Below are 114,659 nucleotides of genomic sequence, written 5' to 3'. Positions count from 1 at the left end.
GCCATGGTGGTAACGACTACATCCAAGGCTGGGATGGAACAGATTACATCTACGGTGGTGATGGCGATGACACGGTTATCGGAGGCGATGGAACAGACGAAGTACACGGTGATGCGGGTAACGACTGGGTACGTGGTGGCCTTTTAAATGACAACCTGTTTGGAGATTCTGGCGATGACCGTGTTGAAGGTTTCGATGGTGACGACAACCTTTACGGCGGTACCGGGAATGACGACCTCTATGGTGGCAAAGGCAAGGACAATGTTTACGGTGGCGATGGCAATGACCGCGCAAGAGGTAATGAAGGTGATGACTTCGTTAGCGGCGGAAAAGGCGACGACATCTTATTCGGTAACACGGGCAATGACGTGCTCGAAGGCGACGAAGGTCATGACGTACTTTGGGGCAACGAAGGTACCGACAAACTAGACGGCGGATTGGGCAACGACAAACTCTTCGGTGGCGAAGGCGATGATCTGCTTTATGGTAAAGACGGCGACGATCTTCTGGAAGGTGGTGATGGCCATGACGAAATCTACGGTGGTTTGAACAACGACTATCTCGATGGTGGCAATGGCAATGACATGCTTAACGGTGGCTACGGTAACGACGAACTCCATGGCGGCCTGGGCAATGACGAACTGTATGGACGTGGCGATGACGATCAAGTCTTTGGTGGCGCAGGCGATGACTATGTCAGTGGTGGCCAGGGTAACGACTTCGTCAATGGCGGTTCCGGTAACGACACCATTTTGGGTGAAGAAGGCGATGACCACCTGATCGGGCTCGAAGGTAGTGACACCATCTATGGCGGTCTCGGCAATGACTTCATCGACGGCCACACTGAGAACGATATCCTCTACGGCTGGTCAGGCAATGACACCCTGCGAGGTGGCTTAGGCGACGACAAACTGTTCGGTGAAGCAGATAACGACAAGCTTTACGGTCACGACGGACTGGATCGCCTGAATGGCGGTGGCGGTGACGACTATCTGGATGGCGGCATGGGTCGTGACATCCTGACTGGTGGCGCTGGCCGCGACACCTTCTTCTTTAATAACAGCAGTGAAAACGACATCATTCTCGACTTCAATGGCAACCTGGACACCATTGCAATTCAGAAGACGCTGGCAACACGTATGTCAGACATCAACATCCGTCAATCTGGTGAAGACGTGATCATGACATTTGATAAAGCACCAACCAAGATCGTGCTGGATAAGTTCAGCGCAAACGATCTGGATGCATCTATGTTTGATTTCGTATAAACCTTAAAACCTAAAAGCGGAGGTCTCCCCTCCGCTTTTCTCTTTTACAGCCAGATGCTTTCTCAGTCGATAACATCTGGTTTCTTGTCTGGCTTCGCGTAGCTCAGTCGCCCTAACCTGTTGGTGACGTGGTAGCTATCTAGTCCGGAAACAGCCACGGTTTCCAGCGCTTCAATATCGATATACCCATCATGCGCAATCACATCGTCTTCCACCAGCACATGGTTGATTTCACCAATCACTAATACTGTACCGTTGATCTCCAGTGTTTGTGATTCTCTCAACACCAGCGAGTATTTCAGTCGGCTTTCTGCGACGAAAGGTGCTTTGGCTTCATCAACCCATTCGGGTGTCAAACCAACCTCATCAAACTCTGAGACTTGCTGCTCATAACGTGCTGAAGTTTGGTGGGCTTCCCTCCAAATCTCTACGTTGACCTGATTGATAGTGTATTCGCCAAGTTCGAGAATATTTTCCAACGTGTCTCGGGTGACAGTGTGAGGACGCATGATCATACCCACCAAAGGCGGGTTGGCTCCAATGTGGAAAACGGAGCTTACGATCGCGAGATTATGATTGCCCTTTCCATCCGTTGTACCAATAAGATTTGCGCTTTTGAAACCGGAAAGACTGTTAATGAGCTTGGCGCGATACCTGTCTTCAAGCTGTCTGAGCGCTTCGATGTTGAAATGCATGATGGCCTCTCGTTGTCATATTTGCCTTTCAATACCAGATTAACGCCCATTTCGATCAATTATTCCGTCTCCAGAATTGCACTTTCCCTTGTTAACTCTATGTTAACCTCGCCCCTGCAAATGCTAGATTTATGGGCATAACCTCTCACTATCATCGTCCACTCAATGAAAGTTCTCAATAACAACCAATTATTCTGAATTTTACTGATTATTATTGATTTTCCGGTTTTGTTTCATCGCAAATAAACTGATGGCATTGGTCTATCTCTGACTACATTCTTTGTCATTGCTTCCTTAGGATCTACTCGCCTGTTCCAACTCGCACAACTCAATAACCCACGCATTTTAGCGCTCACAAGCTACGCAGGGGTTGAGTGAAGAAAATACCCAACGGAAAGCGTGGGCTTAACAAATAAAAGGAAGCAATAATGAGCAAAACAACAATCAAAATCGCGCTGCTGTCATTGGCTGTTTCAGCCAGCGCTACATCTTATGCTGAGGACAAAGCAACCAATCAAGAAGGCGTGATAGACGGCATCAACTTCGGCCCATTGGCACAGTTAGTCGGCACCTGGAAAAGCACTGAACAAGGTGGCGTAGATGTCGCCCCTGCTCAGTCGGGAACAGAAAATGGCAAAGGTGCGCCTGCTGCTACACCACTGTACGAAGTGATGACATTTGAAGTTGCCGCTGATGCCACCAATGCCAGCGAACAGTATCTGGCTGCGATTTACTACAAACAGGAAGTGTTCCGTAAAGCCGACGACACCAAATTCCATGACCAGCGCGGCTATCTGATTTACGACCACAAAAATCAGACCGTTTACAACTCTTTCTGTGTGCCTCGCGCGACTTGCGTTGTAGCAGAAGGTAAAGCAGGTAACGACATGACTCTGGTTGCTTCTGGGGATGGCATCGCTCAGTCTGACTTTATGGCCAACAATGCCAGCACCAAAGACTTCACCATGAACATCAAAATCGATGGCGACAAGCTGACTTACACTGAGACAGTTAAGCTCGATATCTACGGAAAGCCTTTCTCACATTCAGACAGTGACACACTGATTCGCGTCAGCAACTAACAAAAACGCCCTCCGGTATGGAGGGCGTTTTCTTAAAACTCTCAGCAACGTCATTCACCGTACTTTCGTTGGTATCTCGGCAGCATGCTCTCATTGCCGATAATGCCCCCTTGATGAACATAGAGCAGCGTCTTGTTCTTATTTTCCAGTAAGCATTCGCTCAGACATCGCCACATCAAAGGGTCGTACAACAAATCAAACTCAATCCCCGTCTGTTCCAGTAAGGCTTTCCATATTTGATAATCTTGACGATATAGTTTTCCGAAATGATGCTTAGTCGGTGGCTTTAATACCGCGGGGAAACAAGTTTCACCGAGCTCCTTGAACTGCTCAACCAAATAGTCTTTTCCCCCCACACACGGACATGTCAGAACTTCAATACCATGTGCTTTCAAATGCTTGTGTAAAAACAACGCGGTGGTTCCGGTTCCTGACGGCAGCGCTACACAGACATTTTCCATGTGATTGGATTGCACCCACTCCAAAATCTCTTTTGCCAACGTCGCCACGCCCCGCTCTGCAATGGGAGAACGCCCACCTTCTGGCACATATAAACATCCCTCGCCAAGCCGGTTTGCATGAATGTAATCATGGGGATGAATAGGCTCATCCGTCAGCGCCGACACTGCAATCACTTCCGCGCCCAGCTCCAACGCGATGCGATAGTTACCAATTGGGTTTTCCTTCAACCAACCGGGAATACGGTCGACATAAAACTCCAGCTGCCAGTCTTTCATCTTTGCCAATGCTGCCAGCGAAAGTAGTGAATTTGCCTGCGGAGAACCATAGCCAATCAGATGGGTAACACCCTTGTCTTCCAGTTCCAATAACGCCATCAATTTGCGCGCTTTGTTGCCAGAAAAATGTGGGTGGAGCTGATCGTCTCGTTTAAGGAAGAAGGAATAGCCTTCAAAGCGATGTTGCGTGATGGGAGTATGGGAGAGTTTCATTTAGAAAAATCTTACCTTGTGGGGCTCGGATTATAGCCATATACGCGATTCCTGCCTACTTACTGTTCTATGGGTTCTGCCCACACCTCGCAATCAATATAAAACAAGTGACATATATTACAAAAATACGAACAAGAATAGCGCTTCAAAAACAAAAGGTTATCATGATTACTCATCGTAACTATGTCTCTAGGTTATTCAACATGAAACTCAATCAGGTGCTAAACCATACAAATCAAGTAGATCGTTCCAAGTTTGTAAACTGCATCGATCGTCTTTGCCAAGAGTATAAAGATGACGCTGAGTTGGCTAGCCAATTAGATAAGATAGATGGCCAGTTAAAATCAGCTTCTGGCAACGAGATAACCCAACTTTTTAACCTAGTTCAAAGGCAATTTAAGCAGCATGTCAGGGAACACATCGCGATTGGCGGCCCTCAAGTCTCTCTTCTCATAAACATTCTAGCTAGAGATGGAAACTGCGTTGCTTCGATACCTTGGATTGAATCGCTATACAAAAATGAATATCAAGCTGTAAATCAATTAAGCAAACAAATAGTTGAGGACATACAAGAATCCGACACTAGCCAGTTCGACAGAACTAGCCGGCTTTGCATTTATCGAGACTGCGTTCTTACAGCCTTTAGAAACGATCTGAAAAGCAATCGTACAGCTAAAATATCAGATGATGAGAGAAGTATTTTAAATACCCTATCAGAGAGGCTAGGGTTATCCCGAGAAGAAGTTCATGCCATCGAGCACTCTATTGATCAGATTCCAGAACACGGCATTGAATCGGCACTTGAATACTTAAGAGAAAACGGAATCATTCTAATTAATCGTAGGCAGTCGGAAGTGATGATTGCTGACGAGGTGGTAGAGATTATTCACGAGATTCTAGGGAAAGAACTTCATGATAAGTATGTTCTTCGCATATTAAGGTCTTTCTCTGATGGTGAACTCGCAAATATATTGAAAAGTCATGGTCAACGAGTTCGTGGTGTTTCTAGACAGGATAGGATATCCGTAATTGCGCATTCCGGTCTTTCTATTAGAAGCATACTCATGAATGACCTTCACACTGAAGATGCAACCCAAAATCAACGAAAAGAAAGAATTAAGGCACTAATTGAAGAGTTAACTCCCAATGTTCCTCGTATTGGTACCACACTACATGATCGAACAAACGTCTTGATTGATTGTATGAGGACTATAGATGAAGATGAATTTGGCGTACTTAGCGTAAGCGGTTACCGAGATTTGCTTGATGCTCTTCAAAAAGTAGATGAAGCAATTGAGAAAAGAATAAGAACTGATTTTGAAATAGAAAACAGAGAGAGCATCGACCCAGAAAAGTTAAAGGCTCTCAACATTACTCCGATTGATATTCTGTATCTGTACAGCAATGAAGAAATCAAAACTATCCGAAATGATTTAGGCTTACCAAAGAAAGGGAACCCAAGAAGTCAGATCGTAGAGTGCTTTGCAAGTGCAAACGATAGACTAATTGAAAACTATCACTTGCTTGCCTGTAGAGATCTGCAAGGGCTTCAGTCGGTCGGTGTCGACATTAAAGAGGCAGATATTGGCTCAAAGTTTGAAGAAGTTACTAGGACTATCCTCGAACAGCTTGGCATGAACGTAGATGAAGATTTAAGAAAAGAGATAAATACTGCAAAAGACAAAGCGGATATTATCATTTCTCTCGAAAATGAAGATGTGATAGTTGGAGAGGCGAAATCGTTCAAAAATGGGCACTACGCTAAATATTCTTCAACTTCCCGACAAGTGAAGTCTTATGTGAAGCGCTGCGAAAACAACGGACATCGAGTCGCACAGGTTCTCATTGTCGCCCCTTCTTTCTCTGAAGATTTCATCAATTCAGCCGACATGGATACGGAAATTAACATATCTCTGTTGGAAGCAAGCGGTCTCCAAAAAATACTGGCAGCGTTTAAGAGCAGAAGGAACCCTAACTTCTCACCAAAACTTCTCACAAAAGGTGGTTTGCTTAAAGCTGAGCTAATCTCAAAATCAATCTAATAGCATATGCAGTTTTTTAAAGGGTCTGTTTTAGGCCCTTCTCTTTCTTAACTTATCAGGTGGTCAACCCAATTGCCGTCTCAAACTTCACCTGACGCATCGCGACTGATGTGTGGAACTTCCGGATATTCAGGTCAGTGTGCAGCACTCGCTCGACAAACGCTTCATAGGCTTTGATATCCGGTACATTGACGATCAAAACAAAATCATAGCTTCCGGAAGTCTGGTAACACTGGGTCACTTCTGGCGCTTTTAGAATCGAAGCGCGGAAAAGCTGGTAGATTTCCCTGCGGTCGCGCTCCATTTCCACAGAAACAATCATGGTCATTTTCACGCCCGCTAAGTCCGGGTTAAGAATCGACACATCTTTCGCGATAACACCTTCATCACGAAGTCGCTTTACCCGTTTCAAACAAGCAGGGGGAGACAGCCCCACCCGCTCAGCCAGTTCAACGTTTGCAATACGGTTATCAGTTTGAAGTGCCATCAAAATACGCTTGTCGATACGGTCGATTTCCATATTTCTTCACTATCCATTTTCTGAGCCCTAAATTTCTTATACACCCAAACAAAAGAAATAAACAGCCAATTATCCCCACCAAATGGAAATTTAGTCACACCGAAACGGTTTAGTATTAAGTTTCTCAGCAGCACAAGGAGGTGGGATATGAAACCAGTTGTGAATTTTTTCCAGAGAACGTTAGCTGACAGCATCAATGTTGCAATCACACTTTATAAGGTCATGATTCCTACCATCATCGTGGTAAAGATCTTCGAGGAGTTCGGCGGCGTGGTCTGGTTTTCCAATTTCATCGCGCCTCTAATGAATTCAGTTGGCCTTCCCAGTGAAATGGGCTTGGTCTGGGCGACCGCTATCTTTGTGAATATATACTCTGCCCTTGTCGTTCTTATAAACACTGATGTCACCATGTCAGTAGCCCAAGCTTCCATTCTAAGCTGCATGATCTTGCTTGCGCACTCAATGCCAATTGAAGTCGGGCTCGCCAAGAAATCCGGTGTTTCTGTCTGGTGGAGCATTCTTACCCGTGTTGGCGGTGCATTGCTTCTTGGCTGGCTCTTACATTTGACATATAGCGCAACGGGATCGCTGCAAGAACAGGCACAAATCATCTGGCAACCCTCTATGGAAACAGACACGTCGCTTGTAGCCTGGGGGATTAGTCAGCTCCAGAATTTGATTTTGGTCTTCGTGATTATCGTCGCCTTGATATTCGTACTAAATATTCTCAAGGTAATAGGTATTGAAAAACTTATCGCCAAGGCACTAAGCCCTTTCCTTCGTTTGCTTGGCATCAGCAAAGAGGCCACGAATCTGACGCTGATTGGTATAACTTTGGGTCTTTCATATGGAGGTGGCCTGCTCATCAATGAGGCCAAGAAGGGACATATACCGCCTCGGGATATATTTACAGCCATTACTTTGCTCGGGCTACTGCACAGCCTGATCGAAGATACCCTCTTGATGCTGGTGATTGGTGCTGACTTTACTGCCATCTTCTGGGGAAGATTGGTCTTTGCATTGGTTTTAGTGGGTGTTGTATCCAGACTAATGCGACTGATCGATGGCAAACGCTATGAGCGCCTTTTCTACCGCTCCGTTGCGACTGCTTAGTCTACTCAAATAGGGGGAGTTTCTCCCCCTTACATCTTACCTTCCCCAATTAATGCCTACCCTTTTTGTCTTTTTTATAAATAAAGACCATATAATCTTGACAATATTCACCTTCACTCATAACACTCCGAAAAATTAATTTGATCAGTTTCAAAGTAGCCAATTAAATATCAATACAATCAATCTGTAAGACTACTATCAAAATGAAACCAAACAGGATGTTCAATAAAAAGGTGACAATATGTTCAGGTTCGTTTTTGCAATATTGCTAGGTTTTATTTCGTTCCAGAGTTCAGCAGATGACCGAAAGTTAGAATTCATTCTTAAAGATGGACCGCAGCTACTCTTTGAGAAAACAGTAGGCATTGATCAGATGGAAGCATCTGCGGCTCAACGCTTACTGTCGTTTCAGTCTCCCGTTTACAACAAGCCAATGGCTTACGAAGGTCTGTCCTTCAAAGATGTTGCAAGCCAGGTCGGCGTTGACTTCAGCAAAGTAGAAGAAATCAAGTTTGTCGCGTTGGATGGCTTTGTCGCCACTTGGTCTAAAGGCACAACGAAAAGCCCATTGGTCGTGGTGACTGGCGAGCAAGGTACTGAAGGGAAATTCACCGACATTGGTGAAGGCAAAGAGACGCTCAATCCTGGGCCATTTTATGTCATGACGACAGATCCTAAAGAATATAACAATTGGATATGGCCGTTTCAGGTTTATAAGATAGAGCTTAATTATCAAGCGCCAAAACCGGATTATTACCCTTCGGGAGCGGAAGATAAACCCGTTATTATGGCCGGATACAATGCATTCAAATCCACATGTATTTCTTGCCATTCTATTAATCTGGAAGGTGGCGACATTGGCCCGGAATTAAATATTCCCAAAAATATTACTGAATATAGAGATATCGAGTACTTAAAGGCTTTCATTAAGAATCCGAACTCATATCGAGCCAAATCTCGGATGTTGACGTTTGAACATCTTTCCGATCAGCAGTTGAATGAGCTTATCGAATATATGGCTTATATGGGCTCATTGAAAATGCTTGATAAGATTAACGAGTGAAACCAAAAGAGCCGGCCACGTGTCGGCTCTTAACTTCAGGTAGTTTGACTTACACCTTGCAACCATGCTCGTCACACCCATTATGATCATCGACAGTCTTGCCGTCCTGACTATGAGTGCTTACAGTCTGGCTTTCTGCCTCAGCGTTTGCTCCCTCTTCCAGCAGCGAACCAATAAGCGCTCCCACCTGCATATCACTCAGCATACCGAAATGGTTAAGCCTGAGTTTGCCATGCTGATCCAGAATAAGAAGCGTCGGCGTTCCACCAAACTGATAGCGATCCATGGTCTTTGGGATTGGGTTGTGTTCACTGGGTTGATCAATCGCTACAGGAAACTGAATGCGATATTCATGAATAAACGCCCTCAATGCATCCGGAATCATCACATCGTGATGCTCAAAAACAGAATGCAGACCAATGACCTGAACGCCTGAGTCCGAGAATGTACTCTGAATGTTCTTTGCCAGTGGCAGTCCATGGGAAATACAACCAGGGCACAGCATTTGAAATACATAGATGACAACGACTTTCCCCAGATATTCATTAAGTTCGATAGGTCGCTCCGTATTCAACCATTCACTAGCGGTCAGCTTGAAAGTCTGACCGGATAATACACTCGACATATTTTCCTCCCATCAATATTGGTTTCGATACGAAACCAATATATCTTTCTGCAGATACTCACGTCAAGTTTCCTTTGGTTGTCCGATATCTCAGGAGTATCATTCTCGCGCAGCAACTTCAGTGAAAAAGACCATGAACTATTTCGAATCGCCTTTTGTTGGTAAGCCCATCGCTGAGCAGCTTACCAATCCAAATATCATCGTCGGAAGACACAGTTACTACTCAGGTTATTACCATGGGCATAGTTTTGACGATTGCGCTCGTTATTTGATGCCCAACCGCCATGATGTCGACAAGCTCATCATTGGCAGTTTCTGTTCCATTGGCTCCGGCGCAGTATTTATGATGGCGGGCAACCAAGGCCACAGATCGGATTGGGTCAGTACCTTCCCGTTTTTCTATCAGGACAATGAGAACTTTACTGGTGCCGAAGACGGCTTCAAACGCGCCGGTGATACAGTGATCGGTAACGATGTTTGGATTGGTTCAGAAGCCATGATTATGGCAGGCGTAAAGATTGGTGACGGTGCCATCATTGCCAGTCGCGCGCTGGTGACGAAAGATGTCTCACCTTACGAAGTGGTGGGTTCCAACCCTGCCAAGCACATCAAGTTCCGGTTCAGTGAACCGGAAATACAAATGCTGATGGAAATGCAATGGTGGAACTGGAGCGATGAGCAATTGAAGGGCAGTATGGATTTGATGTGCTCTTCAGACATTGAGGGGCTATACAAATATTGGCAGACCCAAATTACCAATTAGCGCTTTAGTTCAAAAGGGCGAGAAATCGCCCTTATATCTCCATCCCTTCCCTGCCAATTTCCATCCAGTCAGGTATCCCGTTATCCATTAACCAGCAATCCAGTTCATGACCAATGTGGGTGATAATCAGTTCTTTCGGCTGGAGCTTTTCATAAACCTGCCAGGCCGCTTCAACGTTTCCATGGTTTGAGCCCTCGTGCTCGGGCGGAAATGAGCAATCGAGAATCAACGCGTCCAGTTGCGTTAACGAGGCGAGGAAATCAAGCGTTTGGGCTGGCAGTCCGTCTGTATCGGTGAGGTAAGCAATACTTTTTGGCCCATATTCCAGCAGGTAACCAACAGTCGGCCGCGAGTGTCTGAGTTGAAGTGGGGTAACACGCAGTCCATTAATGTTGACCACATCACCATGGTTCATTTCCGGCAGAAATCTCAGGCACCCAGGGTGCTTGAGAAGATCAGCACAGCCTTGCTCATCATCTGGACACCACACAGGGATGGACGATGGGTTGCCCCACCTTAAATGAAAAAGACCTTGAACATGGTCCACATGAAAATGCGTAAGCAAAAAGCCATGGTAGGTGCCTGCGGGAAAGCGCTCGTGCAAGTCCATCAGGCCTGCATCAATTAATAGTCTTTCTCGGGTGCTCCCTCTACCCCATTCCACCATTGCGGAGCAGGGTTTTCGCTCAAATGCAGTGTGCTCTCTGGCCCGCCGACACGCCCCACATTCACATCCATACAGGGGAACGCCCCCTGCCGCCCCTGTCCCTAACAAGGTCACTCTCAACATTAATCCTTCCATGCACAAAAAAGTTGGGTATGTACCCAACTTTATACCCTTTAAATTTTGACAGTCAGTGGCGCTTCTCTACTGCTTCAAGAAAGGCTTCGGCACTTTGCTGAAAGTATGGAAAATACTGCCTGATTTTCTCTTCCGGCCAATCCCACCAGCACAGGCTTTCCAACTTTCTCGCGGTGTCTGGATTTTCAAACCTTGACCGCAACATCTTCGCTGGATTACCAACCACAATGGTATAGCTTTGCACATTTTTGGTGACTACGCTGCCTGCGCCGATAATCGCACCATCTCCGACGCTGACGCCGGGGAGAATGATGACACCATGCCCAATCCAGACATCATTCCCAATCGTCACCCGGTTTTCCGCCCGCCAGTCGAATACCTCTGCATCCTTGTCTGAGCCGGCCTGATGGAGATCTTCCATTCCATATTTTCCGGGACGATAGGTAAAGTGATGTAACGTCGGCCGCCACCAAGGGTGGTTGCCAGGATTAATCCGAACCTTTGAAGCAATCGAGGTGAACTTACCAATGTCAGTGTTCGCCACTTCACTGTCGGGACCAACATAGCTGAAGTCTTGCAGTGCAACATGTTCCAATAATGTACGTTCCCCGACTTCAGTCCATCGCCCGAGCACCGAGTCAGTTACCACAGCATCGCGACAAGTTGTTGCCTCTTCATGCAAAGTGAGATTTGTGTCAATGTGATGCTTATCCATGGTGATTGCCTCCGTTTTCGTTGCAGAGTGCGATATCTAATTCACAAGCAAACTGAGCAACGGTGTCTTCAAGTTTCCCGCTGTTGTTGAGATGAATCGCATTGGCCGGGCGCATCGCATCATAGTGAATGGCGCGTTCCAATCGCTGGGCAATTTCTTCTACGCTTTCTCTGCCCCGGGCTTCGAGACGTTCTCTAAGTGCATCAGGGTTGACTGAGATCCACACGACTTCCAGTTGTTCTCCAAATACCCCTCTGGCAAAGGGTAGATACGCACGAGAACCATTCACCATCACATCCATGCCCGACGCCAACCAAGTTTCCACTTCACGCCCCACCCCATAGCGCAGTCCGTTCGCTCGCCAGTGCATGGAAAACAGTTCTTGCTTGATACGAAGATCAAATTCGTCGTCTAACAAAGCGACATGATTTTCACTGCCAGCAGAAGCTGGCCGTGTAATGTAACGATGCGCCACCATTAGCCTGTCGCAGAAGCGCTCTCTGGCGGCATTGATCAGCGAATCCTTCCCCGCCCCAGAAGCACCAAGCACATAAAACAGCTTTGCCATTTTCTTGTCCTGCCCTTGGGTTAAAACACGCGGTGCCCTTGACGCCAGACCTGCTCCACATAAGGCTGATCGTAATGACGCTCTACGAGCAACAAATCTGCCCGCATGCCCTCTTTAATGATGCCGCGATCTGAAAGGCTAAGCGCGGACGCAGGGTTACGTGTCGCCAGGCATGTCGCAGAGGGCAGATCCAGCGCATTGCGCTCATCATCTGCAAGACGGAAAACCGCATCCAACAAACTGCCAGGGAAATAATCAGACGACAGTGCATCTAACACGCCCAACGACGCCAGCTCATGCGCTGCGACATTGCCTGAGTGCGAGCCACCACGAACCACGTTGGGCGCTCCCATCATGACTTTCAGACCAAGTTCGTGGGAGCGTTGCGCCGCTTCAATAGTGGTAGGGAATTCCGCCAAAACCAGTCCCAAAGCACGGGATTCTTCAACATGGGCACGGGTCGCATCGTCATGGCTTGCAAGAGGGATATTTCGCTCATGGCATAGGCTTGCAATGGCTCGTCGGTTTAGGTCTGACCATATCGCAGACTTTTCACGCTGGTCCTGTTCGAATGCGGCCATTTCCTCGTCATTGAGATTGTATTTACCCTGATAGTATTCGTAATACTTGGTGAGATTCACGAACTGGCGCTGACCCGGAGAGTGGTCCATCAGGGACACCATATGGGTCTGATCCAAGTCGAGATAAAGCTTAGCTAAATCAACCGTCGTCTCGTGGGGCAACTCACAACGGATATGAACGAAATGCTCAGCGCGATTCAAACCTCTTTCGCCACTTTGGACAATGGTATTGATCATCTTGTCGAGGTTATCCTGACGATGACCACCATCGCGCACATCACCGACTGCAATTGCATCCAGAACCGTTGTGATACCAGCTCCGATAAGTTGCGCATCATGCGCTGCCATGGCCGAGAATGCAGGCCAGCTGACCTTTGGTCGCGGCGTGAAGTACTTTTCCAGATTGTCGGTATGCAGCTCAATTAGCCCCGGCATCAACCATCCCTGATTGCCATCTACTGCTCCTGGCTGATAGCTGGGCGAATCAGACATGGCGCGAATGATGCCGTTCTCAACTTCTAACGAGCCATTAACGACTTCGTCTTCCAACACCAGTTGAACATTGGTAATGATCATTATCGCTTCCTTCCCTTAAGCCAGTTTCAATGTGGCGGTTGAAATGTCGTAGAACTTATCTGCTACTTGCTGGCGGACGTATTCGTCGTGAAATATGCCAACAATTGCGGCGCCCCGTTGCTTGGCTTCCAGAATGAGTTCAATCACGACATCACGGTTCTTTTCATCCAGTGATGCCGTCGGTTCGTCCAGCAACAAAATGGGTGATTCAACGATAAATCCGCGTGCAATGTTCACCCGTTGCTGTTCACCACCAGAAAATGTCGCGGGTGCCAAATGCCATAGGTGTTCAGGCACGTTGAGTCGTTTCAACAACGCCCCAGCCTTTTGCCGTGACGTTTCTTTGCACTCCCCTTGCTCCACCAGAGGTTGCGCAACTACATCCAGTGCACTGATGCGGGGAATAACACGCAGAAACTGGCTCACCCAACCCAAGGTGTTTTTGCGAACATCCAGAATGTCGCGGGGCAGCGCACTGGCAATATCCACCCAATGCTCGCCTTGCGTTGTATTTTGGTGTCGTACCTTAATTTCGCCGTTATCGACGAGGTAGTTCGCATATAGCGCGCGGAGCAAGGTACTCTTTCCTGCACCGGAACGGCCCAGCAGTACAACGCATTCCCCTTTGTTGACAGAGAAACTGGAGTCCGCAAGCACGGAGAGCTTTGCACTGCCTTGATTGTGAAGAACGAAAGTCTTACTGACATTCGACACGCTTAACATGGTTGTGTTTGTCATGGTCTTCCCTATCCCTGCAAGACGGATGATACGAGCAACTGTGTGTAAGGATGTTGCGGATCGTCGAGCACCTGATCGGTCAGCCCGGTTTCAACAATTCGACTCTCTTTCATCACCACCAATCGGTGAGCCAGTAATCTCGCTACAGCCAAATCATGGGTCACAATGACCACAGACAGCCCTAAGTCCGTAACGAGATTTCGAATCAAATCCAGCAGCCTTGCCTGCACAGACACGTCAAGCCCGCCTGTCGGTTCATCCATAAAGATGAGTCTTGGATGCGTCACCAGATTCCGTGCAATTTGAAGCCTCTGCTGCATACCGCCAGAAAAAGTGATTGGCATGTCGTCGATTCGGTCTTTAGGAATCTCCACCTGAGAAAGCCAGTCCAACGCTTGCTCCCGAATATCGCCGTAATGTCGGTTTCCTACTGCCATCAGTCGTTCGCCGATGTTGCCACCAGCAGAAACCCGCGGGCGTAATCCATCCATTGGGTGCTGATGAACCACTCCCCAATCGGTGCGCAGTAATCGACGGCGTTCACTTTCAGAAAGCGCATAGAGGCTCGCTTGATAGCCATCTTCAAACTGGTAATTCACTGCGCCACAATCTGGCGTTTCACGACCTGAAAGCACACGTAACAAGGTGCTTTTTCCAGAGCCTGACTCACCCACAATACCCAGCACTTCGCCTGGCCATAAAGCAAAAGAGATGTCCTGACACCCCTTGCCTGGCTGATAAAGCTTGGTGAGGCTTTCTACTTCTAATAGTGGCTGCAAGTTCGTTGCTCGCATCGTCGCGTGCTCGCGACCTAACTCTGTTACTGACACGCGCGCTTCTCCTCTTGCTCCTTTTTTAGAGCATTTTTTGACTGCTGGTCATTGCAATAATCGGTATCAGAACACACGAAAATTCGGTTGCCTTTATCATCCGTTACTACCTCATCCAGAAAGCTGGTTGTTGAACCACAGATGCTGCAAGGCTCACCCCATTGCTGGATTTCGAAGGGATGATCGTCGAAATCCAGACTCTTCACATCCGTATAAGGAGGAATGGCGTAAATACGCTTCTCACGCCCAGCACCAAAGAGTTGCAGCGCGGGCATTTGATCCATCTTGGGGTTATCGAATTTCGGTATGGGCGAAGGGTCCATGATGTAGCGACCATTGACCCGCACTGGGTAGGCGTATGCGGTCGAAATATGGCCATAGCGCGCGATATCCTCGTAGAGCTTCACGTGCATCACGCCATATTCTTCCAGACCATGCATTTTGCGTGTTTCCGTCTCACGCGGTTCAATAAAGCGCAGCGGCTCAGGGATCGGCACCTGGTACACCAGAATCTGACCTTCGTTCAGCGGTTTTTCTGGAATGCGGTGGCGTGTTTGAATCAACGTAGCCTGCTCTGTGCGCTCAGTAGTTTCAACGCCGGCAACCTTTTCAAAGAAGTGGCGGATGGAAACCGCGTTTGTGGTGTCGTCAGCCCCTTGGTCAATCACTTTAAGCACATCAGGCTCGCCGATAATGGCAGCGGTGATTTGAATACCGCCTGTGCCCCAGCCATAAGGCATGGGCATTTCGCGGCCACCAAACGGCACCTGATAACCGGGAATCGCAATGGCTTTCAGCAGGGCACGTCGAATCATGCGTTTGGTTTGTTCATCGAGATAACCGAAGTTATAACCACTTTGAACGGCTTGCGTAGTCATAGCGCTTCTCCTTCGCCCGAAGCGTCGCGGGCATCAAATTCTTTTTGAAGCTTGCGGATAAGTTCGAGCTCAGCCTGAAAGTCCACGTAATGCGGAAGCTTCAGGTGGCTGACAAAACCCGCAGCTTCAACGTTGTCGCCATGCGCTAACACAAACTCTTCATCCTGAGCAGGGCCTTGTGGCACTTCGTCATATTCGCCACATTGCAATGCTCTATCTACCAACGCCATCGACATCGCTTTACGCTCAGAAAACCCAAACGTGACGCCGTAGCCTCTAGTAAACTTCGCTTTGTGCTTTTTACTGCCAGTGAAACCATTGATCATCTGGCATTCGGTCATTTCGATATCGCCAATTTCAATGGCAAAGCCTAACTCTTCAGGAACGACTTCAAGCGTGACGTTGCCAGAACGAATTTCACTGGCAAACGGGTGATTACGCCCGTAACCACGTTGGGTGGAATAACCCAATGCCAACAAGAACCCCTCATCACTGCGCGCAAGTTGCTGCAGCCTTGCACTTCGGTTTGCAGGGAATGTGGGTGGCTCCATGGTGATATCATCCGGCGCTGCGCCGTTATCTTCCTCAGTGACCGTTAGATCGAGGTTTTCCAGAATACTCATCACCCTTGGGCAATGCGCCATCTCATCGATATCACTCAGTCTGGCGGGTTCGCTACGATCTCCACCTTCTGCCAACAAAGCAAAATCAAGCAATCGATGGGTGTAGTCATAAGTTGGCCCGAGTACCTGTCCACCCGGCAAATCTTTATAAGTTGCAGAGATACGACGCTCGATTTTCATCGTTTCGGTATTCGCAGGTTCCGTCACCGCCAGCCGAGGCAACGTAGTGCGATAGGCGCGAAGCAGGAAGATAGCTTCCACCAAGTCACCGCCAGCTTGTTTGATAGCCAACGCCGCAAGTTCTTTGTCATAGATGCCGCCCTCGGTCATCACACGATCTGTCGCGCCAGCCAGTTGTTCGGCTATTTGTTTGACATTCAGAGCGGCTTGCGAAAAAGAGCCCCTGCGTTTTTTGTCCTGCAATTCATGAGCAGCAGCGATGGCTTTCTCACCGCCTTTTACAGCTACATACATGTGACCTCCTCAATTTCCAGCGTCACCTCTGTCGAGCGAGGCAATGCAATAATGTCGGTGCCGGATGTAAACAGAATGTCCACACCATGGGGAAAGTGGCTGCGTTTTGTTACCAAAGCCAGAAGCAGCAGCGGGTTCAAACCCTTCACTCTCATTTTTGTTGTCGACTGAATACCGGGGCCGGCCAGCACCAGCACATCACCTTCCTTCAGGCTGTCCACCTCAATAATCAACGTGGTGCTTCTGTCCGGATAGTGTTCGCTACCAACATTGAAACCTTCAAAGTCTTCCAGTTCACTGCCTCTGGCAAGCGCAAAAGCGGACTCGCACTTCTGACCAGAGAGCGGTGCGCCACAGTGAAAACGGATGTTTTCAACCAAAGTTTCATCTGCATTGAAGCGTTCTGATAGCCACAGGCTGGTTGCGTTGTCGGCCAACGTCAGTAATACCTGAGTCGCTGCGCGGCTAGTTGTTCCAAACTGAGCGGTGTAGTCCAATGAAACCTGTTTCCCGGGGTGGGACATTGCCTCCATTAACTCTCGGAAGACCTGCTGTGCATCATGCACGGGTGAGTGAAAACCCTCTGTTATCTTGCTCATTCGTCCTCTCCTCTCACCATGGTGAAAAAGTCAACTTTACTGGTCGCCACTTCTCTTGCACGCAACTGTTCTTGTTCTGCTTTTTCTGCCGCGAGCGGCGATATCAGAGCTTGCTGCAGCGCATCATGTGCAGAGGTTTGCATCAATGCATCCACCACTGCAGCAAGTTCTGCATGCTGCTTGTTTCTTCCAGTGACATAGCTGTAGCCCAGCTCGCCACTATCCAGTCGAACTACCGCACGGGTGATGGTGACATCACCCATATTGAAAGCGTTCCCTGTACCGCCCATTCGAGCGCGTACCTGAGCCAACCCCAGTTCCGGTGCGCGAACCAACTGGTATTGCGGGTTAAGTGAGAGTTTTACCCAGTGCGTTATCAACGCATTGGCATCCGTTCTGGCGAGGACTGACATCCAGCGCTGGCGCGATGTTTGCTTTTCCTGTTCCATTCAATGCTCCAAAACAATCTCGACCAGATCAGAACGTGTGTGGGACGATGAAAACTCCACAATCTGGTCGGTTCCTGTGATCACGTTGGTGGTTTTAAACACCATGATGGGTGTCTTGCCGGATAACTGAAGCAATCGGCAATCGGTCTTTTTCGGCATCATGGCTCTGAGCCGAGTACTTTTACGGGTAAGGTGAACGTCCAACTTGTCTTTGAGAAAAGCGTGTAGCGAACCCACTTCGAAATGCTTCACTACCGGCCACCATTCAAGGTCAGCAAGGTAGTGGTCAATCACGCTCGCTGGCATGCCGTTTATCTTTCTAAGCGTGCGAAGTTTGATCACTTGCGATTCCAGCTCAACACCAAACATGCCTGCTATTTTCTCGTTCGCAGCCACCAGCCCCCTGCTGATCACCTGACTGGTTGGCAAACTGCCCTGTTCCATCAAGTTGTCCGTAAAGTGCGCTCCGGCGTGAAGTGGATAGTCAAACGGTTGGCTGACCACCATGTTGCCGCGCCCTTGTTGACGCTCGATGAGGCCGGTAAAAACCAGTTCGTCAATTGCACGTCTCACTGTGTGGCGGTTAACGTCATACTTCTTCGCCAGCTTGGATTCAGGCGGCAGGTAATCCCCCGCCTGAAAATAGCTGCGAACTTCCTGTTCAAGATGTCTGGCGATATCTAAATAAACTCGCATCTTTTATCCCTCCGCATTCCTCTGCGCTTATGGGTTATCTAGACAAGTTGGGTGAAATAAAAATCTGGCTGTTAAATAAACATCTTGCGGATGTACTGGGACGCGAAGTCGATAAGACTGACGGTCACAATGACTATCAACATGATGGCGGCGGTCTGTTGGAACTGAAATCCGCGAATCGCTTCCCAGAGCAACACACCAATGCCACCCGCACCAACCATGCCGACCACGGTGGCTGAGCGGACGTTCGATTCGAAACGGTACAAAGTGAACGAAATCCAAAGCGGCAATACTTGAGGTAACACCCCGTACATCACTTCTTCAATCTTGTTGGCTCCGGTCGCCCGAACCCCTTCGACAGGCCCGATATCGATTGCTTCGACCGCTTCAGAAAACAGCTTGGCGAGTACGCCCGTAGTGTGAACAAACAGTGCTAATACACCTGCGAAAGGTCCCAGACCGACAGCGACAACAAACAACATCGCAAAAACCATTTCGTTGATGGCACGCGCGGCATCCATCAAACGGCGCATTGGCTGATAAACCCACCAAGGCACAATGTTTTCTGCGCAAAGTAGTCCGAAAGGAATCGAAAGAAGGACAGAAAGCACGGTGCCCCAAATAGCGATTTGGATGGTGATCAGGGTTTCATCGACATAGAGCTTCCAATGCGTGAAATCCGGTGGGAAGAAATCAGACCCCAGCTCTGCCATGTTTCCAGCATCTTTAATGAGTTGCGCTGGATTCATCTCAGAACCTTGCCATGACCAGGCAAGCACGAGAGCCACAATCAACATGCCGACAAAGCGTTTCCAGTGAGAGGTTTGTGGCGCGGTTAAAACGGCGGTATTACTGCTCATTCTAAAATTCCATCAAGCTACAAATAACCGAGTTAAAAAGAAAAGCCGGAGAGAACTCCGGCTCATCAGGTACTTACTCCATCGCTTCCAAAGCACTCATTTGGCGGTTCAGGGCAGCCAGAGAACTTTTGATGCTTGCCAGCTCTGCGACTTGCTCATCAGAAAGCTTGTCTTGGTTGCTCAGGCCATTAAGCTGCTTGTAAAGCGCCAGTTGACGAATAGGCAACAGTTGCAGGTCGCTAGATGGTTTGAACGGTGCCCAGTCCAGGCCTTTCAGAATTGCCACTTCCTGCGCATCGCCGGTTGTGCCGTAGTTCATGAAGAAGCTGTAGATGTCTTCCTTCACGTTATCTGGCAGGTTTTTACGCCATACGATTGGGTCAGAAGGGATGAGTGGCGATTGCCAAATCACTTTAATGTCTTTGAATTTTTTAGGATTGGTGCGCTCGAAGCGACGCATGTTTTCGGTGTTGTTGGTCGCTACATCCACTTGCTTATTAGCAACCGCGAACAGGTTCACTTCGTGGCTTGAATTCAGTGTGCGTTTAAAGTCACTAGGCTGAATGTTGTTCTTCGCGAACACATAGTAAGAAGGTACCAAGAAGCCAGAAGTAGAATTAGGGTCACCGTTACCAAACGCCAGCTTGCTGCGGCTTGCAATCATGTCTTCAACGCTGTTGATTGGGCTGTCTTTATGAACCACCAAAAGGCTCCAGTAGCCTGGGTTACCCTCTGAATCGACAGTTTGGGCGAAGATTTCGCCGCCAGAACGGTCGACCGCTTCCATCGCGGATTTGTTACCAAACCATGCAACGTCAACTTTGTCGAAACGCATGCCCTGAATGATGCCCGCGTAGTCAGGAGCAAAGTAGGCTTTCACTTCCATACCCAGTTTCTTGCTCATGTCGTCTAGGAACGGGTCCCACACTGATTTAAGGTTTTGCTGGGATTCCGTAGAAATAATACCGAAGTTCAGGGTGTCCATTTTTTCCTCTGCAGACGCAGGTGCAGCGACGGCTGCAGCCAACATGCCAAGTCCACAGGTGAATGTGCGTAGTGCTCGTAACATCGTCATCGTCCTTTGTGTGTTAACGGTTTAACTGATGAGAGAAAGTGGTGCTTTTTCCACAGAAGCCGGTTGTTCTTCCATACCGACGTCCAATGTCATTTCTGATTTACTGCCATAAAGTTCAGCAAGGGCGTGTTTGTCGATTGCCGCGCTTTCTCCTTGATAGAAGATTTTTCCGTCTCGCAGTGCGACAACGTGCTGGCAGTATTTGAGGGCGTGATCGACCTGATGAAGCGTCACGATCACAGGGATACCCTCACGCTGGTTGATGTCGCTAAGCAGCTCCATCACGATGCGGGAAGATTCAGGGTCCAAAGAGGCAATAGGCTCGTCGGCGAAAATGATCCGGGCTTTTTGCATGAGTGCGCGGGCAATAGCCACACGTTGTTGCTGTCCACCCGACAGCGTAGAAACACGCTGATGAGCGAAATCTTGCATACCAACGCGTTCCAATGCTGCCATCGCTTCTGCTTTCTGCTGCTTGGTGAAGTTACCGGTAAGCGTGCGCCAGAACGGCGTGTAGTTGAGCGCCCCAATCAGCACGTTGGTCATCACTGACAGGCGGTTCACTAAATTGAACTGCTGGAAGATATAACCAGCTTGCGCGCGACAGTTGCGAACCTGACCTGAAGCTCGGCCCTGACTCTGAACGGTTTTACCAAGCACCTGAATCTGTCCGTCTTGCGTTTTATCAGAGAAGACCAAGCCGCTCAGATGGCGAAGTAGCGTTGACTTTCCTGAACCAGAAGGTCCAAGAAGTGCGGTCATTTCTTTGTGTTGGATCTTGAGGTTGATCTGGTCAAGGGCTTTGTTTTTTCCAAACGTTTTCGTCAGACCATTCACTTCGATAATGCTATCCATGTTTCAGGGAACCTCGTTATGTGGTGTCCCTATCGTGTGGTCTGTTTGTGTCGTTTTTATAACGAAATGGTGTCAGGGAAGTTGACGATTGAAGAGGTGAGACAGAGGTATAAATTGCGTGGAAGCGTTTGTATGCAGGGGCTGGAGGGGTTATCTAGATAGGTTGCTCGACTTGTCTAGATAACCTCGTCACTAAAGATTCATACTCATCCGGTGACATTACCACCAGATTAATGAGTGACTTTAATTTGGACTTTGTACGGCGTTTCCAACTGCATCGTGTCACCAAATTTCACGATGGTTTCCAGCGCTAAAACCTCACCGGTAAACTTGGTTTTCTTGTTCTCAATCAGGTCGCGCCAAATATCGTCTAACGACAAAATGCGGGAATTATTAAACCCTTCAAATGACAATCTCATACACTGCTGCCAATCTTTACCGCTGCCTGTTCTTTCATACTCAGCGCCGACATCACCTACTGTTCTCTTGGAAGATACTTCAACATAAAATTCGGCAACTTCTTGTTCTCTCCATGTATTCATCTAGCATGCCTCATCATATAAGCCTGTCGAAATTATAGACAGTAACGACAACATTGATCGCATTTATGAGACAAGCGTGACCTATGTCGTTATAGGCCCTAACGTCGCCACCAGATTATGAGATGCAACAAAGCAAACAGGCCGTGCCCCCAGATATAGGCTTCAATCGCGCCAACGGCGGTTTTATGAATGGCTAAAAAATCTGGGCTGAGTGGATTTTCCATTAACATCGCGATGGCCCAAAGAGTGCCTGTAACGGTCGCCAACATCAGTGCCAGCAAGCCTAGTCCCTCAACCATCGCAGCCAACCCAGCAGGTTTTGGTTCTGGCAAGCGCCCAGTTCTTAGAATAAGCAAGTCAGCTTTAATGACTGTAAAGTTACCAAACAGCCAGGGATACATGTCTGTGATTGGACGCCGGTTAACCACGGTTACGAAAAAAACCATAGAGAAAAGTAACAGCCCTATCCCTCCATACATATGAATATGGTCAATCAGGGTGAGGTGATAAACGGTCGCATCTTTGCTGACATGCATTCCGGCTGAGGTGAGCAGTTGAAATATCACCCAGCTTATGGTCGTAAAGTGAAGCCACTTTTCCGCTGAGGGTAGTCGCGAGAACAGGAAAGAAAGTCCGCGAAGCGTTTTGTTTGGTGTTTGAACGTGCATATCTAGGTACTACTTTAAGAAGATTATGCAAGTCTATGAATTAAGATGGATAGTTGTTGTTTCAAAATTGATGAATGGGGAAAAAAGCGGGACATTACGTCCCGCTTCGCGTATTAAGGTTATTGCCCTGCATTCATGGCACTTAACTTGTCACCGACGGGGCCAGAGAAATTGAAGCCATCATGTTTGTCCCAGTTGATTGACCAGGTCATCACGCCACCAAAGTTCGGGTAGTTGAAAGCAGGTTTCACTGTTCCACACGCAGTACCTTTGGTCACACAGTCAAGAGCATCCAAGATGTTCTGAGTAGGTGCCTGGCCAGAGTTCGCCGAGCTTGGACCTGATGGTAAGCCGATAGCGACTTGGTCATCGCGAAGTGGCGCAAACGTGGTCCCGTTTGCCAATTCAAAACCTTCAATCAGCATTTTGGATTGAGCAACCATCATGTCTACTGAACCTTCCGGTGCAGCGCCTGAAAGATACGGATTCGGCAGACCACCATTGTTGTATAGCTGAACATGCAGCAGGTCCAAGGTATCGCGCAGTTCATCAATCAATGGAATGTAAGCGCCCCAAATACCGCTGTACGCCACCATACCGCCATGAACATATGGATGTTCAGGTGCCATCGTCAGGTACATGTCACCACCCATGTTGGTTTCAATCTGCTTCAATGCACGTGGTAAACGCGCCTGAATTTGCGAACCATGAACAAGGTTAGAGCCACTTTCCAGATCGATATCCAGACCATCAAAGCCCCACTCTTTCACAATCGCTGTCAGGCTCGAAACGAAGTTAGCTTCATCCGCATCAGTATTCAGCGTGATTGTCCCTTCCGCACCACCGAGTGACAGAACGAAAATTTTTCCTTTCGCCTGCAACGCAGCCATGTCTTGCTTGAACTTCATAGGATCAAGCGGAGGACAAGTGCTGCGAATGTCACCGTTATATAGATTAAAGTGGACAGTCCCGTCACTGTTGCGATCGTTCTCTGCGAAGGCGATATCAATGATATCCCACGCATCCGACATTTCGCTCAGATTCAGTGGACAGCCAGCACCGTTCACAAAGTTGTGCCAGTAACCAATCAGCTGATGTTTTTTCGCCGATTGCTCGAACACTTTCAGCGTAACAGCTGCGGTTGACGCAGTCAGGCCATTGCTATCAGTTGCTAGCGCAGAAACCGCGTAACTACCTACTGCACCTGGTGTCCAGCTTGCACTGTAAGGCGCCGTTGAATCAGATGCGACGATGGCACCATCAACCACGAAATCAACTTTCGCCACAGTACCGTTGAGGGCACTCGCTTCTGCTTCGAGCAACACAGCTTTACCCAAGCCGACAGAACTGCCTGCTGCTGGGGAAGTCAGGCTCGCTACCAATGGCTGGTCACTCACATTAACCAGAATGCCGGCATTGCCTGTATTACCCTCGTTATCAGTGGCAACGGCGCTGATGCTCACTTCGCCTAAACCTGTTACCGCCCAATCAACGGCATAAGGCGCAGCATTATCAACGGCAACGCTTTGGCCAGCTACGAAGAACTCAACGCCGGTTACGCTGCCATCAGAATCAACGGCATCAACAGCAAGGGAAACCATCTCACCTGCAAGCAGAGTTGCATTATCCGACGGAGAAGTGAAAGTCACGGTAGGAACAATGGCGCAGATACCCAGTTCAGTCCAAGCGTCTTGCCAGTGAGCGCCGGTATTTGGCTCATATGCCCACGCCGCATCCGATGAACACCATCCCGCTACGTCACATTGGTATTTGTAGTTCGCGTTTTGAACGATATCGCCAACTGCATAGCTGGTACCAGCGCTGTAAGTCGGTACGCCAGAACAACCACCACCAACGGTATTGCCGGCAACTTTAACAGAGACTTCACCTGCCCAAGCCTGCAAGCCATCGTTGTCAGTCGCTTTAGCATTGAAACTGTGGTTGCCTTCCGTAGCAAGCCAAGAGGTTTCAAACGGTGCAACGTCATCTGAACCGACAAGTTTGTTGTCGACATAGAATTCTACAAGCGTGACTGCACCATCGGAGTCTTCTGCAGTTGCTGTCAGAGCAACTGTTTCACCAGCTTTTAATTGCGAACTCGCAGTCGGATTAGTCAGCTGTGCGGTAGGCGGGATACCAAAGACAGGGTCCTCAACCGAGATACTCACGCTTTGCTCGGACTTTGCGCCCTCATTGTCTGTGACCACAGCACGAACAATCGCCTGTCCCTGTTCTGCAACCCACTCCAAAGAGAAAGGAGGCGCTGTCACAATACCGACACTGTTTGCGCCGATGAAGAATTCAACATCCGACACCGAGCCATCACTGTCGGAGGCCATCGCTGAAAGAGTAATCACATCGCCAGTAACAAAGTTGGAGTCATTTAAAGGAGAAGTCAGGTCGATGACGGGAGGCTGGTTTCCACCAGTAGAACATTGCCCCAGCGCTTCCCACTCTTGCCATGGACCAGAGTTTTCAGCCGGGTTCTTGCCTGTCGTCCACCATTTGGCTTTGTAAGCCTCGCCAGTATGTGCCACCTGATCGCCACCATTGTATATGGCAGTGTTTTCCCAAGTTGGTAATGAAGTACAGTCAACAGCCCAAGCTGGCAGAGCTGTTGCTACGCTCAGCGCAATGGCCGAGAGCATCATTGGTTTGTGCATGATGAATTTCCTTATTCGATAATAAGTCACCACCATTTTTTATGTCCCGCGTACGGGACTACCTCAAAAAAGACTTCGTGGCATTTTTTAGGACTCTCGACTTTATTTACGCCAAGAATTATCCCAATTCCATCATGATTGATTGAGTTTGCTATCTCCATGACAAAGCAGCAGTTTTCTCTCGTATTGGTGACCATTGCACAAAGACACTCCGCAACTTTTTTATTTCATTGAGGAAGTTCCCAAGGCATCACTTTTTCTCCCAGAATCTCAAGGACTAAACTGATGAAACACATGCATTTGCATTAACAATTAATTAGGTCCATATACCCAAACGACCTGAAGATGCTCGCATTCAGAGGTCATCAATGCGTTCAATTCGAGGCAAATTTTACGAGGAATAGTGGTTCTATTTCCGTGGAATTTAACGAAGAAGTGGGCGCATTGAGGCCCTCCCTTCGGGCGAGTTGACTGACCCCGTGCTCTTTGTTGTTCCTTTTTGATGGAGGTGGCTACACCTACAAAGGAACGCCGCGATCACAACGCCAGTCAAACTCGCAGAATCCGGCATCCTCAGGTTGTTTGGGTATATAATTCATGACATGGAAGTAAAGAGGTGGAAATGCGCTATCTGCTGAGACTGTTTATGGTGACACTCACCTTTTCACTTTCATTATCCGTTCAGGCGTCGAGTGAGGAAGAACGGGTGGTGTGGCGTTTTGGGCTGGAAGAAATTGAAGGGTCAGTACAAGACATTTACGCCAAAGAATTTAAACGCATCATCGAAGAGAAGTCCGGTGGTGAGGTGGTCGTCGATATTTACTCTTATGGCACCTTGGGCGAATCGGAAGATCTCACCGCGTTGACCACACTCGGCACACTTCAGCTTACCCATGCCTCCGTGGGTATCATCGGCAGCCTGGTGCCTGAAATGCAGGTTTTCAATATTCCCTACATTTATTCGCATGACGACGAGCTGAATCAATCCGTTATCGCCAGCAATCCCACTCTTTATGAAGTGCTTGGGAATGCACTTATCGATCAAGATCTGCGCTTGATGACCCTCTATCTTGAAGGCGACATGGTGTGGTCAACCAATCAAGAAGTGGTCAAACCCAGCGATTTCAAGCAATTCCGAATGCGAGTGATGAATTCCCCGTTGGTGATTGAATCCTTCCAACTTTATGGCGCAGATGCCGTGCCACTCCCTTATTCTCAGGTTTATGGCGCGCTACAAGCCAATATCGTGGATGGGCAGACCAATCCGGTTTTCTCGATAGAAGAAATGAAGTTTTACGAAGTGACGGAATATATGATTTGGCCGGGCAAGCAAAAGTTCACCACCTCAGTGATTGCCAATCAAGCATGGTATTTATCACTCTCGCCTGAGCATAAAGCGCTGCTTAGGGAAACATTTCAAGGCTTGAGTGACTATATACTCGAAAAGCAGCAAGCCCTGAACAAAAAGCAACTGGCCACCATTAAAGCATTTAAGCCCAGTATGACCTTTATCACTCTCAACCGAAGTCAGCAAAACGCATTTAAGAAACTCGCCGAGCCTGTTAGAAGTCGTTATGTGGAATTAGTAGGGAAGCCCGGAGAGCGTGTGTTGGAAGCCTTGGATGAGGCACTTGCTCACAAAAAATAAGAGAGCGACCAGCGCTCTCTTATTTCTCATTGGATTGGTTAAGCAATTTCTCGATTGGTGCGTGCCACCGACACTTTACTGATCGCCTGGCGTTGCAGGGCGTAGTTCCGCACCTCTGAAGCAGAAACTGCCTTGCTGTAATACCAGCCCTGAATCACCACATCTGCTTCGCGCGAAACAATATCAAGCTGCTCTTGGGTTTCCACCCCTTCCACAATAATGTTCATGCCTAGCTGTTTGGCGATTCCAGTCAGGCTATAGAACACCTGTTTGCCCCGTTCGCTGCTAAGCGCCAACACAAAACTGCGGTCGATTTTCATCGCATCAATATCGAAGCGGTTGAGATAACTCAATGAACTATAACCCGTCCCGAAGTCATCGATATGTACAGCAGAACCCGCCATATGAAGACGCGAAATGGCCTGTTCTACCATCGCTGGTTTATCAATCAGCGAATCTTCAGTGATCTCAAAATGAACCAGTCCCGGCACCTGCGCGATGAGCGAGAGAATCTGTTCCATTGCGTCTTTATTTGTCAGGGTATGACTGGTGATGTTCACGCTGATTGGCATATAGAAAGTCTGATCCATCCAGAGCTTGCTCTGTTCCACAGACTGTCGCACAACCCAGAGATCGATATCTGTCATCAGGTTCGCTTTCTCAAACACCGAAAGGAATTGACCCGGCGCTTCAACATTCCCCATGCTATCGCGTAAACGGATCAGCGCTTCTACTGCCGTCACCTGACCCGTGTGGCTCGAAATCTGTGGTTGATATTCCAGATAGAACTCGCGGGTAGCGAACGCTTCCAACTGCATTTGCACGCCTTGAATTTCACGCACTTTATGGAGCGATTCCGTCACCGGGTCTACCGCTAACACATACGCTTCTTCTTCACGGCGGGTGAAAGTGGTATCCAGCGAAGGAATGTACAAATCACGGGTTTTGGCGTGCGCATCCAACATACGAACAAAGGGTAAATAGATCAGTGTACTGACCATCACCAGCCCCACTTGCAATATCACTGCGTTGTAATCGCCACCTGTTGAGATAAACGCATTCAGAATCAACGGGCTTGTGATTGGTGCCATCACTACAGGAATAGCCACCAGCCCCATCGACATCACAGTTAATGCAATACCCATATTGACCAATGGTGCGATCAAAAACGGAATGAAAAGACGCAGGTTGAAAATGATTGGCAAACCAAACATCAGAATTTCATTGATATTAAAGAAACCCAAAGGAATGCTTGAAATCGCAATCACACGCATCACTTTGTCTTTGGAAAACGCCAATATCGCCAGCGCAAGCCCCAATGTCGCCCCAGAGCCACCAATGAAAACAAACGATGACAGGGTCGAAATATTCATCACGTTTGAAGGCATGGCCCCAGCACTGTAAAGCACGCGGTTGATATCCAGCACATCAATCAAAGGTTGAACCAATGGCGTTAGCGCGTAGTAGCCATGAATACCCAAAAACCACAACAAGGAGTTCAAGGTAGAGAAGAGCGCACCGACGCTATATGGGTCATTGACTGGGTCAAACGCCTTAAGGAAAGCCGCTGAATCAAAATACAAGCTGGTCAGAGTGAGTAGCTTCGTCAGCAAGACAACCACACCAGTGGTGATAACACCCGGAATGATGAGGTTCATGGAGTCTTTGACTAACTTACCAGCGACTTCATTTTCGACAATTCGCGCCCATCTTTGCTTTTTCAGTTTGGAGAGCAAAGGAACAGCGTAGATTGGTAGAGTTAAGCCAACAAAGGTCAACAGAATAGAACTGGCTTGATACTCATAGCCCAGCACTTTTTCCGCCACTGCAACGTAAGAGATGCAGAGCACCGCAATCGGCGGTCGGGGTAAACGCCACTGAATCGCAAGCATCATGCTAATAGATGCAGCAAAAAGGTATGGATAAAGGGAGGTCAGTGACAGTCTCAGTAGGTTCAGTTCGTGTATAAAAACGGGGGCATCCACATGAAGGAATTCGAGCATGCTCGCCACAAATCCCAGGATGCTTGACACTATCAAACAAGGGACAAGCCATAACATCCCGTCTCGCATTGCTCTGAGCGATCGCGTCACCGCCTCAAACCGATACGGATTGAGCCAATATAAGAAAGATTGGTTGTTTAATTTTTGCTTCATTTAATTCACTGAAAGAGGGCCAAAGACATTGTTGCCCATAGTCGCGATGAAAATTCAGAGCGAGTAAATATGCTAAAACAGCGATAATTTGCCGGGTATTGTAGTGTCTAGAAAACCTAAATCAACATCTCCCATAAATAAAATCGACTTTTACCAGCCATTAACATTCACCCTATGAATGCAATATCAAATTTCATCCATTGGATCACTCATTACCAATCGTTTGCGCTGGGAACTTATTCACGTTTTCGGCAGCTTACAGCCGGAAATTAAGTGCTTGAAAGAAAAAATGAGATCTTGAGTCCAATATAAAAATATCAATTAACAACAATATTAATAATGTTATTTGCCTCGATGATTGAAAAATCATTTATTAATTATCTTTGGTAAAGCGACGTTTACGATTAATTCTAAAAGGAATAATTAATTAACATCCACCAAAGCTTTTGATTTATGGCGTATAATTAAGTGGTTATTACCTTTATACCTGCGAGAGAAGATGGCCAATAAATCAACAGCTCACCCGCGTTTCGGGATTTCAGTCGTATTACTGACATTTCTGTTGATCCTGTCAGGCCAGACTGTCCAAGCTATGGGCAAGAAAAAGCCACATTTTGTCGATACATTGAAACTTCATGGATACATTGATAACTATGGTAACGTTCGATTAAACAATTCGCCTTTAACGGAATTACCCGAGCCTTTTAATGTGGAAGGATTTCTGGACATCGAAGGTAGTCAGATCGAACGTTTGCCCGACGGCTTAACCGTGAAAGGTTATGTCAACGCTTCCAATACAAGGCTGACCCGATTCCCTAAAATTGATGTAGGCGGATACATCAACCTCACCAACTCAAAAGTCGCTGTTTTGCCACAAGGATTTAAAGTGAACGGCGATCTCAGCTTGAGCGGTACACCAATCGCTGCCTTGCCAAGACGGTTAAACGTGAAAGGAAATCTTTACCTAAGCAACACGCGCGTGAAGTTGCTGCCACCTGATTTAAGCGTTGGCGGGGATCTATATTTAAGGGGCTCTCCGGTTAGTACCATTCCGGAAACCGTTCGGGTGGGAGGAAGGATTTACCGCTGAGCACTTGTGACATTTCTCCGTCAACGTTTGTGCTCAAGCGGCGCGTTTGATTTGAGAGAGTTGGACTGCATGAAGTTTGCGGCGTAGGGCGAGTCCGTAGCGATAACGTACACGACCACCAATCTTTACCTCCCCTTTGTGTCTGATTTCGACACGGAGTTTCGGCATAGAGTTGATTTTCAGTTCGCCAATGCCCTCTTCCAGCTTCCACTCTGAAGTAAAACCCATGCCCCTTTCAGAGATATCCGTAATTTGAATACTCACCTTCGGGAAAATTTTATGTGCCCAATACAGGGTTCCTTTCACCCTGGATTGGCACTTGTATCTTTGCCAACGGCGTACTTCACTCATCGCCCTACTTCTCTCTCATACAAATACTCAATGAGATTCACTCAACCTGAGTGAATCAATAGGGTATGTTGACCTTTGGTGATGGTTTTTGATGCAGTTTGTGGCACCTAAAACGCTTAGGGCTAAAACAAAATTCAACCACCAAAGATCAACAGACACTGAGATATAGTACGGACGAGGACGATAAAATTTCGTCTTATTTTAGAAACAACTTAAGTTTAACTTACGGAAGCTCTCGTTAGTGAGGCACTTCATAGAGTTCCAATGGCAAACCATCAGGATCCTGAAAGAAGGTAAAACGGGCTTGAGTGTAAGGGTCGACACGCACAGGCTCGCATTGAACACCCTGCGATTCCAGATAGGCGGTAGCTTCATCGATGTTTTGGGTGGAAAAAGCAAGGTGGCGCAGCCCTTGAGCTTCAGGGAAAGAAGGACGTGAAGGACTTTCCGGAAAAGAAAACAGCTCCAGCTGTCTGCCATCGGGGAGTTGCAAATCAACTTTCCAGGAATTCCGCGCTTCACGGTAATTCTCCGCCAGAATTTCAAACCCCAGCACCTCATGATAAAAACGCTTTGACACGACAATATCGCTGGCAATCAAAGCGACGTGATGAATTCCTTGAATCACAGGCGAAAACTCCTATTTGTTAGCAATTTTTACCAACCATTATTAGGTTGACTGACCGACACGTCTCTAACTCTTTGAAAATAAGGCTATCATAATTGGCATCAGATTTGCTGAACGATACTTTAAAGCAATAACAAGGATAGAAATGATGACGCTAACAGCAAAACGTAGGAACCAGTATAAAGCAGGTTTTTCAGTGTTTATGTTCGGCTTTTCCTTTGGAGTCGCGCTTCTCGCGTCCGTTTGTTAATCACAGTTATATCCGAGAAATGCCGTATCACTGCCTGTCGGCATTTCTCCTTTTTCTTCCCTATCAAGCTTATCGACAATCCTGCCTTACAGCGCTAAGGTTATGAAAATACGTTGCTTCCGGTAGGGTACCCATGTCTCACATCGATTTCAGGAAGAAAATCAGCCTCGCCCGTCCCAGACCTTATGGCACCCATCTTCAACGGGCCCTTGAAAGTGACCGTGGGCGCATTATCAATTCCGCCCCCATTCGCCGTTTACAGCAAAAAACGCAAGTCTTCCCACTGGAACGAAACTCTGCGGTACGAAGCCGACTCACTCACTCCATGGAGGTACAGCAAGTTGGCCGATTTATCGTCCACTCTATTTTTGATCGCCTCTCAGACAATGAAATCAAAGCCTATGGCTTGGTGGAGCTTGAGCGTCCGATTGAATCTTTGGTGGAAATAGCCTGCCTGATGCATGACATGGGAAATCCGCCATTCGGGCATTGCGGTGAAGATGCAATCAACCGTTGGTTTAGCAAACACCTCAACGATCTCGCGCCCATGCGTCGGCTTCTTCAGGAACTTCCAACGTCAACAACAGACCCCATTCTCCATGAGCTTTGTCATTTCGATGGCAACGCGCAGGCAATCCGTCTGGTGCAATCACTGCATCGCTTCAATCTTACCTATAGTCAGGCAGCGGCGGTGTTGAAATATACCCGTCCAGCGACTGAACGCGCCGAGGAAGTGCCACAAGATAAAAACTACCTTACCAAGAAAGTCGGTTACTACATCACTGAAAACCGCTATGTGAATGCCTTAATGGACGAGTTGGAAATCAGCAAATACTGCCGCCATCCTCTCAGCTACATCATGGAAGCGGCAGACGACATTTCTTACTGTCTGGCTGACTTGGAAGACGCGGTTGAGAAACGTATTCTTTCGCTGGAAACCCTGACTGAACATCTTAAACGCACATTTGCCGAACTTGAGCCGGATAACCGCCCGATAAAAGGCAGACACTGTTTCGACGCCCTGCTCGATAACGTTTATCGTGATGCGCAAAACGACGAGATCAGCCCTACCCACAAATTCTTCATCAAACTTCGTGTGGAAATGGTTCATCCACTGGTCAATCACGCGTCAGAGCAGTTCACGCAGAACCTTGAAGCGGTATTCAATGGCGATCTGAACCGTGCGTTAATCGAAGACAACAGCCAATTCCACGCATTGGCGAAGACTTTCAAACAGGTCGCAATTAATCACGTCTTCAACGATCCAGAAGTCGAAAATCTGGAACTTCAAGGTTACAAAATCATTGGCGGGTTATTGGAGGAATATCGACCCCTTCTGGATTTAGACCAAGATACCTTCCAGAAAATCGTTCGCGGTGAAGGACGAAAATTGCCCGTGGAAAGAAGGTTATTCAACAAGCTTTCCAGAAAACATGTAGCGGCATATGAAATTGCCCTGAAGGAAGAAGCACCAGTGAATCATCCGACGCTTTGGGAGTTCTACTTGAGATGCCGATTATTGCAGGATTACATCAGCGGCATGACCGATCAGTTCGCGTTTGATGAATACAAAACCTTGCTGGTTAGCGATTAAAGCCTCTCAGTTGGATAGCCGTATCCTCGCAAAAACAGATCAACGCAGGAATGCACGTAAGTGCGTCGTGTTTCTGCGTCTTCTTCTGAGTCAAACCCCAGTAACGCCCAATACACCGCACGACCATGCAACATCAGCAATAGCTGCATAGCCGCAGATTCAGTGTTGTCACAAAGGGGCAACTCCCCCCTTTTTACCAATAGGGAAAGGTAATCGCTGATTCGGTTGATGTTGCGGATAGGACCCTGTTCTAAAAAGATGCGGGCGATTTCAGGATGGGTACCAGACTGACGAATCGTATTCTGAAACGTATTACGCGCCTCTTCCCCCAGCAGCATGTTTTGGAACAACCAACCAAACTCACGGAGCACGACGTGTGCAGCACGTGATTCGTGTTCCAGATCCAACTCCAACCCCGCCGAGATGCATTTTTCAATGATGCAGGTTTCGAACAACTGATCTTTACTACTGAAGTGCGCGTAAACCGTTTGTTTACTGACATTTGCATGCACTGCAATTGCATCCATAGAGATGCCATAGCCTTGCTTGGAAAAGAGCTCAACAGCTGCCGAAAGGATTTGTTGGCGCTTTTGCTCTTTTCGTTGCGAGATATGCGTTGTCATAGTCTTCCCTGGTTGAGTTGCTGTGCATTTATTAGCCTAATCAAACTGGACAGTCTAGTTTGATTGCTTTATTTTTAATCTAATTGGACTGGACAGTCTAGTCCACTAAATAATCGTAACGGACGACGAGAAATTTTCCATGCAAAAGTGCATTCCATCTGTCGCTATCGCGGCCACTATCACTCTCCTCACTGCCTGCAATTCGCAGACAGAAGAAGCCGCGGCACAGCCTGAGCATAACTTACCGACCGTTAATGTACTGACCGTAGAACTTGCGCCGGGTTACTCCGTTAACCGCGAATATGTCGGTACTGTTCAGGCGGGTCAAAGTGCCAATCTAGGTTTTGAACTCGGTGGCAAGGTGAACAGCTTATTAGTCGACGAGGGCGATACCGTTGTTAAAGGCCAGCCCCTGATCAGACTGGATACCCAGTTACTCAAAACCGAAGCCCAGCAGTTGGGCGCGCAATTGGAACAACTCGATGCCCAACTGGACCTCACCCGTACCAACCTACAACGCCAACGCCAGTTGAAAAAGAAAGGCTTCAGTGCGGATGCAGAAATCGATTCACTCATCAGCCAACGTGACGCCCTGTTGGCAAATGTTCGACAACTCAATGCGTCACTTTCCTCGAATAAACTTCGTCAGGAAAAATCCACCATCTACGCCCCTTACAACGGCAAGATAAGCCAGCGCTATGTCTCCCAAGGGGACGTTGTGAATGTCGGTGCACCGACCCTCACCCTATTGGCAGATGATCTAAAAGAAGCGCGTATTGGTGTGCCTATCAAATACCTCGAAGCACTGACAGCCAATTCATCCGCCAAGGTTCGTGTTGGCTCAGATGTTTATCCGGCGACATTACTGAATCCCGGCGCTGCACTGGATATGCGCTCGCGCACCGTGACGCTTCGTTACCTGCTCCCTGAAGGCTCAAAAGCCCTCGACGGCCAACTCGCGTATTTGCAGTTTTCCTTTGAAACACCGCAAGAAGGCTTCTGGATGCCGTTGACAGGACTGACTGATGGACTGCGTGGTACTTGGAATGTCTATGCCGTGGTACCGGGCGATTCGGGCAGTCAGTTTGTCTCGCGCCGTTCAGTGCAAGTTCTCCATGCTGATGAGAAGAAGGCCTATGTCTCCGGTGCGATTGGCGACGGTGACAAAGTATTAGTGGATGGCGTTCACCGCGTGGTTTCCGGTCAATCCGTCAACGTAGCGGCGGAGTGACTTCCATGGAAAAGTTACTCAAAAACACCCGATTATTGGTGCTGTTTACTGTCCTGTTGTTGGTTTCAGGGCTTTCAGCGCTCTCTACCCTTCCCCGCGCAGAAGACCCTGCCCTCATCAATCGCTGGGCAACCATAACGACGGCTTATCCTGGCGCCAGTGCAGAGCGTGTAGAAGCCTTGGTCACAGAGGAGCTGGAAAACGAGCTGCGTGCACTCGATGAAATTAAGTTGATTGAATCCCAGTCGCGCCCTGGTATTTCTGTCATCACCATAGAACTTCATGACGAGCTCACCGAAACTGAACCGGTTTGGTCAAAGGTACGTGACAAAATTGGAGATGCGTCGCCTAACCTGCCTTCCGGCGCTTTAGAACCCGCCTTCGACAATGATCATTCGAATGCTTTCACCTACATCACTGCCCTGCAGTGGGATGACGACAGCGATGTTGACCCACTGATCCTCGGCCGTTATGCCAAAGAGCTTGCCAAACGTTGGCGAAATCTCGCTGGCACCGAATTTGTGGAAACCCACGGCGCGCCGGACGAAGAGATTCTCGTCACGCTCGATGTGGCGTCTGCCAGTGTGCTTGGGCAATCTGCCCTTTCTATCTCGAACGCCATTTCAGCAGCCGATGCTAAAAACGCAGCAGGTGAACTTCACAATGAACGTAACCGCTTCCAACTGGAAGTCGCAGGCGAACTCGACTCAGTTGATCGGGTAAAGCGTGTTCCTGTCGCGATTGATGAGAATGGCTTTCTTGTCCGGTTGGAAGATGTCGCTTCCGTTGTGCGGGCGCAGGCTTTGCCACTCCAACAAATTGCACTGATTGATGGCAAACCCGCGGTATTGGTTTCTGCACGGATGCAAGGAACGATTCGGGTTGATAACTGGACGGCATCTGCCGATGCGCTTATCGACGGATTCCGAGCAGATCTCCCCTCCAACATCAGCATCAAGCCCATTTTCAAGCAGGCCAAATACACCGAAACCCGACTGTCAGAGTTGGTCGATAGCTTACTGCTCGGTTTCGGGCTGGTATTGATTGTGCTGTTTATCACTTTGGGCTTTCGATCTGCGATTTTGGTCGCCCTGTCTCTACCTATCGCCTCAGCCTTTACTCTGGCATTAATGAGCTTTACAGGCTTGCCTATTAACCAGATGTCCGTCACGGGTCTTATCGTGTCACTCGGCATCATGGTCGATAACGCCATTGTCATGGTCGATACTATCCAGCATTACCGCCAACAAGGCGTGAAGCGACTGGAAGCGGCAGTGAACGCTATCAAACACCTATGGTTACCGTTGCTGGGTTCGACATTGACGACGATCCTCGCCTTTGCGCCCATCTTCCTCATGCCAGGGCCTGCTGGTGAATTCGTCGGGGCGATTGCCATTACGGTCAGCTTCTCGCTGATTGGCTCCTACATCGTTTCGCATTTTCTGGTGTCGGGCTTTGCGGCGCGCTGGTTGCCTTCTGGCGAAAGCCACAACCATTGGTATCAATCAGGCTTGACCATTCCTTGGTTAAGTGAGGCTTTCCGCACGTCAGTCCGAGCCGCGGTTAGGTTCCCGTGGCTTGCGATCCCAATCGTGTTTATGGTGCCATTTTCCGGCTTTTGGGCTGCTGGCCAACTCACCGAACAATTCTTCCCACCATCAGACAGAGATATGTTTGAGATTCAGGTGTTCCTGTCTCCTCAAGCGAGTATTAATGCGACATTGGAAACCACGCGACAGATTGAAGCGCTGCTAGAAGAAACCGAGGGCGTTGAGCAAGTGGGCTGGGTGGTCGGTGAGAACTTCCCATCGTTTTACTACAACATGATGGGACGCCAACGTGGCGCGCCTAATTTCGCGCAAGCCATGGTGAAAGCCGAAGACTTCCGTGCCGCGAATAACATGATCCCATTACTTCAGGGGCAACTTTCCGAGCAATTTCCCCACGCGCAAATTCTGGTGAGAAAGCTGGAACAAGGTCCTCCTTTCAATGCGCCACTGGAAGTGCGAGTGTATGGCCCGAACCTTGACCGTCTTCGGGATATCAGTGAGAACATTCGCCTGCTGATGGCGTCCACACCTGATGTCATTAACACCCGCGAAACCCTGCAACCTGGTACCCCTAAGATTGCCGTTAAGGTGAATGAAGAAGCCAGTCAACTCACAGGCATGTCACTCAGTGATATTGCTATGCTGCTCAATGCCTCCATGTCAGGCATTGTTCAGGGAAGCGTCGTCGAAGAAACTGAGTCCATTCCTGTCCGGGTGCGCGTCGCTGATGACTCACGTACCAGCATCAACGAATTGAACAAACTGAGATTGCCTTTGGCTGGCAGTGAAGGTCAGGCTGACTTGCCTATCACCGCCATTGCAGATTTGGCGATCGAGCCTAGCCGTGGTGCCATACCCCACCGCAATGGTGAACGTGTCAATGTGATTGAAGGTTACATCACTGCCGGCGTGCTGCCACAAACTGCATTGAACGCTTTTACTGAGAAACTGGAAAACGCTGACCTGCGTTTACCGCCGGGTTATCGCCTCGAATTTGGTGGCGAATCTGCTGAGCGTAACGATTCCGTCAATCAGCTTTTGGCCAACCTCACCATCGTTATCACCCTCTTAATTGCGGTTGTCGTGGTCTCGTTCAATTCATTCCGTCTGAGCGGGATTATTTTCTTGGTCGGCGTTCAGGCTGCAGGTTTGGGTCTATTGTCGGTTTGGGTGTTTGGCTACCCATTTGGCTTTACGGTGATCATTGGATTACTTGGCTTGGTTGGTCTGGCGATCAACGCCTCGATAGTGATTCTGGCAGAGCTAAAATCCTGCCCAGAGGCCAAATCGGGGAACCGAGAAGCCATTGTTGAAGCGGTAAGCAGTTGTGGGCGACACATCACCTCCACGACCATCACAACAATTGGCGGTTTCCTGCCGTTAATCCTGGCTGGCGGTGGCTTCTGGCCACCTTTCGCTATCGCCATTGCAGGCGGCACATTGCTGACAACCCTGTTGTCATTCTACTTCGTGCCAGCAGCATTCAGGATTGCAGTTGCGTTTCGCCCTTTAGACAAACCCAACTCTCTGGAACCCACTGAGGCATAAGGTGAACACTAGGCATAAAAAAACAGCCACCTTCCGGTGGCTGTTTTTTTCTTCAATGGTTGAATCGTATCCGCAAAAGCTAAAACGCAGAAAGAACAGGGCTAGCCATTAAGCCCATCAGCAGCAAAATTGGAAACATGATCTTAATGATGAACGGAATCCGCATTATCACATTCCTTTTCTAATAGTACGGCTTTAGCAACCCGCGACTCTCCCACACGGTTTGCACTCCGCCAAGCCAACAGCAGCAAAGCTTGTTAATTATAGACGCAAACTTTTAACAAGACATACAGCATTGCATACCTTTTTGGGCAAAAACTTAGACAACCAGCAGTTCTATATGAAATATAAGGAATATTTTCTCCAAATTTTTTTGCGACTCATCACGCTTTTATAGCAGATATCATACGAAATCGGATGCTCATTACCTTCGATGCGCTTCTATTAGTCTGGCCAGTACCAGTTAGGTGTGTCTAACAATCCCTGACCTTGCACTTCGGTTTGACCCAAGACTTTTTCCAGCTCTATGGCATGACAATCTGGATGCTGGTTCAGGGCGTTTATCAAGCGGTTCGCATGGGAAATCACCCAAACCTGCGAATGCTGTGAGGCGTGGGTGATCAGTCTAGCAAGCGCAGGCAAAAGATCAGGATGCAGACTGGTTTCCGGTTCGTTGAGCACCATCAGCGCTGGTGGCCTTGGCGTTAGCAATGCAGCGACCCAAAGCACGAATCGCAATGTTCCGTCAGAAAGCTCGGCACCACTCAAGGGACGCAACAAGCCTTTCTGGTAGAATTCGATGGAAAAACGACCATCATCCTTAGTCACCACACGCAGCTTACAACCTGGAAATGCATCTTCGATGGCACGGTCTAGCGCTTCCTTGTCACCGATTTCGATAATGGTTTGAAGTGCGGCAGCAACATCCCTTCCATCGTGATGAAGCACCGGCGTTCGGGTGCCCAACTGAGGTTTCCTTGCAGGTGCATCGGCGTCTGTGCGGAAATGATCGTAAAACCGCCAGCTCCGAATCATTTCGCGGGTATGAAAAACTTCGGCAGCAGCGGCTGGGTCGGCATGAGCATCAAACATGCTGTCATAACTCGGTATATGCTGGGAGGCCACTTCCCAGCTACGTCCATTGCGAATTCTAACCATGTTACCTTTTCGCTCTACCAGAGAGCTGGCTGGACGATAGTACGGGCCATTGAAAATGCATTCACGCTTGATTTCGGGATCGAAACAAAATGCACTTTGCTGGGGTTCAGGTAATCCAAGCGAAATCGTATACCCAAAGGTTTCACTCGAGAACCCAAGTTTTAGCCTTATCACATCTTTGCGTACCACTGGCTCTACATCCACATCGCCGCGGCGCATCGCCTCAGAGATTTCTTCGGGGCCCGCCCAGAAGGTCGATTGCAATCCGCCTTCTTCCGCAAGCGAGTTGACCACTCCGCCGGATGCGGTTTTCGCCAGCAACCGAAGCGCCTTGTACAAGTTCGATTTGCCACTGCCGTTCGGCCCGGTGATCAGATTTAACGGCCCGAGGGGGATAGTGAGAGACTGTATGGATCGATAGTTGGCAATGGAAAGCGTGGTAAGCATGATGGGTCCTGAAAGTGTCCAGACGATGTAACATATCAATGTTATCAATCGCCTGTCACCCTTCATTTTTCCAGTTCATTAAACTCAAGCACAGTGCCATCAGGGTCGCGGATAAAACAAGCCACACGTCTTTCCCCGATGCGTATCGGCCCTTCCGTCACCTTGATACCCCTTCGCTTACAAAAAGAGAGAAACGCAGACATTGAGTCGATCACGTAAGCAATATGGGTAATGCCTGGAAACTTCGTGTCAGCATCCTGAAGAACATTGTGCCCGTGCAGCAAAGGGGCATCGCCACTGAATATCAGATTAATACGCTGGCCTTCGCTGTTTTCCATCTCACAGGCGTTGTGCTCAGGCAACATCAACACTTGGGTAAACCCAAGCATTTTGTAAAAAGACATCGATTTTTGAGCATTACAGACCCGAATACCTACATGTTCAAAAGCCCTGATTTTCACCTCAGCTGTCATCATTCAATGCCTGGCATGCTGATGAAGCGATCGAGCCCTTTGATAGCATTCATCCAACGGTTTAGGTGCTCAAATTGCTCTCCACTCACGCCCCCTTGATGCATCAAGGCTATGTAAGGAAAGCATGCGATGTCTGCAATAGTCGGAGAGTCACCCACCAGCCAATCGTTATCTGAAAGGTGGTCGTCTAATAGCTCAGCACACTGAAGCGTCTTAATTCTCGCACTGTCCACATCCAACTCAACGCCAAAAAGATCATGCAATCTGGCATCATTTGGACCCCTTGCGATTTCATTAGCAGCATAAGACAGCCACTGCATCACCTCTCCCTGACTTTTGGCATTCTGAGGCCACCAGGATAAAAGCTGATATTTTTGCGCGAGATAAATAAGAATTGCCTGAGAATCACGGACGATAAAACCATCGTCGTTCAGCACCGGTATTTGCCCTAGAGGGTTTATCTTCAAAAACGCATCCGTTTTGTGTTCACCTGCCATGTAATCAACGGCGTAGATAGATAATGGAATATCATTTAAAGCGCAAAACAAACGTACTTTGTAGCAGTTGCCGGAAAGTTCAAGATCATAGAGTTTCATATCCAAAGCTCCTTCCAATGGATGATTGAGGTTTCATCACTGTAAGTCGAAAATATGCCTTCGAACATGGAGGTTAGTGCAATGCAGGATTGCAAGAATGCAGACCCATTATGGAATGACCTGAAAATCTATAACGCTGTCGTGTGCGAAGGATCGTTATCGGGGGCATCAAGACGATTGAACATCAGTCATTCCACAGTGTGCCGCAGAATTTCGCGTCTCGAAGATATTGTCGGCGTCCCGTTAATCCGAAGACGGTCTAATGGCATCGCATTTACCAAAGATGGAGAGCAGTTGGGTGGCTTTGTCAGGGAAATGGATGAGCGCGCCAACGACATCATGTTCTGGATTAAACAGAAGAAAGATGACCTCGCTGGCGTCCTGTCGCTCAGTTGCTGCGATATCGCATTGCAGAGCCTGTCACGTATCGTAGGAGACCTTTCCGTCTCCAATCCCGGCATTCAATTCGATATTAAAGTCAGTGCGATGAATGTCGATTTACGGCTTGCCAACACAGATCTTGCCATTCGAGCCACCACCTCTCCCGACGAGTCTCTGGTTGGCGTAAAGCTCAGTCACTTTCAGTTCCAACTGGCGAAATGCGCGGGTGTGAACTCTCCTTCCCATGCAAACTGGATTTGCCTTAACGACGCGTTTTCCCACCTTCCTGCTGAACGTTGGCTAGGGGAACTAAAATCAGAAAGCCAAAGCCAAATCAAAGTCGACAGCTATATGAGCGCTGCGGAATTGATTCGCACCGGGACAGGCATTGGATTGTTACCAGATTTCGTGGTGGAAAATGATCCGTACCTTGAAGCCATTGACGTTGAAGAAACACTCCCCACTTGGGATTTGTGGTTGGTTTATCACCGCTCTCAAATCAACAATGGTTTGGTGAAGGCGTTTACTAATCACCTGAAAAGTCATTGGTGCGAAAACCAATCCATCCCTCTACCTCCGGAAGTAAGCAGCACCGATCTTTCTTGGCAAAAATGAATTGCGCTCTCATTCTTCGTTCAAACTGGACGGCAGCCCTCACACTAGGCTCAATGGATAGGAAGCAGAGACAAGTACTCACCTATTGTTAAATAGCGTGGATTGTTTTCAGGGAAGGAAACATGAAAAGGGAAGTCATCACAGCACTAGAAGGCATTGTCGGAAGCAAATTTGTCATTACCGACGAAGAAACCATGCGTCCCTATGAATGTGATGGCCTCTCTGTCTATACCGAAATGCCAGTGTGTGTCGTGCTTCCCGCTTCGACAGAAGAAGTCATGGCGATCATGTCGCTCTGCTACAAATACAAGATCAACGTCGTCGCCCGAGGTGCAGGAACCGGTCTTTCTGCTGGCGCCTTACCGTTAAGTGATGGCCTCCTGCTTTCCCTCGCCAGACTCAATCAAATACTGGATATCGATAAAACCACCTCACTGGCCGTGGTTCAACCCGGCGTTCGTAACCTGGCTATATCAGAACAAGCCAGCCGTGAAGGTTTGTATTATGCGCCTGACCCCTCATCCCAAATTGCCTGTTCGATTGGCGGTAATGTCGCCGAAAACGCAGGCGGTGTGCATTGCCTAAAATATGGCTTAACCGTCCACAATGTGGTTTCTGCTGTGGTCGTCACCGCCGAAGGCGAGAAACTGGTTTTGGGCGGAGCTGCGTTTGACCTACCCGGTTTCGACTTACTGGCTTTAATGACGGGCTCGGAAGGCATGTTAGGCATCGTCACTGAAATCACCGTGCGCTTGCTTCCTCTGCCCGACGTGGCCCGCGTTATCCTTGCTGGTTTTGATTCGGTGGAGAACGCTGCAAATGCAGTGAACGATATCATCGCCAACGGCATCATTCCCGCAGGTTTAGAAATGATGGATGCTTACGCCATTTCCGCCGCGGAAGACTTTGCCAAAGCGGGTTATCCCAAAGAGGCCGATGCCCTGTTGCTTTGTGAGCTGGATGGCAGCGAAGAAGATGTGAATCACCAGCTTTTACAAACTCAGCAAATATTGCAGCAGGCTGGCGCGACCACGCTGAAGATCTCCGAAAGCGAAGATGAACGGGCGAGAATGTGGAAAGGCCGCAAGTCTGCATTCCCCGCGGTAGGACGAATTTCACCGGATTATTACTGTATGGATGGCACTATTCCGCGCAGTGAACTTGCCAGCGTGCTCAATCAAATCCACCAGCTTTCACGATTCTATGGCCTACGCGTCGCCAATGTCTTTCATGCTGGGGACGGTAACCTCCACCCTTTGATTCTGTTTGATGCCAATGTGCAGGGGGAACTTGAAAAGACCGAAGAATTCGGCGCGGAGATACTCAGAATTTGTGTGGAGGCCGGAGGCTGTATCACTGGGGAACATGGTGTTGGCGTAGAGAAAATCAACCAGATGCACCACCAGTTTAATGACGCTGAATTAGCGCAGTTTCATCGCGTAAAAGCAGCCTGGGACGCGGAAGGATCGCTCAACCCCGGCAAAGGCATTCCCGAGCCAAAGCATTGTCAGGAACACAAAACGCTTATCCACTCTCACAACACGGAGGGGAGCTCAAATGGCTAATATCACCTCCAACCTGATTGAACAGGTCAACGATGCGATTGCGGATAAAACAGCATTAAATTTAATTGGCGGAAATACAAAACACTTCATCGGCCGTCAGCCTGTCGGTCAGGCCGTTTCCCTGAAAAACCATACTGGCGTGATTTCCTATCGCCCGAGCGAGCTTGTGGTTACCGCCCGTGCGGGCACGACCATTGCCGAGATTCAGGCACAGCTGGCTAATAACAACCAGACCTTGGTGGGTGAACCACCGGCCTTTAACGGCAAAGCTACGCTCGGAGGTTCTGTTGCTGCAGGCATCAGCGGTGCTTCACGCCCTTTCTGGGGCTCACTGCGCGATGCAATACTGGGGGTGAAACTCATCAATGGCTACGGGGAACATCTTCGCTTTGGTGGACAAGTGATGAAAAACGTCGCTGGTTACGATGTTTCCAGACTGCAAGCTGGGGCGTTTGGTGCGTTCGGCATTATCACTGAAGTCAGTCTACGTGTGCGTCCAAAATCAGAAAGCACCACCACCTTAGTGTTTGAATGCGGTGCAGCCTCTGCTATCAGGCGAATGCGCGATCTTTCAGTGTCCGCGCATCCTTTGTCTGCAAGCGCTTGGTGTTCAGGCCAACTCTTCATCCGGCTTTCCGGCAGTCAACTCGCTATCAATCACTGCATAGAAACGCTTGGTGGAGAACGTCTGGAAAATCAGGATTTGTTCTGGCGTTCCATCAGAAATTTCCGTCATCCATTTTTTGCTCATCGGGCGCAGCCGTTATATCGGCTGTCCCTCTCTCCCGCCGCCCCTCACTATGAGCAATTGGGCGATACACTGATCGACTGGGCAGGTGGCGTCAGATGGGTCTACTCGGAACGATCGCTCTCCACCCTCGCCAATCTTGCTGCTCTGCAAGGTGGACATGCCACTTGTTATCGTCCCATTGATCGTCATGCCGAGTGTTTTCATCCGCAGTCGGACACAGCCAAACGCATTCACCAGAACCTGAAAATGGCTTTTGACCCACACAGTCTGTTTAATCCCGGCCGCATGTATTCATGGTTAGGGCGAGATGAAGCTCAGGGAGGCAATAGCCAATGAAGACATCACTGAAAGATGAGTTTCTAAGCACGCTGGATGGCAAAAAGGCCGAAGAAATCCTGCGACGATGCGTTCATTGCGGCTTCTGCAATGCTACCTGCCCAACCTACCAAGAACTCAGCGATGAGCGGGACGGACCGCGCGGGCGAATTTACCTCATCAAACAAATGCTGGAAAACGGCGAAGCCACAGAGAAAACACGAACGCATCTGGATAGGTGCCTGACTTGCCGAAGTTGTGAAACCACCTGTCCCTCAGGCGTCGAATACAGCCAGCTGTTGGATATCGGCAAGCAGCACATTGAAAAGCATGTGCCTCGTTCGTTTAGCGATAGAATACTACGTTACGGCGTCACACGAATCCTGCCCAATGCTTCATGGAACAAGGTAATGTTCAGGCTCGCACGCCAGTTTACGTTTCTGATGCCAGACACCTTCCGTGAGCAAATTCCAACGGAACAACCGCTAAAGTCCTATCCTTCCGCAACGAAAACCAACCGGACCATGATTGCCTTCAGAGGCTGCGTGCAGCAAACCGCTACGCCCAATACTGTCAAAGCTGCCAAAGCGGTGTTAAGTCATTTGGGGATTGAGCTGATTGAAGTGGCTCAGGAAGGCTGTTGTGGCGCAGTCAATCTTCACCTTTCTGAGCATGAGCGGGCCGTTCAGCAAGCCAAACGAAACATCGATGCCTGGTGGCGCTATCTCGAACATGGTGCTGAAGCCATTGTCATGTCTGCATCAGGCTGTGGTGTCACTATCAAGGAGTACCCGCAGCTTCTGGTCGAATCCCCTTACTATCGAGAGAGGGCTTTGGTTATTGCTGGAAAAGCCAAGGATTTGAGTGACATCTTACTCGCCGAAGATCTCACCCAATTGCCGCTGAAAACGAACAAGGAGAGAGTTGCCGTTCACTGCCCCTGCACGCTCCAACACGGCATGAAGAATAAGGAAACCTATTACGAGGTATTGAGGCGATTAGGTGTCGAGCAAACCCGCACGACGGAAGATCATCTTTGTTGTGGATCAGCAGGCACCTATTCACTGTTCCAACCAGAGCTCAGTCAGCAATTACTGAAACGTAAAATGAAGGCGCTCAGTGAAGGTGATCCTGAAGGGATTGTCACAGCAAACATTGGCTGCCAATTGCACTTAGGCTCGAAAGCCCAAGTGCCGGTGAAACACTGGATTGAATTGATTGCGGAACGTTTGGAAAACTGAGCGGTTAAATCCAGCGTCTTACCTTGGTCATGTATTCAGGAAAAGCATCCGGGAATTGACCCGTCAGGTATGCTTCTTCCGGCTCAATCTGAAAGCGGTTCATGTAAAACACAAACGCTAAACAACCCAACGCAGTGAACAGATTCGCCCAATAAAAAACGCCACCCACCAACGCCAGCAACATACCAAGGTACATCGGGTTTCGGGTGATTTTGTATATGCCACCGGAAACAAGTGCCGTGGCTTCCGTCGTCAGCATTGGGTTTACTGTGGTTTTATGGCGACGAAACTCGACCACACCGCTCACAGCAACAAACGCACCAATAGCCACAAATAACAAAGGCAACCCAGAAGGAAGGGAAACCAGCCACTCGCTGGCAGGGGTAAACAGGGAAATGACCTTCATCAATGCAAGTGCCAGTGCGACAACAATAACAGGGGGGATTTTCAGTTTCAGGCTATCCATCACATTTGTTCCTTGGGCTTATTTCGTTTGCCAATATACTAACGCGTTATGGCTAACAGCGCGCCCCGACCAGATACTAACCTTTTGAATTTAAGATACTTACGCGAGGTAACTCAAGGGTTTGGATTCACGTAATAAAAAAGAGTGAAGAAAAGCGCCAGTATGAAGTTCACCTGCCAAAGCCCATTCCCCCAAAACGTCAGAGGTTCATCAGACCAAATACGCAGTGATAATACGAACATCTCCCCTTTCACGGTGACAACAAACAACGCAGCAAGATAGGTTTTGATAAAGCTAGATACACCCAGCCGGGCGCAACACAAAAACTTCTCCATCCCCGTCACAGTATTGGCAGGTAAATATCAGTGATCATCTCGCGTTCCGGCACTTCAGGGAACAAATTGATCCGCTCGAAAAACACCGGAAAATCACGAAGCTTCTCACCCGATTGCTCCTGCCATGGAGAATATAGGTATCGAACAGCGACACCAATGGCATCCGTGCTACCCACAAAGCGGATCTTGGCACATCGGCCACCTTCAATGGTTTTCACTTTGATGCGTGGGTCGGATAGATCCGCTTTCTCAGGGAGCTCACAGCCAATGTCAAAGCGGAAAGAAGAGTCGGTTACCGCATCAGGGTCATCAAAAACCAGATTGAAGGTACGATACTTCGACGGAGGACAATGATTGGCACGTCGCCATTCAATAAACTCTCCTACCGTTCCACCGAGTCGATTGGGTGAATCTCGGTGCTCCATGGCAGCAATCGTGATGCTTGGGACATCCACAATCTCTACCTCAAAGTCAGTCCGATTCACATACACTTCATTCCTAACCCGCACAATGGCATCAAAATGGGTTTCCCACGACGCCCAGTCTGGAGCCTGCCGGAAAGCAGAGGGGGAAACACCAAAGACTTTCCTGAACGCGCGGGAGAAAGATTCACTGTTTTCGTAACTACAATCGAGTGCAATGTCAGTCACGGAGATCTCAGGGCGATAAACCAGTTGGTAGGAGGCTTTTTTCAGGCGAAGCAGCCTGACATACGTGGCAACGTTAACGCCATAGCGGATGGAAAACTGACGGTGGAAGTGGAACTTGGATAAGCATGCAACGCCTGAGAGCGCATCCAAATCAATGTCGCTATCAAGGTTAAGCTCAATGAATTCGCGTGCTCTTTCCAGTTTTTCCGCTAAATGATGCATCTTGGTTCTATTTGCCGTTTCGTCCATGTTAGGTGTCATTCTGAGCCTGCCATATACACGGCAAACCAGTCAGACCAAAGTATCCTGAAACCGAAAATAAAACATGACCAAAATTGCTGAGCTTCGACCTGAGTTCGGGTTTAAGGTGGATTTAGCGCAAGGGGTTACAACGACGATTCAGGGAGAGCTGAGTATCTCTTCAGAATTAGGAAAAGGCAGTATTTTCACCCTCCGTTTCCCACAAAAAAGAGCAGCCTAAGCTGCTCTTTTCTTTCGGTTAACTCTTCGTCCTCGGTTAACTCTTCGTGAGTCAAGCAAGGATACCCTCACCTTTTTCGCTCATCGATTCTTGATGGATAGCCATCAATTTCTTCGAAGACTCGCTGATCATTTTCATCGGCACTGTCGCGAAGTAAACCGAAGCCAGAATCACCATCATTGGGTCAGCGTATACCGCATATTCTTCCAGACCACTCATCATCAGACCTGCTGCGACCAGGAAGCCAACCAATACAGCGGCACTGATCACCGTGTCCATCAGCCATTGGCTTGATTCTGCTTTCAAAATCGCTGAAGGGCGTTTACCGGATTGCTTACGAACCGCCATGTAGGTTGCCAGACAGCCCACCACGTTGATCACGCCAAACACCAGCGCGAAACCTGCGTTCACTTCACGGCCACCGTCGAACATAGCCTGCATGGCTGAAGCGAAAGACACCAGACAAACAATACCCACCACGAGACCTTTGGTCAAAACCACCAGCGATTCAATCACTGCAGCCTTACGTGCAGAAACTCGCTGTTCTGTTTTGCCTGATTTCTTCACAGGCTTACGAATGTACATGGTTGCGGCCAGCGCCATCAGAGAAAGAGCCAGACTGACAAGAGAGTATGCGCCGTCGAACACAATCACCATGGATCCCGCCCAGATGCCCAGGCCGATACCCATTGCCGCGAAACCTAAACAGGCAAGGGTAGAAAACTTCAATAAGTTACGTTCTTTCGTATATTCACAAGACATAAATCCCCACAAAGTGACAAAAATTTTGACAGTAGCGAGAATAACCAAACCACCTCTTACCATTTAGCGCAGTTCTTATTGGCCTAGAAAGGCCGTTTATACGAGGTAATTTGGGTATTCCTTAACGCTCTTGAAACACAATAACCCCTTTCGACAAAATCAAAGAGTTGCTGAGCGACAACTTTTTCGTCACCAGGTTTTTTCACTGAAATATTTAGGCGTAGAATCAATTTCCACAGGATTGATGAAACGGTATGCAGATATGCGTAGTAGCCAAATAGAAATGTTTCTGACCGCGGTAGAAGAAGGCTCGATTGCCGGCGCTGCCCGAGAGCTCGACAAAAGCCGCACCACGGTGAGTGCGGCGATCAGTGCCTTGGAAGACAGTTTAGGTGTTGAGTTACTCGCCCGTTCCGGTAACAGCGTAAAACTGACGGATGTTGGCCGAATGGTGCATGACGATTGCGAGCGCCTATTGCAAGCCGCCGTGGATATCGAAGCGAAATGCCGACAATTCGAAAGTGGCATTGAATCCGCCCTTCGCATTGGCCGTGATGATGCACTGCCGGAATCATTCTGGCGCGCCACCATGCGGGAAATTCAGCAACAGTTCCCCGATTCCAGCGTTTCGATTTACGTGGCTCCCCCACCAGAGCTATACGAAATGGTGGATGAAAACATGGTGGATGTGGCTTTCGGTCTGTTGCCAGAAACCCGCGCCTTTGGCCGCATTAACTCAAAAAAACTGGGTCAGGTACGCATGATGTCTGTGGTACGCAAAGATCATCCATTAGCGTCGATGAAACGTATACAACGTGCAGACTTGGAACGCTATACCGAAATCACCCTCGCTTACGTGGATGACGAAGGCCTTAAAGCGCTCGATCCAATCTCACCCCACTACATCGCATTGCCTTTTTACGAGCATCTTCGAGATGCGGTGTTGGATGGTTCAGGTTGGTCAAATGTGCCATCTATGCTGTTGAGGAAGTATCTTCGTAGTGGCACGTTGCAGGTCATGCGCCATTCCAACGCGATGCAATGGCAACCTTATGGTGAAATTACCGCCATGGATGCACGTGGAGGCGCACTGACAGCCTGGCTTTCCGACAGGTTGGAAAGTTTTCTCGTGGCAGATGCTGAGTAAATAAAACGCCTGTCACTAGATAAAAAGTTTGCCTCATAAGGGGAAGGTGCGAATAATCACACCGTCAAAGTAACATGAGAACAGTAACAAGCATGTCTAACGCATACCCGATCGGTACACCAGGTCAACCTTGGGGCAAAAAAGAAAGAGTTCAGTGGTTGCACACTGTGAGCATCAAACGCAGCTATCAAGAAGAAGTGCTTGGAAAAATCAATGCACTGAAAGATCGTTTCGATGTCGAGCAATACGGTGCGCTCTCATATAACAAAGCTCGCTATCCACAGTTCGGTATTCGCAGCCGCAATTTCGATGCTTCCAAACCTACCATTTTGATCACGGGTGGCGTGCATGGCTATGAAACCAGTGGTGTTCATGGCGCACTGAAGTTTCTTGATACAGAAGCACTAAACTACACCGAGCATTTCAACTTGGTGGTTGCGCCATGTGTGAGCCCTTGGGGTTATGAAACCATCAACCGATGGAACCCACAAACAATCGACCCTAACCGCTCATTCTATGAAAACAGCCCTTCAGAAGAAGCGGCGAATGTGATGGCTTGGGTAAAAGGTCTGGGGGTGGAAATCTTCACCCATATCGATCTGCACGAAACCACCGACACCGACGAGTCTGAATTCCGCCCTGCGCTGGCTGCGCGTGACGGCAAGGAATATGAGCCTGATACGGTGCCAGATGGTTTCTACACCGTTGGCGACACTGACATGCCGAACACGGAATTCCAAACCGCCATCATCAATGAAGTGCGCAAAGTCACTCACATTGCACCAGCAGATGAAAACGGCAATATCATTGGCACTCCGGTAGAGCAGGAAGGCGTGATTAACTACCCAACAAAGAAATTGGGTTTGTGTAGTGGCTTCACCAATTGCCAATACGGTACGACCACAGAAGTGTACCCAGACAGCCCGAAAGTGACCGACGAAGAATGTAATGAAGCGCAGGTTGCTGCTGTTCGTGGTGCGTTGAACTACCTGCTTTCTGTTCGATAACAGCCACTTCAAACGCTCTTCATAATCGCACTCCTTCAATATTGAAGGGGTGTGCTCTTGCCAATGAGACGGCACAACTGTAACGCTTCTCGCTACACTGCCATTTTACCCAAGGATGGTGGTGAAAATGCCCAAGAACAAAAATACGTCTAAAGTCATACACTTTATGGAGAACTGCGTGCTGGTACTGATTGTGATCGCCACAATCTATGCCATTGGCGAGGAAATCCATTTAGTCATCGTTAACCGCACCGTGTCAGTCGGCGATCTTCTGCTGATGTTCATCTACCTCGAAGTCCTTGCCATGGTGCACAGCTTCTTCGAATCAGGAAAAGTACCCGTCCGCATGCCACTTTACATCGGAATAGTTGCACTGGCGCGTTACCTTATCCTGGATATGAAAAACATGGATGACTGGCGGATCCTCTCCATCACCATTGCTGGTCTTATCCTCGCGATCACCGTGTTTGTCATCCGAATCGGCCATATCAAATTCCCCTACCCCAAAGTACCGGGTGGCGAGGAATAGTTAGAATCATCTAACCCATTGAAATAGCGGGTAGGTAATGGGATAGTCTTTGCATATTCACTTCTTTGATCTAAAGGACGCTGCATGGATATATCCCTCCGCAAAGCCACTGAATCTGACATGGACTTTCTTTTCGAACTCAGAGACTTGACGATGCGAAAGTACCTCGAACAAGTCGGTATGCCAACGTCCAGAGAGAATTACGAAGCACGGATTCGCTACCAATTCGACTGCGCAGAAATCATCGAGTATTCAGGCGAGCCGATTGGATTGATAAAAGCCGCATATTGTTCAGAGACCAATATGTGGAAGCTGATTCAGATCCAGGTTCACCCTGACTATCAAGGAAAACAAATTGGCAGACGGGTTATTCAAAACCTGTTGGATCTCGCGAAAGATTCCAAAGCGAGTGTTCAATTAAGTGTTATTAAGACCAATCCAGCGCAAAAGCTTTATTCAAAGCTCGGCTTTATTCGTATCAACGAACTTGAACAAGAATTCATAATGATATGTAAGCCATAATTCGTGTTCATCTCTCTTATTAGTGCTTTTTATTGACCTAGCCACACAACACTAACCAACTCGAATTTGAAGCAATTTCTAAATTCAAGCTTACAATTCTTTTATATACTTGACTTTCACCTCAAAAAAACCACCAAATCATTCACCCAATAAAAGCGACACCCCCTCTTTTACTGCATGGAATAATAGGCACAAAAATCAACTGAACTAGCGAAAGAAAAAGCCATTTCCTACAATACCTTATTTCTAGATAGACTCTATGGCGACCAGAACCCCAACCTCAATGAGCCATGAAACATTTTAATTTACCCACTTATATAGACAAGCAACTATAAACTCCCCCATTGATTAAAATAAATTACCATCGTCGATTAGAATAAGTTATCACCTTTGAAAGTTTTAAACTAATAATTTACAACTCAATGCTTTATTAATGAAACACAAATGAATTTAAAACCTCGGTCTTAAAATAAAAACAAGACTTTCCCACCTCGATTGTTAATTTAAACCTTCTACATCAGGACAATAATAATCAGGAAGAAAATATGTCTTCAACTATGTTGGATTCTACAGATAATTCATCGAAAACCAGTGATGAGACTTCAGCGCAACCACAATTTCTCTATTCAGCAGATACCATACTCTCTCAGTCCGGTACTGAAGGGGCCGATGCCATCGAAGGCACCGATGGTAACGATTTCTTATATGGGCTCGGTGGCTCCGATTTACTATCTGGTAACGCTGGAGATGACTTTATTGATGGTGGAGCAGGCCACGATAGCATTCGCGGTGGGTCAGGAAATGACCAAGCTTATGGCGGCGAAGGAAATGACCAAATCACAAACAGCGAAAAGGCTGTCGGCGGTGCGGGCAACGACATGTTAATCGGCAATGTCGACACTAGCTACACTTTGATAGGCGGCGCTGGCAGAGATTGGATTGAAGGTTATGGAAACGACACGCTCCGCGGTGGCTCAGATAACGACGTTCTGATCAGCCTAGGGAACCAGGACAAGGCATTAGGTGGCACGGGAGACGACGCCTTACTTGTTGTCGGTAGCCTCGGTCAGGGCACTCGCCTTTGGGGCGGAGATGGTAATGACTTACTGTCTGGTAACCACAACGACCAACTGCTGTTTGGAGGTTCTGGAAGCGATACTTTCTTCTTTGGAGCTAACGTCTTAAATAGAGATTTGTACTTTACCTTAGAAAAAGGTACCGATATTTCGATAAGCTCAGGCCACGATCGAATTGTTGATTTCGAACTCGAAAAAGACGTGATCAGTATCGATAATCAAATTGCCTCGGATTTTAGCGAACTGACGATCGACCAGGTAGGTATGACTACTGTCATCACGCTTTCTGGAGATTCAACAATCACATTAAATAACACTGATGCGACTTCTCTGACTTCTGCACACTTTTCGTTTAATGACGCCATCGATCACAGTGGTATGGTGAGCTATTCACAAAATGCCATTGATAGGTTCTTAGCGTTTCGCTCAACCGACAATCAATTCGTCGAAACTCAGTCAGGGATTAGTGGACCCAGAGAATTCCGTTACACAGATGCAGGTGACGGCAATGATGCGCGTTTTGCAAGCGACGTCTCTACTGGCGGATTAGGGGAAGACACTTTCGTGTTTAATGTTGAGGGTGGTGACAATTCGCCGCAGTATATCACCGACTTTCAACCCGGTATCGATCATCTTCGATTTGATGCTGACCCCGATCTAGAAGGTTTGAATGTTGACGCCTCATCATATGCCATTGATGTTACTCAGGATGGTGAAAATACGATTGTGTCGTTAAATGGAAAAGAGACTGTTCTGATGGGTGTAGATGCGTCAGATTTCTCCATCGAACGTGACATTTCCTTCAACATATCAGCTCCACAGTACAGCGGCCTTCCTCAGCAAAATAATGTTTTTGTCGGAGGGAGTGGTGATGACGCACTCAATGGCTATGACGGTAATGACAGGCTGAGTGGCGGTAAGGGTGATGACATACTCATCGGTGGTGAACATGGCGACGTCCTAAAAGGAGAGGATGGAAACGATATTCTTGTCGCGGGTCCAGATAACTCCAGTGGTTACAACAACGATATATTGAATGGCGGGAACGGTGATGACCAGCTTTATGCTGGCTTGGGTAGTGATACCTTAACAGGTGGTCAAGGTGCAGATACTTTCTACATCGGAGCTTGGAATGCCTCCACCACGGGGGTTGGTAATACAGAGTTTGTTGTCACCACATGGCGTTACGGCGACTATGACCATACAATCCGAGATTTCAACGCCACTGAAGACGCTTTGGTGATTTCTTATCGCGTGTTCGGAACCCAAGATATTGATCTGTCCTCATTGCAATTCGCTCAATCTGGATCTGATACTTTCATCGATATCGCCGAAGGTCACTCTGTGACACTACTGAATACAGATATCTCGGAATTAACCTCTGCGAATACTGAATTCTTCCTGAACGGCAATAACGTTGTTGGCACTGACTTCAATGACCATATTGAAGGGAGTGGTGTGTTAGATGGAGGAAAAGGCAGTGATACGCTACAAGGAATCTGGAGCAATGACTTGCTGACAGGTGGTGAAGATAGTGACACCTTCATGTTCCATCATACGACACAGTTCGAGAACGACTTCGGACACGACACCATTACAGATTTTGACGTGAATGAAGACTTCATTGCATTCAAGCTTCATGAAGCAACACTGGATTACAGTCTGCTGCAAATCTCCCAGCAAGGCACCGACACTGTCATCGAAGCAACGGTAGATAACGCTTCGAATGACGGATCATTTACCATCACACTCAGTAATACAGACGCTGTGTACCTAACAGAAGATCACTTTATATTCGGTTAATCCGTGAAACTAACTTTGATGTCATTTAGGAAAATCCCACGGAATCGCGTGGGATTTTTTATGGAGCGCAGTTTCAATCGCCCTTAAACACCAACGAATCCAGCGCGCCCATTCCACTGTGAACGCCGCCTTCTGTCACCCTAGACGACTTGCTGCGGATGAGGTATCCCGCATAGCCGCCATTATCAACAACAGGCTCTCCATTCAGGTGCACGGTGAACAAGCCGATTTCACTGATCAAATCATCCACCACATAGATTTCACCTTTGCGCACCAAATGCGCCGGCTGAACTCTTGGCTTTGGGTGGAGACGACGCATCAATGCCCAGGCTTGGTATTCCTGTGGGTCGAGCGTTTTCAGCTTGGCGATAATGTCATCACCGAATACACAATGCCCACCACCTTCTCCCTGATTTTTCAGCACCCAGTCATCCACATCACTTTCCGCCACAAGCTGGGCGCTGTTTTCGTCAACCGCGACCATCTCACCGAGGAAATGCTTCACGGTCTGCGCTTCTTCTTCCGTCAGCCCGAACTGCATCAAGGATTCTGCAGATGCTGAGGAAAGTAGCATTTGAACGCGTTTGCTGGTCGCCAATTGCTGGCTAACCGTCGCGTTTACCGCCACATGGTGCTTTTCAATCATCACGCGGGTTTGGGACAACGCTTCACAGCAGGCGACATCAATGATGTCATGCGCCACATAGTCACTGAACTGATAGCCCGCCCGCAGGTAAACACAATCAATCGGACCAATCCCGTCTAACAATAAGCGATGCCCTTTACCGGTAAACAGCCCATCATAGAGTTCACGGAAGGTACGACGCACAGTTCTTATGCCGCGGGCTTGTAGTGCATGTTCCAGTAAGTGTTGGTCATACACATTATCTTCATGATCTTGCACCACCATCAAAAAGGTTGGCCTTCCCTCGTCGCCGAAGTGCGATTTGATTGATTTGGTTGCTGTCGCGACGCCGTCTGCCAGCCCTTCCAAGGCGCGGTTTTCCACCAACTCCCCGTGCTTCTCAGCCGCCCATTCTTCGTAAGGCGCGGGCCATTGAACCGTCAGATAATCATGCAATTCATGGATTCGCTGACCAAACGGCCCCATACCCGCTGCAATACCATTGAACTCCACCAGCTTCGGACCCAGTTCTGCGTCATCCATAAAATCACTGCGCATCATGAGCAGCGGTACCCTTCGGGCAGGCTCATCACCTTGGTGAATTTGCTGATGCATTTTCAGCAGTGCACGGAAAAAGATATTGCCCGTCGTAATAGGCGAAATCGCGTGATGAAGAAAATGCGAATCTTCCGACACCGCATGCACCAGTTTGCCCAGTAAGTGAACGGAAGAGGTCAGATGCTCATAGCGGGATTGGTCAATAGCCGTCGGCGTAAGGGTGAATGCAGGATGCCTTGCAGAATCTGCGGTTTGTTTGAGTGCCATACCATGGGTTAAGGCCCATTCAACCGCTTCATTCTTCGCTTTTTCAGTATTTCTGTATGCCATGATTTCGTCTCGGCTTATCAATGCGCCGCGCAGAACTGGCGGCTATTACCCCGTTATTTGTGCCACGAGCGCATAATTCAAGGCCTCAGATTTCGCTCCCTGTTCAAGTGCATGAAATCTAGGCAAGTGTTTCATACTCGCAAGTCGCTTTATCTTTTCCTTTGCGTTTTTCCATAGTCGATCTGTCACCACTTTATCCCTTATGTGGCACGTTATAGTCGTGTATATGCCTTCTTGGGCGCTCAACACAAACTTCGTATACACCCCCAATTAGCCAGAGGCATCACCACTTAATAAGAACAATATCAACCACTGGAGATAAGCAATGACGTCAATCAACAAGCTTTCGGTCGGCCCCATTGTCGGTCACGTAGACGAAAACACGGCCCGTATATTTGGCCGTGCAGACCACCAGAAACTTGATAACGGACAGCCAAGGCGAGCCTTTGGTGTAGCGCGAATACGCAAAGCAGGCAGCAGCTTCCGCTCCCCTTCCATCTTCAAAATGAACCCAAACTTCGATATGACGGGGATAGCCGTCTTTCAGGACTTAGAGCCCGACACCAAATACATCTATCAAGTTGGCTGGATCTTCTCTGATAAAGAACTCGATGAATTCAAAGCATCCACAAAGTGGGATTGGAAAGATGCAGACCAAGGCGAGTTCCAAACCGCCAGCAACGATATCCATGCGCCAAAACAATTTGTCTTCGGCTCATGCCGTTACCTATTACGCCTCTTTGGTGGAAGTTGGTTTGATAATCGTGGTGACAAAACATTCCGATCGATTTTAAAGCAGATGGAAGATGGGGAATCGGTCGACAGATTTTTGATGGTCGGCGACCAAATCTACGCGGATGATCTCAACTTTATCAGCCCCGATGAATGTGTCGACCAGTACCTGGCACGCTATCGAGACGCCTTCAGTCAAGAACACATTCGAAAACTGATGAGCTCAGTCCCGACATACATGACGCTGGATGATCATGAAATTGAAGACAACTGGCCGAGCAAAGCCACTTCAAAAGATATGACGACCAAATACCCTGCTGCCATCCACTCCTATCAGATTTATCAAATGAGCCACAGTCCGCTGCTCTCCATTAACAACGATGGAAAGCTGTCTGGCTCAACAGAGCGTTATTACTATGCCTTCCAAGATGGCTGCTGTGATTTCTTCGTGACAGACACTCGCACTGAGCGGGACCCAGAAGATGAAGAGATGATAAGTGAAGCACAAATGGACGCACTGTTGGCTTGGTTGGCGGATGGCTCTGGTCGCGTAAAATTCGTCGCGACCTCTGTCCCCTTCTTCCCGGACTTAAAGAAAGAAAACGACGACAAATGGAGCGCCTACAGACAGCAACGCGACCAAATCATCAATTGCATCCGCGACAACAATGTGCAGAAAGTCGTTTTTCTCGCGGGTGATGTCCACTGCTCCATGTCTGCTGAGCTCAATATCGCCCCGCCCGGTGAACCACAATTAAACATCTATTCCATTATTTCTTCGGCCTTCTACTGGCCATATCCGCACATGAAACGGAGCAAATTCAAACTCAAAGGCTCCGTTGCTTCTGCCACTGATGACAACGCCTATCCGTTGGGTACCGTTTCTAACGTATTTTCTGGCGATAACTTCACCAGAGTAAGCGTGACTCAGGAGCGCATCCAAATTCGGGTTTACGAGCGTAAAGGCGATTTGAAAAGCACGATGGAATTTGTTTTCTAATTACCACTAAAACGCCTGGCTCGAATCACTCTGATTAACCACAAGGGATAATATTGTCCCTTGTGGTTATTAAGCCAACGTCCGAAGCCAATCAGCAGGTCTGTGCTTTCCGCCACCACTGGAACGGGCGAATATTTCGGTTCATTGCAAAGCCCGCGAAGAGAATGGCTACCATGCCGAGCGTCATCAGTGGCGTAATGGCATTGCCATAAACCAGATAATCCACCATCACTGTTGCTACTGGGTAAACATAGGCCAGCACTGCAATCATTGGGGTTTCCAGCTTCTGGAATGCGCCATAAAGCAAAATGTACATCACTGCCGTCTGCAAGAATCCCAGCGCCAGTAACCAATACCAATGATCACCTGCTGCTGGCACTTCCTGAACGGGCGCGAAAGTCGCCATCATCAATGTGCCGAGCGCCAAGTGCACGGTCGCAATCAAGTGCGGTTTGATGTGGCTCAACCGACGGGTGATCAGGGTGGTTATCGCATACAACACGGCAGCTACCATGGCACTGCCAATCCCCCAGAGCAGATTTTCGCTCCAACCGCTGGAGAACGGATTCACAATCATCAGCACGCCAGAAAACGCCACCAGTACCCAGAGCCAGTTGTGCGCCTCAAACCGTTCGCGCAAAAACAACGCCGCAATCAACAACACAAAAATGGGTTGGGTGTGATAAGCCACCGTCGTTACCCCAATCGGCGCGAAGCTGAAAGAGGTAAACAGAAAACACCAGTTCAGCACCAGCGTTACGCCACCTGCCAACATCAACAACCATTCTCTCCCCGTGACCTTGGAAGCAATCAGATAGCCGCGCATCCAAGCGTAAAAGCCGAGAAACATGAATCCAAACAGGCAGCGATAAAACACCGCATTGAGCGCTAACTGCCCCGATTCATATACAAACACGCCGATGGTGCTCGAAAGCATCATCGCCAGAATCATTTCTACTTTACCGATAGTATTTGGCTGCATCATTTCGTCTCCTTGTGCTCGCTTCACCTGTGTGCGAGCATCATGAAGACGTTAACGGCAAAGCGCCTTTCGCGATATTTATCATAGTTAACGGGCATTAAGCGCAGCTAAACACCTGCCATCGCAAAGGAACACGAGGAAGAAAAATGGACGAGAGCAAGTTTCAGGATATTCCACCGATGAACGCTATGGTGTCGTTTGATGCAGTGATAAAAAGCGGCACCATCGCCGGTGCGGCGCAGATGCTTAACCTCACTTCTTCGGCTGTCAGCCAGCGCATCAAACAGCTCGAATCCTGGTTTCGTGCGCCCTTGTTTCATCGAAGCGGTGGCAAACTGGAACTGACAGACATCGGCCGTCAACTTGCCGCCTCCAGCACCACTGCCTTCGATCAACTGCTCGCCACCACTCACCAAATTCGTTCTGCCGCCGCCAGCAGTGAAATCACCGTGAGTGCTATTTCATCCTTCGCCTATTTACGATTGATGGAAGCCCTACCCGACTTCTACGCCGCCTGCCCAGACCTCAGCCTGACGCTGGATGCCAACAACAGCAAAGTCGACTTCCGCGCCCAATCTCTCGACCTCGCGATTCGCTATACGTATCAGCCTTATGATGAAGGCTTAGTGTTCGAAAAAATCGCCGATGAAGAGATCTTCCCCTGCGTCAGTCCTGAATTGTTGGAGCGCGTGCAAAGCGACGATTTAAAAACCCTGCTAGACCATTCCGCCATGATTATCGATTCGAGCCCACAGTTGGTGAACGTTCAACCTGGCTGGCAGCAATGGCTCAGTAAATTCGAAGACTTCGATGTGGAAGGCTACAAAAGCCTGAGATTCAATGAATACCAATACGCTCAAAAGACAGCCGTTGAAGGACACGGCGTGTTGTTCGCCCGCAGCGTGTTAGCAGAGTCCGCCATTGCCAGCGGAGAGTTGATAAGAATCGACGAACATTCCATGCCTTCTGCTTCCAGCTATTATTTAGTATCGAGAAAAGACGTGCCGCTAAAACCACCTGCTCGCGAGTTCGCCAAATGGTTCAGGGAGTGGTTTGAGATGAAGGAAGCCTGAAGCTTCGCAAATATGTCCACTCAACCAGCCGCAAGATGATGCGGCTCGTAGTTTAACTCGTTAGTAAGTGATTCTTTTTTCAGCAAAACCCATATTGGTGAGACCACACACAATATAGGTTTTTTATTATGAATCTCATCAACAACAAACGCTTTTTAAACGGCGCTATCCTTCTCACGACGTTACTCTTTGCGGTATTGGTGGCACCACTCGCTCAAGCAGCAGATGGCATTAAGGGCAAGAACCTGCTTGATGTTGCGAATTGGAAAGCGGCGACAGACAGTTTTGGCTCCAGTTTCCGAGCGGCGGATCCTCTGATTCAAGATGGTGAGATTCAAGTAGAGTTCACCTTGTCGGCCAAACAGGAAGGGAAAAACTGGCCATTCGTGGAATTGATTTGCGCGACAGATACTGCGCTTTCTGGCGTGTCGGTGGTAGAAATTACTTACCGCTCTGAGTCTGATGTTTCAGTGAAGTTCTCTCAGTCAGACTTTGGTTCAAGTGGTGATGGTTCTTACGCTCACTATCAAACCGTTATCCCAGCTTCTGACCAATGGACGACGGTTCAACTGAACGCCGATGACTTCCAACAACCAAGCTGGGCGCCAGAAAGCACCAAGAAGATTGCGCTGAACCTGGATAACGTTCAAGACATCTATCTCTCACCGAGACTGAACTTTGAAACCGGTGAAACCAGCAACATCTGGATTAAGAGTCTTCGCGTTTTGTAATCACGAACACAATCCAACAAGAGTTAACAACTCTGAACCTAAAACGCTGCTCATCAGTTTCTATAACGGGCAGCGTTTTTGTTTTCATCAGAACAGTGGGATCCAGGAACTCATATCCTTACTCGTATGCCCTTGATAATCATCTGGTCTATTAATTGCGCGATAGTTAGAGTGGAAACTGAGAGACGCAGGAATAATGGCGAGGCTGACCAGCCACAACACCAGATAATCCGAGGACAGTAAAAGACAGAAACCCAGAGACAACGACGCCATTAAGAACATTCCTACGTCACACCACATCAAGAATTTCTTCATTTTCATGAATTGCGTCCAGTCATCGATAAGCCAATCATTTGAGAATTGATGGCATGCAGAACAAACCCCTGTGTGGGGTAATGTGTCTGTATCGGTTTTACACTCAGGGCAACGGGCTTTCACTGAAGTTCCTTTCCTCAATCATCTCGGCGCAGATAAATATTCAGCACAATCAACAGCAGCAAAAACAACGGGAAGCCGATAAAGCCAAACATCTTGCTGGTGTCGGCCTGTTCTTCAAATTCTGATTGAGTACGATATTGATAAATCACAGAATCCGCTAACGCAATTTGCGCGACCATGTTCGACAGGTGCGGATAACCGAAATACGGACATTGTGTAATGGAAACGGTCTGCCCTTTTCTGGCTTTGAGCTGATTTCTATCATCGACCCAATAACCCAAGCTACCGTCAATGGTCATAGAAAAGGTTTGCTGGCTTTTCGCCAAATCCAAAACAACTCTGTTTTTTGGGGTGCGGTAATCTCGCAGTTCATAGTCTGTGGTTTCGCACTGCTCAATCGGCAAGTAGTCAGAAACCAGGATATGTGGCGTCGCCAGTGGGTAAGAACAGATGGCGATACCCATCACCAACACAATCGAGGCCCCAAACCATAAAGGACTTCGTTTATCTTTCGGTACACTGAAAATCAGGTAGCTGACGATAACCCCAACTACCAGAGAAACAATAATCAGCCCCAACCTTTAATCCCCGCAATGAACATGCCCAGCAAGCCTACCAAGCTGATAACAAAGGCTACGCTGCGGCCGAGTTTTAAGTTTAGGTAGTAGCAGAGCATGTGGAGTACACGTCCGCCGAAATAGATAAATGCACTGGTATTTACCCAATCTGGGTCGGCAGAAGAAAGGATGGCAAACAGCGAGAAAAGGATCAGAATCGCCGCGCTTTCGTTACTGTTTTCAATAGCGCGGGTCGCCCGGAACAAAATGCTCGAATGGCTTGGCTCTATCGGGTAGCCCGGAACACACTTCGCCTTCAGCCTTATCACATCGGCAACCATCAATTGAATGAAAAAAATAAAACCGGTAAGCCCCAATACCAAAACGGTATCGCTGTAAGGTTGAACAAAATCCACCATCTCTATCCCTGCATCTGACTGTTTAATATTCAGATTATTAGTCTAAGTATCCCTACAGTGTTTGATAGGTAGGCTTGTCGATATTAGTGCTCACATCACTAAAATTGATGGAAATCTCCCCAAGGTTTCCACACCTTCGTGCTTCTCACACCATGCAACTCCCCTCCATTTTCTTGATGTCACACGCACACAATGTTGTGATTTTTTGAAGGCATTCTCACCTGAAAAGACCTTACTTTTTCAAAACTATCAATGCGTTGGATAATCACCGCTAAATCGGTTAAAGGATTGACCCAAGATGCTGAAAGACGATGACTTTGAGATCGACCACGAATTCTTCCACTTCCGCAAAGACCAATATGCGCTCTGGAAAATCAAAGATGCCAGAGTCAAACAGCTCTCCCTACTGGATAACCTGCTCTATATCTTCTTCTGGATTTGGATTTTCTCCGGCGGTGTCTGGCTCGCCTACTCCCAGTTTCAAAACCAAGCTGTTCTATTGCTGGCCCTGGTTCTTACCGGCTTAGGCGCATTTTCCATCTTCAAACGCGCCAAATATTCCCTGCAATTAGAAATAAACCATGCCGACACTACTGGTGTGCAGTGGGTGAATGTGAAAAAGACCAATAGTGAGGCTGAGAGATTGGTGTTGGAGAAGCAGGTGATGGTAATTAAAGGGTTAAAGGGTTAAAGGCCAGCTAATTTAAGCTCCATATTAATCTCAAAATAAAGGTCCATCGAATATTTGCGTGGACTGGAAATGAAAACAGATGTGATGTTATTGTTTAGTCGCAAAAAAATTAACTTGAAAACGAGCATTACATTGAACAAACGGTTCTGAAAAACAGAACTCTCCGGCCGGAAGTTTTATGTTCATCATGACGTAACCAAAAATCAATCTAGCCTGTTCAACCCCCTGAAAGGTTGTCCAGGCTCATTGTGGTAATTTATAGCTATCGTTGCCTAATTGAATGGAGTCAAATAAAGGCCTCTCCATTTAGAAAACCATATTCAGCATCTGTCCAAACGGTAATTGTATCGCCACTAAAACGTTGTTCGAATACATATCCATTCAGTTCCGAACCTTGCTCTTCAGACAAACCAGCCAGTGCGAGCATTTCCGGTGAGATATGAACTGTTGCATTTGTGCCTTCTGAATATATCCAGCCGATCCCTACTAAGTTAAATGTGTCTTCACCATGACCAAGATGTGCAATAAACGAGTCCCAATCATCACCAGTATCAGAATCTGAGTGCGCTTGAATAGCATAAGCATTAATGGTTAAAACATCATCGACAGTCCCAGCGGTGGCGGTAGCAACAACTGCTTCAATTCCGCTTATCACATTGCCGGATTCTGTAGAGTTTTCCTCTCTGTAGGTTGCACCTGTAAAATCAATTTCACCACGTGCATCTGTGAGAGTGTCGAAACCTTGGCCTGCGGCATAGATGATGCCATGTTCACCACGGGGGATAAAGTTAACGTACTGATTACCTACGAAGTCTTCAATATCAAAGACAAAAGTATCACTACCCCAACCTCCTACTAAAGTATCTTGCCCTTGGCCACCATTAAGATAACTACCTTTACCTGCAAATATGTCAGAAAAGCCGCCATTGATATAATCATGACCATTTGAGCCGAATAACTTGTTACTCCCCATTCCGCCATAAATTCTATCACCGGCAATACTTTGAAAGTAAGTAAGTGCATCATCGTCTTTAGGCTCGGAATAGTACCCACCAAAGATTGTGTCATCACCTCTGCCACCGTGTAGATAGTTACCATACTTACTTCCAATTAAGTAGTCATCGCCATTGTTACCCATCAAGCGGCCACCAAAATCATCGAACAGCTCTGCCCAGTCGTTTCCATCACCACCTAAAAAACAGCCATACCCTTGAAACGAATCATCTCCTCCGAAACCATAGGTGTAATCCGCCAAAAAAGGAAAACCATCATCTCCATTTGTGCCTATAGCATACCGTTGATTATATGGGCCTATGGTTTCCCCAACGCCATCCTCAATGCTTCTTGGTTCGTAAATTGGGTACGCGCATGATGTCATAAACTTTCTCTCCATTGTGGTTTGAATATCCGCACAAGTAGAGCACGGGGCACTAGTTGAAATATACTCAAAAATAAGAAGTGTGATTTTTTGCCAAAAATTTGGTTTTGGACAGCAAATAAGCCTATTTAAGAGTCTTCGCTGTCATCATTTCATTCGGGAAAAGTCTTCATGGCAGCTCGACGAAACCTAATTCAAGGTAAAAGGGAATTATGTTTATCGGAGCTTGTTGTAAAAAATGGTTTAGGATAAATATTGTCGGGTTGTGTTAAGGTAATCAGTCTAAAATGCCAATGACATTAATTAATTCGTTTATATAAATAGATCGCTCTCGCACAGGCGTTTTAAGTTCATGGTTGTGTAACCAGAAATCAAACCAACCTTTATTCAATATGTGCAGTGAATCAAATCCCTCTTTTTTCAATGGGGCAATGGCATAGCCATAAGAAGCATGCTGGTCGTCATGGAAGGTCTTTGGTTGCATGTCTTGTTTGTAATTTTTAAAAAAAAGACTCGCAGGACAGGCACTTTTAGAAAAAGTTCGAATTATCAGTTTCATGCATGCTTGCACATCGCCTCATACCTGTTCATTTATCCAGCAGGAGTAGGCCAACTCAGTTAGTGTAAGTGAATTCAATGATGACCATAAGTATTCGAATTCGCCATGACAACCGCTCGCTCCTCGCTCATTAATACTGAAGCCACAACTTACTATCACTGCATATCTCGCTGCGTTCGCCGTTCATTTCTTTGCGGCTTTGACAATGCACAGGGTAAGTGCTTTGAGCACCGTCGAGGATGGATAGAGAAACGTCTACTCTCATTATCGAAGGCGTTCTGTATCGATGTGTGCGCCTACGCCATTATGAGCAATCATTATCACGTCGTTTTGCATATCAACATAGAGAGAGCCATGGTGTTATCACCATTAGAGGTGGCCGAGCGGTGGTTAGCATTTCATCAAGGCCCTGTGCTGATACAACGCTTTATGCGGGGTGAAGAAATGTCAGAGGCTGAAAATGAACGATGTCTGGAATTCATTGAAACGTGGCGAGCACGCTTAACCTCTATCAGCTGGTTTATGCGCCTGCTAAATCAATACATTGCTGCAGAAGCAAACCGTGAAGACCAGTGCACTGGTCACTTCTGGGAAGGGCGTTTTAAGAGCCAAGCATTGTTGGATGAAAAGGCGCTGGCTGCCGCGATGGCCTATGTTGACCTCAACCCGATACGCGCTGATATCGCCGATTCGCCTGAGTCCTCTGAGTACACGTCGGTCAAAGCCCGAATTGAAGCACTGAGAAATGACCAGGTGAATGCTGAAGGCTTACATGTTTTCGCGGGATATCCGCGTAAAGACCAGCCAGACGGTATCCCCTTTCGGTTATTGGACTATCTGGAGTTGGTTGAATGGACGGGCAGGCAAGTTCGTGATGATAAGCGCGGCCAGATAGATGCTAAATTACCACCATTACTGGAACGCCTTGGTATTGAACCGTCCCTTTGGCTAAGAACAACCTCAAACATCGAAGCTGGTAATATGGTGGGGACGGGTAACGCCATTAAAGCAGCATTACCGCTTCTTCAGCGCCAGAGAGTCTCAGGAATACGTTTACCTGACAGCTAATCGTCCTCTCTCTATTCTGTCCTTAAACAATCAGGTCTTTGGCTGATATTTTTATTGCCTGCAATTTAGATAAATTAAGCCGGAAGTCGATTAGGCGGCAACGCCAATGTTGAACTCCTCCAAATAGTCACCCAAATATGCGGTTTACTCAATAAGGGAAATACTATCTGCCCTATTTCTCTTGTTTTGTCTGTCCTGCTAAAACCGTCGTCGTGCTTCTCACACCATGCAATGACCCCTCCATTTTCTTGATGTCACACGCACACAATATTGTGATTCTTTGAAGGCATTCTCACCTGAAAAGACCTTCCTTTTTCAAAACTATTAACGCGTTGGATAATCGCTACCAATTTGGTTAAAGGATTGACCCAACATGCTGAAAGATGACGACTTTAAAATCGACCACGAATTCTTCCACTTCCGCAAAGACCAATATGCGCTCTGGAAAATCAAAGATGCCAGAGTCAAACAGCTCTCCCTACTGGATAACCTGCTCTATATCTTCTTCTGGATTTGGATCTTCTCCGGCGGTGTCTGGCTCGCCTACTCCCAGTTTCAGAACAAAGGTGTGCTTGGGCTGGCACTTGTTCTGACTGGCTTAGGCGCATTTTCTACCTTCAAACGCGCCAAGTATTCCCTGCAATTAGAAATCAACCATGCCGACACCACAGGTGTGCAATGGGTGAATGTGAAAAAGACCAATAATGAAGCGGATAAATTGGTGTTGGAAAAGCAGGTGTTGGTGATTAAAGGGTTAAAGACGGGTTAATTGAAACCCCATATTAATCTCAAAATAAAACCTTACATTTTTATTGATGAACAACTCACCAAACGAGATGAAGTGCGAGCGAAATCATGTAAGCATATCAGTGCTTGGTGGTATATTCACGCCGGAAATTACAGACACTATATGGCGTGTTACGTGCCGAAAAGTAAAGAGCGGTAGCATGGAGTAAAGATGCTATAAGAGAGTTAGGCGCATCTTCAATTCGATAAGAGATATGCCATTACCTCAGCTTTCTCCAATCAATGCTGAATTTCATAACTGTATACTAAGGCAGCAGTTACCAGAGACACATCTTTGTGATCAAAAATGACATATTGTCGTGTTTAATTCCGACACTTTGTCACTTAATACAAGGCTTCAGAAGACAAACGATGGAAAGACAAGAAATAGTAGAATTGTATGAATGTGAATTAAGTAAATTTTATGAGAATATGTTTGAATTTTGGAATCAGATGCCAAGTGAGTTTATTTCCGGCTTTGTAGAATTCTTTCCGAAAACTATCTATTTGGTTCATTCGCGCGGAGGAGATCTGCCTAAGCTTAAAGAAGATTTAAACTCATTCATTTCAAATAAAGTAAATAAATTGGTGGCTAGTGTTGAGAAGATGCGAGCAGACGATTGGAAAAAAATACATACTATACACATTGACCCACCCCTAACATTCACACAGAAAAGTATCAATAACTGCCTATATCCTGCAGAGTTAAGTGGCTATATAGATAAACTCATAGATGAAGTTCTTACCGAGATTTATACTACCACTAAATATTCTAATTGGATGCAATCCGACTTCCCCAAAATCAATCATTTTGAGCTTTCAAAATTTCTCAAGCTTCCTAATTTTTTTATTGAAAGAATGAAGCGACTTAGAGAGTTAGAGTTACAAGCGCTTCGAATTCACCAAGAAGATAGGACTCATGAAGTATCTAAGCAAAGAGAGATTGCACGAGATGTATGGACAAAAGCCTAACAAAGCATTTAAGAGTGGTTAGCAACACTTGCCGTTTTCGCATACCTCGAAGCTTAGGCAAGCACTGCTCATACCTTAATGCTGCGCTAGGTTTTAATCGGAACACCCATTCATATAAAATCAGTCTCTTTTTGTTAGTCAGGTAGTTAAGTCATGGGAAGTTGGGGCATTAATCGAGAAAATTGGAGTCGTTGGGGAGTTCTCGAAAGATGTACTTATATTGGTGGGATTCTAGCGATACCAAGCTTTCTTATAGGTCTAATTGGTTTAGCAATCGGTATTTGGTCATTTGAAATGTCTACTTCGACAAATATGACAGTAACGAGCCTAGATACTAAAATTAATGACAGTCGTAGTAGTTTGATTCATGTGGTACCTGATGACGTCATCTTTGATATTGATAAGCACTCAGATGACCGAACAAGCAAGTGGGTTGCAACCATTCAAATTCAAGCAAGAAAGACCCCTATATTGCTGGTTAAAAAAGCTGAACTAGTAAGTTTTCAGTTAGACGGGCAATACTTTAGTACTCCTGAAGTTCAATTTGAAAAGAGGGTTGAATTAACCAACGTTGAACTAGACACAATTAGCCTAGAGAATATTGGTGACATTGCTGAAATGAAGTTGAAATTTGAACCCGCTTCAATTTACGTAAGTCCTCATCAACTTGTTTGGCGTAGAGAAAATCTCAGAGATAAAAAAGCAGGTGTCATCGTAGCAAAGGTTTATTACGTTTTTGACGGTCAAGAAATCAGTGAAACGGTCAATATGACAATTAGATTTGAGTAACAAAGATTAAAATAAACGTTTAAGAATAATTCCCAATGCGTGGCATTTTTCATTCCATCGTTGGTTTTTTAAAGTGGTATGGTTAGTTTTAGTGGTGGCGTTGTTCACCACTTATCTTGGCGTTAAAAATACATATCGGTTTCAGAGGTATCGATAAAAGTGACAATAAAAGATAATTTAGTCAATGTCTTTCAAACAAGGAACGCAGGTCCGTTCCTATTTGTTGGTTCTGGCTTTTCAAGAAGATATCTTGGACTAGAAGATTGGAAAGGATTACTTCAACGCTACTGTGTTTCGGGAAAGCCGTTTGAATATTACCTTGCTTCAGGGGATGGAACATATCCTACTGCTGCTCGATTAATTGCCGAGGATTTTAATCAAGTTTGGTGGGTTTCTGACGATTATGCTGATAGCCGAGCGAAATATAGTGAGCGAGTTACAGACTCAACCTCTGCATTGCGCATTGAGGTTTCACAATATTTATCCAATATCGATGAAGAAAAGGTACAAGGTAACCCCTACGAAGATGAAATTAAACTGTTATCCAATTTAAACGTCGATGGTATTATAACAACTAACTGGGATTGTTTCCTTGAACAAATTTTCCCTGATTATCGTGTTTATACTGGCCAAAATGAGCTTTTATTTTCAAACCCTCAATCGATTGGTGAAATCTATAAAATACATGGTAGTAGTCATAGACCAAGAAGTTTGGTTTTAACAGATCAGGACTACCATGACTTTAATGCGAAGAACGCTTATTTAGCGGCAAAGCTAATTACCATTTTCGTAGAGCATCCTGTAGTTTTCATTGGCTACTCATTATCTGATGAAAACATTAGCGATCTATTGAGTGCGATATCGCTATGCATTGGAAAAGAAAACATAAATCAACTGAGGCAAAATCTAATCTTTGTGCAAAGATTAGGCGAGGGAGATATTGAGGGGATATCAGACACATACCTTACTATTAATTCCGTCCAAATCCCAATCGTGTTAGTTAAAACCAACGATTTTTCATCAATATATGAGGCTATTGATGCAACTAAACGAAAAATACCCGCTCGTATATTGCGTTACTGTAAAGAACAGCTTTACAACTTAGTTCAGTCTAATGCTCCGGAAAAGAAAATTTGTGTTGTAGGGATTGATGAGGTTGAGAAGCACGAAGACGTCGAATTTGTAGTCGGTATTGGAGTTGCGGCGGCTCAAGAAGAACAAATAAGTAAGATTGGCTATAAGGTATTGTCTATTATCGACTTATTTCATGACTTGATGTTTAACGACAGAGAGCTTGATGCTACGGCTGTGGTTAGTGAAGTAATTCCTACTGTTGGCAGGTATTCTGCAAATGTGCCCGTTTTTAAATACCTTCGTAGCATGGGGATTACTTCCCTAGAGGAATACAAAGCATCAGGATTGGCTCTTGACAAGTGGGTTCTAAGAGACATGGCTAGTTTGCAAGTTAAAGCTCACGCTAGACCTTTCGTGAAACATCATAAAAACAAGAATAGTGAAGAAATTATCGCTACTTGTACTCCTGAAAACGCTGCTATTTATATCCCATTTTTAAAGCGAGATGCTATCAATTTAGAGGCTGTGAAAGAGTTTCTTAAAGAGAATGAGACAAAATTTGAGCAATGTAACTCCACTTACTCAAGCTATTATCGAAAGTTAGCATCTATATATGATCGCTATAAGTACGGGTGGTAATGTACTTTTAACAAACTCTTCAAGAGTGATTCTGGACCTTTAGTGGACATGCACTTCAGTTCAAACGGGGTTCTATGCCAGCTTACTTAGTTGTTTGGATAGGCATCTACAAGCACTCCAGAACAACCAAGCAGCCATACACATGGCTGCTACTCCCCTTCACTCAAGGGAAAAACCTTCTCACCATTAATCGTGATCTCAAAAGATACCACCTCCCAGCCATCTTCAACGTCCAGATCAATCAGGATTCCATTGCCAACGCCGACATAGGAGAAGAGAGAAAAATCGAACTCTCTTCCGTTTTCCAAAGAGCCTTCCATCCTCATTATTCTTTTGCACGCTGGAAAGATGTGGCCATTGATATCCAGCTCTTCAATACCTAAGAAGGTCACCGTCGTTTCTACTTCTACTTCTGGTTGCTCCACACCATCAATAAAATACTTGATGATATTTTCTGATTTGTATTTTTCCCCCTTGAACAAATCATCTTTGCCCTGAATTCCTGAAGGGAAGTAATACCAATCTTCATTTCCTTCAATCGACCCGTAAAACACATTGTAAGTGGAGAAAGAGATTTCTTCTGGTTTATCTGGGTCTAGGGTATAGAAGTGCCCATCTTTGTGTTTTTTGCGTTTATAAACGAAAAATTGGGTCGCTTTCTCGCCGGGCATTCTGGGGACTGATACTTCACCTCCTGTTACCACTTTCTCACCCGCGCCATAGGAATAGTTGTGTGAGTCTTTCAATCGGTAGATGTAGTCCACCGTGTATTCTGCTCCCTCTTTGTCTAGCGCTTCGTTAAAGCAAAGAGAGGAACTCACACTGCGGTCTATCTCTTCACACCCCGTCAGGAACAGGACAAGAAAGGTAAAAAGGCCGTACTTGGCAAACGTCATACAACAATCCTGTTTTTATCCATCACCAAAGGTCAACAGCCCCTAGAAACTTTAGATTCTTGCTCTGGCTGCTTCTCGCTCGCTTTTTGGTTGTCACGCGGCTCATTTTTCAAGAAAGCAAAGGTCAATGCGATCATGCCCATCGCCAGTGCATTGATGGAAAAACCGACCCTATCCGCTGCGGGAGAGTCGATCACGCCATCCCATATGGAGACGTAAATCGAAATGCCTGTTTTAAAGTAGAAGTCTGGGTAGTCAGGGAGAAGTGTCACCGACTGCATCAAATAAAAGATGATGAGCATCCATTTACCGACTTTGTTGTTCAGTAAAACAAAAAGGCAGGTAACGTAACCAAATAGCAGGTAGGCAAGGTAATCGGCTCGATAAGCGAAATACTCGTCGTAGATGGCATATTCATTGAATGACGCCATCAGGAGCAATATCAGGGTAATCGCGACAAGGAGTATCTTTGATTTGTTCATAGGAGGTACTGCATTAACGAACAACTCATTCGATATTATCACCACCGATCGTGCCCTCCCCCGCTCAAAAATGGGAAAGCCAATAATGGCGACTTTATATGTCGTTTAAGGCAGGCGTCGAATCGCGCACCACTAACTCTACGCCAATGAGTACCTTGTGATTGCTTTGAAACGCTTCTCCGTCTGATTCCAGAATGATTCCTAACAGGCGGCATGCCTCATGCGCCAATGATTCGGCACTCACTCTTACTGTTGTTAGCGAGGGAGCAAGCAAGCGACTGTCATCCAAATCATCAAAACCCACCACCGCAATGTCTTGACCAGGCAGCAGGTTTCTCTCGCGAAGCGCGCCATAGACGCCATAAGCGACCACGTCGGTGAAACACACCATCGCTGTGATTGAGTCGTCTTTATCGAGTAATTGGTGGGTGAATTCTTTACCACCCAAGCGTTTGGTAGACCCTGGCAAAATGTCACCGTCTTGGATGGGGACGTTTTCTTCTGCCATGGCATCAATAAAACCCTGTCGGCGTTCTCGGTAGTCAGAGATGCTTTCAACACCGCCCACAAAGGCGATGCGTCGGTGACCCAGAGCAAGAAGGTGTTTTGTCGCCATATAGCAGCCCTGTCTGTTATCAGGCATGACAGTGGGTGCGCCTCCCCCGTCGATTTGCCGCATCATGGTGACGATCGCACTGCCATTCGATGCAAGTGATTGCATCCATTCCGCAGAGGTGTCAGGAGCCGGGACAATCAAATAGCCACAGACATTGTATTCTTTGAGCGAGGCGACGATAGATTGCTGACGCGATAAGCTCTCATTGATGTTCACAATGATGGGTGTCAGGCCTAACTCATCAAGGCGTGCCTCAAGCGCAATGATCACTTGTGCCAGGTAAGGGTTGGCTAAGTCATTGGCAATGATGGCGACCAGTGTGGATGTTTTACTCCTTAAACCCGCAGCTTCCCGGTTATATACATAACCGATCTCATCCATCGCCTCTCTGACACGAACGCGGGTTGCCTCAGCCACGCCTTTCGCATTTCGAATGACCAGTGACACTGACGATTTGGAGACACCAGCCCGCTTTGCAACATCGATCACTGTCGGCTTTTTGCTTCTTGCGTTCTCTTTTTTAACCAACACTTTCTCCTGACTGGTATACCCAAACAACCTAAAGATAATTGTACTCAGAGGTCATATCCATTTGATGACATTAAGGATATCTGAACGATGAATAGTTGCAGACTCTCAATTTCAATACTCTCTCTTCACTTAAATATACATAAATAACTGGAACGTTCCAGTTGACTGTGTATATTAATAACAAATCGCTCAATAAATGTTCAACAAGAGATGACGCGCTGACCATTCCGATCAAAACTGTCCTCGGTGAGTACCGAAGAAAGGACGCGATGCCAAATGAAGGAGAGCAACCATGGCCTTATCCAAAGACAACTTGCCACTGCAAATCAAGAAGTTAAAAGCAACGCTGCGCCAACAAATCCCTGATTACAAGGAAAGGTTCAAAGAGATTCAGCAAGCAGTGCGTGAGGATGTTAAGCGCATCAAGTCACTTGAAACGACAGGTAGTGCCATTCCGGTTTATGAGTTTTCCCAAGTACAGGCGCAGGGCCAATTTAGTGCACAACAGCGCAATGCCATTCATCAGGCGGGCTGCTGTATCATTCGAAATACGCTGCCTACTGAAGACGTTCAGCAAAAGAATGATGAGCTGTCGGACTACATTGTTGGCAACGGTTATTACGAGCAAACCACGGATGTTGAAGACAATTATTTTAGTCAGCTGAAATCTGACAAACCGCAAATCTTCGGTATCTATTGGTCAAAGCCTCAGATCTGGGCGCGACAACATCCGAATATGGCTGCTGTTCGACAATACCTTAATGCGCTTTGGGTATGGCAGGAGAACGGTGAAACCTACTTTGACCCCACAAAAGACGTCACGTATGCAGACCGCGTTCGCCGCCGTGAACCCGGCGATACCACGCTGGGTCTCTCTCCGCATGTGGACGCTGGGTCTGTCGAACGTTGGCTTGACCCAAGCTACCGAAAGGTATTTGAGAAAATATTCGGCGGCGACTGGCGTTCACATAATGCCTTTCATGGTGCACACCGCATCAACGTAGAAGAGTTTCCCTCCCCTGCAGTTTGCAGTGTGTTTCGTTCCTTCCAAGGGTGGCTGGCACTGACGTCACAAGGCCAGGGTGATGGCACCTTAAAAGTCGTGCCTTCTATACTCACCATGCCTTATATCCTGCTGAGAGCGCTTCAAGATGATGTGCCTGAAGATAGCTTATGTGGTGCAGAGCCATGTCGGGCGCTCACCGTTTCAGAGCAATGGCATAGCGATCTGTTAGAAGGCTTAGTGTCAATTCCAAAAGTGAATCCTGGCGACACGGTATGGTGGCATCCGGACACCATTCATGCGGTCGAAGATCAGCACACGGGCGATGGGTACAGCAATGTTCTTTTCATTGGTGCCGCGCCTTCATGTCAGAAGAACATCGACTACTCGCTAAAACAAAAGGCCGCTTTTCTGAAGGGAGAAAGTAGCCCTGATTTCGCCGCTGAAAACTATGAGGTGAATTACAAGGACCGAGCCACAGAGACTGACCTCTCTGCGTTGGGTAGACAGCAAATGGGCTTTGACGTCTAACGCCATTCCGCGCGGCGTTTGAATAATCACAGAATACAAAATGGAAGACCGGCAAAAGGGAGTCACACAACAATGATCAGACATATCTTGCTCATCAAATTTATAGAGAGCGCTACCGAAGACCAAATCAACCATATCAAAGCACTCTTTCTGGATGTCCCTAAAAAAATCGACGGGGTTGTTTCCGTCGAGTGGGGAGAAAACGACAGTGACGAGAACCTCAACAAAGGGTGTACCCATGCGGTACTGATGACGTTTGCAAACCAAGCAGGCCGAGAGCAGTACCTTCCACACCCGGAGCATGACAAACTCAAACTTGATTTCGTGCCACTCATTGAGGACATCACTGTCTTTGATTACAGCCTGTGATTGTCGATATCAGGAACACAATTCTAGATAAGGAGTATCGCAATGAATGTGTGCTTTCAAGGCGTTAATCAACGGGTTTTCGGGACCTATCCTCTCAATGGTGACACTCTGACAACAGCAGTTCATCATGCCTTTGAGGCAGGTTACCGCGCGTTCGACACGGCACAAATGTACGGGAACGAGGCGAGCTTAGGCGAAGCATTGTCTCAATTGCCCGTAGAAAGGGAGGCACTGTGCATTACCACCAAAGTGCACCCTGACAACTTCCATGACCGCCACTTTATACTGTCGGTGAAAGACAGTCTCAAGGCACTGAAATTACAATATGTTGATGTTCTCATGTTGCACTGGCCGCCTGCAGATGGCGATGTTGGCCCATCACTGTGGATGCTGGAACAAGCGCATAGATTGGGGTTAGCGAAGCATATTGCGGTGTCTAATTATAACGCTCGCATGATGAGAGAAGTGCGAAAGACCATTGAAACGCCGGTCGTGACCAATCAAGTCGAGTTCCATCCTCTATTGAACCAAGAACAGCTACTACTGACGGCCACTGAGACCTCGATTCCCCTTTCTTCCTATTGCTCAGTCGCAAGGGGGGAAATTTTCAAACATTCCCTCTTTGCTGATATCGCACAATGCTACCAAAAGACCAGCGCACAAATCGCATTGCGCTGGGCGCTTCAGAAAGGGGTAGCGATTACCACCATGTCTACAAAACAGGAAAACATTCGCGCTAACTTCGATGTTATGGACTTCACCTTATCAAGCATTGAAATGGCGAAAATTGATGCATTAACCGATACCAATATGCGCATAGTGACGAAAGAGCTCTCGCCCTGGGCTCCCGATTGGCAAGAGACTTAACGGCTCTCGCGATAAAGCCAGTTCCTCTGAACTGGCTTTGACGATCACCGGGCGATTCTAACCTTGGTTAAACAGGTTAACGCTATCTGTTATGCGAAGGCTTTTTGAATGTTTAGCATCTCGATGCCACGAACCTGCATAGCGTCGACCGCTAATACATGAGCAGTAGGGTCAATAGTGCAACAACACTCTTCAGTGACTTTCGGGTTGTATTTTTTGGCCGCTGTCGGGCTTACCATCATCCAATACTTGCAGAAATTACGCCTTCACCATGCCTGCCAATTAATTGAGCTAACAGGGAAAGGGATTACCGAGATTTCTTATGAAGTGGGATATCAAGATATCAGTGCTTTTCGGAAGATGTTCTTGCGTGAATTTGGCCTGACACCGACCGAGTTTAGAAGACGTTTTAGTACTAACAGAGTCGCTGCAGAAAATGAGTCCGCATTCTAATTCTGTTGTCCGTTGGCTTCACTCTCTGTTGGCAAAACGCGAAGTACCGATTCACCAAGGTGAGAGACGAAGCCAAGCGTAAGGATGTTTTCAGCAATGGAGAATCTTCAGCCACGCCTGTTAAGCCAATGCCGATTCGGAGACTCTTGCCAGACAATATTCCGAGATCGCTAAGTCTAATTTGGCGACACCGGTTAAATCGCAGATTGTCAGTCCCTTTACCGCACCACGGCCAACCTTTTCCAGTGAAATAGGCTTGATGACCTCATCTATCTCCTGTTCTGATATGCCTTTTAGCTCACCCAAAGTCAAAGACTGACTGATGTCATCGCATATCCAACGATCACTTTCCAACACTAAGGCCTCTTCAAGTTCTCGTTTTTCCTTACTGTCAGACCCCATGGCGATAATCAGTCGATCGCGCTGTTTACCTTCCCCGAGAACAACCTTTCTGTGGAGGACCGGCGTGCGACTGGTCGTTGCAGTGATCACCAAATCTGCTTCTGCTAATGCTGCGCTTTCATCGCCGTAACACTGGATGTCTATGTGGTGAGTTTCGTTTGCCCAGTCAGCAAAACCTTTGAGACCTGCTGCACTTCTGCCAAAACATCGAATTTCACTCGGGCGTCTCACCAGTAGCAAGGCAGAAAGCTGCATTCTTGCCTGCCTTCCAGTACCCACAATCACTGCGACATCGATGTTTTCCGGTGCCAGTAGATCAACGGCATACCCGCCCGCAGCCGCAGTGCGAATTTGAGTAAGATACCCATTATCAGCAAGCACAGCATGTAACTGGCCTGACGTCGAATGATATAGCGCATTCATGCCATGAGTTTGGGAGACACCGCCTCCGTCTAGCCGATAATTTCCTGCCATTTTGACAACGAAATGGGTTTGATCCGCCGAGTAAAACGATTTGACACATAGCAGCCCATTTAATGGCTCCAGCATCATCTGTTGGACCGGAGGCTGACAGGAAAAACTGGCCTCCCCCGACTGAAAAGCCGCCCCCATTTCATAGACGACTGCGCTCGTCAGAACAACGGCATCACGGATTTCTGGTTCATTCAATACAATCATATTTCTGTCGCCTTCAGAGGTTCACGGAAAAATCGCGGTTTCGGCCACTCACAGCGCAGATGACACTTTTGCCTTCTAGCCTTTGATCATCAACCAAGGCCGCAGCAAGTGTGATCGCGCCACAAGGCTCGGTAGCAAGCCCCAGATAAGATTGGAGTATTTTCATTGAGGTGAGCACCTCTTCGTCGGACACGGCTACAAATCGGCTCACACTGCCCTTAACAATCGGCCATGTCAGCTCACCAGGCATTGGGTGTGGCGGCAAAATAGCATCACATATTGAAGGGCGCTGCTGTGCCGCATGTGTCCGCTCCCCATTGAGCATGGAGTGGTACCAGGGTCGCGAAACCTCAGACTCAACGCCAACAATTTCACACTGCGGAAATGACTTGGAGATAGCAATCGAAACACCCGCAATGTAGCCGCCGCCAGAAGCGGGAACGTAACAATAGTCCGGAGAGATTTGATGAAGGAGGCAATAGTCGACCATCTCAAGCCCGCTTGTCCCCTGACCGGCAATGACCTCTGGGTGGTCATAAGGCCGAATCAGCGTCATTCCGTACTCGTTCTGATACTTCTCAGCCAAAGCCTCTCTGGTTTCATTTTCCGGGTCAAACAGCACAACGTCGGCACCCAGCAAGCGTGTGTTTTCAATTTTTATCGCGTTAGCTGTCTTCGGCATAATGACCACACTTTTCACCCCAAATAGCTGCCCCGCATAAGCCACAGCCTGCGCGTGATTACCTGTTGAGAACGCAACCACACCAGCTTTTTTCTGCTCGTTGGTCAAACAGCAAACCGCATTGATCGCGCCGCGCAGTTTAAAGGCGCCTGTCGGACACAAACTGTCCGCCTTAATCAAAGCCTTTCCTTTGAGTTGTTTGTCGAGCAAAGGCGAAGACAGCATGGGTGTTGCGCCCATATAAGGTGCGATGTTTCGTTTCGCATCCATCAACATCTGGTGATTCACTTTCCGTCTCCTTGTTTGTGCCGGCGCTAAATCCGCACCTTTGGATTTTTTGGGTATATTCCGCATCATTCTCGATGCGCTTTCCAATCGTCCTTACCCTTGAAAGTCTAGAGACCAACAGCACGAAAACAATCAGGGTTTCTTGCACAAACACTTTAGAAAAACTTAAATGTGAGGACGAAATGAAACAAAACCTAATGTAAGGACACTGCCGATAACGATGCCTAGCTTTCCATCAATGAACGCACTGCGCGTATTCGCAGCAGTAGGGAAATACCAAAGTATTCAGCAGGCGGCTAAAACACTTCACATCAGCGAGTCCGCGGTTAGCCAGCAAATAAAAAACCTTGAAGAAAGGTTACAGGTGCAACTGATCGAGCGGGTTGGCAGAACCATCAAACTTACCGAAAAGGGAGCGCTGTTCTACCCTTTCATTGACAACGGAATGGTCTGTTTTACCGAAGGGCTCGACGCACTTGAAACCTTAAACCGTGAAAAGCTAGTGACCATTTCAGTGATTCCCTCAATGGCAAAGTGGTTGATCCACAGGCTTCCAGATTTCAAGAAATTTCACCCTGAGATACGGGTTAGAGTTCACTCAAGCAACATTCCCACGAATGAAACCAACACCGAGGTGGATCTCTCTTTGAGATTTGGCCTTGGCAATTACCCTGGAATGACAACAACGCCAATTCTTCATGACAAAATTGTCATTGTAGTTGCACCTTCATTGTTAGCAGAAGGTGCAGGGATAAATCTCTCAGAGTATGCGCTCTCGCTGCCCTGGTTAGGCTATCACGCCAAGGATATTGAAGATGTTAACCAGGCGATCCAGCGATTTACCGATGATAAAACCCAGAATATTAGTAAGTTGGCATCAAAAATAGATGTTCATGACGCTATCTTTGTACTGGAGGCGGCGATTTCGGGTCAAGGTGTTGCGGTAACTAAACATACCTTGGCTCTGCCTTATCTCACCTCATCCAAGCTGCATTGCTTGTTTGAAATGCCGACTTTTACTGCGTTTCGTTACTTCATTGTACACCCCAAAAAGCGCCCGCTGTCTGTAGAGGCTGAAACCTTTCAAAACTGGTTAATGACCGCGCTTCCAGAAGATTTTCCAGAGTTGGTCCTAAGGTCTGTTGACCTTTGATGATGATTTTTGCAGCAGTTTCTGGGGACTTTATACAAGGCAGAGGCTTCGATGTTTAGCTGACATACATGAGAAGCCGATAACGAAGGAGAAAGTCCCCCCACAAACGCTGCCCGATATAATTAAACAATTGGCCTAAAGACCTAACTCGACTCATTCTGCGAAAACCATTGCTGCAAAGATTCGGCCGTGGTCTTGATTGCTTCATTTTTGCTGTCTGATTTTCGGCTGATAATGTACCAGGTTAATGGGAGTCCTTGTTTGGTCACTGATACCGCAGCCACCAGCGCTTGTTTTATCGAACGCTTCAGCGCCCAGCGGGAAAGAATACTCACGCCTAAATCGACAGCAATCATTTCTACGATCGCATCGGTCATCTCCACCACTTGCATGTGTGGAATACGAATACCGGATGGGCGGATAAAGCGCTCGTATTCAAAACCGGGAAGCGCATCCAGACTGTAAGTGAGGTAATCCACATTCACTAGATCCTGCGCTTCTATCCACGGTTTGGAAGTCAGACGGTGATCAGGATGCGTCACCAGCACCAGTTCATCTTCCATCAGGGGTTTGCAATTCAACGCGGGGTTTTCTGAGCGCGCCGGAGAAATGATGATGTCGGTTTTCCCAGTTATCAGGGTAGCTTCGGCATCTCGTGTTGCTGCCGCTACAAAATCGATTTGCAGCTTTTCCCTGCTGAACGCAAGCGATTTTAGAAACCCCGGCACCCAGTGATAGGCAGAGTATTCTGCAATCCCTATTCGCACTAGGTAACTGGCATTGGCGGCGGTGCGCTCGAATTCGTCTTCTGCCCGTGATAGCTCCGGTAGGATGGATGATGCTGTTTGGATCAATGCTTGTCCGGCGGGTGTCGGTTTGAGTTTTCGTCCATCCCGCTCGAAGATCGCGCTGCCTAATCGGCGCTCCGCTTCTGCAAGCCGATGACTCATGGCGGGTTGAGTCACGCCCAGTACGTCTGCCGCCGCACCTAAACTGCCGTATTTTCCAATCGCATCAAGCAACTGCCAATGGCGGATCTCCAGCCTCATACATGCATTCCTTTTATGTATAGTTAGAGTTATTCATTAATCATTCTACATCAAAACCGTTAGCATTCTTCTGTCGCTCTTAGAAAGCATGAGTTTTTAACAACATGGTTCCTTAAAAGCAGGAGGGAAGCAGATGATGGGTATTTGGATGGTACTGGCAGCCGCATTCGGATTCAGTTCGAACCCTTTGCTGGCGCAGTTGTTATTGAGTCAGGGATTCTCGGCGGATTCTATCACTCTGTACCGCTTTGCTATCCCAACACTCTTGATGTTGCTTTTGATGAAAAAGCGCCCTGTGTTTGATGGCGAGTTTCTCCGTTTCGCGGCCGTCGGTGGGCTTTCGGCTATCGGTATGTTGGCCTTTATGACAAGCCTGACCAAGCTCGAACCCAATACGGTGATTTTGACGTATTACGCCTACCCCATGTTCGCGATTTTGCTGGGCTGGCTTTGCTTCAACAAAACCATGAGCCGCAACCGGATGATCGCGGCCATGCTGATCGCTATCGCTGTCGGCGTCATGCAAGACGCTCAGGGTTTCAATGCGTCCTGGTTAGATTTGTTGGTTTGTCTTGCTGCACCCGCGTCGTTTGCAGTGGTGATCAATATGTTTTCTCTGCCAGAGAAAAATCACGATGCCGCAGCCAGAATGTTCGCGGCCTTGTTGGGGAATGTTGTCGTCCTTGTGCCTATTACGCTGTTTAGCCAACAGGCGTTTTCGTTGCCCTCTACGCTTGAGCAACTGGGGCTTGTTTTGGCACTCGGCGTGCTTTCTGCGGCCCTGCCCCAATACTTGTTTTCACGCGGCGCGCAGCTAGCGGATATGGAGAAAACCACCATGGTCAGCAGCTGTGAAGTGGTGTTTGCGTTAGGGTTAGGGTGGTTTTTTCTGGGTGATGCATTACGCATGAACGACCTAATGGCAACCACACTGATTTTGCTGGCGGGGTTGATTCGATATGAAGGCATACCAGTACCAATGGATAGTGATAGTGATGGGCGAGCCAAGGAAACCAGCTCAGCTCTTGTCTCCCATAGCACGGAAAACCATTCAGCCTGATGTTTGCGTATTTGAGGTCTTTACTGATTTCAGATAAAAAAATACCGCTCACAAGGAGCGGTATTTTCATTTATTGCATCATGAACTGGGTTTAAGCGATGTCGAAACGGTCTGCGTTCATCACTTTGGTCCATACAGCAACGAAGTCCTTCACGAATTTCTCTTTGCTGTCGTCCTGCGCGTAGATTTCTGCATACGCACGCAGGATGGAGTTTGAACCGAACACCAAATCAACACGGCTTGCGGTGTATTTCACTTCGCCGCTCTTACGTGAAACGATGTCGTAAGAGTTACGGCCCGTTGGTTTCCACGCATAGTTCATGTCGGTCAGGGTCACGAAGAAATCGTTACTCAGGGTGCCGACGCGATCTGTAAATACGCCGTGTGCAGAGTCACCGTGGTTGGTACCCAGAACACGCATACCACCCAGCAGCACTGTCATCTCTGGTGCGGTTAAGCCCAGCAGCTGTGCACGGTCCAGCAGCATTTCTTCTGGCGCGACAGCGTAGTGCTGTTTCTGCCAGTTGCGGAAACCATCTGCCAGCGGTTCCAGCACAGCGAAGGATTCCACATCAGTTTGTTCTGCCGTTGCATCACCACGACCTGCTGCGAATGGCACTTCCAGTTCGAAACCAGCAGCTTTCGCGGCTTGCTCCACACCCAGGTTACCCGCCAACACAATCACGTCTGCGACGCTGATACCGAACTCGTCCGCGATTGGCTCAAGCACAGACAGCACTTTTGCCAGACGCTCAGGCTCGTTGCCCTGCCAGTCTTTCTGAGGCGCAAGGCGTATACGTGCGCCGTTTGCACCACCACGTTTGTCAGAGCCGCGGAAGGTGCGTGCGCTGTCCCACGCAGTAGATACCATTTCACTGATAGACAGGCCGCTTTCTGCGATTTTCACTTTCACAGCTGCAACATCGTAGTCCGCTTTACCTGCTGGGATTGGGTCTTGCCAAATCAGATCTTCTGCCGGTACATCTGGACCCACATAGCGAGATTTAGGCCCCAAATCACGGTGCGTCAGTTTGAACCAGGCACGCGCGAACACTTCTGAGAAATAAGCCGGGTCAGCATGGAATTTCTCCGAAATCTTGAGGTAATCCGGGTCGATTTTCAGCGCCATGTCAGCATCTGTCATCAATGGGTCATGACGAATGCTTGGGTCTTCCACGTCTACCGGCTTGTCTTCTTCTTTAATATCGACAGGTTTCCACTGCCACGCACCTGCTGGGCTCTTAGTCAGTTCCCACTCATGCTTCAACAGCATGTCGAAGAAGCCGTTGTCCCATTGCGTTGGGTTGGTCGTCCACGCCCCTTCAATACCACTGGTGACGGTGTCGCGACCCACGCTGCGGGTCGTGTGGTTCTGCCAACCCAAGCCTTGCTCATGGATATCTGCGCCTTCTGGCGCTGGGCCCAGATTTGCCGCATCGCCATTACCGTGTGCTTTACCTACGGTGTGGCCGCCTGCTGTCAGCGCAACGGTTTCTTCATCATCCATGCCCATGCGAGCAAATGTCACACGCATATCCTGCGCGGTTTTCAGAGGATCTGGGTTACCGTCTACCCCTTCTGGGTTAACGTAGATAAGCCCCATCATCACGGCAGCCAGTGGGTTTTCCAGATCGCGCTCGCCTTCTGCCGCGTAGCGACCATTCTCACCGCCGCTTGGTGCCAGCCACTCTTGCTCTGATCCCCAATAGATGTCTTTTTCTGGGTGCCAGATATCTTCACGGCCAAACGCAAAGCCAAAGGTTTTCAGACCCATGGACTCATAAGCCATGTTACCCGCCAGGATCATCAGATCACCCCAGCTGATTTTATTGCCGTACTTTTGTTTGATAGGCCAAAGCAAGCGGCGTGCTTTATCCAGGTTGGCGTTGTCTGGCCATGAGTTCAGGGGAGCAAAACGCTGGTTACCTGTGCTCGCACCACCGCGGCCATCACCGATACGGTATGAACCTGCTGAGTGCCACGCCATGCGGATCATTAAACCGCCGTAGTGACCCCAATCGGCAGGCCACCATTCCTGACTTTCTGTCATCAGCGCTTTCAGGTCAGTTTTCAGCGCTTCTACATCAAGCGTTTTGAGTGCCTCTCGGTAATCAAAGTCTTCACCAAGAGGGTTAGATTTGTTGTCGTGCTGATGGAGGATGTCCAGGTTGAGCGCCTTCGGCCACCAGGCCACGTTTGAGGTTCCGGTACTTGTCATTGCGCCATGTACTACAGGACATTTTCCTGATGCATTGTGTTTATTGTCCATAATCCCGCCTTTTGTTTATTGTCTCTTTTGGTTTAAAGGTAGTCTGCTACTTACCTCAGCAATGCATCAAAAATAATCCCTTATTGATAATGGTAACAATTGCTTTTTCCTATACCTGCAATTGGCTTGATCTATGTTAATTTTTGGAGGGGTTTTGGACACTTTTAATACACTGTATTCTGTCGTAAAGGAAGTGCTGGAGAGCGCGGGTAGGTGTTTGGAGCTGGTCTGTGCCGGTGGAAGCGAGTAAAAATTTGGATGTTGAGAAAAAGGCCACTTCACGTAGGGCATGAAGCAGCCAATGACATTATTTATCTACGTCATTTATCTGTATCGCCAGCCACACCTTCATGTGAAAGGTCGCCTGAAAGCTCTGCTTGGATTTCCGCCAGGCTTTCTTTTTCAGCCGCTACGATTTTGCCGCTGACTGCGTCTACTTCCACTTCGTATGCCTGCTCGCCAGATCTGACAAACACGTCCCACTGAGTATCTGGTTCGTCAAAACGGATACCTAGCACTTCAACGCCCACTTCCGCCAGCGCTGCTTTGATTGCCGCTTCTTCAGTAATCAATTTGGCGTCTGCTGCGTAGCTTGAAACGCTGAATGCGCCCACAGAAGCCAGAAGTGCACTACCTAAAATCAGTTTTTTCATTTGTCTGTCCTTAACGTTATTTTCACCAAGAGAGCCTTGCCTCGGAGGTTGTTGAAGGTTTGAAAATCTGAGAGCGCCTTCAGCAAAATGGGCAATGCCTCACATCAGTCGTGACAGAGTAAAAGCAGTGGTGTGAAAAAAATGTGAAAGCGCTTTTTCACATTTTTCCACAGCGTGCTTACAGAGGAAGAGAAAGCACTTAAGCGATTGAAGGAAGTGAAAATAATAGAAAAAGACAGACACATAAGATGTTGTGAATTGGGCACAACATGTATTGACTTGCTGTGTCTGTCTTAAATTTCTCTACCAATATTTAGGTTAAGCAGAGAGTTCTTTTCGGATGATTTCCGCACCTGCACTCAGTGCATTGAGCTTGGCTGTTGCCACTTCGCGGGAAAGCGGTGCCATACCACAGTTGGTGCATGGGTAGAGTTTATCGGCATCAACATATTTCAGCGCTTCGCGCAGCGTGTCAGCCACTTCTTCCGGTGTTTCGATAGTGTTTGTCGCCACATCAATGGCACCTACCATGACTTTCTTACCGCGGATGAGCGACAGCAATTCGATTGGCACGCGGGAGTTATGACATTCCAGCGAGATAATATCGATGTTGGATTGCTGCAGCTTTGGAAAGACTTCTTCGTACTGTCGCCACTCTGAACCCAGCGTCTTTTTCCAGTCGGTGTTGGCTTTAATGCCGTAGCCATAACAGATGTGAACAGCAGTTTCACATTTCAGCCCTTCGATGGCGCGTTCCAACGTGGCAATGCCCCACTCGTTCACTTCATCAAAGAAGACGTTAAATGCAGGCTCATCAAACTGGATGATATCCACGCCGGCCGCTTCCAATTCTTTCGCTTCCTGGTTCAGGATTTTCGCAAATTCCCACGCGAGCTTTTCGCGGTCTTGGTAGTAGCCATCGTAAAGGGTATCGATCATGGTCATAGGACCTGGCAGCGCCCATTTGATTGGCTTGTCGGTTTGCTTGCGTAGGAACTTCGCATCTTCTACAAACACGGACTTTGGACGGGAAACTGGGCCAACCACCGAAGGCACACTCGCTTCATAACGGTTTCGGATTGTCACAGTTTCGCGCTTTTCAAAATCAACGCCATTTAAATGTTCAATAAACGTCGTCACGAAGTGCTGTCGTGTTTGTTCGCCATCGCTGACAATATCGACGCCTGCGACTTGTTGTTCCTGCAATGCCACACGAAGCGCGTCTTGTTTGCCATCAATTAATGCATCACCTTCTAATTTCCATGGTGACCATAGTTTTTCTGGTTCTGCCAACCACGAAGGTTTCGGTAAGCTTCCTGCTGTTGAAGTCGGTAATAGTATTTTCATAATAAATGCTGTCTTTTCTCTTTATTTGTTATTGTTTGATCGTAATTAGGCGTAATTCGCAGACCATTGCTCCAGAACATTTTGGTAAGGCTTGATGAAGTTTTCTTCTGCAAACTTACCTTGTTCAATCGCTAATCGGCTGCGCTCTTCACGGTCATATACAATTTGCGTTAAAGAGTGGTCAGCATTTTTCAAGTTTGGCTGATAACGTTTTCCGGCCACTGCGTTGGCATTGTAAATTTCAGGGCGATAGATTTTCTGGAATGTTTCCATGGTGCTAATTGTGCTGATTAACTCAAGGTTGGTGTAATCATTCAGCAAATCGCCAAAGAAATAGAAAGCTAAAGGTGCAACGCTGTTTGGCGGCATAAAGTAGCGAACCTGAAGGCCCATTTTCTTGAAGTATTGCTCGGTGAGTGAAGACTCATTTGGCTGATATTCCACGCCCAGCACTGGGTGCTGGTTCTCTGTCTGACTGTAGACTTTGTTGTCTGACACACTCAAACAGATCACTGGCGGCTTCTTGAAGTTTTGCTTGTAAGCCTCTGAGTTCACGAAGTGTTTGAACAGCTTGCCGTGCAGCTCACCAAAGTTCTCTGGGATGCTGAACTTAGGCTGGCCCTTGTTGTGATCAAGAAGCAGAACACTGAAATCATAATCACGCACATAAGATGAGAAGTTGTTACCCACAATACCTTCAATGCGCTCGTTGGTTTGGCGATCAAGAATGTTGGTTTTCAGAATCTCAATAGACGGGAATGCCTCACCACTGCCTTCGATATCCATATCAACGGAGATAATTTCCAATTCAACAGAATAACGATCGCCTTTTGGGTTATCCCAATTAGCGAGAGAGTTAAAGCTGTTATCAATCATTCGCAGTGCATTGCGCAGATTACTCTGACGACTATCTCCTCGCGCTAAATTGGCGAAGTTAGTGGTAATTCGGGTGTTGTCTTTTGGCTGATAGTTTTCATCAAAACTAATGCTGTTAATCGCGAACGTAAAATTCTTATTCATGGTGATCGGGTTCCTGATCTAAAGCTGACTTAATTCCTTACTGTTACTGGGCTTTATTTTTGATTGTCACTTTCCCAGTCAGTCGTATTCACTGTTTTTCAGTGATACTTGCATAGTGAGATTTATACGTGCCTCATGGATTTAATGAAAACTCTTTTCCTTCACCTTCATCATGAGAAATCTTCATGATCTATTTTTATTTGTTCGTGTAGGATTTCAGCCTCTTGAAAATAAGCAGAGATGAAATGGATGAGTGATTTGCTTTTATTGTTTATATATTGTGCGCTGCTCGGCAGCGGCGTAGGTTTTCTGGCGGGATTGTTAGGTATTGGCGGCGGGTTGGTGATTGTGCCAATTCTCAGCGTGATTTTGCTTCACTTTGACGTATTGCCAGCACAGCAGGTCGTGGTTGCGGCCATCGCGACTTCATTAGCCTCTATACTCTTTACTTCTACTTCTTCGGCTATCGCTCATCATAAAAACGGTAATGTTCCTTGGGATTTGGCCCCTTGGATCATGACTGGGGTGGCGCTTGGCGCACTTATCAGCGGTTTTCTGGCCGCCTTGTTACCTGAGCAAATAGTTCGCATGGTGTTTGCGGTGAGTGTGGTACTCATTGCATTGAAGATGATTTTCAGCGGCAAGAGCGATGATGACGCTGAGCGTAAACTGCCAAACAAACCCCTACTGACTTTCTTCACCACGATTGTCGGTGGCCTGTCGGCCATGATTGGTATCGGCGGTGGCGCCCTTTTGGTGCCTATGTTGAGCTTCTTTTCTATCGACATGAAGAAAGCGATTGGTTGTGCCTCAGCCTGTGGCATCGTTATCGCTTTGTTTGGTTCGGTGGGTTACATCACATCTGGCAGTGCCCACTTTGCATTGAGCGACGGTTTCGCTGGCTTTGTGTATTTACCTGCGCTGCTGGGTATCGTCTGCACGTCTTGGTTCACTGCGCCTTTAGGCGCGAAGGCGACCCAAACCTTGCCTGTTGCCACGATAAAGAAAGTCTTCGCGCTACTTTTGTTGGCGATGGCGGCGAATATGGCGCTACGTTAAACGAAACTAAGGGGGAAAGATCGTCGGTATCTTTCCCTTTGTTTTCTCTCCACCTGCCTTTTGCTTCCTTTTTAGCTTCTTTTCCTGGGTCTCTTTTCAAAGTTACCGCTCTCTTTTATTTGCGATTGATTCTCATTTACATTAATTTGTATTTTTAATAATTCAATCAATAAATAACCTCTCTAATGGTTCAGTACACCTCTTGAAATTGTTATATCATAACAATTAATGTCAGCAGAATTCGATATAGTGCTTTCTTTTCAAAGTTTTAAAGGGAAACAGTTTTGGGTGTTTTTGCTTCTTGTCCTGGCTTTTGGATTGAGCACGGTTTCTGTGCTCCATGCATTGGAACACCATGAAGACATTCACGCAGGACATCAATGCACGATCTATGAGTCGATTCATCACGCTGTTTTGCACGCTGACTCGGACGTTTTGATTTTGCCGGAACCTCAACCAGTTAGGTCATTCGAAGATAAAACCACATTGAGAACGGCAAGTGTTCGCCCGAGAACCCGCTCTCCCCCAGTATCCTAAAGCACTCTCCTTTTAATACATGTAATACATCACTCAATTTTTTATGACGTTAAGGAATACGTTAGGGACTGTTATGACTGAAATTTCGTACGCCAATGTGGCAAAGAAGAAGAAAATGGTTCGACTGGGCGTGCTCGCCGCAGTTGTTATTGCGGGTGCTGCGTTCTGGTTTTCAGGGCAAAAAACAACGGAACTGACACAAGATAAATCCAACACCTTGTCCATCAGTGGTCCTTGGGAGATAACCAGCTTGGACCCTTCTAAACAAGGCTACATTCTCACCCGTATGCAGGTGATTGAGACATTATTGAACGTTGACCAAAACGGTAACATCACGCCGGGACTAGCTTCAGAATGGACAGTTAGCGACAACGGATTGGATTGGACGCTCACCATTAAAGATGGCGTGACCTTTCATGATGGTACGCCAATGGATATCGAGGCTGTAGTAAACAGCTTAAACCAGTCTTTGGCTAAACACGGTACGCTGGGTAAAGCCTCTATCAAACGCATTGATGCGTTGGGCAACAATCAGGTTGTGTTCAGCCTGAATGAACCTTATGTCGCCTTCCCTGCCTTGCTGACCAACTATTCAACAGCGATCGTGGCACCCTCTTCTTTCAAGGAAGATGGTCAAGTTGAAACCCTGTATGGTACAGGCCCTTATGAAATGGCTAACTTCCAACCACCGCATAAGCTATTGGTGAAGAGGTTTGATGGTTACTGGGGCGATAATGCCAACATCCCCTTTGCTTCTTATCTGACGGGTCACCGCGCGGAAAGCCGGATCCTGCAAGCGAAATCCGGTGAAGCAGACATTGTTTTCACACTCGACCCATCTATGCTCCCGCAACTTGATGGCGCGGATCAGGTTAACGTTCATAGTAACCTCATCCCTCGAACGCTGTTTGTGAAGCTCAACAATGGGCATCCATTCTTGAAAGAAACCGAAGCACGTAAAGCACTTAGTATGGCGATTGACCGCAGTGGCATTGCAAAGAATGTACTTTATGCAGAAGGTTCTGAAACCGCGCAACTGCTTCCTAGCTCGATGTCCAAGTGGTATCTCGATGGTGTCACCAATCAAGAATATGACCTGAGCGAAGCAAAAGCGTTACTTGCAGGTCTTGGTTGGGAGTTAAACGAAGCCGGCGTGCTGGAGCGCGATGGCAAACCTTTCAGATTGACACTGATCACTTATGCGGACCGTCCTGAGCTTGCTACAGTCGCAACTGCCATTCAGGCGCAATGGGCTGAGCTTGGTGTGGATTTAAAAGTAGATATTACCAACTCAAGTATGATCCCTGCCGGTCATACGGATGGCTCATTGGAAGTGGCGTTGATTGCACGTAACTTTGGTTTTATCGCAGATCCTCTGCCAATCATCAGCACCGATTTTTCTAATGGTGGCGGTGATTGGGGCACCATGAACTGGCAAAACGCCGACGTTGACGCCGCGATTGCGGAGCTGGTGCAAACGCAGGATGCAGAAAAAAGCCTGATGCTCAGTCAGAAAGTCGCGAAGGCCATTCATGACGATTATCCTGTGCTGCCGATTGCGAGCTACAGCCAACACACATCGGTCAATAGTCGTGTTGCCAACTTCAGTTTCGACCCGTTCGAGCGCGACTACTTCATCAATCAAATGGACATTAAGTGATCATGATTTCGCTGATAAAAAAGCGGCTGATCCAGCTTGTTCTTGTAGCGTGGGGGGTTGGCACCCTCACGTTCATTATGATGAGGAGCCTGCCGGGTGACATGGCGTATCGCATTGCCGCCAGTCGTTATGGTCAGGATAATGTGGATTCCAACGCCGCAGAGTTAGTGCGTAATGAACTTAACCTCGACCAAGGCTGGTTTAGCAGTTACGTCAGTTGGCTGACTGACTTGCTCCAGTTCAATCTTGGGAACTCTCTGGTGAGTGGTTTACCTGTGAGCGGTGAAGTCGCGCATCAATTGGGGTATTCGTTGTTGCTGGCAGTAGCAGGCATTTCCCTTTCTGTGCTGATTGCCATTCCCCTCGGTATCTGGTCTGCCAAAAAAGGGGGAGCCGTCAATACCACGCTTGTCTGGCTTTCGACCTTCACCAAAGCGTTGCCTGTTTTTGTGTTGGGTTTGGTGCTGATTTTGGTCTTCGCCATGAACTTCACGGTTCTTCCAGTCGCAGGTTTTGGGACCTGGCAGCATTTAGTCTTGCCTGCCCTCACGCTCGCTATTAGCTTGGCCGCGGTATCTAACCGTGTCGTGCATGTCAGCGCACTCAAGGTGTTTCGTTCTTCCCTCTATCAATTTTCACGCATTAAAGGTTTAACCGAATCGCAGACGTTTTTGCGCCATGGCGTTCGCAATATGGCGGTGCCCGTGGTGGCGTTTATCGGCATCCAGTTAGTCGCGGTGATTGAAGGGATTGTGATGATTGAATCGCTATTCTCTTGGCCGGGCGTCGGGCACGGTTTGGCACACGCTATTTTTGCCCGCGATATTCCTGTGATTCAGGGCTGTGCACTAACCATGGGAGTTTTGTTTGTGGTATTGAATGGCCTGATTGATATCGCCTGCTATTTGATTGATCCAAGGGGGCGACAAGAACAATGATTAAAACATTATCTGTCAGCCAAAAAGCAGGTATTTCGATCTTGCTGTTCCTGTTCGGCTTTTCACTGTTGACCGGGTTACTCTCGCCCTATTCGATTGACCAGCAGAATCTCTCAGCAACCTTGATGGCACCCAGCAGTGAACATTGGCTCGGCACTGACCATTTTGGCCGTGATATGGCGACCCGACTAGCCAGCGCGATTGGTTTGTCTTTCTCACTAAGCGTGTTGTGTGTCATCACCGCTTCCGTGCTGGGCGTCAGTCTTGGTGTGCTTTCCGCCTGGGCTGGCGGCAAAGTGGAGCAAATGTTGGATATCGTCGTCAATACGCTGTTGGCTTTGCCGGGATTGGTTCTGGTATTGCTGCTGGCTGCTATCGCTCCAGGCTCGTTCGTCATGCTGTACCTCGCTATTTCGCTGGTTCAGTGGGTTGAGTATTACCGAGTCACCCGTGCCATTACCCGCGCACAGGTGGGTAGCCCAGAAAGACAACTTTCCGCCATGATGGGATTTGGGAAGTGGTATCAGTTTAAACGCCATATCCTGCCAGCCATTCTTCCTTCAGTAATGACCATGGCAGCATTTGGCGGCGCTAACGCGGTTCTTATGATGGCATCGCTCGGCTTCGTTGCTGTCGGTATTCAACCGCCCCTTGCTGAACTTGGCTTAATGAGCGTCGAGCTATTCCCTTATTCCGTCAATTCCCCTTGGGCACTCGCGCAGCCATTGGTTGCCGTTGCACTGCTGGTATTGGGTTTTCATCTACTTACGGGGGCAGGTCGTGAAACCGCTGATTCAACTGAATGATCTTTCAATAACGGTTGGAGATACCCTATTGATCCAACCCGTTTCGTTAACCTTGTATCAAGACAGGCCGTTAACGATTCTCGGTGAAACAGGTTCAGGAAAAAGTCTGTTAGCACAGGCCATTATTGGAACTTTACCCGAGACACTCTCTCAGCACGGCGACGTGGAAATTCTGGAACAACAGCTTGAAGGGGATGCGCTGAAAGCACTTTGGGGAAAGGAAATCATTATGCTGCCGCAAGAGCCTTGGCGGTCACTGGACCCGCTGATGCGCGGCTATCAACAGGTTTCAGAAGTGTATGAATGTGTGCACGGTAATAGTCCTGAAGCCGCTTTCAACATGGCCATTGAAGATCTCGATGCAGTCGGATTGAAACAAAGTGCGATGAAAAGACCGGGCGAACTTTCAGGCGGTATGGCTCAGCGCTTAGCCGTTGTCGCTGCGAAAGCTGGCGGCGCTAAACTCATTCTGGCAGATGAGCCCACCAAAGGTCTTGATGCCAGTCGCCGTGACGATATCACTCGCTTGCTTAGAGAAAGTGCTCAAGGTGGAGGTCTGCTGACCATTACCCATGATATTGAAGTTGCCCGCCAGTTACAGGGAGACATCATGGTGATGAGAAACGGTGAGCTACTTGAAAAAGGCACGGCCTCTCAGGTACTTGAGAACCCTCAGCATGAGTACACCAAAGCACTGATAGCCGCTGACCCGTTACATTGGGATAAACATACCGATGCCAATCCATTCACTGACCCTGTGATTAGCGCTGAATCGCTATCCATTGGGCGGGGAGGCAAAGCACTGGCGGAGGATTTGTCTTTCGCACTTCATGCTGGAGAAGTGATGGGCGTTGTAGGTGACAGTGGTTGCGGCAAAAGCACCTTGGGCGATACCTTGCTGGGTTTGCTGCCTGCCGTGAAAGGCAGTATCTCTAAACGGAAGCCAAACACCGCACCTTATCAGTGGCAAAAACTGTTTCAGGATCCGCCTTCAGCGGTCACTTCAAGCGTCACCTTAGGTACTTTACTCGAAGATTTGGTTTCGCTGCACAATCTCGATCGCACCAAAATCCCGCCGTTAATGGATAAGCTCAACCTCTCACCGGAGCTACTCGAAAGGAACAGTCTTTCAGTTTCAGGCGGCGAGTTACAGCGCTTTTCCATCTTGCGCGCGTTGTTGCTTGAGCCTGTGTTTTTGTTTGCTGACGAGCCGACATCGCGACTCGACCCTATCACTGCTATGGAGGTCACCGATGTGCTGATCACTTTGGCGAAGGAGCAAGGATGTGCGCTTCTGCTTGTGAGTCATGACAAACACCTTGTCGAAAAGCGCTGCGATTCGGTGATTAAGATGAGCTAGTCTCTCAAACCTCAGGCTCTTCCAACCAAACGGGGCGTCGCTTAATCGCCCCATTTTTTCTCTACAAGCTTTGCTCGCGATTGGACAGGAATCCACTGCCTTTGTGCGTTGTAAGTTCCAATCCCATGATTTAATTCATGAAACATTCCCGATTCATCCACAATTGAGACCCGCTTCGAATATGCATCTTTTCACCCAATGTTAAATTCACCAACTGATTCTCTATGAAGCCAGGGAGACTTCAGCTACTCGCTTTTAGCGGTTGGACAACATCGAACTCTCCCGCTCTTCCAAAATGACATGTGGTTTACCGATGAAAAGACTCTTTGTTGCTTTACTCCTTTTTAGCTGCCATTCCTTTGCTGATAACTACTTCTATGCAGGCACCAATCTCTCTGTTTACGACGATACGGAGCTGAAATACAACGATCTTAAGGTGGATGAAAACAACGCATTCGGCCTGAGCGGTTTTTTTGGGTATGGTCTGGAAATTTCAACGGGCATGGAGCTTGGGCTGGAAGTGGAATACCAACACTTCGGTAAAGCGGAATTCGCGCAAGATGTTTCCATGGACGGCGAAGCCTACTATTTCAACTTAAGACCAAAATGGGTTGAGCCAGGAAACAATCTCTACAGTGCTTTGATCCTGGGTGTCGGCGGAATTAAAGCTCAAACCGATATTTACGGCGTTTCCCGCTCACAAACTGAGTTGGCTTATCAGGCAGGCTTCGAGCTGGGGTATATGTTCGACCAATTGGATGTTGGCATCGGCTATCGTTACCAAACCGGCGATTTCAATGACGTAGACCTGTCGATTCAAGGCGTATTGCTGACTGCGCGTTATAACTTCTGAATCAAATCGTCTTAGGGTCAGATTCGGTCAGTTTTGACTGAGTCTGACTTGTTTTGATATCCACCTACCTATCAAGCCCTCTTCGAGATTTAATGAAGCCCGTTTTATCCAACCATCGCCTAGTATTGCGCTCTGCGGTTCACTCTGATGTCGACGATTTGTTTGAAATTTATGGTAACGATCAAGTCATGGAGTTTGCGTCTGACCCTGTGTTCACCTCGATCGAAATGGTTCATCAAATGCTTGAAAGCGTGGCTCGGTTGGAAGCCACAGAAGAATCCTTTGAATGGGCGATTGTTGAGAAAGCTTCAAACAAAGTAATTGGGACCTGCGGATTGCATAGTTTTAGCGAAGACCGCTCTGAATGCGAAGTCGGTTGTTTATTAAACGCTGCTCACTGGAACAAGGGTTTGATGTCTGAAGCATTGCCGCTTCTGTTTGGGTTTGCTGGCTCAGTGGGTGTTAAGGCGTTGATCGCTGATATCAATAATGACAACGTTCGTTCCATTGCCCTGTTCGAAAAACTTGGTTTTCAAGTCAATGGAAAAGATTGCCAATTTGTACAATACCAAAAACATACCGGCAGACAACCTGGTTGTTAGCTGCCGGTAACTAGCTCGGTGACCGAAGTCGCCTCTGCTGAGGAGACTAACTGGATGAGTTATTTTTTCAGTTCACTCCTGACTGTCTGCATTTTATTACCAGAAAGGTATCCGTCCTTGTATTGTTTTAACGCTTTCAAAGTCGGAAGCTCAATCATGCTTACATCAGATGCTTCCATCGCGCTTTCAATGACTCGATGCAGTTTCGTTTCATTGTCGTTTTCATCACTCTGAACTTTCACGACAGTTTGGAAATAGACAGGGGCTTTTTTCTTTCCCTCATTTAAATAGTTTTGGGCAACATAATAGATCGCATTGGTGTCATCAAAGAATGCGGCATTGTTATCTTTAGTTTCTTTATGCTCCAAACTGTTGTTGCCAATAATGCAGTTATCATTTTTTCGGCACGTATTGACAATTTTTCTCATTTTATCCTTAGCAAGCGGCCAGTCTTCCGTCAGTTTTTCACCCTCTGGAGGAGCAATCCCTGCATGGTTTGAATAGTCATTGAAGTGTGCGCGGGCAACAGATACCCATGTGTTTTCCCATGCGTTTGCAACGATGTTTATTTGCTTTTTCTGGCAACTAAAGTCTTCTTCGAACGTCAGCCCGGCAGACATCAGTACACCGATATTCGTTAAGCCATCGTTACGATCCACATAGTTGTCCCCATTCTCTGCACGGTGCATGTCAGCACTTTTCATCATGCAGGCGGTAATTGAAACCTCTCTGAGGATTTCATTGCGCACATGGTCTTCATCGCCTTCTGGCTTGGCATCAAACTCTTCAGCAAGTGCTTGATGTAACGTCTTATATTTGTCTAGAAATGCATCTTTCCAGAAGTGCGGCAGCATACCGTCTCGACCTTTTCCTACCTCAGCATAGGCAACGTAAGTCGATCCGATATCCGGGTTATCCAGGATATGGTCTGGGCTATACTGGCCAGCAAACACTCTTAACTTAGCGCCCAAATTCACACCATTAGCCTCGTTATAGTCTTTGATGTCATTTAAGGCGTCTTCAATCAATTGGAAATCATAAACGCCATCTTCAGGTTCGAGAGTCGCCCACTCAGCCTGAATCACTACACCGTCTACATACTTTGCCCAATCAGTAGGCTTGTTTTTATCTTCCTTACCAGGCTTATCATAACCATTTCTTTCGCCAATCGATTTACCGACATCACCACGAGTGATAAAACCTTCCAGGATCGCTTTACTTGGTTCAGCCAAAGCTGCACCTGAAACCAGTGTTACCAGTGCAACTCCAATTCGTAGTCCTTTACAGATATTGTCCATAATTCCCTCAAAAAATATTACAAGTGCCAAATGCCTTTATATATGAGACGCAGTATCAGCATCGGGAATTATGAAACCACATTCAAAATGACATCCATCGACTCACTTTTGAGACAATAAGAATCTAAATATATTGATTTGATAATTATGTTAGAAAGCAGCATGACTACCCAAGATATTAATCATATGAAATTCACTATATATTTGGTTTTATGGATTCTAATAATCACTTCAAGCACACTTTAATCGACTAATTATTCTTATCTAGTTTTCTGTTTATTACGTATTATTTTTGATACATAGGTGGTTGATAGTTCAATGACGTATCGTTTTTCATAAAAATATTGCTTGCCACCAAACTCCCGACGCAAACAAACCCCAGCGCGGACATAGTCATTGCATCCGGCACTTCGTTGAAGATGGGAATAGACAGCAAAGTCGCGATCACCGGTGTCGCACTGCCGAATGCTGCACTTCGCTCTGCCCCGAGTTGTTTAACGGCATACAGATAAGTGCAAGACGACACTATCCCTGCCCCGACACCTTGCAACAAGGTATGGGTAAACACTTGCTGCCATGGCCAATGTGATACAGAAGTCTGATGGAGTGTGCTTGGCAACCATCCAATGGTGACCGCCACAAACAAAACCAAACAAGACATGATGGCTAGCACGCCGGAACACGCGAGGGCATTGAGGTTCGCTACCCGCGCACTAATCGTGAAAATGGCCCACATCAAACTGCCCAACAAAAAGAGAAGATGCCCTTTGGACTGCGCCCAGTCATAGGTACCTTCGGAACTGCTGATATTGCTCAAGAGAAACAGAGCGGTGCCTATCGCGATTGCAGCAAGTCCAAGTTTGCGGTGTGTGCTTAATGGCTGCTGATAAAAGAGCACTGCAATAGCGGTGACAAACAAAGGCAAAGTTCCCGGCACGAGCGCACTACCGTGAGAAACTGGGACATATTGCATCGCGTTACTTGCCACCAGAAGATACGGTAGCCCGCTGCCGACAAACATACCCAGCATATATTTGGCCGGAATAGCCGCGATTTGCTCTCGTGCCTGATAGACAAAAGGAGTCAGTAACAGTGCAGGAACCAGGAAGCGCATCAGTGCCAGATCAGCAGGCAGCAAATCTGAATTCGCGCCACCTTTTAGAGAGAGGAAAAAACCTGCCCAAACCAGTAGCGTTGCCATCATCGACAAGTAACCTGCCGTCTTGCTCTGTGTCGTTCCGTTTTCTGCGTTCGAAGCCATCACTGTTCATCTCTGTCCTTGATGTTGAATAGCTATTATCTGGCACAGCGATTAGCGTTAGTTGGCAACTTTTCATATCAATTACACAAAAATTGATGGTTTCCGCTAATATTTACATAATTCTTGATTAATAAAAGCACGAATACATGGATCGTATTGATAAACAGCTTCTGGAGCTGATGCAAAAGGACGCGAGACTGACAACAGCAGAACTTGCAGATTTGGTTGGTCTTTCCCCCTCCCCTTGCGCAAGACGTATTAAAAGGCTGGAGAAAGAAAAGATTGTCGCGGGTTATCACGCTTCGTTAACGCGGGATAAAGTTGGCATTGCAATGACAATGTTTGTGGAAGTCAGCCTGAACAATCACCAAGTGACATCAGTAGATGATTTTGAACAAGCGATTGGTGATATGCAGGAAGTAGTCAGCTGCCATGTCGTCTCTGGCGCTTATGATTATCTGCTGGAAGTGGTGGCTAAAGATCTGAGCGGCTATGAGCAATTCACCCGAAAACTGCAATGCCTACAAAACGTGAAAGACATTCATACACAGCTCGCGACTCGTAAAGTGAAAGACCGTGGGGCGTTGCCGATTTATGTCTAATAGCGCGGCTAGAGTTTAGTACGGTAATACTTCACTCGACGTTCTTTGCCCTGCATGCGATTGGTTCGTGTGTCAGTATATTTCACACCCAGTTTGTTAATCACAGACTGGGACTGCTGGTTCTCTTCCAGGTGCATGACTTCCAAATACCTCATGCCGAGGTGTTCTTTCGCAAAATCCACCAAGGCACGCGACGCTTCATAGGCATAACCGTTTCCCCAGTAAGGCACGCCTATCCAGTAACCTAGAACGCCTACGCCTTCTTCAATGCTAGGAAAACTGACGGTGCCGATAAGCTGTTGATCGCTTTTCAATGTGACCGCATAAACAGCACCCTTGCCTGATTCCCATTTGGCCTGATGAGTGGCTATCCAAGTCTTTGCCATGTTTAGTTCGTAAGGATGGGGAATATTGGCGGTCATATCGGCAATGCGTTTATCGCCCGCTAATTGAGCAACGATTTCACTATCTTCTTCTGCAAACGGGCGAAGGGTGAGGCGTTCAGTATCAATGTTAGGTTGGCTATTCAATTTAAACCCACTTCTTAACTCACTAATTTTTAGATGATTATTCAGTACCACAAAGAAAATGTACACCCAACTAGATAGATATCATCATTTGTTGACCATTCGACCCCCTAGTTATGGTTAAAAGCGACCTACGCGGTCCGCATTTACTGCCTTTTGCGGGCCGCGAGCGCCAAAACTGAAAATGAGGATCCAAATGATGAGCAGAGTAAAACAAGAAGTTGAACACGCGAATCAAGAATACGTAGCGAATTTTGGGGATAAAGGACAATTACAAATCCTACCGAGCCGAAAGTTTGCCGTTCTTACCTGCATGGACGCACGCCTTGACCCCGCTAAATTCGCTGGGTTATCTGAAGGCGATGCACACGTCATTCGTAACGCGGGCGGAAGGGCCAGTGACGACGCCATTCGCTCATTAGCTCTATCGCACAAGCTACTTGGAACCAACGAGTGGTTTGTCGTTCATCACACTGATTGCGGCATGCAGAAATTTGATCAGAAAACCATGGGTGATTTGCTTGAAAATAGCTTAAATACCGCCGTACATAATGGTGCAGAATGGGTCAACACAACCGAAGAAGGCGGTTCAGTTGAAGGACACTTTGTGAATTGGCTGACGTTTAGTGATCTGGAAGCCAGTGTTGTTGAAGACGTAAAACGAATTAAATCCAGCCCTTTGGTGTCAAAAGATATTCCCGTTTATGGTTATGTCTTTGATTGCGAAACAGGAAGGTTGATAGAAGTCAAAGAGGCTACCAAAGCCGGCACAACAATTTAAGAGAATTGAACCAGAGGTGGTGGTCTTTATGTGTTGCTATTGGAAATTAATTAATCATTGAACGCCAGCACCTCATCCTCAATCCAACGATGCAGCATTTGACCAAACTCAACCGACACATCCACATCTGGAAATTGCGCTTGCAATTGAGCGCCTAGGTTATTGAGGTTAATTCCTGTTTGAATCATCGAGATCGCAGCAGATTCCAATGGCGAAACACTTCGGAAATGTGGAGAGTGCCCTTTTCGCCAAATCAGTACATCAACGGATTGAGGTAATGGCGTAACGGTTGGCGGTGTTTCTTCTTTGTCGATGGCATGCCAGATATCGAGGGTATTACAGGTGTGTGTGGTTAAGGTGAGGGTCGGCACTGCACACAATTGGATGTTTTCCGGATCAGCGGTTGCCATTGTCTGAAGTTTTTCCATGGTCAGCACGTCACTGTCTTCACCGTCAAACGCTCTTCTGAGCGTCCAATCCAACTCAGCCAACTCTGCAACTTCAAGATCATCAGGAAGCTGCTCAGCAATAAAGCCGGCAAACAAGTGGCCATAGTAGCCAATATTGGTGTAAGTCGATGGATGCGTTTGCACGTAGTCCGCAGCCAGTTGGTTAAACCAATCATCGCCCAGGTAAACCGCGGTATGTTCAAAGTTGTCACGCAAAACATCGATAAGTCGGATGCGATAGGCGTTGTAGTAAATCGCCAAGCGATCTTTTGATGGCAGGCTGCCTTCTCTCTCGTTTACCCAGTCAGCCTCAGTGCATTGCTGGCTGAGCACGATGGTTTGAAAGCTGTCCTGAAGGGATTGAAGGCTCATGCTGCACCCTCCGTTATCAGAACATCTCCAGCGATTTTTCGGGCAATATCCAACTCGTCCAACAATTCTGCTAAAGGTGGCACATTGTCGTCACGTTCGATCATGGTCGGTACATTGCCGTAGCGGGTTAGCGCGTATTCATACAAATCCCACACACCTGCACAAACCGGATGATCATGGGTATCAATCAGGTGGTCGCCGTTGTTTTGGTGGCCGGCGAGATGGAATTGGCAGATGTGCTCTTTCGGTACACCATCGATAAATTCAAACGCAGAGAACCCGTGGTTGAAGGCACTGACATAGATGTTGTTGATATCCAATAGAAGCTGGCAGCCCGTGGCGTTGCAAATCTCGCTCAGAAATTCCCACTCAGTCATCTCTGAATCTTTGAATTCAACATAGCTTGAGACATTTTCTACCACCAAAGGACGCTTCAGAACATCCTGAGCGTGGTGAATATTTCTCGCCACCACATCCAGCGCTTCCTGCGTGAATGGCAATGGCATTAAATCGTGAAGTTTACGACCATGGACGCCGCCCCAACATAGGTGATCTGAAACCCACATGGGTTCGATTCGTTGCTCGAGCGCTTTGAGGCGTTTGAGATAGTCTTCTTCCAGACCATTAACTGAACCAATCGACATGGAAACGCCATGCATGGTCATCGGGTAGTCAGAGCGGATGCGGTCGAGTATGGCCAATGGCTTACCACCATTGACCATAAAGTTGTCAGAAATGACTTCCAGCCAATCGACAGGTTGTCGTGCATTCAGAAACTCGTTGTAATGCTGAGTGCGTAAACCCAGTCCAAAGCTAGAAGTCATTTCATTCACTCCAGGCAATCAATTAGAGATCAGAGATCACGCCACCTTGATCAAGGCATTCTTTCGCTTTCATCGCTTTAAAACCGTGGCCGCCACAAGCGTTTTGACCTTTGCACTGGTGCTCAGCGGTTTTACAGTCTGACTGACCTTTACAAGAATGGATGCCGTAGCAGTGAACTTTGTCGCCAGCACCGATTGCAGCGCCAGTACTACCTGCTGGTGCTTCTGCGGCAAACGCGCTTGCGCTCATTGCTACTGCCAGTGCTACTGATGCGAAAGTGGCGCTCTTTTCAATCTTATTCATTGTCTGTACTCCAGTATTTGTAGGTTGGGTAACCGACAAATTGTCCATTCACGGGTGTTCGGTTACCTTGAGGTTAAGACGCATGTCTAACTCCCTCAAACAGACCCCAGCATTTTCGTGAATATTTCGCAGACGAATGAGCCTTGTGCCAAATTGAATGCTATCCCCATGTTTTATAAAAATTAAAAAGTTTGAAAAATTTTCAATATGAACACGCATTCACACACGGATTTCTTAATGAAATGACTAAAAAGAGAGAATATTTGAGACAATGGTGAAGTTAGGGTCTGCTGACCTTTGGTGGTTAAATTTTGTTCTAGCCCTAAGCGTTTTAGGCGCGGCGAGGTGTGTGCCGCCTAGTCACTCTAAGCAAATACACCTCAACAAAGCATAAAACGCTTAGGGCAGAACCCTCTGGGCAGCGTTTGTGGCGACTTTCTCCCGCGTTATCGGCTTCTCATGTAGGCCAGCTACACATCGAAGCCTCCGCCTTGTATAAAGTCCCCACAAACTGCTGCAAAAATCATCACCAAAGGTCAACAGACCCTAGAAACTGGCGCCATTGACGTATCGAACGGGAAGGTTTTCGAGCGTATGTTTATCGGCCATTCGCATGTTGATGGCAATAATTTTGGCTGCGCATTTGGGCGTGGTGACATAGTGGGTAACACATCCGCAATTCGGACAGTAATGGAATTCTATATCTTCATCTCCCCAGCAATACTTTTTGGGTGAACTCTCCCTGACCGAAACGTTCACTTCATCCAACCCGTAATAAGACCAGGCTGCCGCATATCGCCGACATATCGAGCAATTACAATGAGTCACTTCTGTGGGTGGGTATTCAGCGGAAAGCGATACATTGCCGCAGTGGCATTGGACTTGGATCATCATGTCTTCCTGCAAAACCCGAGATACGGATAATCCTAGCGTTGTTAAGCTATTCGTCGCGGAAGCAGGCGCTCATTTTTCACATAAAGACAGGTCAAATTGACTCAAATCTATTGGGGATAATGCTGAAGCCTGAAAGTAGCCCCAAACTGACAGAGCCAACACCAAAATGGCAGGCAGCATTTGAAACGCAGAGAACAGTTTACCTTGAACGCCAACTTTAATACGTGTGCGACGAAAGACCTTTGTACCTATTGGCGGGAACTGGCCCTGCTTCCATCCTTTCACTCCCGATGGGATTAATAACATCGCGGGAATGAATATCGATAAAGGAAGTCCGACAAAGACGAGATACCAAAAGTAGTTAACAAGCTGGATGCCAAAAACCGAATAGCAATGTGGCCGTTCGGCGAAGTTGTCTATCATCGGCAACAGCCAAAATTGCGCAGTTAGAAACAACAAAAAGCCGCCGCAACCAATCATAATTAGTCGCTGCAGCTTTTCCCGTTTGGAGAACTCCGGTGCATATTCGATGAGATTATTGCCCGCTCAACAATCCGTTTAATTTCTCTTGATCCAGATGCTCCGCATAATTGGAAATAGTTGCCATCACTTCTGGATTTGTCATCAATTCCTGCATGGCGACTTTACCAACAAACTCGAATGCCTGATTCACTGCCAATGGGTTTTGATTGAAAGCAACCACCAACTCCTCAGAGCAATCTTCAATCAACAGCCGGTTGACCAAATCCCCCATCACTTTGTCAGAAGCCAATCGGTCTTTATCCGTCACTTTCGCGAAAGGTGCCATTTCTGGGTGCGCCGCAATCGCGAAGTACACCCACTGAGCGAGCTGTTTGCGCTCTTTGCCGTTCAACGAGTCCACCATGCAAGTGGCGAAGGCATCAACATTGGCTTTCGCTGGCATTGCCAACATCATCATTGCGCTGACTGCTGCTACTGCGATTTTCTTGATCATTGTTATCGTCCTTGTTTGCATCAACTCAGACAATAGTGACGAAATTTTCGACAACCTCCTACTATAGAAAACCAAAATACACGCCAGCTCTCGTTTATATGTCCTGTTTACATTTCTAACGAGTGCAAGTGTTTAGCATGCACTAACCGTCTCTTAAAGACTTTCCAAGAGATTTAAGCCAGCGTTTAACCTCAGCCGCTTCGCTGCTTAATGGCTTGTTGCTCTCATACAACAAACCGTAGTAAGAACCGTCTTTGGCAAAACCCAAAGGGCTAACCAATCGTTGTTTCTTTAGCTCATTGATCGCCAGTACTTTTGGGCATATCGCCACACCCAGACCATTCACGGCCGATTCAACCATCAGAAAATGGTGATCCAGAAAACGGTATTCGCGAGGAGGTTTCGCGTCTGGGCAGAGAGCCAACCAGTCTCGCCATGCGTCTGGACGGGTTTTACTGGACAAGGCAACGTAATCACCTTGTTCAAATAACTCACGCTGTTTTTCCGTCATCACGGGACCCATTTCTTCTTCAAACAACGGCTCGACCTTCCAACGCGGGTCAACACTGAAATCCATTCTTCGAAGCGCTAACGTGATGCCATCCCGCTTAAAGTCAAAATGCCCTCCCCCAACGGAAAGATTGATTTCAATATCTGGCCTCGCATCCTGAAACTGACTGAGATGAGGGATAAGCCAATGCATCGCCACGGAGCGCTCACAAGATAGCAACACAGGTGGTGAAGGGATTGGTGTTCGGATTTCTTCTAGTGTGTCGGCAAGGTCTTCAAAGAACCCTTGCATCAATGCAAACAGTTTTTCCCCTTCAGAAGTTAGCTTTACGCCTCTTCCCACAGGCTCCAACAAACTTACTCGAATGTCCTCAGAGAGCTTGCTGACGCGGCGACTGACCGCACCATGAGTGAGGGCCAAATCGTCTGCCGCAGCCCTGACCGAACCCAGCCTGCCCACTGCCTCAAAAGCTCGCAAGTCATCCAAAGACGGGATATCTCTCCGTTTCATGTCATTCCTTAACGCTTCGGTATTTCATTTTTACTTTAGCAAAATTGGTGATTACATATCACCAATACCTGTCAGTTATTGTCGATATTCGTCAGAGAAACATTGCCTTAGCATTTCCCCATGATTTCAATGGAGGTATGCAAAGGATGAAAGTACGTATCATTGCTGACGATTTAACAAGTGCTGCAGACGCTGCCTTACCTTTCTATGAAAAGGGTAAACATTGCGAAGTGGTGCTTAATCATCACCAAAATCCAAGCGCACAAGTTGTCTCTATCGACACGAACTCTCGCAGTCTGACCGAAGAGTTGGCTTACGAGATAACCAAACAGGCAGCCGACAATACGCAAGAAAATGAACTGATCATCAAAACTATCGATTCCACGTTGCGTGGGCACATTGAAGCGGAGATCCGCGCCGCTTTTCATGCCAGTAGAAAACAGCATCTTGTTATCGCCCCCGCCTTTCCAGACGCTGGGCGCATAACCAGAGCTGGCGTTCAGTACGTTAATGGCACTCCTGTTGCTGAATCCAGTTATGGGAAAGATCCGGTACACCCTGCGCTCACATCTTCGATTGTTGAGTTGGTTCCTGCAGATATTGGCGCTATCGCGGTATTGGCGGGAGATGCTTCTTCCGAAGCCGTTAATGAGGCATTGACGAGTAACAAGGTGCTCATTCTGGATGCCGACTCTCAGCCAGCACTGGATTTATTGGTCAGTCATTTCCCAAACCCTGAAAAGATTCTTTGGGTTGGCTCGCCAGGCTTGGCTCAAGCGCTGGCCGTAAGGTTTGAGAGTCAACCCTCTGAGAGTTCGTTTCCCTTTAAGGCTTCCAGATTACTCGTGGTGATAGGCAGTGCAAACGAAGTTAGCCACCAGCAAAAGGCGCAGCTCGAATGCACATCCATTGGCTTAGAAGAACAGAATTCCCACGCGCATGAGCTCGCTATGCTCGCCGCACCATCAATAAAAAACGCAGACCCAAAAAGCGTGTTGCACAAGCTATCAAGCAAAGCGGCTCGTCTTATTACCATCGCGCGCTACGACGGGTTGATCGCGACAGGCGGTGAGACTTCCCGCGCTATTTTGGATCGAATTGGCGTGACCGCTATGACGCTGTGTCACCAGTTGGAGAAAGGCTTTCCGGTTTGTCACGCCGTTCTGCCCCATTCAGAAACACCTTTTTTTATTGGCATAAAAGCAGGGGGATTTGGCCAACCAGACTCCTTGAAAAATGCCATCCGTCAATTCGGATTCAACCACACAGGAGAACGTCATGTTAGCGAATGAAAAACCGATTGCTATTACCATGGGTGATCCTTCCGGCATCGGGCCAGAAATCATTCTGAAAGCCCTGAACAGCTCAGAACCATTGCCAAGTTGCGTGGTGATCGGAGACCTGACCGTCATCGAGTCGGCATTGGCGATCTATCAACCTCAAATGAAGCTAAATGTGGTCACTCATCCTCGTGATGCTCGACATCAACAAGGCGTTGTGAACCTGCTGGTCAGCAGTCATCTCCACAAACACCCGCGCGTAGGCCGCGTACAACGTGATAGCGGAGAAGTGGCATTTAAAGCCATTTTGAAAGCCATCGAGTTAGCAAAAAATGGCGAAGTTTCTGGCGTGGTAACTGCGCCCATCAACAAAGAATCGTTAAGTCTTGCCAAGGTGCCTTACCCAGGACATACCGAGATTTTTGCAGATTACGGCGGTGCCGATGACGTGGCTATGATGCTGTTAAACGAGAGTATCAAAACCGTGCTCGTCACTGTGCATTGTTCCTTGCGAAATGCCATCGAGCAGGCTGATTTCAACGCGCAATGCCGTGCGATTGAACTGGCACATAACGCCTGCATTCAGTTTGGCATTCCTGCTCCTCGCATTGCGGTCGCGGGTCTAAACCCACACGCGGGAGAAAACGGACTTTTCGGTGATGAGGAGAAGAACATCATCAATCCCGCTATCGAATACGCAAAGCGCAAAGGCATCAATGCCTCTGGTCCATGGCCCGGAGACACTGTGTTTATGCAGGCCAGAGAAGGTAGATTCGATATCGTCGTCGCCCAATATCACGATCAGGGACTGATACCGGTGAAGTACATGGGGCTAGATGAAGGCGTGAATGTCACGCTTGGATTACCCTTTATCCGCACCAGTCCAGATCACGGAACAGGTTTCGACATTGCAGGTAAAGGCATCGCCTCACCCTCCAGCCTATTGGCATCTATCCGATGCGCCCATCAACTATCACAAAACAGAGATACACTGAACCAACCAGAGGAGAGCCATCATGAGCTTTGATTTTATCTTTATGCTGACAGAGAACGACAAAACCATCCCTGACGCGCGCGAGAAAGTAAAAGAGGTGATTGATGGCGGGGCGATACATATCGGCTTCAAAGATGTCGGTTTGCCTTTCGAAGAACTGCAGTTGCTGGCTGAGGACATTCGTCAGGCAGGAGCGTTTGTTTATCTGGAAGTGGTGAGTTTGGATCAGGAAAGTGAAATCCGATCGGCGAAAGCGGCGATGACCTTGAACGTCGATTATCTGCTTGGTGGAACCAGGCCGGAACTGGTCGCTCCATTGGTGAGAAACCACCCTCTTAAGTACTACCCTTTTGCAGGAGAAATACAAGGACATCCAAGCATCCTGAGTGGCAGTGTCGAGAGCATTGCCCAGCATGCAGAAGAGATTTCAGCGATCGATGGGGTCGACGGACTAGATTTGTTGGCGTATCGTTTTTTGGGAGATGTACCCGAGTTAATGCGCAGAGTATGTGAAGCGTCATCAAAGCCGGTCATCATGGCGGGGAGTATTGATAACCAAGAGCGTATTGAGGCGGTATACCAATCAGGTGCCTCAGGCTTCACGGTGGGTACGGCGGCCTTTGCTGGTGCATTTCCATCAGAAAAGCCGGGGTTACAAGGTCAGGTCAGCGCCATCTCCAAGACATGTCTGGAAGTTCAGCAATCACCTCGACCGACTGGATAGCACCAGGAGAAACTCATTGATACCAACAAGCCTGCTTTAATGCAGGCTTGCTTCTTTCGTCCCTCGTCTAAGTCTTGAACTGCATCGTGAGTTTAGACAGCTCACTCGACTGACTGCTTAGCTGACCACTGACATGACTGGTGGTGTTGATGGCATCAGTCAATGACTGGCTCCCGCGCTTCAATTCCCTTCTTCGCTCTGTCAGGTGCTCTATCTCGCGGTGCTGGGAAGTCAGTGCCACACCAGCTTCTGCACTGAGTTGTTCCAAACCTTCAAACGTGCGGTGCATTTCACTGAGATATTGTTGAAGCTGCACACTCGCTTGCTGGTTGTTTTCACTCGCCACCTTAGTTTCACTCAATAATGAGCTTGCAGCTTCAACCTGTGAAATCAGATCGTTAATCCAGTTCCGAATGTCTCCCGTCGACTCAGACGTGCGTTTCGACAAACTACGAACTTCGTCTGCGACAACAGCAAACCCTCTGCCCTGCTCGCCAGCACGTGCGGCTTCAATAGCCGCATTGAGCGCTAACAGGTTGGTTTGTTCAGCAATGGACTCAATCACATCAGTCACCCCAGAGATTTTTTCACTGGTGGCTCTCAGAGTTTCCATCGTGATTGCCACTTTGCCAACAGAATCAACACTGTAGGCAATCGACTTCTCTGTCGCGGTCATCTGCGCCTGAAGATCACCATTGTCTTTGGCCATTTTGCCGATACATTCACGCGTGTTGTTAACTGCCGACACGATGTCTGAGGTCGCCGTTTCCATCACAGTCAAAGACTGAGCCACTTCATTGATTTGTGACTGAGTGTCTTTGTTAATGTCCGACACCCTGTGGCTCTGGCCATCGAGCGTACCGGATTGTTCATCCAACTCCCCGGTTCTGGTGTGAATGTGCGTGACGAAATGATTGAACTTCTCCAGCAAATTATTGGATGCTCGGACAATCGCTGACACTTCATCTTTGTAATGGTCTTCAAGACGTACAGTGAGATCAGATTCCGTATCAATATTGGTCAGCGCCGTCGAAATCCTATTCATACGAATGATGACGGTGTGATGCAGCCACAACATCAAGATCACAGCGACAATGGTCGCTATACCGATTGCGGCCATGATGAACATCGACTGTTGCTTTAAAAAGGCGATCAATCCACCTGCAGAAATATTTGCATATTCACGCCGCTCCGCCAGCTTCTCACTTATCGCGGCTAACATTGGGTCTACAGCGGGATACAAATCAAAGTCGACCACTCGCCCAGCGTCGTAGAAACTTTTGTCTTTAATCGCACGCGATAACTTAGTGACATAAGCATCAACTTTCTCTTTATTTTCCGCGTTGGCGTGAACCCATTCACTAAGGGAAGGATGCTGGTAGAGTTGCTCCCAGCTCGCTTGGTAATTTGCTCGGAAGTTCTCAAATTGCGGTGTGATTTCGCCCCAGAACAGGAGCTGAGCTTTAATCTTTTGAGAAAGGGTTGAGAGGTCTCGATGATCTCTTTCAAGCGCTAAGAGCGCCCATACTTCAGGAAGCTGTTCGTTCACGTATTCCGAATACGCATCGGTCGAACGGGATGAAATCCACAGCGCCAAACTGCCGAGTCCTATCGTTGACGCGAGAAAAAGTGTGAATGCCACCAGCAATCGCTGACGTACGCTCATAGTGTTTCCTTTCACTTACCTACTGCTTTTGCTGGTAAGCCTAGTAACGCTATATTTCACATTGGTTACAAATTTATCACTAAAAGCGACAGTGGACTGATATGCGATTTGAATCACATTTGAAAATTCACATACTACTTGTAAAACAATAGGCTAAAAAGCGCCCAAAGGCGCTTTTTAACCACTACCAAAGTTCTGGATTGTTCAGTGCAGGTACACAGCCTGATTCACCTGAAATGGCCTCTAAAGCTTCGCCATTTAGCGACTGTCCCAGCCAGCCTTCTGGGAAACTCAATGGCAATGGCGCTTTGATAACGTCTTCGCTGATTTGTGCAAATCCCACCTTACTGTAGAAGTTAGGATCGCCATAGGTCACCGCAATGTCGACGCCTTGGGATTTCAGGATACCCAATGCATGGTTAATCAGCGCCTGGCCAATACCTTTGCCCTGCACTTCTGTGCTCACGGCCATTGGTGAAAGCAGCTTGGCTGTTTTGTCACTCTTCAACGTGAGCGTGGAGAACATCACGCCGCCAACAATTTTTTCTTCGTCTTTGGCAATGAATACCTGTAAGTCTTGCTCAGGTGTCGTTTCCATCATCGCGCGAGCAAATACGCCAAGCATTTTTCCTGCTTCTTCACCTTCAGAGTTGGCAAATGTCGCTTGAAGCAATTCAATAATCGCTTCGACGTCGTTCTTTTGGTAAGTGGTGTAATTCATGATTAATTTTCCTTAGCGGCCTTTCTTCTTCAGTACAAAGACCTGATAACTAAATTCGTTTAAATATCGGTTGTAGATGTTCAGTTCAGTCTGAATATCCTTCAGTGCCGCAGATTCCGGCATGTCTGCTTTCAGCGCATTTACTCTTGCTTCCAAAGGTTTGAAGTAGTTTTTCCAAGCTTCTGGTGCAAGGGTAAAACTCTCTAACACTTCGTAGCCCGCTGATTTTGCCTGGGCTTCACGCTTGGCAATGGTGCCGATATCTGGGTATTCCTGTAGCCAGAATGTTTTGGTTTCGTCACTTGGCGTGTCGGTCAGCCAGACCAAATCACTTAACACCAGCACTCCCTCTTGCTTAAGTGATGGACGCCATGCTTTCAGTGCGTTTTCGACTCCCATAATGTAGGCACAGCCTTCTGCCCAAATCAGGTCAAAACTCTCAGGTTCAAAAGGCAACTCGGTCATGCTGGCATTCACTGTTGCTATGCGATCTGAAAAGCCAAGCTCTGCTGCACGCTCATTCAAGCGGCTGAGCGCAGAAGGCTCATTGTCCAGCGCGGTAATCGCTGCGTCGGTATGTTTTGCCAACACAGTCGTCGCAATGCCTTTACCACAACCAATTTCAAGCAATGTCTTCGGCGAAGACTTCACACTGCTGAGTGCACGAAGTGTTTCCTCTTCCGAACCTGGCCCCCAGCGATCCAGTGTTTCGAAAACACGCATAAAGTCAGCCATGTAGCGGTCATGTTCATTCATGTCTTTTGATAACCATTTCAAGTGCAGCGCCTCTTTTTCACTGAAGCCCTGCTTTATTAACCAATCGAGATGCGCGTCTGGCGCTATTTTGTCGACAGACTCATGCCAAGCTTTTAAGTCCCCTTCACCCAGCAGTGCTGCTAACAATTGACGTGATTGTTGTTTGTGCGCGATCTCTTCATCTAACTGCTTCAGGCGACTCTGTAGAAGCTCACGGTCAACCTTGGCATTCAGGCAAGCTTTGCATTCCTTGAGCGTTAAACCTCCAGCCTGAAGCTTCTGGATCAAACGAACACGTTGAACATCTTTGTCATTGTAAACGCGGTAACTGTTTTCCAAACGCTTACCCTGAATCAGTCCCTGCTTTTCGTAATAAAGCAGCGCCGTGCGGGATAATCCGACTAAATCCGCCAGCTCGGAAATACGGTACATGCTTGCCTCCTATGCCCATCAATGTCGCCACCTTAAACTATAAAGCTGTAGACAGGTCAATAAGAATTGTTATGCAGAAATAGAAAACGCCGACACCAAATGCCGGCGTTTGATCGATAAAATGAGGTTTAACGGTTTATCAGATCTTGTGCCAATGCCAGCGTAGACTCAGATACATCTGGCGCTTCCAGAATCTTTCGGGCAATCGATTTGTTGAGTTCTGATGGCTCGGTATTGTTGGCGAGAAAGGCGAACAGTAAATCGCGGGTAGGAGTTAAAATATCTGACGCACCAATCCTGTTTCGCAACTGCGCCTGATAGCTCTCTGAAAGCTGCAGATTCTGACTATTGGTTTCAATGCCTGAACTGATCGCTTTCACCACACCAGGGTGGTCATCATTCAACATTTTATTAAGAAGATGGGACTGCATTTCCGGGTTTCGGCTGAGCATTTTCGCCGCTACTTGCCTCTCATCTGCATACTCACTTTCCAAATATGGCACCACGCGGTTATCTAGCTCTGCGTTGCCTAGATTCGCGATGGCAACGAGTTCACTGTAACCCGCCCTACTCGACGAAAGCTTGTTAGCAAGAAAGCCAGTGACTTCGTTGGTCATACGTGGATTTTGCTTACCCAAAATGCCGATATTCAGCATCGCTGTCTGTGCTAACAGGCTGTTGGAATGAGTGAGCATATCCTGAAGGGTACTGAGCGCAACCTGACTGTTCACCTCGCCCATTTTGGAGATAGACATAATTGCCCGAAGACGATCTGTCTCTCCCAAGGAGTTGTCTTCAATAATGGAAGACAGTAGGTATTCGCCTTCTTGTTCACCGGAACGTTCAAGTGCGAAGATCAGACTCGAACGCATACTGTCGGTGATATCGTCCGATACGAGAAGGTCACGGACAAAACCCCAACCTTGGCTAACCAGATAAATCCCAAGAGCCTGAGCAGTATCTAACGTTGGATTAGCATCAAATAACACCAGCGTCTCCATAAAGTTTTCGTCGGTCACTTCTAGTTCTGGCGTAGTGTCTGTGAGGGCGACTTTGTAATGACTGTTTGCTCCAGCACTATAGTTTGCCAACGTGAATAAGTTGCCTTTGGACGTGATGGGTTTGATGATAATTTGCTGATCCAGTTGAAGTTCGGAACCATCCATGACGATGGTTTTTCGCGTGCTGAGTTTTAGCCGTTCAGGAAAGAAAAAACGATCGGTCTTCAGTTGCCAAAAGTCACTGTCTTCTAGGGTTTGATAACTGGCTGAGCTGCCAATTTCAGCCGCTTTCTGTCTGCTGACCGCATTGCCGTGGATCTCGTAGAGGTAAGTGTGGGTTCCGTCCGGTAGTTGCAGACTCTGAATGCCTTCGTAGTATGAAAACTGCTGAAGTAATGCCGTCATCAAATTTAGTGGATGCATGGGCTCTAACCCCAGCATCGACACGTTACTGAAAGCGCCATCATCATACTTAAAAGTAAAACCAAGGTACGGCGGAATTTGGGTGTTCGGATCCTCTGACTCAAACTTCACATCAAATACAACGCCTTTGCTTGGGGCCCCACCCTCCATATCAAGCTCAAAACTCAAAGCATTGGTAAAATCTGCTAATAGCGTTTGAGAGGTTGAAAGCTTTGAGTTCACTATTGCCTTATATGCCCTGACAGAAGGTATTTCTTCCCCATCTTGCGGGATGGAGTCGGCTTCACTGTCGTTTAGCTTCATATATTCAGTAGATTGTGTGACAGTGTCACTATTGGTGTTGTTAGAAAATGTAATATTGGTTGTCTGTACTTCTGGCTCGGTATCAAACCATACGAAATATGCTGCCAGCGCAGAGCAGGCAATTAGAGAAATAAGAATAATATTCCTGTTCATGACTTATCCATTGAAGAAATAGGAGGCACTAATGCGCCCCCATAAATATTATTTATTAAAAGATCATAAATATTATTAATTAGAAGTAAGCCGTTTTTTCATAAATCGTATGTTCAAATTCGTAAATCGGCGACCAACTAATTAAGTCAGTTTCTGCATAAAATATCCGCGCAAGGCCAAATAGTTTAACGTCGCAGTACAAACCAATTTTACCGTTACCACCTTTTGCACTTGCATCCCATTTCAGCTTGGTATAGTACTGGTAATCTTTTGTTTGATCACACTCACAATCCGGTTCGTAGGAAATACCAGCTTCAGCGTAAGCCTTCGTTCCCGCATTAATTAAAGTCAGCGAGCCCTTTACGCCTTTTTCAACGGTTTTAAATAAGAGATTTAAGCTGGCATAGCCTTTCGCCGTCGCATCTCCAGAAATAAAGGGACGAACACTGGCATAGACAAAGTCTGGACGACGCTGGCCATTGATTTCGATGGGTTTGTTAGGCTTATCGAAACCACCAACCTCAAGACCTGCTGCAAAATCAGCCCCAACTTTCAACGCCGCGCCGACTTTCACTCCGAGGCGAAACACGCCTGCTGGATCGATAGGCACCTCGGGAATAGGCACTTCTGCTTCTGCCACTGTGTGACTGATTGTGCGATTGATATCAGCACGCAACAGCGCATCACATGTTGGGCTCAGTGATAACGGAACGTCACTGCCCACGCTGAGTGAAAGATGCAAACCACGCACGCAATTCAGTTCTTCAGGATTAAAGTTCAAGTCAACACCGCCAAGCACAGAACCCAAAGTAGTGTTGTGGGGACCCACTGTCACTTTGAACTCATTGTCGGTATTACCAATCACTTTCCCCCCGGTAAACTCCACATAACCAAAACCCTTACGTGTTTCCACGAAGTTTTTCACCACGTTGTGTGTGTTAGCACGATGTGATTTGTTAAGTACCTGCCCCGCGTAGAGGCCCACTGCCTGAGTTTGAAAAGATGAAACCGAGAGTACCGCTGCACAGAGCAGACCCCCTATCTTCCTAATCTTCATCATAATTTCCTAATATTATTAAAATGTAACTTGGATTTTGCCTCAAAAATTCAAGGCAAAAAAAATGTAATCCACAAAAGGGAAAAAAGTGCCGAATGAAGATGCTTTTAGAATTAATTGATAGTTTTGTACTAGTAATCAATTACAGACCACGTATGAGTTTGGCATTATTTTAAGGAAAGCATTATTTAGAAAAGATTAATTTTACAGAGTATCTTCTTCTTAAGAATAACAAAAGATTATAGCTAAAATTGAATTGTGTTATTCATGTATGAAATAAAAAACGGCCAGGAATATCCTGACCGTTTTTTACAATTCGCATTATATATTATGCCGCATTGGAAAAATGCTTTCCTAGCAGCGCATGATAAAAGTCGTTATCAGATAATACTCCAATAATTTGGTCATTTTCCGCTAATAACAGAGGTAAACCTGTCTGGTATCGAATTTCAAGCGCATTACGCATTGAAATGTCCGCATTGGCTATAACGATGACATCTTTCGGCAACGCACAAACATCGGTTTCACCATCCCAAGTCAGGATCGGCAAGGTTGTTTCACCACGATAGGCAGCAATCAATGAACTCTGACTATCAAACTGAAGTCTACTTTGCTCCATTTCGTTAAGCATAACCATGTTATTACGTCGCTCAAGATCGCCAATGGCAGTCATTAAAGAACGGCCTCGTAAAACATTAAGCGGATTGGTATGCGCCACAAAGTCTTCAACATACTGGGTCTCTGGGCGCAGCACAATGTCTTCCGGTTTACCATGCTGTATGATTTTACCTGATTCCATAATAGCAATGTTGTTGCCAATCTTCAGGGCTTCATCCAAGTCGTGGCTCACAAACAAAATCGTCTTGTTGAGCTTACGTTGAAGCTCCAATAACTCATCTTGAAGCTGGTTTCGGATCAAGGGGTCGAGAGCTGAGAAAGGCTCATCCATCAGTAGAATGTCGCTGTCCATACAGAAAGCACGCGCCAAGCCGACTCGTTGCTGCATGCCACCCGACAGCTCGTGCGGCAGCTTATCATGCCACTCACTCAAGCCGACCATTTCCAGCTTTTCCATAGCGCGTTTGCGGCGCTCTGCTTTACCCATGCCTTGCATTTCGAGGCCAAAAGCAACGTTGTCTACCACGCTGAGCCAAGGCATCAGTGCGAACTTCTGGAACACCATGGAAACGCGGTGTGAGCGGAGATCACGAAGCTTGTTTGCATCAATGCCGTTAAGCTCCACCATCTCCTCGCCATCACGTACTTTTAACGATCCCCGAGTCACTGGATTTAAGCCGTTCACAGCACGCAGCAAACTGGATTTACCAGAGCCGGACAGCCCCATCAACACACAGATTTCACCTTGTTCGACAGAAATGGTGGCGTTACTGACACCAACTACATTGCCAGTCTCCTCCTGAATTTCCTGACGGGTTTTACCTTCGTCCAGCATGGTGATGCTGCGCTCAAGCCCATGACCAAAAATCACGTCGAGGTTTTCAATCGATACTGCTTTCATGATTAACCCTCTTTTCCTTGTGAAGCCGGCGCTTTGCAAAGACGATCGAGGATAATAGCGACCAATACAATCGCGAGTCCTGCCTCAAAACCTTGTGAGATATTCACTGTATTCAGAGCGCGGATAACAGGTTTACCCAAACCGTCCGCACCTACCAGCGCAGCGATGACCACCATTGAAAGTGACAACATGATGCACTGGGTAATGCCTGCCATAATGTTTGGCATGGCGGCAGGGAGTTCAACTTTGAACAGCAGTTTGGTCGGCGTCGCACCAAAAGCCTTGCCTGCTTCTATCAACTCTTCTGGCACACTGCGGATACCGAGATAAGTCAGGCGGATAGGTGCAGCAATGGCAAAGATAATCGTGGAAATCAGACCCGGCACGACACCCAGTCCAAACAGAACCAGTGTAGGGATCAGGTAAACGAACGTTGGTATGGTCTGCATCAAGT

Annotated in this window: 113 protein-coding genes and 1 pseudogene (2 of these 114 running past the window's edge); 47 read left to right on the top strand and 67 right to left on the bottom strand. The window is 47.5% G+C overall.

The window, feature by feature from the left end; translation table 11 throughout:
* Positions 1–1,268, top strand: the 3' portion of a protein-coding gene (locus tag QL223_RS02695; protein ID WP_281543816.1) for a calcium-binding protein. 73 nt of this gene lie to the left of the window's left edge; only the last 1,268 of its 1,341 coding nucleotides appear in the window; its start codon lies off the left edge, out of view; the stop codon is at positions 1,266–1,268.
* A 62-nt stretch (positions 1,269–1,330) separates the two neighbouring features.
* On the opposite strand, the gene QL223_RS02690 is transcribed toward QL223_RS02695, so the two are convergent.
* Entirely contained in the window at positions 1,331–1,963 is a 633-nt protein-coding gene (locus QL223_RS02690) for a flavin reductase family protein (protein WP_002536158.1), read from the bottom strand.
* A gap of 428 nt (positions 1,964–2,391) precedes the next feature.
* Between QL223_RS02690 and QL223_RS02685 the strand changes: the two genes are divergently transcribed.
* Entirely contained in the window at positions 2,392–3,045 is a 654-nt protein-coding gene (locus QL223_RS02685) for a heme-binding beta-barrel domain-containing protein (protein WP_281543815.1), read from the top strand.
* 50 nt (positions 3,046–3,095) lie between these two features.
* On the opposite strand, the gene QL223_RS02680 is transcribed toward QL223_RS02685, so the two are convergent.
* Positions 3,096–3,995, bottom strand: a complete 900-nt coding sequence (locus QL223_RS02680) for a 1-aminocyclopropane-1-carboxylate deaminase/D-cysteine desulfhydrase (protein WP_281543814.1) — start codon at positions 3,993–3,995, stop codon at positions 3,096–3,098.
* A 203-nt stretch (positions 3,996–4,198) separates the two neighbouring features.
* Between QL223_RS02680 and QL223_RS02675 the strand changes: the two genes are divergently transcribed.
* Positions 4,199–6,037 (top strand): hypothetical protein, encoded by a 1,839-nt coding sequence (locus tag QL223_RS02675; protein WP_281543813.1) that lies wholly within the window; start codon positions 4,199–4,201, stop codon positions 6,035–6,037.
* 55 nt (positions 6,038–6,092) lie between these two features.
* Here QL223_RS02675 and QL223_RS02670 read toward each other — a convergent pair whose 3' ends face one another.
* Positions 6,093–6,557: an Lrp/AsnC family transcriptional regulator gene (locus QL223_RS02670; protein WP_281543812.1), complete on the bottom strand. Its 465-nt coding sequence runs from the start codon at positions 6,555–6,557 to the stop codon at positions 6,093–6,095.
* Between the two features lie 147 nt (positions 6,558–6,704).
* Here QL223_RS02670 and QL223_RS02665 point away from each other — a divergent pair, with 147 nt between their 5' ends.
* Both QL223_RS02665 and QL223_RS02660 read left to right on the top strand, forming a co-directional pair.
* Positions 6,705–7,670 (top strand): hypothetical protein, encoded by a 966-nt coding sequence (locus QL223_RS02665; protein WP_002536166.1) that lies wholly within the window; start codon positions 6,705–6,707, stop codon positions 7,668–7,670.
* Positions 7,671–7,911: 241 nt separating this feature from the next.
* Positions 7,912–8,733: a c-type cytochrome gene (locus QL223_RS02660; protein WP_039849565.1), complete on the top strand. Its 822-nt coding sequence runs from the start codon at positions 7,912–7,914 to the stop codon at positions 8,731–8,733.
* Between the two features lie 49 nt (positions 8,734–8,782).
* Here the strand turns inward: QL223_RS02660 and QL223_RS02655 are convergent, their stop codons facing one another.
* Entirely contained in the window at positions 8,783–9,358 is a 576-nt protein-coding gene (locus QL223_RS02655; RefSeq protein ID WP_002536170.1) for a redoxin domain-containing protein, read from the bottom strand.
* 133 nt (positions 9,359–9,491) lie between these two features.
* On the opposite strand from QL223_RS02655, the gene catB reads away from it, so the two are divergent.
* Positions 9,492–10,121: a type B chloramphenicol O-acetyltransferase gene (catB, locus tag QL223_RS02650; protein WP_281543811.1), complete on the top strand. Its 630-nt coding sequence runs from the start codon at positions 9,492–9,494 to the stop codon at positions 10,119–10,121.
* Between the two features lie 31 nt (positions 10,122–10,152).
* Here catB and phnP read toward each other — a convergent pair whose 3' ends face one another.
* From phnP to QL223_RS02565, 17 genes are all read right to left on the bottom strand, one after another.
* On the bottom strand, positions 10,153–10,911 hold the full coding sequence (gene phnP / locus QL223_RS02645; RefSeq protein ID WP_039849566.1) for a phosphonate metabolism protein PhnP: 759 nt from the start codon (positions 10,909–10,911) through the stop codon (positions 10,153–10,155).
* A 64-nt stretch (positions 10,912–10,975) separates the two neighbouring features.
* Positions 10,976–11,638 carry a DapH/DapD/GlmU-related protein gene (locus tag QL223_RS02640; RefSeq protein ID WP_281543810.1) on the bottom strand — a complete coding sequence of 221 codons (663 nt, stop codon included), beginning with the start codon at positions 11,636–11,638 and terminating at the stop codon, positions 10,976–10,978.
* Entirely contained in the window at positions 11,631–12,206 is a 576-nt protein-coding gene (phnN, locus tag QL223_RS02635) for a ribose 1,5-bisphosphokinase (protein ID WP_281543809.1), read from the bottom strand. Before phnN ends, QL223_RS02640 begins: the two co-directional genes overlap by 8 nt.
* A gap of 20 nt (positions 12,207–12,226) precedes the next feature.
* Positions 12,227–13,363 carry an alpha-D-ribose 1-methylphosphonate 5-triphosphate diphosphatase gene (gene phnM / locus QL223_RS02630; RefSeq protein WP_281543808.1) on the bottom strand — a complete coding sequence of 379 codons (1,137 nt, stop codon included), beginning with the start codon at positions 13,361–13,363 and terminating at the stop codon, positions 12,227–12,229.
* A 15-nt stretch (positions 13,364–13,378) separates the two neighbouring features.
* The gene (gene phnL, locus QL223_RS02625) at positions 13,379–14,101 is read right to left on the bottom strand and encodes a phosphonate C-P lyase system protein PhnL (RefSeq protein WP_281543807.1); all 723 of its coding nucleotides are present in this window, start codon (positions 14,099–14,101) and stop codon (positions 13,379–13,381) included.
* Positions 14,102–14,109: 8 nt separating this feature from the next.
* Positions 14,110–14,895 carry a phosphonate C-P lyase system protein PhnK gene (gene phnK / locus QL223_RS02620; RefSeq protein WP_281543994.1) on the bottom strand — a complete coding sequence of 262 codons (786 nt, stop codon included), beginning with the start codon at positions 14,893–14,895 and terminating at the stop codon, positions 14,110–14,112.
* Positions 14,896–14,921: 26 nt separating this feature from the next.
* Positions 14,922–15,809, bottom strand: a complete 888-nt coding sequence (locus QL223_RS02615) for an alpha-D-ribose 1-methylphosphonate 5-phosphate C-P-lyase PhnJ (protein WP_281543806.1) — start codon at positions 15,807–15,809, stop codon at positions 14,922–14,924.
* Positions 15,806–16,906 (bottom strand): carbon-phosphorus lyase complex subunit PhnI, encoded by a 1,101-nt coding sequence (locus QL223_RS02610; RefSeq protein ID WP_002536183.1) that lies wholly within the window; start codon positions 16,904–16,906, stop codon positions 15,806–15,808. The genes QL223_RS02615 and QL223_RS02610 overlap by 4 nt, the downstream gene beginning before the upstream one ends.
* Positions 16,897–17,505 (bottom strand): phosphonate C-P lyase system protein PhnH, encoded by a 609-nt coding sequence (gene phnH, locus QL223_RS02605; protein ID WP_281543805.1) that lies wholly within the window; start codon positions 17,503–17,505, stop codon positions 16,897–16,899. The genes QL223_RS02610 and phnH overlap by 10 nt, the downstream gene beginning before the upstream one ends.
* Positions 17,502–17,954 (bottom strand): phosphonate C-P lyase system protein PhnG, encoded by a 453-nt coding sequence (gene phnG / locus QL223_RS02600; RefSeq protein ID WP_002536187.1) that lies wholly within the window; start codon positions 17,952–17,954, stop codon positions 17,502–17,504. The genes phnH and phnG overlap by 4 nt, the downstream gene beginning before the upstream one ends.
* Positions 17,955–18,650, bottom strand: a complete 696-nt coding sequence (gene phnF, locus QL223_RS02595) for a phosphonate metabolism transcriptional regulator PhnF (RefSeq protein ID WP_046304439.1) — start codon at positions 18,648–18,650, stop codon at positions 17,955–17,957.
* Positions 18,651–18,721: 71 nt separating this feature from the next.
* A complete protein-coding gene (gene phnE, locus QL223_RS02590) occupies positions 18,722–19,510 on the bottom strand; it encodes a phosphonate ABC transporter, permease protein PhnE (RefSeq protein WP_002536190.1) in 789 nt (262 codons plus the stop codon).
* Positions 19,511–19,583: 73 nt separating this feature from the next.
* Entirely contained in the window at positions 19,584–20,579 is a 996-nt protein-coding gene (gene phnD / locus QL223_RS02585; protein WP_281543804.1) for a phosphonate ABC transporter substrate-binding protein, read from the bottom strand.
* 27 nt (positions 20,580–20,606) lie between these two features.
* Positions 20,607–21,440: a phosphonate ABC transporter ATP-binding protein gene (gene phnC / locus QL223_RS02580; protein ID WP_002536192.1), complete on the bottom strand. Its 834-nt coding sequence runs from the start codon at positions 21,438–21,440 to the stop codon at positions 20,607–20,609.
* Between the two features lie 230 nt (positions 21,441–21,670).
* Positions 21,671–21,982 carry a hypothetical protein gene (locus QL223_RS02575; protein WP_039849568.1) on the bottom strand — a complete coding sequence of 104 codons (312 nt, stop codon included), beginning with the start codon at positions 21,980–21,982 and terminating at the stop codon, positions 21,671–21,673.
* A gap of 98 nt (positions 21,983–22,080) precedes the next feature.
* Positions 22,081–22,650, bottom strand: a complete 570-nt coding sequence (locus tag QL223_RS02570) for a hypothetical protein (protein ID WP_046304436.1) — start codon at positions 22,648–22,650, stop codon at positions 22,081–22,083.
* 119 nt (positions 22,651–22,769) lie between these two features.
* Positions 22,770–25,313 carry an Ig-like domain-containing protein gene (locus QL223_RS02565; protein ID WP_281543803.1) on the bottom strand — a complete coding sequence of 848 codons (2,544 nt, stop codon included), beginning with the start codon at positions 25,311–25,313 and terminating at the stop codon, positions 22,770–22,772.
* A 616-nt stretch (positions 25,314–25,929) separates the two neighbouring features.
* Between QL223_RS02565 and dctP the strand changes: the two genes are divergently transcribed.
* Entirely contained in the window at positions 25,930–26,961 is a 1,032-nt protein-coding gene (dctP, locus tag QL223_RS02560) for a TRAP transporter substrate-binding protein DctP (protein WP_281543802.1), read from the top strand.
* 38 nt (positions 26,962–26,999) lie between these two features.
* Here the strand turns inward: dctP and QL223_RS02555 are convergent, their stop codons facing one another.
* The gene (locus tag QL223_RS02555) at positions 27,000–29,117 is read right to left on the bottom strand and encodes an EAL domain-containing protein (protein ID WP_281543801.1); all 2,118 of its coding nucleotides are present in this window, start codon (positions 29,115–29,117) and stop codon (positions 27,000–27,002) included.
* Positions 29,118–29,616: 499 nt separating this feature from the next.
* Between QL223_RS02555 and QL223_RS02550 the strand changes: the two genes are divergently transcribed.
* Positions 29,617–30,207, top strand: coding sequence for a hypothetical protein (locus QL223_RS02550; RefSeq protein ID WP_281543800.1), 591 nt, complete (start codon positions 29,617–29,619; stop codon positions 30,205–30,207).
* A 33-nt stretch (positions 30,208–30,240) separates the two neighbouring features.
* Here the strand turns inward: QL223_RS02550 and QL223_RS02545 are convergent, their stop codons facing one another.
* Positions 30,241–30,558: a hypothetical protein gene (locus QL223_RS02545; protein WP_281543799.1), complete on the bottom strand. Its 318-nt coding sequence runs from the start codon at positions 30,556–30,558 to the stop codon at positions 30,241–30,243.
* Positions 30,559–30,796: 238 nt separating this feature from the next.
* A complete protein-coding gene (locus QL223_RS02540; protein ID WP_046304432.1) occupies positions 30,797–31,186 on the bottom strand; it encodes a VOC family protein in 390 nt (129 codons plus the stop codon).
* A 383-nt stretch (positions 31,187–31,569) separates the two neighbouring features.
* On the opposite strand from QL223_RS02540, the gene dgt reads away from it, so the two are divergent.
* On the top strand, positions 31,570–33,030 hold the full coding sequence (gene dgt, locus QL223_RS02535; RefSeq protein ID WP_281543798.1) for a dGTPase: 1,461 nt from the start codon (positions 31,570–31,572) through the stop codon (positions 33,028–33,030).
* Here the strand turns inward: dgt and QL223_RS02530 are convergent.
* Positions 33,027–33,653, bottom strand: a complete 627-nt coding sequence (locus tag QL223_RS02530) for a TetR/AcrR family transcriptional regulator (RefSeq protein ID WP_002536205.1) — start codon at positions 33,651–33,653, stop codon at positions 33,027–33,029. The two genes, dgt and QL223_RS02530, sit on opposite strands and share 4 nt — an antisense overlap.
* A 139-nt stretch (positions 33,654–33,792) precedes the next feature.
* Between QL223_RS02530 and QL223_RS02525 the strand changes: the two genes are divergently transcribed.
* Entirely contained in the window at positions 33,793–34,884 is a 1,092-nt protein-coding gene (locus tag QL223_RS02525) for an efflux RND transporter periplasmic adaptor subunit (protein ID WP_281543797.1), read from the top strand.
* Between the two features lie 5 nt (positions 34,885–34,889).
* Positions 34,890–37,982, top strand: a complete 3,093-nt coding sequence (locus QL223_RS02520; protein WP_281543796.1) for an efflux RND transporter permease subunit — start codon at positions 34,890–34,892, stop codon at positions 37,980–37,982.
* A 444-nt stretch (positions 37,983–38,426) separates the two neighbouring features.
* Here the strand turns inward: QL223_RS02520 and QL223_RS02515 are convergent, their stop codons facing one another.
* The 3 genes from QL223_RS02515 to QL223_RS02505 form a co-directional block, all read right to left on the bottom strand.
* The gene (locus tag QL223_RS02515) at positions 38,427–39,587 is read right to left on the bottom strand and encodes an AAA family ATPase (protein ID WP_281543795.1); all 1,161 of its coding nucleotides are present in this window, start codon (positions 39,585–39,587) and stop codon (positions 38,427–38,429) included.
* A gap of 62 nt (positions 39,588–39,649) precedes the next feature.
* Positions 39,650–40,060, bottom strand: a complete 411-nt coding sequence (locus QL223_RS02510; RefSeq protein ID WP_281543993.1) for a VOC family protein — start codon at positions 40,058–40,060, stop codon at positions 39,650–39,652.
* Complete coding sequence (locus QL223_RS02505) at positions 40,060–40,656, bottom strand: glutathione S-transferase family protein (protein WP_281543794.1); 597 nt, start codon at positions 40,654–40,656, stop codon at positions 40,060–40,062. Before QL223_RS02505 ends, QL223_RS02510 begins: the two co-directional genes overlap by 1 nt.
* An 81-nt stretch (positions 40,657–40,737) precedes the next feature.
* On the opposite strand from QL223_RS02505, the gene QL223_RS02500 reads away from it, so the two are divergent.
* The 4 genes from QL223_RS02500 (at position 40,738) to glcF (ending at position 45,524) form a co-directional block, all read left to right on the top strand.
* A complete protein-coding gene (locus QL223_RS02500) occupies positions 40,738–41,652 on the top strand; it encodes a LysR family transcriptional regulator (protein ID WP_281543793.1) in 915 nt (304 codons plus the stop codon).
* 122 nt (positions 41,653–41,774) lie between these two features.
* Positions 41,775–43,217, top strand: a complete 1,443-nt coding sequence (locus QL223_RS02495) for an FAD-linked oxidase C-terminal domain-containing protein (RefSeq protein WP_281543792.1) — start codon at positions 41,775–41,777, stop codon at positions 43,215–43,217.
* Positions 43,210–44,304, top strand: coding sequence for a glycolate oxidase subunit GlcE (gene glcE / locus QL223_RS02490; protein ID WP_281543791.1), 1,095 nt, complete (start codon positions 43,210–43,212; stop codon positions 44,302–44,304). Before QL223_RS02495 ends, glcE begins: the two co-directional genes overlap by 8 nt.
* Positions 44,301–45,524: a glycolate oxidase subunit GlcF gene (glcF, locus tag QL223_RS02485; RefSeq protein WP_281543790.1), complete on the top strand. Its 1,224-nt coding sequence runs from the start codon at positions 44,301–44,303 to the stop codon at positions 45,522–45,524. The genes glcE and glcF overlap by 4 nt, the downstream gene beginning before the upstream one ends.
* A gap of 4 nt (positions 45,525–45,528) precedes the next feature.
* Here the strand turns inward: glcF and QL223_RS02480 are convergent, their stop codons facing one another.
* The 3 genes from QL223_RS02480 to QL223_RS02470 form a co-directional block, all read right to left on the bottom strand.
* Complete coding sequence (locus QL223_RS02480) at positions 45,529–45,990, bottom strand: isoprenylcysteine carboxylmethyltransferase family protein (RefSeq protein WP_281543789.1); 462 nt, start codon at positions 45,988–45,990, stop codon at positions 45,529–45,531.
* A 113-nt stretch (positions 45,991–46,103) separates the two neighbouring features.
* The gene (locus QL223_RS02475) at positions 46,104–46,313 is read right to left on the bottom strand and encodes a hypothetical protein (RefSeq protein WP_281543788.1); all 210 of its coding nucleotides are present in this window, start codon (positions 46,311–46,313) and stop codon (positions 46,104–46,106) included.
* Between the two features lie 17 nt (positions 46,314–46,330).
* Positions 46,331–47,236: an AraC family transcriptional regulator gene (locus QL223_RS02470; RefSeq protein WP_281543787.1), complete on the bottom strand. Its 906-nt coding sequence runs from the start codon at positions 47,234–47,236 to the stop codon at positions 46,331–46,333.
* Positions 47,237–47,300: 64 nt separating this feature from the next.
* Between QL223_RS02470 and QL223_RS02465 the strand changes: the two genes are divergently transcribed.
* Positions 47,301–47,456 (top strand): hypothetical protein, encoded by a 156-nt coding sequence (locus QL223_RS02465; RefSeq protein ID WP_281543786.1) that lies wholly within the window; start codon positions 47,301–47,303, stop codon positions 47,454–47,456.
* A 51-nt stretch (positions 47,457–47,507) separates the two neighbouring features.
* Here QL223_RS02465 and QL223_RS02460 read toward each other — a convergent pair whose 3' ends face one another.
* A complete protein-coding gene (locus QL223_RS02460; RefSeq protein ID WP_281543785.1) occupies positions 47,508–48,218 on the bottom strand; it encodes a cation transporter in 711 nt (236 codons plus the stop codon).
* A gap of 262 nt (positions 48,219–48,480) precedes the next feature.
* On the opposite strand from QL223_RS02460, the gene QL223_RS02455 reads away from it, so the two are divergent.
* The 5 genes from QL223_RS02455 (at position 48,481) to QL223_RS02435 (ending at position 54,302) form a co-directional block, all read left to right on the top strand.
* Positions 48,481–49,365, top strand: a complete 885-nt coding sequence (locus tag QL223_RS02455) for a LysR family transcriptional regulator (RefSeq protein WP_165012200.1) — start codon at positions 48,481–48,483, stop codon at positions 49,363–49,365.
* Positions 49,366–49,457: 92 nt separating this feature from the next.
* Positions 49,458–50,372, top strand: coding sequence for a M14 family metallocarboxypeptidase (locus QL223_RS02450; protein WP_281543784.1), 915 nt, complete (start codon positions 49,458–49,460; stop codon positions 50,370–50,372).
* Between the two features lie 127 nt (positions 50,373–50,499).
* A complete protein-coding gene (locus QL223_RS02445) occupies positions 50,500–50,901 on the top strand; it encodes a phosphate-starvation-inducible PsiE family protein (protein ID WP_002536240.1) in 402 nt (133 codons plus the stop codon).
* A gap of 84 nt (positions 50,902–50,985) precedes the next feature.
* On the top strand, positions 50,986–51,423 hold the full coding sequence (locus tag QL223_RS02440) for a GNAT family N-acetyltransferase (RefSeq protein WP_281543783.1): 438 nt from the start codon (positions 50,986–50,988) through the stop codon (positions 51,421–51,423).
* 545 nt (positions 51,424–51,968) lie between these two features.
* Positions 51,969–54,302: a calcium-binding protein gene (locus tag QL223_RS02435; RefSeq protein ID WP_281543782.1), complete on the top strand. Its 2,334-nt coding sequence runs from the start codon at positions 51,969–51,971 to the stop codon at positions 54,300–54,302.
* Between the two features lie 73 nt (positions 54,303–54,375).
* Here the strand turns inward: QL223_RS02435 and QL223_RS02430 are convergent, their stop codons facing one another.
* Entirely contained in the window at positions 54,376–55,815 is a 1,440-nt protein-coding gene (locus QL223_RS02430) for a glutathione synthase (protein ID WP_281543781.1), read from the bottom strand.
* Between the two features lie 325 nt (positions 55,816–56,140).
* Here QL223_RS02430 and QL223_RS02425 point away from each other — a divergent pair, with 325 nt between their 5' ends.
* A complete protein-coding gene (locus tag QL223_RS02425) occupies positions 56,141–57,547 on the top strand; it encodes an alkaline phosphatase D family protein (RefSeq protein ID WP_281543780.1) in 1,407 nt (468 codons plus the stop codon).
* Positions 57,548–57,638: 91 nt separating this feature from the next.
* Here the strand turns inward: QL223_RS02425 and QL223_RS02420 are convergent, their stop codons facing one another.
* Positions 57,639–58,532 (bottom strand): DMT family transporter, encoded by an 894-nt coding sequence (locus tag QL223_RS02420; RefSeq protein ID WP_281543779.1) that lies wholly within the window; start codon positions 58,530–58,532, stop codon positions 57,639–57,641.
* Positions 58,533–58,675: 143 nt separating this feature from the next.
* Here QL223_RS02420 and QL223_RS02415 point away from each other — a divergent pair, with 143 nt between their 5' ends.
* Positions 58,676–59,602, top strand: a complete 927-nt coding sequence (locus QL223_RS02415) for a LysR substrate-binding domain-containing protein (protein ID WP_281543778.1) — start codon at positions 58,676–58,678, stop codon at positions 59,600–59,602.
* Positions 59,603–59,730: 128 nt separating this feature from the next.
* Positions 59,731–60,333 (top strand): hypothetical protein, encoded by a 603-nt coding sequence (locus QL223_RS02410; protein WP_281543777.1) that lies wholly within the window; start codon positions 59,731–59,733, stop codon positions 60,331–60,333.
* An 87-nt stretch (positions 60,334–60,420) separates the two neighbouring features.
* On the opposite strand, the gene QL223_RS02405 is transcribed toward QL223_RS02410, so the two are convergent.
* From QL223_RS02405 to QL223_RS02395, 3 genes are all read right to left on the bottom strand, one after another.
* Complete coding sequence (locus QL223_RS02405; RefSeq protein WP_281543776.1) at positions 60,421–60,606, bottom strand: hypothetical protein; 186 nt, start codon at positions 60,604–60,606, stop codon at positions 60,421–60,423.
* Positions 60,607–60,785: 179 nt separating this feature from the next.
* Complete coding sequence (locus tag QL223_RS02400) at positions 60,786–61,349, bottom strand: hypothetical protein (protein WP_281543775.1); 564 nt, start codon at positions 61,347–61,349, stop codon at positions 60,786–60,788.
* A complete protein-coding gene (locus QL223_RS02395) occupies positions 61,340–61,747 on the bottom strand; it encodes an MAPEG family protein (RefSeq protein ID WP_002536257.1) in 408 nt (135 codons plus the stop codon). Before QL223_RS02395 ends, QL223_RS02400 begins: the two co-directional genes overlap by 10 nt.
* 298 nt (positions 61,748–62,045) lie before the next feature.
* On the opposite strand from QL223_RS02395, the gene QL223_RS02390 reads away from it, so the two are divergent.
* Complete coding sequence (locus tag QL223_RS02390) at positions 62,046–62,438, top strand: hypothetical protein (RefSeq protein WP_281543774.1); 393 nt, start codon at positions 62,046–62,048, stop codon at positions 62,436–62,438.
* 286 nt (positions 62,439–62,724) lie between these two features.
* Here QL223_RS02390 and QL223_RS02385 read toward each other — a convergent pair whose 3' ends face one another.
* A complete protein-coding gene (locus QL223_RS02385; protein WP_281543773.1) occupies positions 62,725–63,816 on the bottom strand; it encodes a hypothetical protein in 1,092 nt (363 codons plus the stop codon).
* A 277-nt stretch (positions 63,817–64,093) separates the two neighbouring features.
* A pseudogene (locus QL223_RS02380) lies at positions 64,094–64,303 on the bottom strand (hypothetical protein); the annotation flags it as partial.
* Between the two features lie 177 nt (positions 64,304–64,480).
* On the opposite strand from QL223_RS02380, the gene QL223_RS02375 reads away from it, so the two are divergent.
* The 5 genes from QL223_RS02375 (at position 64,481) to QL223_RS02355 (ending at position 69,703) form a co-directional block, all read left to right on the top strand.
* Positions 64,481–65,443, top strand: a complete 963-nt coding sequence (locus QL223_RS02375) for a transposase (protein WP_281543772.1) — start codon at positions 64,481–64,483, stop codon at positions 65,441–65,443.
* A gap of 373 nt (positions 65,444–65,816) precedes the next feature.
* Positions 65,817–66,212, top strand: a complete 396-nt coding sequence (locus QL223_RS02370) for a hypothetical protein (RefSeq protein WP_281543771.1) — start codon at positions 65,817–65,819, stop codon at positions 66,210–66,212.
* Positions 66,213–66,601: 389 nt separating this feature from the next.
* Positions 66,602–67,201, top strand: coding sequence for a hypothetical protein (locus QL223_RS02365; protein WP_281543770.1), 600 nt, complete (start codon positions 66,602–66,604; stop codon positions 67,199–67,201).
* 153 nt (positions 67,202–67,354) lie between these two features.
* The gene (locus tag QL223_RS02360) at positions 67,355–67,990 is read left to right on the top strand and encodes a hypothetical protein (protein WP_281543769.1); all 636 of its coding nucleotides are present in this window, start codon (positions 67,355–67,357) and stop codon (positions 67,988–67,990) included.
* A 159-nt stretch (positions 67,991–68,149) separates the two neighbouring features.
* A complete protein-coding gene (locus QL223_RS02355) occupies positions 68,150–69,703 on the top strand; it encodes an SIR2 family protein (RefSeq protein ID WP_281543768.1) in 1,554 nt (517 codons plus the stop codon).
* 149 nt (positions 69,704–69,852) lie between these two features.
* Here the strand turns inward: QL223_RS02355 and QL223_RS02350 are convergent, their stop codons facing one another.
* From QL223_RS02350 to QL223_RS02340, 3 genes are all read right to left on the bottom strand, one after another.
* On the bottom strand, positions 69,853–70,599 hold the full coding sequence (locus tag QL223_RS02350) for a hypothetical protein (RefSeq protein WP_281543767.1): 747 nt from the start codon (positions 70,597–70,599) through the stop codon (positions 69,853–69,855).
* Positions 70,600–70,631: 32 nt separating this feature from the next.
* Positions 70,632–71,081, bottom strand: a complete 450-nt coding sequence (locus QL223_RS02345; protein WP_281543766.1) for a hypothetical protein — start codon at positions 71,079–71,081, stop codon at positions 70,632–70,634.
* Between the two features lie 94 nt (positions 71,082–71,175).
* Entirely contained in the window at positions 71,176–72,228 is a 1,053-nt protein-coding gene (locus tag QL223_RS02340; RefSeq protein ID WP_281543765.1) for a LacI family DNA-binding transcriptional regulator, read from the bottom strand.
* A gap of 292 nt (positions 72,229–72,520) precedes the next feature.
* Between QL223_RS02340 and QL223_RS02335 the strand changes: the two genes are divergently transcribed.
* The 3 genes from QL223_RS02335 to QL223_RS02325 all read left to right on the top strand — a co-directional run bounded on the left by QL223_RS02335 (position 72,521) and on the right by QL223_RS02325 (position 74,998).
* Complete coding sequence (locus tag QL223_RS02335; RefSeq protein ID WP_281543764.1) at positions 72,521–73,762, top strand: YbiU family protein; 1,242 nt, start codon at positions 72,521–72,523, stop codon at positions 73,760–73,762.
* 72 nt (positions 73,763–73,834) lie between these two features.
* Positions 73,835–74,131, top strand: coding sequence for a Dabb family protein (locus QL223_RS02330; RefSeq protein ID WP_002538078.1), 297 nt, complete (start codon positions 73,835–73,837; stop codon positions 74,129–74,131).
* Between the two features lie 42 nt (positions 74,132–74,173).
* The gene (locus tag QL223_RS02325) at positions 74,174–74,998 is read left to right on the top strand and encodes an aldo/keto reductase (protein ID WP_281543763.1); all 825 of its coding nucleotides are present in this window, start codon (positions 74,174–74,176) and stop codon (positions 74,996–74,998) included.
* Positions 74,999–75,087: 89 nt separating this feature from the next.
* Here QL223_RS02325 and QL223_RS02320 read toward each other — a convergent pair whose 3' ends face one another.
* The 3 genes from QL223_RS02320 to QL223_RS02310 all read right to left on the bottom strand — a co-directional run bounded on the left by QL223_RS02320 (position 75,088) and on the right by QL223_RS02310 (position 77,501).
* On the bottom strand, positions 75,088–75,240 hold the full coding sequence (locus QL223_RS02320) for a hypothetical protein (protein WP_281543762.1): 153 nt from the start codon (positions 75,238–75,240) through the stop codon (positions 75,088–75,090).
* A 331-nt stretch (positions 75,241–75,571) separates the two neighbouring features.
* Positions 75,572–76,531: an ornithine cyclodeaminase gene (locus QL223_RS02315; protein ID WP_002538074.1), complete on the bottom strand. Its 960-nt coding sequence runs from the start codon at positions 76,529–76,531 to the stop codon at positions 75,572–75,574.
* Positions 76,532–76,544: 13 nt separating this feature from the next.
* On the bottom strand, positions 76,545–77,501 hold the full coding sequence (locus tag QL223_RS02310) for a threonine/serine dehydratase (RefSeq protein WP_251880126.1): 957 nt from the start codon (positions 77,499–77,501) through the stop codon (positions 76,545–76,547).
* Positions 77,502–77,739: 238 nt separating this feature from the next.
* On the opposite strand from QL223_RS02310, the gene QL223_RS02305 reads away from it, so the two are divergent.
* Positions 77,740–78,654, top strand: coding sequence for a LysR substrate-binding domain-containing protein (locus tag QL223_RS02305; protein WP_281543761.1), 915 nt, complete (start codon positions 77,740–77,742; stop codon positions 78,652–78,654).
* Positions 78,655–78,797: 143 nt separating this feature from the next.
* Here QL223_RS02305 and QL223_RS02300 read toward each other — a convergent pair whose 3' ends face one another.
* The gene (locus QL223_RS02300; RefSeq protein WP_281543760.1) at positions 78,798–79,703 is read right to left on the bottom strand and encodes a LysR family transcriptional regulator; all 906 of its coding nucleotides are present in this window, start codon (positions 79,701–79,703) and stop codon (positions 78,798–78,800) included.
* A 133-nt stretch (positions 79,704–79,836) separates the two neighbouring features.
* Between QL223_RS02300 and QL223_RS02295 the strand changes: the two genes are divergently transcribed.
* Entirely contained in the window at positions 79,837–80,763 is a 927-nt protein-coding gene (locus tag QL223_RS02295; protein ID WP_281543759.1) for a DMT family transporter, read from the top strand.
* 91 nt (positions 80,764–80,854) lie between these two features.
* On the opposite strand, the gene katG is transcribed toward QL223_RS02295, so the two are convergent.
* The 4 genes from katG to QL223_RS02275 form a co-directional block, all read right to left on the bottom strand.
* Complete coding sequence (gene katG / locus QL223_RS02290) at positions 80,855–83,032, bottom strand: catalase/peroxidase HPI (protein WP_281543758.1); 2,178 nt, start codon at positions 83,030–83,032, stop codon at positions 80,855–80,857.
* A 320-nt stretch (positions 83,033–83,352) separates the two neighbouring features.
* Complete coding sequence (locus tag QL223_RS02285) at positions 83,353–83,685, bottom strand: PepSY domain-containing protein (protein WP_002538066.1); 333 nt, start codon at positions 83,683–83,685, stop codon at positions 83,353–83,355.
* Positions 83,686–84,003: 318 nt separating this feature from the next.
* The gene (locus QL223_RS02280) at positions 84,004–85,032 is read right to left on the bottom strand and encodes a methionine synthase (protein WP_002538064.1); all 1,029 of its coding nucleotides are present in this window, start codon (positions 85,030–85,032) and stop codon (positions 84,004–84,006) included.
* Between the two features lie 45 nt (positions 85,033–85,077).
* Positions 85,078–86,052 carry a DUF1852 domain-containing protein gene (locus QL223_RS02275; protein WP_281543757.1) on the bottom strand — a complete coding sequence of 325 codons (975 nt, stop codon included), beginning with the start codon at positions 86,050–86,052 and terminating at the stop codon, positions 85,078–85,080.
* A gap of 249 nt (positions 86,053–86,301) precedes the next feature.
* Between QL223_RS02275 and QL223_RS02270 the strand changes: the two genes are divergently transcribed.
* From QL223_RS02270 to QL223_RS02240, 7 genes are all read left to right on the top strand, one after another.
* Positions 86,302–87,111 carry a sulfite exporter TauE/SafE family protein gene (locus QL223_RS02270; RefSeq protein WP_002538062.1) on the top strand — a complete coding sequence of 270 codons (810 nt, stop codon included), beginning with the start codon at positions 86,302–86,304 and terminating at the stop codon, positions 87,109–87,111.
* Positions 87,112–87,721: 610 nt separating this feature from the next.
* Positions 87,722–89,308 (top strand): ABC transporter substrate-binding protein, encoded by a 1,587-nt coding sequence (locus QL223_RS02265; RefSeq protein WP_281543756.1) that lies wholly within the window; start codon positions 87,722–87,724, stop codon positions 89,306–89,308.
* Positions 89,309–89,310: 2 nt separating this feature from the next.
* Positions 89,311–90,246, top strand: coding sequence for an ABC transporter permease (locus QL223_RS02260; RefSeq protein ID WP_281543755.1), 936 nt, complete (start codon positions 89,311–89,313; stop codon positions 90,244–90,246).
* On the top strand, positions 90,243–91,052 hold the full coding sequence (locus QL223_RS02255) for an ABC transporter permease (protein ID WP_281543754.1): 810 nt from the start codon (positions 90,243–90,245) through the stop codon (positions 91,050–91,052). Before QL223_RS02260 ends, QL223_RS02255 begins: the two co-directional genes overlap by 4 nt.
* Positions 91,027–92,412, top strand: a complete 1,386-nt coding sequence (locus QL223_RS02250; RefSeq protein ID WP_281543753.1) for an ATP-binding cassette domain-containing protein — start codon at positions 91,027–91,029, stop codon at positions 92,410–92,412. The genes QL223_RS02255 and QL223_RS02250 overlap by 26 nt, the downstream gene beginning before the upstream one ends.
* A gap of 313 nt (positions 92,413–92,725) precedes the next feature.
* A complete protein-coding gene (locus QL223_RS02245; RefSeq protein ID WP_281543752.1) occupies positions 92,726–93,265 on the top strand; it encodes an outer membrane beta-barrel protein in 540 nt (179 codons plus the stop codon).
* A gap of 92 nt (positions 93,266–93,357) precedes the next feature.
* Positions 93,358–93,867, top strand: coding sequence for a GNAT family N-acetyltransferase (locus QL223_RS02240; protein ID WP_281543751.1), 510 nt, complete (start codon positions 93,358–93,360; stop codon positions 93,865–93,867).
* 59 nt (positions 93,868–93,926) lie between these two features.
* Here QL223_RS02240 and QL223_RS02235 read toward each other — a convergent pair whose 3' ends face one another.
* Both QL223_RS02235 and QL223_RS02230 read right to left on the bottom strand, forming a co-directional pair.
* Positions 93,927–95,165 (bottom strand): hypothetical protein, encoded by a 1,239-nt coding sequence (locus tag QL223_RS02235; RefSeq protein ID WP_281543750.1) that lies wholly within the window; start codon positions 95,163–95,165, stop codon positions 93,927–93,929.
* Positions 95,166–95,451: 286 nt separating this feature from the next.
* Complete coding sequence (locus QL223_RS02230; RefSeq protein ID WP_281543749.1) at positions 95,452–96,426, bottom strand: DMT family transporter; 975 nt, start codon at positions 96,424–96,426, stop codon at positions 95,452–95,454.
* Between the two features lie 146 nt (positions 96,427–96,572).
* Between QL223_RS02230 and QL223_RS02225 the strand changes: the two genes are divergently transcribed.
* Entirely contained in the window at positions 96,573–97,028 is a 456-nt protein-coding gene (locus QL223_RS02225; protein ID WP_281543748.1) for an Lrp/AsnC family transcriptional regulator, read from the top strand.
* A gap of 8 nt (positions 97,029–97,036) precedes the next feature.
* Here QL223_RS02225 and QL223_RS02220 read toward each other — a convergent pair whose 3' ends face one another.
* Positions 97,037–97,558: a GNAT family N-acetyltransferase gene (locus tag QL223_RS02220; RefSeq protein ID WP_281543747.1), complete on the bottom strand. Its 522-nt coding sequence runs from the start codon at positions 97,556–97,558 to the stop codon at positions 97,037–97,039.
* 193 nt (positions 97,559–97,751) lie between these two features.
* Between QL223_RS02220 and QL223_RS02215 the strand changes: the two genes are divergently transcribed.
* A complete protein-coding gene (locus QL223_RS02215; protein WP_281543746.1) occupies positions 97,752–98,336 on the top strand; it encodes a carbonic anhydrase in 585 nt (194 codons plus the stop codon).
* Positions 98,337–98,386: 50 nt separating this feature from the next.
* On the opposite strand, the gene QL223_RS02210 is transcribed toward QL223_RS02215, so the two are convergent.
* The 7 genes from QL223_RS02210 to QL223_RS02180 form a co-directional block, all read right to left on the bottom strand.
* Positions 98,387–99,157, bottom strand: a complete 771-nt coding sequence (locus tag QL223_RS02210; protein ID WP_281543745.1) for a DNA-binding domain-containing protein — start codon at positions 99,155–99,157, stop codon at positions 98,387–98,389.
* Complete coding sequence (locus tag QL223_RS02205; protein ID WP_281543744.1) at positions 99,154–99,981, bottom strand: DUF692 domain-containing protein; 828 nt, start codon at positions 99,979–99,981, stop codon at positions 99,154–99,156. Before QL223_RS02205 ends, QL223_RS02210 begins: the two co-directional genes overlap by 4 nt.
* Positions 99,982–100,003: 22 nt before the next feature.
* The gene (locus QL223_RS02200; RefSeq protein WP_002538044.1) at positions 100,004–100,285 is read right to left on the bottom strand and encodes a hypothetical protein; all 282 of its coding nucleotides are present in this window, start codon (positions 100,283–100,285) and stop codon (positions 100,004–100,006) included.
* Positions 100,286–100,831: 546 nt separating this feature from the next.
* Positions 100,832–101,179, bottom strand: coding sequence for an aldehyde-activating protein (locus QL223_RS02195; RefSeq protein ID WP_348651374.1), 348 nt, complete (start codon positions 101,177–101,179; stop codon positions 100,832–100,834).
* A 69-nt stretch (positions 101,180–101,248) separates the two neighbouring features.
* Positions 101,249–101,659 (bottom strand): hypothetical protein, encoded by a 411-nt coding sequence (locus QL223_RS02190; RefSeq protein ID WP_281543743.1) that lies wholly within the window; start codon positions 101,657–101,659, stop codon positions 101,249–101,251.
* A gap of 55 nt (positions 101,660–101,714) precedes the next feature.
* Positions 101,715–102,155 carry a hypothetical protein gene (locus QL223_RS02185; RefSeq protein WP_281543742.1) on the bottom strand — a complete coding sequence of 147 codons (441 nt, stop codon included), beginning with the start codon at positions 102,153–102,155 and terminating at the stop codon, positions 101,715–101,717.
* A 142-nt stretch (positions 102,156–102,297) separates the two neighbouring features.
* Positions 102,298–103,176, bottom strand: a complete 879-nt coding sequence (locus QL223_RS02180) for a LysR substrate-binding domain-containing protein (RefSeq protein WP_281543741.1) — start codon at positions 103,174–103,176, stop codon at positions 102,298–102,300.
* A gap of 146 nt (positions 103,177–103,322) precedes the next feature.
* On the opposite strand from QL223_RS02180, the gene QL223_RS02175 reads away from it, so the two are divergent.
* Genes QL223_RS02175 through QL223_RS02165 form a run of 3 tightly spaced genes read left to right on the top strand, consistent with a single transcriptional unit; the run spans position 103,323 to position 106,174 of the window.
* Entirely contained in the window at positions 103,323–104,468 is a 1,146-nt protein-coding gene (locus QL223_RS02175; protein ID WP_281543740.1) for a four-carbon acid sugar kinase family protein, read from the top strand.
* A complete protein-coding gene (gene pdxA, locus QL223_RS02170; RefSeq protein WP_281543739.1) occupies positions 104,455–105,483 on the top strand; it encodes a 4-hydroxythreonine-4-phosphate dehydrogenase PdxA in 1,029 nt (342 codons plus the stop codon). Before QL223_RS02175 ends, pdxA begins: the two co-directional genes overlap by 14 nt.
* Positions 105,473–106,174 carry a 4-hydroxythreonine-4-phosphate dehydrogenase gene (locus QL223_RS02165; protein ID WP_281543738.1) on the top strand — a complete coding sequence of 234 codons (702 nt, stop codon included), beginning with the start codon at positions 105,473–105,475 and terminating at the stop codon, positions 106,172–106,174. Before pdxA ends, QL223_RS02165 begins: the two co-directional genes overlap by 11 nt.
* A 67-nt stretch (positions 106,175–106,241) precedes the next feature.
* Here the strand turns inward: QL223_RS02165 and QL223_RS02160 are convergent, their stop codons facing one another.
* The 7 genes from QL223_RS02160 to choW all read right to left on the bottom strand — a co-directional run.
* Complete coding sequence (locus QL223_RS02160; protein WP_281543737.1) at positions 106,242–107,840, bottom strand: methyl-accepting chemotaxis protein; 1,599 nt, start codon at positions 107,838–107,840, stop codon at positions 106,242–106,244.
* Positions 107,841–108,024: 184 nt separating this feature from the next.
* Positions 108,025–108,561 carry an N-acetyltransferase gene (locus QL223_RS02155; protein WP_002538034.1) on the bottom strand — a complete coding sequence of 179 codons (537 nt, stop codon included), beginning with the start codon at positions 108,559–108,561 and terminating at the stop codon, positions 108,025–108,027.
* A 12-nt stretch (positions 108,562–108,573) separates the two neighbouring features.
* On the bottom strand, positions 108,574–109,749 hold the full coding sequence (locus QL223_RS02150; protein ID WP_281543736.1) for a MerR family transcriptional regulator: 1,176 nt from the start codon (positions 109,747–109,749) through the stop codon (positions 108,574–108,576).
* Positions 109,750–109,877: 128 nt separating this feature from the next.
* The gene (locus tag QL223_RS02145) at positions 109,878–111,629 is read right to left on the bottom strand and encodes a HEAT repeat domain-containing protein (RefSeq protein WP_281543735.1); all 1,752 of its coding nucleotides are present in this window, start codon (positions 111,627–111,629) and stop codon (positions 109,878–109,880) included.
* Between the two features lie 79 nt (positions 111,630–111,708).
* Positions 111,709–112,686, bottom strand: a complete 978-nt coding sequence (locus QL223_RS02140) for a hypothetical protein (protein ID WP_039849850.1) — start codon at positions 112,684–112,686, stop codon at positions 111,709–111,711.
* A 328-nt stretch (positions 112,687–113,014) separates the two neighbouring features.
* On the bottom strand, positions 113,015–114,205 hold the full coding sequence (gene choV / locus QL223_RS02135; protein ID WP_281543734.1) for a choline ABC transporter ATP-binding protein: 1,191 nt from the start codon (positions 114,203–114,205) through the stop codon (positions 113,015–113,017).
* 2 nt (positions 114,206–114,207) lie between these two features.
* On the bottom strand, positions 114,208–114,659 hold the 3' portion of the coding sequence (gene choW, locus QL223_RS02130) for a choline ABC transporter permease subunit (protein ID WP_281543733.1). Its footprint extends 397 nt past the window's final position; the window shows 452 of its 849 coding nt (coding positions 398–849); its start codon lies off the right edge, out of view — the gene reads right to left on this strand; its stop codon occupies positions 114,208–114,210.

The organism is Grimontia sp. SpTr1, from assembly GCF_947387585.1.
GTDB lineage: Bacteria > Pseudomonadota > Gammaproteobacteria > Enterobacterales > Vibrionaceae > Enterovibrio > Enterovibrio indicus.
The sequence above is the reverse complement of the archived record's forward strand: the minus strand, read 5'-3'. Positions and strand labels throughout refer to the sequence as shown.

What these genes read in the sequence shown, in the direction of transcription:
- QL223_RS02690 (WP_002536158.1), bottom strand. Translation starts at nt 1,963, where the DNA reads ATGCATTTCAACATCGAAGCGCTCAGACAGCTTGAAGACAGGTATCGC.
- QL223_RS02685 (WP_281543815.1), top strand. Translation starts at nt 2,392, where the DNA reads ATGAGCAAAACAACAATCAAAATCGCGCTGCTGTCATTGGCTGTTTCA.
- QL223_RS02680 (WP_281543814.1), bottom strand. Translation starts at nt 3,995, where the DNA reads ATGAAACTCTCCCATACTCCCATCACGCAACATCGCTTTGAAGGCTAT.
- QL223_RS02675 (WP_281543813.1), top strand. Translation starts at nt 4,199, where the DNA reads ATGAAACTCAATCAGGTGCTAAACCATACAAATCAAGTAGATCGTTCC.
- QL223_RS02670 (WP_281543812.1), bottom strand. Translation starts at nt 6,557, where the DNA reads ATGGAAATCGACCGTATCGACAAGCGTATTTTGATGGCACTTCAAACT.
- QL223_RS02665 (WP_002536166.1), top strand. Translation starts at nt 6,705, where the DNA reads ATGAAACCAGTTGTGAATTTTTTCCAGAGAACGTTAGCTGACAGCATC.
- QL223_RS02660 (WP_039849565.1), top strand. Translation starts at nt 7,912, where the DNA reads ATGTTCAGGTTCGTTTTTGCAATATTGCTAGGTTTTATTTCGTTCCAG.
- QL223_RS02655 (WP_002536170.1), bottom strand. Translation starts at nt 9,358, where the DNA reads ATGTCGAGTGTATTATCCGGTCAGACTTTCAAGCTGACCGCTAGTGAA.
- catB (WP_281543811.1), top strand. Translation starts at nt 9,492, where the DNA reads ATGAACTATTTCGAATCGCCTTTTGTTGGTAAGCCCATCGCTGAGCAG.
- phnP (WP_039849566.1), bottom strand. Translation starts at nt 10,911, where the DNA reads ATGTTGAGAGTGACCTTGTTAGGGACAGGGGCGGCAGGGGGCGTTCCC.
- QL223_RS02640 (WP_281543810.1), bottom strand. Translation starts at nt 11,638, where the DNA reads ATGGATAAGCATCACATTGACACAAATCTCACTTTGCATGAAGAGGCA.
- phnN (WP_281543809.1), bottom strand. Translation starts at nt 12,206, where the DNA reads ATGGCAAAGCTGTTTTATGTGCTTGGTGCTTCTGGGGCGGGGAAGGAT.
- phnM (WP_281543808.1), bottom strand. Translation starts at nt 13,363, where the DNA reads ATGATCATTACCAATGTTCAACTGGTGTTGGAAGACGAAGTCGTTAAT.
- phnL (WP_281543807.1), bottom strand. Translation starts at nt 14,101, where the DNA reads ATGACAAACACAACCATGTTAAGCGTGTCGAATGTCAGTAAGACTTTC.
- phnK (WP_281543994.1), bottom strand. Translation starts at nt 14,895, where the DNA reads ATGCGAGCAACGAACTTGCAGCCACTATTAGAAGTAGAAAGCCTCACC.
- QL223_RS02615 (WP_281543806.1), bottom strand. Translation starts at nt 15,809, where the DNA reads ATGACTACGCAAGCCGTTCAAAGTGGTTATAACTTCGGTTATCTCGAT.
- QL223_RS02610 (WP_002536183.1), bottom strand. Translation starts at nt 16,906, where the DNA reads ATGTATGTAGCTGTAAAAGGCGGTGAGAAAGCCATCGCTGCTGCTCAT.
- phnH (WP_281543805.1), bottom strand. Translation starts at nt 17,505, where the DNA reads ATGAGCAAGATAACAGAGGGTTTTCACTCACCCGTGCATGATGCACAG.
- phnG (WP_002536187.1), bottom strand. Translation starts at nt 17,954, where the DNA reads ATGGAACAGGAAAAGCAAACATCGCGCCAGCGCTGGATGTCAGTCCTC.
- phnF (WP_046304439.1), bottom strand. Translation starts at nt 18,650, where the DNA reads ATGCGAGTTTATTTAGATATCGCCAGACATCTTGAACAGGAAGTTCGC.
- phnE (WP_002536190.1), bottom strand. Translation starts at nt 19,510, where the DNA reads ATGAGCAGTAATACCGCCGTTTTAACCGCGCCACAAACCTCTCACTGG.
- phnD (WP_281543804.1), bottom strand. Translation starts at nt 20,579, where the DNA reads ATGTTACGAGCACTACGCACATTCACCTGTGGACTTGGCATGTTGGCT.
- phnC (WP_002536192.1), bottom strand. Translation starts at nt 21,440, where the DNA reads ATGGATAGCATTATCGAAGTGAATGGTCTGACGAAAACGTTTGGAAAA.
- QL223_RS02575 (WP_039849568.1), bottom strand. Translation starts at nt 21,982, where the DNA reads ATGAATACATGGAGAGAACAAGAAGTTGCCGAATTTTATGTTGAAGTA.
- QL223_RS02570 (WP_046304436.1), bottom strand. Translation starts at nt 22,650, where the DNA reads ATGCACGTTCAAACACCAAACAAAACGCTTCGCGGACTTTCTTTCCTG.
- QL223_RS02565 (WP_281543803.1), bottom strand. Translation starts at nt 25,313, where the DNA reads ATGCACAAACCAATGATGCTCTCGGCCATTGCGCTGAGCGTAGCAACA.
- QL223_RS02555 (WP_281543801.1), bottom strand. Translation starts at nt 29,117, where the DNA reads ATGAAGCAAAAATTAAACAACCAATCTTTCTTATATTGGCTCAATCCG.
- QL223_RS02550 (WP_281543800.1), top strand. Translation starts at nt 29,617, where the DNA reads ATGGCCAATAAATCAACAGCTCACCCGCGTTTCGGGATTTCAGTCGTA.
- QL223_RS02545 (WP_281543799.1), bottom strand. Translation starts at nt 30,558, where the DNA reads ATGAGTGAAGTACGCCGTTGGCAAAGATACAAGTGCCAATCCAGGGTG.
- dgt (WP_281543798.1), top strand. Translation starts at nt 31,570, where the DNA reads ATGTCTCACATCGATTTCAGGAAGAAAATCAGCCTCGCCCGTCCCAGA.
- QL223_RS02530 (WP_002536205.1), bottom strand. Translation starts at nt 33,653, where the DNA reads ATGACAACGCATATCTCGCAACGAAAAGAGCAAAAGCGCCAACAAATC.
- QL223_RS02525 (WP_281543797.1), top strand. Translation starts at nt 33,793, where the DNA reads ATGCAAAAGTGCATTCCATCTGTCGCTATCGCGGCCACTATCACTCTC.
- QL223_RS02520 (WP_281543796.1), top strand. Translation starts at nt 34,890, where the DNA reads ATGGAAAAGTTACTCAAAAACACCCGATTATTGGTGCTGTTTACTGTC.
- QL223_RS02515 (WP_281543795.1), bottom strand. Translation starts at nt 39,587, where the DNA reads ATGCTTACCACGCTTTCCATTGCCAACTATCGATCCATACAGTCTCTC.
- QL223_RS02510 (WP_281543993.1), bottom strand. Translation starts at nt 40,060, where the DNA reads ATGACAGCTGAGGTGAAAATCAGGGCTTTTGAACATGTAGGTATTCGG.
- QL223_RS02505 (WP_281543794.1), bottom strand. Translation starts at nt 40,656, where the DNA reads ATGAAACTCTATGATCTTGAACTTTCCGGCAACTGCTACAAAGTACGT.
- QL223_RS02500 (WP_281543793.1), top strand. Translation starts at nt 40,738, where the DNA reads ATGCAGGATTGCAAGAATGCAGACCCATTATGGAATGACCTGAAAATC.
- QL223_RS02495 (WP_281543792.1), top strand. Translation starts at nt 41,775, where the DNA reads ATGAAAAGGGAAGTCATCACAGCACTAGAAGGCATTGTCGGAAGCAAA.
- glcE (WP_281543791.1), top strand. Translation starts at nt 43,210, where the DNA reads ATGGCTAATATCACCTCCAACCTGATTGAACAGGTCAACGATGCGATT.
- glcF (WP_281543790.1), top strand. Translation starts at nt 44,301, where the DNA reads ATGAAGACATCACTGAAAGATGAGTTTCTAAGCACGCTGGATGGCAAA.
- QL223_RS02480 (WP_281543789.1), bottom strand. Translation starts at nt 45,990, where the DNA reads ATGGATAGCCTGAAACTGAAAATCCCCCCTGTTATTGTTGTCGCACTG.
- QL223_RS02470 (WP_281543787.1), bottom strand. Translation starts at nt 47,236, where the DNA reads ATGACACCTAACATGGACGAAACGGCAAATAGAACCAAGATGCATCAT.
- QL223_RS02465 (WP_281543786.1), top strand. Translation starts at nt 47,301, where the DNA reads ATGACCAAAATTGCTGAGCTTCGACCTGAGTTCGGGTTTAAGGTGGAT.
- QL223_RS02460 (WP_281543785.1), bottom strand. Translation starts at nt 48,218, where the DNA reads ATGTCTTGTGAATATACGAAAGAACGTAACTTATTGAAGTTTTCTACC.
- QL223_RS02455 (WP_165012200.1), top strand. Translation starts at nt 48,481, where the DNA reads ATGCGTAGTAGCCAAATAGAAATGTTTCTGACCGCGGTAGAAGAAGGC.
- QL223_RS02450 (WP_281543784.1), top strand. Translation starts at nt 49,458, where the DNA reads ATGTCTAACGCATACCCGATCGGTACACCAGGTCAACCTTGGGGCAAA.
- QL223_RS02445 (WP_002536240.1), top strand. Translation starts at nt 50,500, where the DNA reads ATGCCCAAGAACAAAAATACGTCTAAAGTCATACACTTTATGGAGAAC.
- QL223_RS02440 (WP_281543783.1), top strand. Translation starts at nt 50,986, where the DNA reads ATGGATATATCCCTCCGCAAAGCCACTGAATCTGACATGGACTTTCTT.
- QL223_RS02435 (WP_281543782.1), top strand. Translation starts at nt 51,969, where the DNA reads ATGTCTTCAACTATGTTGGATTCTACAGATAATTCATCGAAAACCAGT.
- QL223_RS02430 (WP_281543781.1), bottom strand. Translation starts at nt 55,815, where the DNA reads ATGGCATACAGAAATACTGAAAAAGCGAAGAATGAAGCGGTTGAATGG.
- QL223_RS02425 (WP_281543780.1), top strand. Translation starts at nt 56,141, where the DNA reads ATGACGTCAATCAACAAGCTTTCGGTCGGCCCCATTGTCGGTCACGTA.
- QL223_RS02420 (WP_281543779.1), bottom strand. Translation starts at nt 58,532, where the DNA reads ATGATGCAGCCAAATACTATCGGTAAAGTAGAAATGATTCTGGCGATG.
- QL223_RS02415 (WP_281543778.1), top strand. Translation starts at nt 58,676, where the DNA reads ATGGACGAGAGCAAGTTTCAGGATATTCCACCGATGAACGCTATGGTG.
- QL223_RS02410 (WP_281543777.1), top strand. Translation starts at nt 59,731, where the DNA reads ATGAATCTCATCAACAACAAACGCTTTTTAAACGGCGCTATCCTTCTC.
- QL223_RS02405 (WP_281543776.1), bottom strand. Translation starts at nt 60,606, where the DNA reads ATGGCGTCGTTGTCTCTGGGTTTCTGTCTTTTACTGTCCTCGGATTAT.
- QL223_RS02395 (WP_002536257.1), bottom strand. Translation starts at nt 61,747, where the DNA reads ATGGTGGATTTTGTTCAACCTTACAGCGATACCGTTTTGGTATTGGGG.
- QL223_RS02390 (WP_281543774.1), top strand. Translation starts at nt 62,046, where the DNA reads ATGCTGAAAGACGATGACTTTGAGATCGACCACGAATTCTTCCACTTC.
- QL223_RS02385 (WP_281543773.1), bottom strand. Translation starts at nt 63,816, where the DNA reads ATGACATCATGCGCGTACCCAATTTACGAACCAAGAAGCATTGAGGAT.
- QL223_RS02375 (WP_281543772.1), top strand. Translation starts at nt 64,481, where the DNA reads ATGACAACCGCTCGCTCCTCGCTCATTAATACTGAAGCCACAACTTAC.
- QL223_RS02370 (WP_281543771.1), top strand. Translation starts at nt 65,817, where the DNA reads ATGCTGAAAGATGACGACTTTAAAATCGACCACGAATTCTTCCACTTC.
- QL223_RS02365 (WP_281543770.1), top strand. Translation starts at nt 66,602, where the DNA reads ATGGAAAGACAAGAAATAGTAGAATTGTATGAATGTGAATTAAGTAAA.
- QL223_RS02360 (WP_281543769.1), top strand. Translation starts at nt 67,355, where the DNA reads ATGGGAAGTTGGGGCATTAATCGAGAAAATTGGAGTCGTTGGGGAGTT.
- QL223_RS02350 (WP_281543767.1), bottom strand. Translation starts at nt 70,599, where the DNA reads ATGACGTTTGCCAAGTACGGCCTTTTTACCTTTCTTGTCCTGTTCCTG.
- QL223_RS02345 (WP_281543766.1), bottom strand. Translation starts at nt 71,081, where the DNA reads ATGAACAAATCAAAGATACTCCTTGTCGCGATTACCCTGATATTGCTC.
- QL223_RS02335 (WP_281543764.1), top strand. Translation starts at nt 72,521, where the DNA reads ATGGCCTTATCCAAAGACAACTTGCCACTGCAAATCAAGAAGTTAAAA.
- QL223_RS02330 (WP_002538078.1), top strand. Translation starts at nt 73,835, where the DNA reads ATGATCAGACATATCTTGCTCATCAAATTTATAGAGAGCGCTACCGAA.
- QL223_RS02325 (WP_281543763.1), top strand. Translation starts at nt 74,174, where the DNA reads ATGAATGTGTGCTTTCAAGGCGTTAATCAACGGGTTTTCGGGACCTAT.
- QL223_RS02320 (WP_281543762.1), bottom strand. Translation starts at nt 75,240, where the DNA reads ATGATGGTAAGCCCGACAGCGGCCAAAAAATACAACCCGAAAGTCACT.
- QL223_RS02315 (WP_002538074.1), bottom strand. Translation starts at nt 76,531, where the DNA reads ATGATTGTATTGAATGAACCAGAAATCCGTGATGCCGTTGTTCTGACG.
- QL223_RS02305 (WP_281543761.1), top strand. Translation starts at nt 77,740, where the DNA reads ATGAACGCACTGCGCGTATTCGCAGCAGTAGGGAAATACCAAAGTATT.
- QL223_RS02300 (WP_281543760.1), bottom strand. Translation starts at nt 79,703, where the DNA reads ATGAGGCTGGAGATCCGCCATTGGCAGTTGCTTGATGCGATTGGAAAA.
- QL223_RS02295 (WP_281543759.1), top strand. Translation starts at nt 79,837, where the DNA reads ATGATGGGTATTTGGATGGTACTGGCAGCCGCATTCGGATTCAGTTCG.
- katG (WP_281543758.1), bottom strand. Translation starts at nt 83,032, where the DNA reads ATGGACAATAAACACAATGCATCAGGAAAATGTCCTGTAGTACATGGC.
- QL223_RS02285 (WP_002538066.1), bottom strand. Translation starts at nt 83,685, where the DNA reads ATGAAAAAACTGATTTTAGGTAGTGCACTTCTGGCTTCTGTGGGCGCA.
- QL223_RS02280 (WP_002538064.1), bottom strand. Translation starts at nt 85,032, where the DNA reads ATGAAAATACTATTACCGACTTCAACAGCAGGAAGCTTACCGAAACCT.
- QL223_RS02275 (WP_281543757.1), bottom strand. Translation starts at nt 86,052, where the DNA reads ATGAATAAGAATTTTACGTTCGCGATTAACAGCATTAGTTTTGATGAA.
- QL223_RS02270 (WP_002538062.1), top strand. Translation starts at nt 86,302, where the DNA reads ATGAGTGATTTGCTTTTATTGTTTATATATTGTGCGCTGCTCGGCAGC.
- QL223_RS02265 (WP_281543756.1), top strand. Translation starts at nt 87,722, where the DNA reads ATGACTGAAATTTCGTACGCCAATGTGGCAAAGAAGAAGAAAATGGTT.
- QL223_RS02260 (WP_281543755.1), top strand. Translation starts at nt 89,311, where the DNA reads ATGATTTCGCTGATAAAAAAGCGGCTGATCCAGCTTGTTCTTGTAGCG.
- QL223_RS02255 (WP_281543754.1), top strand. Translation starts at nt 90,243, where the DNA reads ATGATTAAAACATTATCTGTCAGCCAAAAAGCAGGTATTTCGATCTTG.
- QL223_RS02245 (WP_281543752.1), top strand. Translation starts at nt 92,726, where the DNA reads ATGAAAAGACTCTTTGTTGCTTTACTCCTTTTTAGCTGCCATTCCTTT.
- QL223_RS02240 (WP_281543751.1), top strand. Translation starts at nt 93,358, where the DNA reads ATGAAGCCCGTTTTATCCAACCATCGCCTAGTATTGCGCTCTGCGGTT.
- QL223_RS02235 (WP_281543750.1), bottom strand. Translation starts at nt 95,165, where the DNA reads ATGGACAATATCTGTAAAGGACTACGAATTGGAGTTGCACTGGTAACA.
- QL223_RS02230 (WP_281543749.1), bottom strand. Translation starts at nt 96,426, where the DNA reads ATGGCTTCGAACGCAGAAAACGGAACGACACAGAGCAAGACGGCAGGT.
- QL223_RS02225 (WP_281543748.1), top strand. Translation starts at nt 96,573, where the DNA reads ATGGATCGTATTGATAAACAGCTTCTGGAGCTGATGCAAAAGGACGCG.
- QL223_RS02215 (WP_281543746.1), top strand. Translation starts at nt 97,752, where the DNA reads ATGATGAGCAGAGTAAAACAAGAAGTTGAACACGCGAATCAAGAATAC.
- QL223_RS02210 (WP_281543745.1), bottom strand. Translation starts at nt 99,157, where the DNA reads ATGAGCCTTCAATCCCTTCAGGACAGCTTTCAAACCATCGTGCTCAGC.
- QL223_RS02205 (WP_281543744.1), bottom strand. Translation starts at nt 99,981, where the DNA reads ATGACTTCTAGCTTTGGACTGGGTTTACGCACTCAGCATTACAACGAG.
- QL223_RS02200 (WP_002538044.1), bottom strand. Translation starts at nt 100,285, where the DNA reads ATGAATAAGATTGAAAAGAGCGCCACTTTCGCATCAGTAGCACTGGCA.
- QL223_RS02195 (WP_348651374.1), bottom strand. Translation starts at nt 101,179, where the DNA reads ATGATGATCCAAGTCCAATGCCACTGCGGCAATGTATCGCTTTCCGCT.
- QL223_RS02190 (WP_281543743.1), bottom strand. Translation starts at nt 101,659, where the DNA reads ATGATTGGTTGCGGCGGCTTTTTGTTGTTTCTAACTGCGCAATTTTGG.
- QL223_RS02185 (WP_281543742.1), bottom strand. Translation starts at nt 102,155, where the DNA reads ATGATCAAGAAAATCGCAGTAGCAGCAGTCAGCGCAATGATGATGTTG.
- QL223_RS02180 (WP_281543741.1), bottom strand. Translation starts at nt 103,176, where the DNA reads ATGAAACGGAGAGATATCCCGTCTTTGGATGACTTGCGAGCTTTTGAG.
- QL223_RS02175 (WP_281543740.1), top strand. Translation starts at nt 103,323, where the DNA reads ATGAAAGTACGTATCATTGCTGACGATTTAACAAGTGCTGCAGACGCT.
- pdxA (WP_281543739.1), top strand. Translation starts at nt 104,455, where the DNA reads ATGTTAGCGAATGAAAAACCGATTGCTATTACCATGGGTGATCCTTCC.
- QL223_RS02165 (WP_281543738.1), top strand. Translation starts at nt 105,473, where the DNA reads ATGAGCTTTGATTTTATCTTTATGCTGACAGAGAACGACAAAACCATC.
- QL223_RS02160 (WP_281543737.1), bottom strand. Translation starts at nt 107,840, where the DNA reads ATGAGCGTACGTCAGCGATTGCTGGTGGCATTCACACTTTTTCTCGCG.
- QL223_RS02155 (WP_002538034.1), bottom strand. Translation starts at nt 108,561, where the DNA reads ATGAATTACACCACTTACCAAAAGAACGACGTCGAAGCGATTATTGAA.
- QL223_RS02150 (WP_281543736.1), bottom strand. Translation starts at nt 109,749, where the DNA reads ATGTACCGTATTTCCGAGCTGGCGGATTTAGTCGGATTATCCCGCACG.
- QL223_RS02145 (WP_281543735.1), bottom strand. Translation starts at nt 111,629, where the DNA reads ATGAACAGGAATATTATTCTTATTTCTCTAATTGCCTGCTCTGCGCTG.
- QL223_RS02140 (WP_039849850.1), bottom strand. Translation starts at nt 112,686, where the DNA reads ATGAAGATTAGGAAGATAGGGGGTCTGCTCTGTGCAGCGGTACTCTCG.
- choV (WP_281543734.1), bottom strand. Translation starts at nt 114,205, where the DNA reads ATGAAAGCAGTATCGATTGAAAACCTCGACGTGATTTTTGGTCATGGG.